123 protein-coding genes (2 of these 123 running past the window's edge) are annotated in these 109632 nt (G+C 67.6%); 61 read left to right on the plus strand and 62 right to left on the minus strand.

Annotated features, from left to right (window positions below; genetic code table 11):
• Nucleotides 1–1113, plus strand: the 3' portion of a protein-coding gene (locus EV580_RS19465) for an amidase (RefSeq protein ID WP_133692829.1). 357 nt of this gene lie to the left of the window's left edge; 1113 of the gene's 1470 nt are visible here — the last part of the coding sequence; its start codon lies off the left edge, out of view; the stop codon is at nucleotides 1111–1113.
• 58 nt (nucleotides 1114–1171) lie between these two features.
• Nucleotides 1172–2086: an alpha/beta fold hydrolase gene (locus EV580_RS19470; RefSeq protein WP_133692830.1), complete on the plus strand. Its 915-nt coding sequence runs from the start codon at nucleotides 1172–1174 to the stop codon at nucleotides 2084–2086.
• Nucleotides 2087–2155: 69 nt separating this feature from the next.
• Here EV580_RS19470 and EV580_RS19475 read toward each other — a convergent pair whose 3' ends face one another.
• A complete protein-coding gene (locus EV580_RS19475; protein ID WP_133692831.1) occupies nucleotides 2156–2686 on the minus strand; it encodes a hypothetical protein in 531 nt (176 codons plus the stop codon).
• 60 nt (nucleotides 2687–2746) lie between these two features.
• A complete protein-coding gene (locus EV580_RS19480; protein WP_133692832.1) occupies nucleotides 2747–2977 on the minus strand; it encodes a hypothetical protein in 231 nt (76 codons plus the stop codon).
• A gap of 223 nt (nucleotides 2978–3200) precedes the next feature.
• Here EV580_RS19480 and EV580_RS19485 point away from each other — a divergent pair, with 223 nt between their 5' ends.
• On the plus strand, nucleotides 3201–3443 hold the full coding sequence (locus EV580_RS19485; protein WP_133692833.1) for a hypothetical protein: 243 nt from the start codon (nucleotides 3201–3203) through the stop codon (nucleotides 3441–3443).
• Here EV580_RS19485 and EV580_RS19490 read toward each other — a convergent pair.
• The 3 genes from EV580_RS19490 to EV580_RS19500 are packed head-to-tail and all read right to left on the minus strand — an operon-like array spanning nucleotide 3440 to nucleotide 5878.
• Nucleotides 3440–4708 (minus strand): competence/damage-inducible protein A, encoded by a 1269-nt coding sequence (locus EV580_RS19490; RefSeq protein WP_133692834.1) that lies wholly within the window; start codon nucleotides 4706–4708, stop codon nucleotides 3440–3442. The two genes, EV580_RS19485 and EV580_RS19490, sit on opposite strands and share 4 nt — an antisense overlap.
• A gap of 26 nt (nucleotides 4709–4734) precedes the next feature.
• Complete coding sequence (locus EV580_RS19495) at nucleotides 4735–5199, minus strand: hypothetical protein (protein ID WP_133692835.1); 465 nt, start codon at nucleotides 5197–5199, stop codon at nucleotides 4735–4737.
• A 13-nt stretch (nucleotides 5200–5212) separates the two neighbouring features.
• Nucleotides 5213–5878: a GNAT family N-acetyltransferase gene (locus EV580_RS19500; RefSeq protein ID WP_133692836.1), complete on the minus strand. Its 666-nt coding sequence runs from the start codon at nucleotides 5876–5878 to the stop codon at nucleotides 5213–5215.
• Nucleotides 5879–6104: 226 nt separating this feature from the next.
• Between EV580_RS19500 and EV580_RS19505 the strand changes: the two genes are divergently transcribed.
• Both EV580_RS19505 and EV580_RS19510 read left to right on the plus strand, forming a co-directional pair.
• Nucleotides 6105–8873, plus strand: a complete 2769-nt coding sequence (locus tag EV580_RS19505; RefSeq protein WP_133692837.1) for a glycoside hydrolase family 2 protein — start codon at nucleotides 6105–6107, stop codon at nucleotides 8871–8873.
• A 98-nt stretch (nucleotides 8874–8971) separates the two neighbouring features.
• A complete protein-coding gene (locus tag EV580_RS19510; RefSeq protein ID WP_133692838.1) occupies nucleotides 8972–9910 on the plus strand; it encodes a DMT family transporter in 939 nt (312 codons plus the stop codon).
• Here EV580_RS19510 and EV580_RS19515 read toward each other — a convergent pair.
• Nucleotides 9878–10303 (minus strand): PPOX class F420-dependent oxidoreductase, encoded by a 426-nt coding sequence (locus EV580_RS19515; RefSeq protein WP_133692839.1) that lies wholly within the window; start codon nucleotides 10301–10303, stop codon nucleotides 9878–9880. The two genes, EV580_RS19510 and EV580_RS19515, sit on opposite strands and share 33 nt — an antisense overlap.
• Before the next feature lie 59 nt (nucleotides 10304–10362).
• Between EV580_RS19515 and EV580_RS19520 the strand changes: the two genes are divergently transcribed.
• Genes EV580_RS19520 through EV580_RS19535 form a run of 4 tightly spaced genes read left to right on the plus strand, consistent with a single transcriptional unit; the run spans nucleotide 10363 to nucleotide 15215 of the window.
• Nucleotides 10363–11787: an FGGY family carbohydrate kinase gene (locus tag EV580_RS19520; protein WP_133692840.1), complete on the plus strand. Its 1425-nt coding sequence runs from the start codon at nucleotides 10363–10365 to the stop codon at nucleotides 11785–11787.
• The gene (locus tag EV580_RS19525; RefSeq protein ID WP_133692841.1) at nucleotides 11784–13157 is read left to right on the plus strand and encodes an NAD(P)/FAD-dependent oxidoreductase; all 1374 of its coding nucleotides are present in this window, start codon (nucleotides 11784–11786) and stop codon (nucleotides 13155–13157) included. Before EV580_RS19520 ends, EV580_RS19525 begins: the two co-directional genes overlap by 4 nt.
• Nucleotides 13154–14374, plus strand: coding sequence for an NAD(P)/FAD-dependent oxidoreductase (locus EV580_RS19530; protein WP_133692842.1), 1221 nt, complete (start codon nucleotides 13154–13156; stop codon nucleotides 14372–14374). Before EV580_RS19525 ends, EV580_RS19530 begins: the two co-directional genes overlap by 4 nt.
• Nucleotides 14375–14390: 16 nt before the next feature.
• Nucleotides 14391–15215 (plus strand): HAD family hydrolase, encoded by an 825-nt coding sequence (locus EV580_RS19535; protein WP_133692843.1) that lies wholly within the window; start codon nucleotides 14391–14393, stop codon nucleotides 15213–15215.
• Here the strand turns inward: EV580_RS19535 and EV580_RS19540 are convergent.
• Entirely contained in the window at nucleotides 15212–15955 is a 744-nt protein-coding gene (locus EV580_RS19540) for a glucose 1-dehydrogenase (protein WP_133692844.1), read from the minus strand. The genes EV580_RS19535 and EV580_RS19540 overlap by 4 nt on opposite strands.
• A 107-nt stretch (nucleotides 15956–16062) precedes the next feature.
• On the opposite strand from EV580_RS19540, the gene EV580_RS19545 reads away from it, so the two are divergent.
• Both EV580_RS19545 and EV580_RS19550 read left to right on the plus strand, forming a co-directional pair.
• On the plus strand, nucleotides 16063–17136 hold the full coding sequence (locus tag EV580_RS19545) for an NAD(P)H-dependent amine dehydrogenase family protein (protein ID WP_133692845.1): 1074 nt from the start codon (nucleotides 16063–16065) through the stop codon (nucleotides 17134–17136).
• A gap of 76 nt (nucleotides 17137–17212) precedes the next feature.
• A complete protein-coding gene (locus EV580_RS19550; RefSeq protein WP_133692846.1) occupies nucleotides 17213–17554 on the plus strand; it encodes an aminopeptidase in 342 nt (113 codons plus the stop codon).
• Here the strand turns inward: EV580_RS19550 and EV580_RS19555 are convergent.
• Nucleotides 17551–17835, minus strand: coding sequence for a hypothetical protein (locus EV580_RS19555; protein WP_166654774.1), 285 nt, complete (start codon nucleotides 17833–17835; stop codon nucleotides 17551–17553). The genes EV580_RS19550 and EV580_RS19555 overlap by 4 nt on opposite strands.
• A 70-nt stretch (nucleotides 17836–17905) precedes the next feature.
• Here EV580_RS19555 and EV580_RS19560 point away from each other — a divergent pair, with 70 nt between their 5' ends.
• Together EV580_RS19560 and EV580_RS19565 are read left to right on the plus strand one after the other, a co-directional pair.
• Nucleotides 17906–18376 (plus strand): hypothetical protein, encoded by a 471-nt coding sequence (locus EV580_RS19560; protein ID WP_133692847.1) that lies wholly within the window; start codon nucleotides 17906–17908, stop codon nucleotides 18374–18376.
• Nucleotides 18377–18485: 109 nt separating this feature from the next.
• Nucleotides 18486–19613 carry a nitronate monooxygenase gene (locus EV580_RS19565; protein WP_133692848.1) on the plus strand — a complete coding sequence of 376 codons (1128 nt, stop codon included), beginning with the start codon at nucleotides 18486–18488 and terminating at the stop codon, nucleotides 19611–19613.
• Between the two features lie 51 nt (nucleotides 19614–19664).
• On the opposite strand, the gene EV580_RS19570 is transcribed toward EV580_RS19565, so the two are convergent.
• Nucleotides 19665–20108, minus strand: coding sequence for a hypothetical protein (locus EV580_RS19570; protein WP_133692849.1), 444 nt, complete (start codon nucleotides 20106–20108; stop codon nucleotides 19665–19667).
• A gap of 348 nt (nucleotides 20109–20456) precedes the next feature.
• Here EV580_RS19570 and EV580_RS19575 point away from each other — a divergent pair, with 348 nt between their 5' ends.
• From EV580_RS19575 to EV580_RS33790, 3 genes are all read left to right on the plus strand, one after another.
• Complete coding sequence (locus EV580_RS19575) at nucleotides 20457–20768, plus strand: STAS domain-containing protein (RefSeq protein WP_133692850.1); 312 nt, start codon at nucleotides 20457–20459, stop codon at nucleotides 20766–20768.
• 10 nt (nucleotides 20769–20778) lie between these two features.
• Complete coding sequence (locus EV580_RS19580) at nucleotides 20779–21597, plus strand: ANTAR domain-containing protein (protein ID WP_133692851.1); 819 nt, start codon at nucleotides 20779–20781, stop codon at nucleotides 21595–21597.
• A 64-nt stretch (nucleotides 21598–21661) separates the two neighbouring features.
• Complete coding sequence (locus tag EV580_RS33790) at nucleotides 21662–22333, plus strand: hypothetical protein (protein ID WP_166654775.1); 672 nt, start codon at nucleotides 21662–21664, stop codon at nucleotides 22331–22333.
• Here the strand turns inward: EV580_RS33790 and EV580_RS19590 are convergent.
• Nucleotides 22330–23049 (minus strand): SDR family NAD(P)-dependent oxidoreductase, encoded by a 720-nt coding sequence (locus EV580_RS19590; protein ID WP_133692852.1) that lies wholly within the window; start codon nucleotides 23047–23049, stop codon nucleotides 22330–22332. The genes EV580_RS33790 and EV580_RS19590 overlap by 4 nt on opposite strands.
• A 54-nt stretch (nucleotides 23050–23103) precedes the next feature.
• Nucleotides 23104–23688 carry a TetR/AcrR family transcriptional regulator gene (locus EV580_RS19595; protein ID WP_133692853.1) on the minus strand — a complete coding sequence of 195 codons (585 nt, stop codon included), beginning with the start codon at nucleotides 23686–23688 and terminating at the stop codon, nucleotides 23104–23106.
• A gap of 138 nt (nucleotides 23689–23826) precedes the next feature.
• Here EV580_RS19595 and EV580_RS19600 point away from each other — a divergent pair, with 138 nt between their 5' ends.
• Together EV580_RS19600 and EV580_RS19605 are read left to right on the plus strand one after the other, a co-directional pair.
• A complete protein-coding gene (locus tag EV580_RS19600) occupies nucleotides 23827–25077 on the plus strand; it encodes a cytochrome P450 (protein ID WP_133693148.1) in 1251 nt (416 codons plus the stop codon).
• Nucleotides 25074–25262 carry a ferredoxin gene (locus EV580_RS19605; RefSeq protein ID WP_133692854.1) on the plus strand — a complete coding sequence of 63 codons (189 nt, stop codon included), beginning with the start codon at nucleotides 25074–25076 and terminating at the stop codon, nucleotides 25260–25262. Before EV580_RS19600 ends, EV580_RS19605 begins: the two co-directional genes overlap by 4 nt.
• On the opposite strand, the gene EV580_RS19610 is transcribed toward EV580_RS19605, so the two are convergent.
• Entirely contained in the window at nucleotides 25259–25546 is a 288-nt protein-coding gene (locus EV580_RS19610) for a hypothetical protein (protein WP_133692855.1), read from the minus strand. The genes EV580_RS19605 and EV580_RS19610 overlap by 4 nt on opposite strands.
• Before the next feature lie 50 nt (nucleotides 25547–25596).
• On the opposite strand from EV580_RS19610, the gene EV580_RS19615 reads away from it, so the two are divergent.
• From EV580_RS19615 to EV580_RS19635, 5 genes are all read left to right on the plus strand, one after another.
• Entirely contained in the window at nucleotides 25597–26403 is an 807-nt protein-coding gene (locus EV580_RS19615) for a helix-turn-helix domain-containing protein (protein WP_133692856.1), read from the plus strand.
• A gap of 107 nt (nucleotides 26404–26510) precedes the next feature.
• Entirely contained in the window at nucleotides 26511–27758 is a 1248-nt protein-coding gene (locus EV580_RS19620) for a cytochrome P450 (RefSeq protein WP_133692857.1), read from the plus strand.
• A gap of 32 nt (nucleotides 27759–27790) precedes the next feature.
• Nucleotides 27791–28336, plus strand: coding sequence for a YceI family protein (locus EV580_RS19625; protein WP_133692858.1), 546 nt, complete (start codon nucleotides 27791–27793; stop codon nucleotides 28334–28336).
• A 51-nt stretch (nucleotides 28337–28387) separates the two neighbouring features.
• Nucleotides 28388–29110 carry a FadR/GntR family transcriptional regulator gene (locus tag EV580_RS19630; RefSeq protein WP_133692859.1) on the plus strand — a complete coding sequence of 241 codons (723 nt, stop codon included), beginning with the start codon at nucleotides 28388–28390 and terminating at the stop codon, nucleotides 29108–29110.
• Entirely contained in the window at nucleotides 29107–29793 is a 687-nt protein-coding gene (locus EV580_RS19635) for a sterol desaturase family protein (protein ID WP_133692860.1), read from the plus strand. Before EV580_RS19630 ends, EV580_RS19635 begins: the two co-directional genes overlap by 4 nt.
• On the opposite strand, the gene EV580_RS19640 is transcribed toward EV580_RS19635, so the two are convergent.
• From EV580_RS19640 to EV580_RS19670, 7 genes are all read right to left on the minus strand, one after another.
• Nucleotides 29783–30538, minus strand: coding sequence for a L,D-transpeptidase (locus EV580_RS19640; protein WP_133692861.1), 756 nt, complete (start codon nucleotides 30536–30538; stop codon nucleotides 29783–29785). The two genes, EV580_RS19635 and EV580_RS19640, sit on opposite strands and share 11 nt — an antisense overlap.
• 146 nt (nucleotides 30539–30684) lie before the next feature.
• Nucleotides 30685–31872 carry a DUF7159 family protein gene (locus EV580_RS19645; RefSeq protein WP_183518453.1) on the minus strand — a complete coding sequence of 396 codons (1188 nt, stop codon included), beginning with the start codon at nucleotides 31870–31872 and terminating at the stop codon, nucleotides 30685–30687.
• A 245-nt stretch (nucleotides 31873–32117) separates the two neighbouring features.
• Entirely contained in the window at nucleotides 32118–32462 is a 345-nt protein-coding gene (fdxA, locus tag EV580_RS19650; RefSeq protein WP_133692862.1) for a ferredoxin, read from the minus strand.
• Nucleotides 32463–32532: 70 nt separating this feature from the next.
• The gene (locus EV580_RS19655; RefSeq protein ID WP_133692863.1) at nucleotides 32533–33081 is read right to left on the minus strand and encodes a lipoprotein LppJ family protein; all 549 of its coding nucleotides are present in this window, start codon (nucleotides 33079–33081) and stop codon (nucleotides 32533–32535) included.
• A 4-nt stretch (nucleotides 33082–33085) separates the two neighbouring features.
• A complete protein-coding gene (locus tag EV580_RS19660; RefSeq protein ID WP_133692864.1) occupies nucleotides 33086–33601 on the minus strand; it encodes a hypothetical protein in 516 nt (171 codons plus the stop codon).
• 211 nt (nucleotides 33602–33812) lie between these two features.
• A complete protein-coding gene (locus tag EV580_RS19665; protein ID WP_133692865.1) occupies nucleotides 33813–34667 on the minus strand; it encodes a cyclopropane mycolic acid synthase family methyltransferase in 855 nt (284 codons plus the stop codon).
• Between the two features lie 181 nt (nucleotides 34668–34848).
• The gene (locus EV580_RS19670; protein ID WP_133692866.1) at nucleotides 34849–35097 is read right to left on the minus strand and encodes a hypothetical protein; all 249 of its coding nucleotides are present in this window, start codon (nucleotides 35095–35097) and stop codon (nucleotides 34849–34851) included.
• Between the two features lie 187 nt (nucleotides 35098–35284).
• Here EV580_RS19670 and EV580_RS19675 point away from each other — a divergent pair, with 187 nt between their 5' ends.
• On the plus strand, nucleotides 35285–36358 hold the full coding sequence (locus tag EV580_RS19675) for a S1C family serine protease (protein ID WP_133692867.1): 1074 nt from the start codon (nucleotides 35285–35287) through the stop codon (nucleotides 36356–36358).
• 2 nt (nucleotides 36359–36360) lie between these two features.
• On the opposite strand, the gene EV580_RS19680 is transcribed toward EV580_RS19675, so the two are convergent.
• Entirely contained in the window at nucleotides 36361–37131 is a 771-nt protein-coding gene (locus tag EV580_RS19680; RefSeq protein ID WP_133692868.1) for a class I SAM-dependent methyltransferase, read from the minus strand.
• A gap of 57 nt (nucleotides 37132–37188) precedes the next feature.
• Here EV580_RS19680 and EV580_RS19685 point away from each other — a divergent pair, with 57 nt between their 5' ends.
• Complete coding sequence (locus EV580_RS19685) at nucleotides 37189–37758, plus strand: chorismate mutase (RefSeq protein ID WP_133692869.1); 570 nt, start codon at nucleotides 37189–37191, stop codon at nucleotides 37756–37758.
• Here EV580_RS19685 and EV580_RS19690 read toward each other — a convergent pair.
• Entirely contained in the window at nucleotides 37755–38765 is a 1011-nt protein-coding gene (locus EV580_RS19690; RefSeq protein WP_133692870.1) for a DUF4331 family protein, read from the minus strand. The genes EV580_RS19685 and EV580_RS19690 overlap by 4 nt on opposite strands.
• 18 nt (nucleotides 38766–38783) lie before the next feature.
• Nucleotides 38784–39668, minus strand: a complete 885-nt coding sequence (locus tag EV580_RS19695; protein ID WP_133692871.1) for a TIGR03854 family LLM class F420-dependent oxidoreductase — start codon at nucleotides 39666–39668, stop codon at nucleotides 38784–38786.
• A 122-nt stretch (nucleotides 39669–39790) separates the two neighbouring features.
• Here EV580_RS19695 and EV580_RS19700 point away from each other — a divergent pair, with 122 nt between their 5' ends.
• On the plus strand, nucleotides 39791–40618 hold the full coding sequence (locus EV580_RS19700) for a polysaccharide deacetylase family protein (protein ID WP_133692872.1): 828 nt from the start codon (nucleotides 39791–39793) through the stop codon (nucleotides 40616–40618).
• Between the two features lie 12 nt (nucleotides 40619–40630).
• Here EV580_RS19700 and EV580_RS19705 read toward each other — a convergent pair whose 3' ends face one another.
• Genes EV580_RS19705 through EV580_RS19720 form a run of 4 tightly spaced genes read right to left on the minus strand, consistent with a single transcriptional unit; the run spans nucleotide 40631 to nucleotide 43794 of the window.
• Nucleotides 40631–41107: a hypothetical protein gene (locus EV580_RS19705; RefSeq protein WP_133692873.1), complete on the minus strand. Its 477-nt coding sequence runs from the start codon at nucleotides 41105–41107 to the stop codon at nucleotides 40631–40633.
• Nucleotides 41104–42354 carry a DUF58 domain-containing protein gene (locus EV580_RS19710; RefSeq protein ID WP_133692874.1) on the minus strand — a complete coding sequence of 417 codons (1251 nt, stop codon included), beginning with the start codon at nucleotides 42352–42354 and terminating at the stop codon, nucleotides 41104–41106. The genes EV580_RS19705 and EV580_RS19710 overlap by 4 nt, the downstream gene beginning before the upstream one ends.
• Nucleotides 42347–43315, minus strand: coding sequence for an AAA family ATPase (locus EV580_RS19715; protein ID WP_133692875.1), 969 nt, complete (start codon nucleotides 43313–43315; stop codon nucleotides 42347–42349). The genes EV580_RS19710 and EV580_RS19715 overlap by 8 nt, the downstream gene beginning before the upstream one ends.
• A complete protein-coding gene (locus EV580_RS19720) occupies nucleotides 43312–43794 on the minus strand; it encodes a hypothetical protein (protein ID WP_133692876.1) in 483 nt (160 codons plus the stop codon). Before EV580_RS19720 ends, EV580_RS19715 begins: the two co-directional genes overlap by 4 nt.
• Before the next feature lie 118 nt (nucleotides 43795–43912).
• Here EV580_RS19720 and EV580_RS19725 point away from each other — a divergent pair, with 118 nt between their 5' ends.
• Both EV580_RS19725 and EV580_RS19730 read left to right on the plus strand, forming a co-directional pair.
• Nucleotides 43913–44368 (plus strand): SRPBCC family protein, encoded by a 456-nt coding sequence (locus EV580_RS19725; protein ID WP_133692877.1) that lies wholly within the window; start codon nucleotides 43913–43915, stop codon nucleotides 44366–44368.
• A 41-nt stretch (nucleotides 44369–44409) separates the two neighbouring features.
• Complete coding sequence (locus EV580_RS19730) at nucleotides 44410–44913, plus strand: nuclear transport factor 2 family protein (protein WP_133692878.1); 504 nt, start codon at nucleotides 44410–44412, stop codon at nucleotides 44911–44913.
• Nucleotides 44914–44924: 11 nt separating this feature from the next.
• Here the strand turns inward: EV580_RS19730 and EV580_RS19735 are convergent, their stop codons facing one another.
• From EV580_RS19735 to EV580_RS19745, 3 genes are read right to left on the minus strand one after another with little or no spacing between them, the layout of a single operon-like run.
• Nucleotides 44925–45116: a hypothetical protein gene (locus EV580_RS19735; RefSeq protein WP_133692879.1), complete on the minus strand. Its 192-nt coding sequence runs from the start codon at nucleotides 45114–45116 to the stop codon at nucleotides 44925–44927.
• 28 nt (nucleotides 45117–45144) lie between these two features.
• On the minus strand, nucleotides 45145–46203 hold the full coding sequence (locus tag EV580_RS19740) for a pyridoxal-phosphate dependent enzyme (protein ID WP_133692880.1): 1059 nt from the start codon (nucleotides 46201–46203) through the stop codon (nucleotides 45145–45147).
• Complete coding sequence (locus EV580_RS19745) at nucleotides 46200–46868, minus strand: YoaK family protein (RefSeq protein ID WP_133692881.1); 669 nt, start codon at nucleotides 46866–46868, stop codon at nucleotides 46200–46202. Before EV580_RS19745 ends, EV580_RS19740 begins: the two co-directional genes overlap by 4 nt.
• A 71-nt stretch (nucleotides 46869–46939) precedes the next feature.
• Here EV580_RS19745 and EV580_RS19750 point away from each other — a divergent pair, with 71 nt between their 5' ends.
• Nucleotides 46940–48220, plus strand: coding sequence for a cytochrome P450 (locus tag EV580_RS19750; RefSeq protein ID WP_133692882.1), 1281 nt, complete (start codon nucleotides 46940–46942; stop codon nucleotides 48218–48220).
• 41 nt (nucleotides 48221–48261) lie between these two features.
• Nucleotides 48262–49572, plus strand: coding sequence for a cytochrome P450 (locus EV580_RS19755; protein ID WP_133692883.1), 1311 nt, complete (start codon nucleotides 48262–48264; stop codon nucleotides 49570–49572).
• On the opposite strand, the gene EV580_RS19760 is transcribed toward EV580_RS19755, so the two are convergent.
• Together EV580_RS19760 and EV580_RS19765 are read right to left on the minus strand one after the other, a co-directional pair.
• Nucleotides 49525–49938, minus strand: a complete 414-nt coding sequence (locus tag EV580_RS19760; RefSeq protein WP_133692884.1) for a hypothetical protein — start codon at nucleotides 49936–49938, stop codon at nucleotides 49525–49527. The two genes, EV580_RS19755 and EV580_RS19760, sit on opposite strands and share 48 nt — an antisense overlap.
• Nucleotides 49939–49978: 40 nt before the next feature.
• Nucleotides 49979–51115 carry a glycosyltransferase gene (locus EV580_RS19765; protein WP_133693149.1) on the minus strand — a complete coding sequence of 379 codons (1137 nt, stop codon included), beginning with the start codon at nucleotides 51113–51115 and terminating at the stop codon, nucleotides 49979–49981.
• A gap of 102 nt (nucleotides 51116–51217) precedes the next feature.
• Between EV580_RS19765 and EV580_RS19770 the strand changes: the two genes are divergently transcribed.
• A complete protein-coding gene (locus EV580_RS19770) occupies nucleotides 51218–51565 on the plus strand; it encodes a hypothetical protein (RefSeq protein ID WP_133692885.1) in 348 nt (115 codons plus the stop codon).
• Here EV580_RS19770 and EV580_RS19775 read toward each other — a convergent pair.
• Entirely contained in the window at nucleotides 51562–52473 is a 912-nt protein-coding gene (locus EV580_RS19775; RefSeq protein WP_133692886.1) for a dienelactone hydrolase family protein, read from the minus strand. The genes EV580_RS19770 and EV580_RS19775 overlap by 4 nt on opposite strands.
• Nucleotides 52474–52607: 134 nt before the next feature.
• Between EV580_RS19775 and EV580_RS19780 the strand changes: the two genes are divergently transcribed.
• The 4 genes from EV580_RS19780 to EV580_RS19795 all read left to right on the plus strand — a co-directional run bounded on the left by EV580_RS19780 (nucleotide 52608) and on the right by EV580_RS19795 (nucleotide 56236).
• Nucleotides 52608–53051, plus strand: coding sequence for a flavin reductase family protein (locus EV580_RS19780; RefSeq protein ID WP_133693150.1), 444 nt, complete (start codon nucleotides 52608–52610; stop codon nucleotides 53049–53051).
• A complete protein-coding gene (locus tag EV580_RS19785; protein ID WP_133692887.1) occupies nucleotides 53041–53916 on the plus strand; it encodes an SDR family oxidoreductase in 876 nt (291 codons plus the stop codon). The genes EV580_RS19780 and EV580_RS19785 overlap by 11 nt, the downstream gene beginning before the upstream one ends.
• Before the next feature lie 66 nt (nucleotides 53917–53982).
• Nucleotides 53983–55776 carry an N-acyl-D-amino-acid deacylase family protein gene (locus tag EV580_RS19790; protein ID WP_208114640.1) on the plus strand — a complete coding sequence of 598 codons (1794 nt, stop codon included), beginning with the start codon at nucleotides 53983–53985 and terminating at the stop codon, nucleotides 55774–55776.
• Nucleotides 55766–56236: a limonene-1,2-epoxide hydrolase family protein gene (locus EV580_RS19795; RefSeq protein WP_133692889.1), complete on the plus strand. Its 471-nt coding sequence runs from the start codon at nucleotides 55766–55768 to the stop codon at nucleotides 56234–56236. Before EV580_RS19790 ends, EV580_RS19795 begins: the two co-directional genes overlap by 11 nt.
• A gap of 62 nt (nucleotides 56237–56298) precedes the next feature.
• Here EV580_RS19795 and EV580_RS19800 read toward each other — a convergent pair whose 3' ends face one another.
• Complete coding sequence (locus tag EV580_RS19800; RefSeq protein WP_133692890.1) at nucleotides 56299–57357, minus strand: hypothetical protein; 1059 nt, start codon at nucleotides 57355–57357, stop codon at nucleotides 56299–56301.
• A gap of 507 nt (nucleotides 57358–57864) precedes the next feature.
• Here EV580_RS19800 and EV580_RS19805 point away from each other — a divergent pair.
• Complete coding sequence (locus tag EV580_RS19805; protein ID WP_133692891.1) at nucleotides 57865–58263, plus strand: hypothetical protein; 399 nt, start codon at nucleotides 57865–57867, stop codon at nucleotides 58261–58263.
• 4 nt (nucleotides 58264–58267) lie between these two features.
• On the opposite strand, the gene EV580_RS19810 is transcribed toward EV580_RS19805, so the two are convergent.
• Genes EV580_RS19810 through EV580_RS19820 form a run of 3 tightly spaced genes read right to left on the minus strand, consistent with a single transcriptional unit; the run spans nucleotide 58268 to nucleotide 61258 of the window.
• A complete protein-coding gene (locus tag EV580_RS19810; protein WP_133693152.1) occupies nucleotides 58268–59344 on the minus strand; it encodes an amidohydrolase family protein in 1077 nt (358 codons plus the stop codon).
• Nucleotides 59345–59382: 38 nt separating this feature from the next.
• Complete coding sequence (locus EV580_RS19815; protein WP_133692892.1) at nucleotides 59383–60714, minus strand: type I glutamate--ammonia ligase; 1332 nt, start codon at nucleotides 60712–60714, stop codon at nucleotides 59383–59385.
• Nucleotides 60715–60760: 46 nt separating this feature from the next.
• Nucleotides 60761–61258 carry a carboxymuconolactone decarboxylase family protein gene (locus EV580_RS19820; RefSeq protein ID WP_133692893.1) on the minus strand — a complete coding sequence of 166 codons (498 nt, stop codon included), beginning with the start codon at nucleotides 61256–61258 and terminating at the stop codon, nucleotides 60761–60763.
• A 91-nt stretch (nucleotides 61259–61349) separates the two neighbouring features.
• Between EV580_RS19820 and EV580_RS19825 the strand changes: the two genes are divergently transcribed.
• Nucleotides 61350–62249 (plus strand): FkbM family methyltransferase, encoded by a 900-nt coding sequence (locus EV580_RS19825; RefSeq protein ID WP_166654776.1) that lies wholly within the window; start codon nucleotides 61350–61352, stop codon nucleotides 62247–62249.
• A gap of 1 nt (nucleotide 62250) precedes the next feature.
• Here EV580_RS19825 and bfr read toward each other — a convergent pair whose 3' ends face one another.
• The gene (bfr, locus tag EV580_RS19830; protein ID WP_071944376.1) at nucleotides 62251–62730 is read right to left on the minus strand and encodes a bacterioferritin; all 480 of its coding nucleotides are present in this window, start codon (nucleotides 62728–62730) and stop codon (nucleotides 62251–62253) included.
• A 163-nt stretch (nucleotides 62731–62893) separates the two neighbouring features.
• Between bfr and EV580_RS19835 the strand changes: the two genes are divergently transcribed.
• Complete coding sequence (locus EV580_RS19835; protein WP_133692895.1) at nucleotides 62894–63151, plus strand: (2Fe-2S)-binding protein; 258 nt, start codon at nucleotides 62894–62896, stop codon at nucleotides 63149–63151.
• A gap of 1 nt (nucleotide 63152) precedes the next feature.
• Here EV580_RS19835 and EV580_RS19840 read toward each other — a convergent pair whose 3' ends face one another.
• From EV580_RS19840 to EV580_RS19855, 4 genes are all read right to left on the minus strand, one after another.
• Nucleotides 63153–63908: an enoyl-CoA hydratase/isomerase family protein gene (locus EV580_RS19840; protein WP_133692896.1), complete on the minus strand. Its 756-nt coding sequence runs from the start codon at nucleotides 63906–63908 to the stop codon at nucleotides 63153–63155.
• A gap of 67 nt (nucleotides 63909–63975) precedes the next feature.
• On the minus strand, nucleotides 63976–64419 hold the full coding sequence (locus tag EV580_RS19845) for a TIGR03618 family F420-dependent PPOX class oxidoreductase (RefSeq protein ID WP_133692897.1): 444 nt from the start codon (nucleotides 64417–64419) through the stop codon (nucleotides 63976–63978).
• Nucleotides 64416–65126, minus strand: a complete 711-nt coding sequence (locus EV580_RS19850; RefSeq protein ID WP_133692898.1) for an EthD domain-containing protein — start codon at nucleotides 65124–65126, stop codon at nucleotides 64416–64418. The genes EV580_RS19845 and EV580_RS19850 overlap by 4 nt, the downstream gene beginning before the upstream one ends.
• A gap of 18 nt (nucleotides 65127–65144) precedes the next feature.
• Nucleotides 65145–65768 (minus strand): PaaI family thioesterase, encoded by a 624-nt coding sequence (locus tag EV580_RS19855; RefSeq protein WP_166654777.1) that lies wholly within the window; start codon nucleotides 65766–65768, stop codon nucleotides 65145–65147.
• Nucleotides 65769–65918: 150 nt separating this feature from the next.
• Here EV580_RS19855 and EV580_RS19860 point away from each other — a divergent pair, with 150 nt between their 5' ends.
• Nucleotides 65919–67505: a SulP family inorganic anion transporter gene (locus EV580_RS19860; RefSeq protein WP_133692900.1), complete on the plus strand. Its 1587-nt coding sequence runs from the start codon at nucleotides 65919–65921 to the stop codon at nucleotides 67503–67505.
• A 3-nt stretch (nucleotides 67506–67508) separates the two neighbouring features.
• Here EV580_RS19860 and EV580_RS19865 read toward each other — a convergent pair whose 3' ends face one another.
• Nucleotides 67509–67880 carry a cupin domain-containing protein gene (locus EV580_RS19865; protein ID WP_286171680.1) on the minus strand — a complete coding sequence of 124 codons (372 nt, stop codon included), beginning with the start codon at nucleotides 67878–67880 and terminating at the stop codon, nucleotides 67509–67511.
• 83 nt (nucleotides 67881–67963) lie between these two features.
• Between EV580_RS19865 and EV580_RS19870 the strand changes: the two genes are divergently transcribed.
• Genes EV580_RS19870 through EV580_RS19885 form a run of 4 tightly spaced genes read left to right on the plus strand, consistent with a single transcriptional unit; the run spans nucleotide 67964 to nucleotide 72175 of the window.
• Complete coding sequence (locus EV580_RS19870; protein WP_133692902.1) at nucleotides 67964–69661, plus strand: tetratricopeptide repeat protein; 1698 nt, start codon at nucleotides 67964–67966, stop codon at nucleotides 69659–69661.
• Nucleotides 69662–69678: 17 nt separating this feature from the next.
• On the plus strand, nucleotides 69679–70383 hold the full coding sequence (locus tag EV580_RS19875; RefSeq protein ID WP_286171682.1) for a rhomboid-like protein: 705 nt from the start codon (nucleotides 69679–69681) through the stop codon (nucleotides 70381–70383).
• Nucleotides 70384–70394: 11 nt separating this feature from the next.
• Nucleotides 70395–70874, plus strand: coding sequence for a nucleoside deaminase (locus tag EV580_RS19880; protein WP_133692903.1), 480 nt, complete (start codon nucleotides 70395–70397; stop codon nucleotides 70872–70874).
• On the plus strand, nucleotides 70871–72175 hold the full coding sequence (locus tag EV580_RS19885; RefSeq protein WP_133692904.1) for an alpha-amylase family glycosyl hydrolase: 1305 nt from the start codon (nucleotides 70871–70873) through the stop codon (nucleotides 72173–72175). Before EV580_RS19880 ends, EV580_RS19885 begins: the two co-directional genes overlap by 4 nt.
• Here the strand turns inward: EV580_RS19885 and EV580_RS19890 are convergent.
• Nucleotides 72172–72591, minus strand: coding sequence for a DUF1810 domain-containing protein (locus EV580_RS19890; protein WP_133692905.1), 420 nt, complete (start codon nucleotides 72589–72591; stop codon nucleotides 72172–72174). The genes EV580_RS19885 and EV580_RS19890 overlap by 4 nt on opposite strands.
• A 225-nt stretch (nucleotides 72592–72816) precedes the next feature.
• Between EV580_RS19890 and EV580_RS19895 the strand changes: the two genes are divergently transcribed.
• From EV580_RS19895 to EV580_RS19915, 5 genes are all read left to right on the plus strand, one after another.
• Nucleotides 72817–73815, plus strand: coding sequence for an esterase family protein (locus tag EV580_RS19895; protein WP_133692906.1), 999 nt, complete (start codon nucleotides 72817–72819; stop codon nucleotides 73813–73815).
• 198 nt (nucleotides 73816–74013) lie between these two features.
• Complete coding sequence (lon, locus tag EV580_RS19900; protein WP_133692907.1) at nucleotides 74014–76344, plus strand: endopeptidase La; 2331 nt, start codon at nucleotides 74014–74016, stop codon at nucleotides 76342–76344.
• 56 nt (nucleotides 76345–76400) lie between these two features.
• Nucleotides 76401–76733, plus strand: coding sequence for a TfoX/Sxy family protein (locus EV580_RS19905; protein ID WP_133692908.1), 333 nt, complete (start codon nucleotides 76401–76403; stop codon nucleotides 76731–76733).
• Between the two features lie 40 nt (nucleotides 76734–76773).
• Nucleotides 76774–77589: an LLM class F420-dependent oxidoreductase gene (locus tag EV580_RS19910; protein WP_133692909.1), complete on the plus strand. Its 816-nt coding sequence runs from the start codon at nucleotides 76774–76776 to the stop codon at nucleotides 77587–77589.
• A 96-nt stretch (nucleotides 77590–77685) separates the two neighbouring features.
• The gene (locus EV580_RS19915) at nucleotides 77686–78333 is read left to right on the plus strand and encodes an endonuclease (RefSeq protein ID WP_133692910.1); all 648 of its coding nucleotides are present in this window, start codon (nucleotides 77686–77688) and stop codon (nucleotides 78331–78333) included.
• Here EV580_RS19915 and EV580_RS19920 read toward each other — a convergent pair.
• The 3 genes from EV580_RS19920 to EV580_RS19930 all read right to left on the minus strand — a co-directional run bounded on the left by EV580_RS19920 (nucleotide 78330) and on the right by EV580_RS19930 (nucleotide 82942).
• Nucleotides 78330–79073: an SHOCT domain-containing protein gene (locus EV580_RS19920; RefSeq protein WP_133692911.1), complete on the minus strand. Its 744-nt coding sequence runs from the start codon at nucleotides 79071–79073 to the stop codon at nucleotides 78330–78332. The two genes, EV580_RS19915 and EV580_RS19920, sit on opposite strands and share 4 nt — an antisense overlap.
• A gap of 20 nt (nucleotides 79074–79093) precedes the next feature.
• Nucleotides 79094–81406, minus strand: a complete 2313-nt coding sequence (locus tag EV580_RS19925) for a PEP-utilizing enzyme (RefSeq protein WP_133692912.1) — start codon at nucleotides 81404–81406, stop codon at nucleotides 79094–79096.
• Between the two features lie 72 nt (nucleotides 81407–81478).
• On the minus strand, nucleotides 81479–82942 hold the full coding sequence (locus tag EV580_RS19930) for an acetyl-CoA acetyltransferase (RefSeq protein ID WP_133692913.1): 1464 nt from the start codon (nucleotides 82940–82942) through the stop codon (nucleotides 81479–81481).
• A gap of 75 nt (nucleotides 82943–83017) precedes the next feature.
• Between EV580_RS19930 and EV580_RS19935 the strand changes: the two genes are divergently transcribed.
• Both EV580_RS19935 and EV580_RS33795 read left to right on the plus strand, forming a co-directional pair.
• Nucleotides 83018–83764, plus strand: a complete 747-nt coding sequence (locus EV580_RS19935; RefSeq protein WP_133692914.1) for an alpha/beta fold hydrolase — start codon at nucleotides 83018–83020, stop codon at nucleotides 83762–83764.
• Nucleotides 83765–83840: 76 nt separating this feature from the next.
• Nucleotides 83841–84287, plus strand: coding sequence for a hypothetical protein (locus EV580_RS33795; protein WP_166654778.1), 447 nt, complete (start codon nucleotides 83841–83843; stop codon nucleotides 84285–84287).
• Nucleotides 84288–84358: 71 nt separating this feature from the next.
• Here EV580_RS33795 and EV580_RS19945 read toward each other — a convergent pair whose 3' ends face one another.
• Together EV580_RS19945 and EV580_RS19950 are read right to left on the minus strand one after the other, a co-directional pair.
• On the minus strand, nucleotides 84359–85792 hold the full coding sequence (locus EV580_RS19945) for an aldehyde dehydrogenase (RefSeq protein ID WP_133692915.1): 1434 nt from the start codon (nucleotides 85790–85792) through the stop codon (nucleotides 84359–84361).
• The gene (locus EV580_RS19950; protein WP_133692916.1) at nucleotides 85789–88137 is read right to left on the minus strand and encodes a CaiB/BaiF CoA transferase family protein; all 2349 of its coding nucleotides are present in this window, start codon (nucleotides 88135–88137) and stop codon (nucleotides 85789–85791) included. The genes EV580_RS19945 and EV580_RS19950 overlap by 4 nt, the downstream gene beginning before the upstream one ends.
• 71 nt (nucleotides 88138–88208) lie before the next feature.
• Here EV580_RS19950 and EV580_RS19955 point away from each other — a divergent pair, with 71 nt between their 5' ends.
• Both EV580_RS19955 and EV580_RS19960 read left to right on the plus strand, forming a co-directional pair.
• Nucleotides 88209–90635, plus strand: a complete 2427-nt coding sequence (locus EV580_RS19955) for a phosphoketolase family protein (RefSeq protein WP_133692917.1) — start codon at nucleotides 88209–88211, stop codon at nucleotides 90633–90635.
• 61 nt (nucleotides 90636–90696) lie between these two features.
• Complete coding sequence (locus EV580_RS19960) at nucleotides 90697–91461, plus strand: CPBP family intramembrane glutamic endopeptidase (protein ID WP_133692918.1); 765 nt, start codon at nucleotides 90697–90699, stop codon at nucleotides 91459–91461.
• 10 nt (nucleotides 91462–91471) lie between these two features.
• Here the strand turns inward: EV580_RS19960 and EV580_RS19965 are convergent, their stop codons facing one another.
• A complete protein-coding gene (locus EV580_RS19965; protein WP_133692919.1) occupies nucleotides 91472–92053 on the minus strand; it encodes a CGNR zinc finger domain-containing protein in 582 nt (193 codons plus the stop codon).
• 51 nt (nucleotides 92054–92104) lie between these two features.
• On the opposite strand from EV580_RS19965, the gene EV580_RS19970 reads away from it, so the two are divergent.
• Complete coding sequence (locus tag EV580_RS19970; RefSeq protein WP_286171684.1) at nucleotides 92105–92677, plus strand: hypothetical protein; 573 nt, start codon at nucleotides 92105–92107, stop codon at nucleotides 92675–92677.
• Here the strand turns inward: EV580_RS19970 and EV580_RS19975 are convergent.
• A complete protein-coding gene (locus tag EV580_RS19975) occupies nucleotides 92674–93693 on the minus strand; it encodes a zinc-binding alcohol dehydrogenase family protein (protein ID WP_133692920.1) in 1020 nt (339 codons plus the stop codon). The genes EV580_RS19970 and EV580_RS19975 overlap by 4 nt on opposite strands.
• Before the next feature lie 71 nt (nucleotides 93694–93764).
• Here EV580_RS19975 and EV580_RS19980 point away from each other — a divergent pair, with 71 nt between their 5' ends.
• Nucleotides 93765–94745: an Acg family FMN-binding oxidoreductase gene (locus tag EV580_RS19980; RefSeq protein ID WP_133692921.1), complete on the plus strand. Its 981-nt coding sequence runs from the start codon at nucleotides 93765–93767 to the stop codon at nucleotides 94743–94745.
• Here EV580_RS19980 and EV580_RS19985 read toward each other — a convergent pair.
• From EV580_RS19985 to EV580_RS20000, 4 genes are all read right to left on the minus strand, one after another.
• Nucleotides 94742–95041, minus strand: coding sequence for a GlsB/YeaQ/YmgE family stress response membrane protein (locus EV580_RS19985; protein ID WP_133692922.1), 300 nt, complete (start codon nucleotides 95039–95041; stop codon nucleotides 94742–94744). The genes EV580_RS19980 and EV580_RS19985 overlap by 4 nt on opposite strands.
• 102 nt (nucleotides 95042–95143) lie before the next feature.
• A complete protein-coding gene (locus tag EV580_RS19990) occupies nucleotides 95144–96130 on the minus strand; it encodes an APA family fibronectin-binding glycoprotein (protein WP_133692923.1) in 987 nt (328 codons plus the stop codon).
• Nucleotides 96131–96176: 46 nt separating this feature from the next.
• Complete coding sequence (locus EV580_RS19995) at nucleotides 96177–97265, minus strand: sulfate/molybdate ABC transporter ATP-binding protein (RefSeq protein ID WP_133692924.1); 1089 nt, start codon at nucleotides 97263–97265, stop codon at nucleotides 96177–96179.
• Complete coding sequence (locus tag EV580_RS20000) at nucleotides 97258–98073, minus strand: ABC transporter permease (protein WP_166654779.1); 816 nt, start codon at nucleotides 98071–98073, stop codon at nucleotides 97258–97260. The genes EV580_RS19995 and EV580_RS20000 overlap by 8 nt, the downstream gene beginning before the upstream one ends.
• Before the next feature lie 140 nt (nucleotides 98074–98213).
• Here EV580_RS20000 and EV580_RS20005 point away from each other — a divergent pair, with 140 nt between their 5' ends.
• The 5 genes from EV580_RS20005 to EV580_RS20025 all read left to right on the plus strand — a co-directional run bounded on the left by EV580_RS20005 (nucleotide 98214) and on the right by EV580_RS20025 (nucleotide 103241).
• The gene (locus tag EV580_RS20005; RefSeq protein WP_133692925.1) at nucleotides 98214–98885 is read left to right on the plus strand and encodes an SDR family oxidoreductase; all 672 of its coding nucleotides are present in this window, start codon (nucleotides 98214–98216) and stop codon (nucleotides 98883–98885) included.
• A 45-nt stretch (nucleotides 98886–98930) separates the two neighbouring features.
• Nucleotides 98931–99857, plus strand: coding sequence for an LLM class F420-dependent oxidoreductase (locus tag EV580_RS20010; RefSeq protein WP_133692926.1), 927 nt, complete (start codon nucleotides 98931–98933; stop codon nucleotides 99855–99857).
• A 110-nt stretch (nucleotides 99858–99967) separates the two neighbouring features.
• Nucleotides 99968–101338 carry an NAD(P)/FAD-dependent oxidoreductase gene (locus EV580_RS20015; RefSeq protein WP_133692927.1) on the plus strand — a complete coding sequence of 457 codons (1371 nt, stop codon included), beginning with the start codon at nucleotides 99968–99970 and terminating at the stop codon, nucleotides 101336–101338.
• A gap of 114 nt (nucleotides 101339–101452) precedes the next feature.
• Nucleotides 101453–101815, plus strand: a complete 363-nt coding sequence (locus EV580_RS20020; RefSeq protein ID WP_133692928.1) for a heme-binding protein — start codon at nucleotides 101453–101455, stop codon at nucleotides 101813–101815.
• Nucleotides 101816–101927: 112 nt separating this feature from the next.
• Nucleotides 101928–103241, plus strand: coding sequence for a sensor histidine kinase (locus tag EV580_RS20025; RefSeq protein ID WP_133693160.1), 1314 nt, complete (start codon nucleotides 101928–101930; stop codon nucleotides 103239–103241).
• On the opposite strand, the gene EV580_RS20030 is transcribed toward EV580_RS20025, so the two are convergent.
• From EV580_RS20030 to EV580_RS20065, 8 genes are all read right to left on the minus strand, one after another.
• The gene (locus tag EV580_RS20030; protein WP_133692929.1) at nucleotides 103238–103864 is read right to left on the minus strand and encodes an urease accessory protein UreD; all 627 of its coding nucleotides are present in this window, start codon (nucleotides 103862–103864) and stop codon (nucleotides 103238–103240) included. The genes EV580_RS20025 and EV580_RS20030 overlap by 4 nt on opposite strands.
• 6 nt (nucleotides 103865–103870) lie before the next feature.
• Nucleotides 103871–104551 (minus strand): urease accessory protein UreG, encoded by a 681-nt coding sequence (gene ureG, locus EV580_RS20035; protein ID WP_133692930.1) that lies wholly within the window; start codon nucleotides 104549–104551, stop codon nucleotides 103871–103873.
• Nucleotides 104552–104561: 10 nt separating this feature from the next.
• On the minus strand, nucleotides 104562–105197 hold the full coding sequence (locus tag EV580_RS20040; RefSeq protein WP_133692931.1) for an urease accessory protein UreF: 636 nt from the start codon (nucleotides 105195–105197) through the stop codon (nucleotides 104562–104564).
• Complete coding sequence (locus EV580_RS20045; RefSeq protein ID WP_133692932.1) at nucleotides 105197–106918, minus strand: urease subunit alpha; 1722 nt, start codon at nucleotides 106916–106918, stop codon at nucleotides 105197–105199. The genes EV580_RS20040 and EV580_RS20045 overlap by 1 nt, the downstream gene beginning before the upstream one ends.
• Nucleotides 106918–107229 carry an urease subunit beta gene (locus EV580_RS20050; RefSeq protein WP_133692933.1) on the minus strand — a complete coding sequence of 104 codons (312 nt, stop codon included), beginning with the start codon at nucleotides 107227–107229 and terminating at the stop codon, nucleotides 106918–106920. Before EV580_RS20050 ends, EV580_RS20045 begins: the two co-directional genes overlap by 1 nt.
• A gap of 16 nt (nucleotides 107230–107245) precedes the next feature.
• The gene (locus tag EV580_RS20055; protein WP_133692934.1) at nucleotides 107246–107548 is read right to left on the minus strand and encodes an urease subunit gamma; all 303 of its coding nucleotides are present in this window, start codon (nucleotides 107546–107548) and stop codon (nucleotides 107246–107248) included.
• Nucleotides 107549–107588: 40 nt separating this feature from the next.
• A complete protein-coding gene (locus EV580_RS20060; protein WP_133692935.1) occupies nucleotides 107589–108017 on the minus strand; it encodes a PaaI family thioesterase in 429 nt (142 codons plus the stop codon).
• Between the two features lie 171 nt (nucleotides 108018–108188).
• On the minus strand, nucleotides 108189–108908 hold the full coding sequence (locus tag EV580_RS20065; RefSeq protein ID WP_133692936.1) for an iron reductase: 720 nt from the start codon (nucleotides 108906–108908) through the stop codon (nucleotides 108189–108191).
• A 243-nt stretch (nucleotides 108909–109151) separates the two neighbouring features.
• Between EV580_RS20065 and EV580_RS20070 the strand changes: the two genes are divergently transcribed.
• Complete coding sequence (locus EV580_RS20070; protein ID WP_133692937.1) at nucleotides 109152–109568, plus strand: BlaI/MecI/CopY family transcriptional regulator; 417 nt, start codon at nucleotides 109152–109154, stop codon at nucleotides 109566–109568.
• Nucleotides 109569–109582: 14 nt separating this feature from the next.
• Nucleotides 109583–109632, plus strand: the beginning of a protein-coding gene (locus EV580_RS20075; RefSeq protein WP_133692938.1) for a M56 family metallopeptidase. The gene runs 880 nt beyond the window's last position; only the first 50 of its 930 coding nucleotides appear in the window; the start codon lies at nucleotides 109583–109585; the stop codon falls past the right edge of the window.

A 109632-nucleotide genomic window follows, 5' to 3' on the forward strand; every position in this document is an offset into this window, starting at 1 on the left:
CAGGCCGACCTCGTCGTGTTCGGCAAGACCAACACGCCCGAATGGGGCAACCACTGCACCACCGAGCCGTCGTTGTTCGGCCGTACCGCCAATCCGTGGTCCCCGGACATCACGCCGGGTGGATCCAGCGGCGGCTCGGCCGCGGCGGTGGCCGCCGGGGTGGTTCCGGCCGCATCCGGTGGTGACGGCACCGGCTCGATCCGGGTGCCCGCGGCCTGTTGTGGCCTGGTCGGTCTCAAACCCCGCCGCGCGCGCACCTCGTTCGCCCCGTCCGGGCACCTGCTGGAGGGACTGGCCGTCGAGCACGCCCTGACCCGTACGGTCCGCGACAGCGCGGCCCTGCTCGACGCGGTGACCGGAGCGGCTCCCGGTGATCCCTACAACGCGCGGGTGCCGGCCCAGCCGTTCCTCGACGCGCTCGGCCAGACGCCGTCGCCGCAGCGCGTGCTGATCGCCACCGGATCCCCTTTCCCCGCCCCGGCGACCGATCCCCGAGTGATCGCCGCCGTCGAAAACGCCGGGCGCGCACTGGAATCGATCGGCCACCATGTCGAGCCGGGAGCGCCGGGCTTCGACACCGACGCCGTCGCCGACGCGATCGCCGTGCTGCACAACGTCAGCAACGTGCAGCTGTACAACTTCGCCAAATCCCATCTCGGCCGCGACCCGCGCGAGGACGAGTTCGAGCCCAGCAGTTGGGTGATGATGCGCGAGGGTTTCACCACGTCGGGCGTCGACTACGCCGATGCCATCGACACCGTTCACGCCCAGACGCGTCAGTTCGTCGCAGGAATGGGTGCCCACGACGTGCTCCTGGTTCCGACTCTGCTGGCGCCGCCGCCCGGCTTCGGCATCCTGGATCAGCCGCGCGGTACCACGCGGGCCTTCTTCGACGTCGAGTTCGCGCACACCGGGTGGACGACGATGGGCAATGTGACCGGCTGGGCAGCCATCTCACTGCCGCTCGCGGTCACCGAGGACGGTCTGCCCATCGGGGTTCAGCTGATGGCACCGGAGGAGACGATCCTCCTGCAGTTGGCCGCTCAGCTCGAAGCGGCCATGCCGTGGGCACAGCGTCGGCCGCCGGGATGGGTCGGGACGCTCGCCTCCTGAGCTGGGCGCCTTTGGATGAACCGCACAGCGCCCGTCGCGCCCGTGACACACTGTGCCCATGGTTGTCTCTATCGCGCGCCCGAAGCTGGAAGGCAATATCGCCGTCGGTGAGGACCGCCAGATCGGTTTCGCCGAATTCGGCAGCGCCCAGGGCCGGGCCATCTTCTGGCTGCACGGAACCCCGGGCGCCCGGCGTCAGATCCCGGTCGAAGCCCGGGTGTACGCCGAACAGAACGACATCCGCCTGATCGGGATCGACCGGCCGGGCATCGGAGCCTCGACGCCATTCCAGTACGACAACGTGCTGGCCTTCGCCCAGGACCTGTCCACGATCGCGGACGTCCTCGGGGTGGACAAGATGGCCGTCGTCGGGTTGTCCGGCGGCGGTCCGTACACCTTGGCGTGTGCGACCGCGCTGCCGGAGCGCGTTGTGGCGGCCGGTGTGCTCGGTGGCGTGGCGCCGATCGTCGGCCCGGACGGGATCACCGGCGGACTGATGAAGGTCGGCGCGGCCGTCGCCCCCTTGATCGAGGTGGCCGGAGCGCCGATGCGGCTCGCCGCTGTCAGCCTGATCCGGTTGATCAGGCCGGTGGCCGAACCCGCCCTCTACATCTATGCGGGCATCTCCCCCGAAGGTGACCGCAAGATGCTGGTGCGGCCCGAATTCAAGGCGATGTTCCTCGACGATCTGCTCAACGGAAGCCGCAAGCAATTGGCGGCGCCACTCGCCGATATCGTGGTGTTCTCCCGTGACTGGGGATTCCGGCTCGACGAAGTGAAGGTGCCGGTCCGGTGGTGGCACGGCGACAAAGACCACATCGTGCCGTTCGCGCATGGCCAGCATGTGGTGGCCAAGCTGCCCGACGCCGAACTCCACGTGCTACCCGGCGAAAGTCACCTCGGCGGACTCGGCCGCGCAGAGGACATTCTGCGCACCATGCTGGATCTCTGGGATCGTGCCGAAAAGGCGTGACTGAGGACTGAATTCGTGAACCGGCACTGAGAGCGAATTCCTCGCTCCCAGTGCCGGTTCAGTCTGGCGCTAGGTGCCCAGCTGGCTCTTGATCAGGGCGTCCTGCTGCTTGCCGAATTCGACGACCAGATCCTGAGGCACCGGATCCCCGGCGGGGCCGGTGAATTCGAGCGATGACGCCGCGTTGCCCTCGGTGAAATACAGAACGCTCAGCGAGCGCGTCCCGTCGGGGGACTTTCCGGAAATCAGCTGGCCGTTGGTCCCGACCGGAACCGAGACGGTCTTCGAATCGGCCACCGGCGTGGCGGCCTGCGCGGAGCTGATCGCACCGGCGGCGGCGCCGGGATCGCCCAGCACCCACACGGTGTCGGCGATCGTGCGTCCGTCGCGATGGGTGTAGAGCGTCATGGCGCCGGGCTGGCCGCCGGGATTGAGGACCGGCGGCGCCGCGGTGTAGGCCAGTGAATCGGTCACGACGTTGGGGTCGACGAGCAGGACGGTGTAGTCACCGGGATCTGCTGCGGCCAGGCCGGTGCCAAGTGACAGGCCTGCTGACAGCAGCGCGGCGGCGGTCAAGCCGCCGAGACGACGAGAAGTCATAGGGAATTCTTCCGTTCGGGAAAGTTGTTTACTGGCGGGTCAATTCGTCGTGATGGACGATCAGCAGGGGTAGCAGCCGTAGCCGCGCCATCCGTCGCGCCAGAAAAAGCCTGCGCCGCAACCCATATTGCCGGTTCCGCCCCGGCAGTCCAGTGCGGTGATGATGGGCGAACCATCCCTCGGTGTCGCCGGAGTCGGCGTGGTTGTCGATGCAGCATTGGCGGTTACCGCGCCGGCCAGCGAGCCGAAAATCATGCTCGCGGCGGCAATACCCATGACGAATTTACGCATAAAATCTCCCCCAAATTGGGTCGCGCTGAATGGACTTACTTACGCTACGGCAGGCAATCCAGCGTGATCGGCAATTCGGCCGGTTTCTTATCGAGTTTCGACTCGACCATTCTCGGCTAATGCCCTATGCCCCCATGGGCGAGGGCCAGAAGTCCCTGTCGGACAGGCGATGTCTGGGAGGAAGCTGAATGCCGTAACGAGACCGCCATCGAAAGGTCCACCTATGAATGACGCCCTCGCCGAGCGCAATTACGCCTGGCGGATGATCCGCACAGCGCGGCTGTCGCAGGCCACCTCGGTGCACGCTGACGGCGCCGACATCGTCACCGTGCTCAGCGAAGCCCTCGACGCGGGATTGGGTCGCGCCGAGATCATCGTCGAATTGGCCGACCTCGGGGCGCGGATGTTCGCGCTGTGCAATCCCGCCGATCTCGCCGACGGCGAAGCTGCAGTCTGTTCCGCCTAGTCGACGTGCCCGAGTAGGGTCCGCCGCAGCAGGTGCATCGCCACCGTGGTCGATCGCTCCCGGATGTCGGCGCGCTCCCCCGGTAACCGCACCGATCGGCTCACCGTCGTGCCGTCGGCCAGCATCACGCAAAACCACACGGTCCCCACGGGTTTGGCTTCTGTGCCCCCGCCCGGCCCGGCGATCCCGGTGATCGCCACCGCGGTGTCCGCGCCGAATCGGCGCAACGCGCCGGCCGCCATGGCTTCGGCCACTTCCTGTGAGACGGCGCCGTGGGCGTCGATGAGCGCCGCATCGACACCGAGAACGTTCACCTTCGCCTCATTCGCATAGGCCACGACCCCGCCCGCGACATAGGCCGACGAGCCGGCCTGGTCGGTCAGGCGGGCAGCCACAAGTCCGGCCGTGCACGATTCCGCCGTCGCGATCCGCCGCCCCGCCAACAGTCGGGCCACCTGATCGTCGACTCGCGAACCGTCCTCGGAGAACACCAATTCCCCGTGCCGGGCGCGCACCAATTCCATCAGCTGTCGATAGGTCTCGGCGCTGTCCGGCTCGTAGCGGGTGACCATCTCCACTTCGCCGCGGCGAAGGCACGTCGTGATCTCCAAATCTGCAAAGCCCGCGATGCTTTCGGCCTCGCGCAGGGTTTCGGCGAGCCCGGATTCGGCCAGGCCGAACATCCGCACCGTGTCCTGGCGATAGACGGTCCGCCCGGCGATCGCCTGCTGGACTGCGTCATCCGCGATCGCGGCCGGCCACATCGCCTGCAGTTCGCGCGGCGGCCCGGGCAGGACCAGCACCGTCGGCGTACCGGGGACCACGACACCGGGAGCGGTCCCCACCGGGTCGAGCACGTGCGCGTCGACCGGCACCATCGCCTGCTTGCGGTTGGCGGTGAGGACGGCGTCGAAATCGACACCGGTGAACCTGGCCATCAGGTGCTTCAGGATGGCCGCGATCTTGGCTTCCAGCTCGGCGTCGAGGATCAGTTCGCGACCGCAGAAGCGGGCCACCGTCTCGACGGTCATATCGTCGGCGGTCGGCCCGAGGCCGCCGGTCGTGACGATCAGGTCGACGCCCTCGGCGGCCAGGAAACGCAACTGGGCCTCGATGTCGGCCGCGCGATCCCCGCAGATCGTGATGTGGGCCAGTTCGACACCCAATTCCAGCAGCCGGTCGGCGACCCATGGGCCGTTGGCGTCGGCCACCCGTCCGGTCAGAACTTCGGTGCCGGTGACCACGATTCCCGCGCGCACGCTCATACCGAGCGAGATTACGCAGTGTTGATTCAGCTGACCGGGTCGGGCGTCAGCCCGGTGACCTCTCCGAGCGCCTGCAGCCAGGCACTGGTGTCGGGGACGTAGAAGCCGATCTCGCCGGCCGCGGTGCGCAGCACCAGATGCGTCCAGCCGCCCACCACGCTGCCTTTGAACACCTTCGACAGCCGCATTCCGGTGATGGTGTCGAGCGGCACACTGATGGTGGTGCCGGTGAACGTCACGAAAACCACGCGCCTGCGGGTCAGTGCGATGCGGCCACTGTTCTTCACCGAGGGGAAGCCCGGTGCGGTGGAGCCCCGGTAGTTGCCTTTCTCCAGCGGTCGGATGATCGTCTCGGCCGCCAGCTCGCTGTCGAGCTGTGCGGCGGCGGCGCGGTACTTGCCGCGGTAGATCAGCACGATCGGCAGCGCGATGAGCGCAAGAACGACCGCGATACCGACGACAAGCAGGATGACGTTGATCGCGATGTTCATACCGATCGACCTTTCAGCTCGGGGCCGCGCCGGGAGTCCGGACCACAAGGGGCACAGCGGGGAACGCCGCGGCCATCTCGGTGCGTGACTTGCGAAGGGCGCTGGTGCCGTAGCCCTTCTTGCGGTGGTCGGGATGGATCCAGATCCGGACGTTGACTTCACCGCCGACCAGTTCGCCGAAGACCATGCCCACCTTGTCCTCGCCGTCGACGGCCACGAACCAGGCTGCCTCTTCAGCGCTCAAACGACTACGCGCCGAACGGATCTCGTCGTCCAGATTGCCTGCGGGCGCACCCGAACCGTCGCCGGCCGAGCCGATCTCCTGGGTGCGGGTGGCGAAGATGTCGCGGTCGTCGTCGTCGGAGAACGGCCGAAGCTGCAGGCTCTCGTCGGAGCTTGCCGGTCGCTCACCCAGGGTGAACGACAGCTGGCTGTTGAGGTCGTTGATCTCGGCTGTGATGCGGTCGCGGGAATCCTTGGTCACCTGGTCGAAGGACAACCCCAGGACGGCTTCGCTGCCCAGTCGAGACGTGCCGAGCAGCGCGGTGATGGCGTCGACTGCCGAGGCGCGATCATCCGCGTCGACGATGATGTCGAGCACTTCGTGGCGGCGTTCGAGCGCCTTCAGGAGCGCATCGGCAATCTCGCGGCGGGCGGCGGCGCGGTCGAGGTCGGTCATGGCGTAAGCGTAGTTCGACGGGCCGAGTTCGGCGGGGTCCGCGCAAACTCCGCCGACGACGTGCACCGATCGCCGCCAAGGTGCCATCCGGGGTGTCGGTGCGCATGATGGAGGGGCCAGCGGATGCGGCGCACGCATGATCGCTCTGCCAAGATGAACGCGCGGCAGATGATCGGTTGCGCTGGGGTGTCCTGTCGCAGATCTCGACACGAGGAGCTTGAGGACGGTGGCGAAGACCCTCGGGACGATCTTCGTCATTGTGATCCTGCTGGCATGCGCGGGCGATCTGCGGGTGTTCAGCGGCCCGCACCCGCAGCCCGCGCAGGACATCGAACTGGCCGACGGCTGGCGACTCACGTCGGCACAGGGTCTGCCCGAGGACGGCGCGACGATCTCGGCCAACGGCTACGACGCCGCGGCGTGGCACCCGGTGCGCCGGATGCCCGCGACCGTGCTGGAGACCCTGCAGGACGACGGCGTCTACCCCAACCTCTACTACGGCAAGAACCTGCTCGAGGACGTCCCACAGGACCTCTACAAACAGGATTGGTGGTACCGCACCACCTTCACCGCCCCGGGCGACTACCCCAACTATGTGCTGGATTTCACCGGGATCAACTACCGCGCCGAGGTCTGGCTCAACGGCCGCCGGGTGGCCGACAGCCGTCAGGTCGTCGGCATGTACAACGACCACCAGCTCGACGTCACCCGCTGGATTTCGCCCGGCCAGCCCAACACCCTGGCCGTCAAGGTCACCCCGGAGCGGGCCATCCAGGACGTCAACGGCGTCGAGCTCGCGGACAGCTGGTACGACTGGATCAACTGGCGCTACCTGGGTTACCAGGGTCCGGACAAGAACCCCGCCAACGGCAATTCCTTCGTTCCCGACCGCAACGCCGGGATCTGGAAACCGGTGTACCTCAAGACATCCGGAGCGGTGTCCATCGGCGACGCCACCGTGAACACCCAGCTTCCGCTACCCGACACCGACAGCGCTCGGCTGACGGTCTACGCGCCGCTGCGCAACTACTCCGCCGACAAGGTCCGCGGCGTGCTGCGGGCCACGATCACCCGGGACGGTAAGGCGCCCATTCATGTCGACGAGCCGGTCACGCTGATGCCCGGCGAGGAGCGGGAGATCACGCTGAGCCCGGATCGTTTCGCGGCGCTGGTGGTCGACCACCCCGACCTGTGGTGGCCCTACACGATGGGCCGTCCCGATCTGTACGACCTGAAGCTGGAGTTCGTCCAGAATCGGGCTGGACAGGAGGCAGTGACCGAGTCGACCTCTCTGAAGTTCGGCATCCGCCAGATCACCCAGGGCCGCGACTCCGACGACACGTTCGCCGACCTGGGTACCGGCGGCAATTTCTATCTCCAGGTCAACGGCAAGAACTTCCTGGTCCGCGGCGCCACCTACACCCCGGACCTGCTCTACAAGTACGACCCCGACCGCGACGCCGCGATCCTGCGCTACGTCAAGGACCTCGGGCTGAACATGCTGAGGCTGGAGTCCAAGATCTCCTCGCAGCGCTTCGTCCAGATGGCCGACGAGCTCGGCATCCCGCTGATGTACGGCTGGATGTGCTGCAACCAGTGGGAGAAATGGCAGCAGTGGGACGACGAGGATCGACGCGTCTCGCAGGAGAGCATGCGCAGCCAGATCGCGATGCTGCGTTCGCACGCTTCGGTTTTCGTGTGGGCCAACGGCAGTGACGGCCGGCCGCCGGCCGAGGTGCTGACCGATTATCACCAGATCCTGTCCGACCTGCATTGGCAGAACGCCACCGTCGACACGGTGTCGCAGATGAACCGGGACGCCGAGGGTCAGCCGGTGTGGGACGGCATCCAGATGGCAGGCCCCTACACGTGGCGACCGCCGTCCTACTGGTTCGCCGGTGAGTACGGGGCCGCCCGCGGATCGTCGGCCGAACAGGGCGACAACGAACACATCCCGCCATTCGCGAGCCTGCGGAAGTTCATTCCGCCGGACAAGCTGTGGCCGATCAACGACACCTGGTTCTTCCACGCCGGGTCCGATCCGCAGAACTCGCGGCTGGCCAATGTGCAGCGGGTCATCGACCGCCGCTACGGCCCGTCGACCAACGCCCGGATGTTCGCCGACAAGGCCCAACTGGCGCATTACGAGGCCACTCGCGCGCAATTCGAGTCGTTCGCCGCCAATGGCTGGGACGGCCACAAGATGACGATCTACTGGATGCTCAACAGCCACTGGCCGTCGTTCTTCGGCAACATCTTCGACTACTACCTGCGTCCAGGCGGTGCCTACTACGGCGCGAAGAAGGGCCTGCAGCCGCTGTCGGTGGTGTTCGACTCCTACGCCACCGGCAACCACCGGCAGGCCAGGGTGACCGTCGTCAACCAGACGCCGGACTCGAAGGAGAACCTGCGCGTGCGGGTGCGCACCTACGACCTGAAGGGCGTACTGCGCGACGACCGCGCCTCCGACGACATCAGCGTCGATCCCGGTGGTGCGGTCCCGGCGATGACGCTGCCGCCGGGCCCCGCCGACTCCCCCGTGTTCTTCGTGCGCGCCGAACTGCTCGACCCGTCCGGCGCCGTCGTCGCCGACAACGTGTACTGGCAGTCGCGGCAGGCCGACGACGTCGGACCGCCTGCCAACGACGCCGCGTTCAACTCCAACCAGGTCAGCTGGGCCGATATGACCGCGCTGAACTCGATGCCCAAGGTGCCGCTGGACGTCACCGCCACGGCCGGTCAGGACGGTGGGCGCGACGTCACGATCAACCTGCACAACCCGACGCCCAACATCGCGTTCTTCGACCGCGCCGAGCTGCTGTCCAGTCCGCTGGCCGACGAGATCCTGCCGATCGAGTACGACGACAACTACGTGACCGTGTTCCCCGGCGACACCGTCCAGATCACCGGCCGGGTGCCCGACTCCGGACCCGTCCCGAGCTGGGTCAGGGTGACCGGTTACAACAGCACGCCGGTGGTCGTACAGGTTCGCTGACACGCAGGCCGAGCCTGCGACAGGTCATCGTCGGCTCGCGTGCCCTACATTCGGTCCTAAGCGTCGACACCTCACAACACACTCCGAAGGGACGGATCTTGCTGCAGCACGCTCTCGTGGTGGCAGCCGCCCTTGCCGCTGCGGTGTTCGCCGCGATCGGCATCGTCGTGCGCCAGCGGGCCACCATGGACGTGCCCCACGATCAGGGCGTCAGCACGGTCATGTGGTCCACGTTGCTGCGCAGACCGCTGTGGTGGGCGGGTACCGCCTCCGCGGTGACCGGGTACGCCTTCCAGGCGGTCGCGCTGGCCTACGGGTCGCTGCTGCTGGTGGCCCCGCTGATGGTTTCGGCGCTGCTGTTCGCACTGCCGCTGAGCGCACGCCTGGCCCACCGGCGGGTCTCCCGCCACGAGTGGATCTGGGCCGTGGTGCTGACGATCGCGCTGGCGGTGTTCGTGTCATTGGCTCGCACCAAACCCGGCGACTACGAAGGCTCCGAGCTGCCCGCCATCGTGGTGGCCGGGATCAGCCTGCTGTTCGTGGCCGGGTGCCTACTGGTGTCCCTGCGGCTGTCGAATTGGCGACGCGCGCTTCTGCTGGCGGTCGGTGTCGGCGTGCTCTTCGGCGTGGTGGCCGTGCTGACCAAACTCGTGATGCACATCGTCCGCGAGGGCAGCATGCTGCGGCTGATGACCACCCCGGTGCTCTATGTGGTGATCGCCGTCGGGATCATCGCCACCCTGTTGCAGCAGTCGGCCTTTCACGCCGGATCGCTGCGCGCCTCGGTCCCGGCGATGCTGGTGCTTGAACCGGTGGTCGCCGTGTTTCTCGGCGAGGTGGTGCTCGAAGAGCACCTGGCGGTCAGCAAGCCGGCGGCGGTGGCACTGGCCGTCGCGTTCGCCGCGATGGCCACCGCGACGATCGCACTCGGTCGCGACGAGGGCGCGTGGGAAGAGGAACTGGAAGCCAAGGCCAAGACCCGGGCCCCCGGCGCGACCGAAGCGTCAGTCCAGCCAGGGCCCGACGCCGCCGATTGAGTCGATCCTGATCCGGGTCAGATATCCCGGCGGGGCACCGGCGGGTGGGAACACGACACTCTCGTCGGTGACCATGACCGAGGCGAGCTCGCGCAGCAGTTCGGGTGCGCCGCCGTCCTCGATGCGGGCGGTGCCCTTCACCGACAGATAGGGGCGCATGACCTCTCCGGGTGTGGTCGAGACGATGGTCAGCGCGACGCGGCCGTCGCGGCGCACGTTGCGGACCTTCTGGTGCTCGGACAGGTGAGCCGTCACCAGCTCGTCGCCGTCCTCGCCGGATTGCAGTGCCACCCATACGACCGACACCTGGGGGCTGCCGTCCGGGTTGAGGGTGACCAGGGTGGCATCGGCGCCGGAGCCGATCAGCGCGCGGGCCGCATCGTTGAGCTTCATGTCCGGGTCCAACGCCGTGTGACCCGAGTCATTCCCCGCCGCGTGGTTGTATGGCTGCCGTGACGGTCCTCGCCATCGACCAGGGCACCTCGGGCACCAAAGCGATCGTGGTGGACCCGGCCGAGGGGCTGGTCGGGCTGGCCGAGGTGGCGGTGCATCCGCGGTACCTGTCGGGCGGTGGTGTCGAACAGGACCCCGGCGAGCTCCTGGAGTCGGTGCTGTCGGCCGGGCGTGCGGCCGTGGCCCAGGCCGGCCGGCCCATCACCGCGGTGTCGCTGGCGAATCAGGGTGAGACGGTGCTGGCCTGGGATCGGTCCACCGGTGAGCCGCTGACCCAGGCGATCGTGTGGCAGGACCGCCGGGCCGAGGGGCTGTGCGCCGAACTGGGCGAGCACGCCGAGATGATCGCCGCGCGCACCGGGCTTGTGCTCGACCCGTACTTCACCGCCCCGAAGATGAGCTGGCTGCGCCGCAACGTGGAAACCGGCGGTGTGGTCACCACATCCGATACCTGGCTGCTGCACCGGCTCACCGGGCAGTTCGTCACCGATGCCACCACCGCCAGCCGCTCGTTGCTGGTGGAACTCGGCGGCGCCGACTTCGACCACGAGCTGCTGACGCTGTTCGGGCTGGCCGACGAACAACTGCCCAGGATCGCCGGCAACGACGAAATCATCGGGCTGACAACTGCTTTCGGTGCCGAGACGCCGGTCGGCGGGATCGTGGTCGACCAGCAGGCGGCACTGCTGGCGCAACGCTGCCTGCAGCCGGGAATGGCCAAGTGCACCTTCGGCACCGGCGCGTTCCTGCTGGCGAACTGCGGTGCCGACCCGGTGCGCTCGTCGTCGGGGCTGACCACGTCGGTCGCGTGGCGGGTCGGTGGCGCGGACACGTTCTGCGTCGACGGCCAGGTCTATACCGCCGCCTCCGCGGTGCGGTGGCTGTCGTCGCTGGGGATCATCGCCGGCGCCCACGAGCTGGACACCGTCGCGGCCGCCGACAGTGACGGGATTCTGTGCGTGCCCGCGCTGGCCGGGTTGGCCGCGCCGTGGTGGCAATCCGGCGCCACCGCAACGCTTTCGGGCATGACCCTGGCCAGCGGCCGCGGCCATGTGGTGCTCGCCGTCCTGCAGGGCATCGCCGCGCAGATCGCCGAGCTGGTGACGGCGATCGGCGCCGACACGCGGGCGCCGCTGACCCGACTGCGCGCCGACGGCGGCCTGACCCAGTCCGCGGTGCTGATGCAGGCCTGTGCCGACATTGTGCAGGTGCCCGTGGACGTCTATCCCTCCGCGCACGCCACCGCCCTCGGCGCGGCCGCACTGGCCCGGCTCAGTCTGGAGCCCGCCCGCAGCCTCGCCGACGTGGCCGGAACCTGGAGCGCGGCAGCCAGTTTCGAACCCCACTGGGACCCCGCGCGCGCCGAGGAATTCCGTTGCCGCTGGCGCGATCTGGCCGTCACCACCTACCCGGCGGCGCCATGAGCACCGACTACGACGTGGTGGTGATCGGCGCGGGCATCGTCGGTTCGGCGATCGCCCGCGAGCTCGGCGGCCGCCGGCTGTCGGTGGCTCTGATCGAGGCCCGAGCCGATGTCGGCGACGGCACCAGCAAGGCCAACACCGCGATCCTGCACACCGGATTCGACGCCAAACCCGGCACGCTGGAGTCGCGTCTGGTTCGGCGCGGCCACGCGCTGCTCTCGGAATACGCTGCCGAGACCGGCATCCCGGTCGAACGAACCGGCGCGCTCCTGGTGGCCTGGGACGACGAGCAGCTGAACACCCTGCCCGCACTCAAGACCCAGGCCGAGGCCAACGAGTATCCCGACTGCGAACTCGTCGACGCCGCAACGGTATACGAACGGGTCCCGAACCTCGGGCCGGGCGCATTGGGCGGGCTGACCGTGCCCGACGAGTCCATCATCTGCACCTGGACGGTCAACCTCGCCCTGGCAACCGATGCGGTGAATCGCGGGGTGGCACTGCATCGCGGGTGCCGTGTGCAGTCCACCGACGTCGGCGAAGCCGCCACCACGCTGCACACCTCGGCAGGCGCGATCACCGCACGATGGGTGATCAACGCGGCCGGGCTCGGCGCCGACGTGATCGACGCGCAGTTCGGCTTCTCCCGGTTCACCGTCACCCCCCGCCGCGGCGAGCTGATCGTCTACGACAAGCTGGCCCGCCCGCTGGTCGACACCATCGTGCTGCCGGTGCCGACCGCGCGGGGTAAGGGCGTGCTGGTCAGCCCGACCATCTACGGCAACGTGATGCTGGGCCCGACCTCCGAAGACCTCGCCGACCGCACCGCCACCGGCACCAGCCGCGACGGCCTGCAATCGCTGTTGGACAAGGGTATTCGGCTGATGCCGCGGCTGCTCGACGAGGAGATCACCGCCACCTACGCGGGCCTTCGGGCGGCGATCGACCACGGTGACTACCTGATCGACGCCGATCCCGCCCAGCGCTACCTGCTGGTCGGCGGCATCCGCTCCACCGGGTTGACCGCGGGCATGGCGATTGCCGAGTATGTGCTGGAGGTGCTCGGCGACGCCGGTCTGGACGCCGAGCCGCGAACCGAGCTGCCCGCCCCGCCGCGAATGCCCAACCTGGGTGAGGCATTCGTGCGGCCCTATCGGGATGCCCAGGCGATCGAATCCGATGCGGCATACGGGCGGATCGTCTGCTTCTGCGAACGCGTGACCGAAGGAGAATTGCGTGACGCCTGCCACGCGGTGATCCCGCCGGCGGGCCTGGACGGCCTGCGCCGGCGCACCCGGGTCATGAACGGCCGCTGCCAGGGGTTCTTCTGCGGCGCCGAAGTGCAGCACCTGTTCGAGGCGCTGCGATGACAGTCGACGTCGTGATCGTCGGCGGCGGTCCTGCCGGACTCACCGCGGCGGCCGCACTCGCCGCCCGCCACAATGTCGTTGTCCTGGAACGGGAATCGGCCGCCGGTGGCATCCCCCGGCACAGCGACCACCTCGGCTACGGTATCCGCGATCTGCGGACGGTGCTGAGCGGACCGGATTACGCGCGCCGGCTGGTGGCCCACGCATCGGCCGCGGGTGCCGAGATTCGCGCCGACACCATGGTCACCGGCTGGGCGGGCGACCACGCTCTGGAGGTGACCTCACCGCGCGGGCGCGAGGTGATCGATGCCGGCGCGGTGGTCCTGGCCACCGGTGCCCGCGAACGGTCACGGCCCGCACGGTTGATCGCCGGGGATCGGCCCGCGGGCATCTACACCACCGGACATCTGCAGAACCTGGTGCATCTGCACGGGCGGGGCGTCGGCAGCCGGGCCGTCGTCGTCGGTGCCGAATTGGTCAGCTACTCAGCGGTTCTCACGCTGCGCCACGCCGGATGCCGCACCGTGCTCATGACCACCGAGCACCCGCGTCCGGAGTCCTACACAGCGTTCACCGTCGCGGCCCGCGCCGCACTGGGTGTGCGGGTGGCCACCCGGACCAGGGTGAGCCGCGTCGTCGGCGCTGCGGCGTTGCGCGCCGTGGAGATCGAGAACATCGACACCGGCGCACGGCGGATCGTCGATTGCGACACCCTGATCCTGACCGGCGACTGGATCCCCGACCATGAGCTCGCCCGGCTGGGCGGCCTCGCCATGGATGCCCGGGCCGGCAGTCCCATCGTCGATACGGCGTTGCGTGCCAGCCGAACCGGGGTGTTCGCCGTTGGCAACCTGGTGCACCCGGTGGACACGGCCGACGTCGCTGCCCTCGACGGCCGCCACGTCGCCGCTCAGGTCGGCGCCTATCTGGCTGGGCGCCACGAGCCCCAGGCCGGCGTGCGCCTGGTGGCCCAGGCGCCGCTGCGGTGGATCAGTCCCGGCCTGCTGGGCGACAATGCCCCCCCACGTGACCGACTGCTGGCGTGGACCGACACCCTGGTGCGCAGTCCCGTCGTCACCGCACATCAGGGTGGGACCCTGCTGGCCCGCAAGCGGCTGCCCTGGCCGGCTTCGCCTGGCCGGGTTTTCCGGATCCCGGCCCAGGTCGTGGCCGGTGCCAAGCGTGACGGCGGACCGGTGACAGTCGCCGTCGGGTGAGAATCGGCATGATGGTGTGGTGACCCTGTCAACGGATCCGCTCGCCCAGATCGCCGGGAGCCCTCCCGGCGATGCCGTCGGTGCGTTCTTCGATCTCGACGGGACCCTGGTGGCCGGGTTCACCGCGACCGCCCACGCCAGTGACCGGGTCCGCCGGGGGCAGGCCAGGATCGGCGAGGTCATGGGCGTCATCGAGGCGTCGGTGCGCTACAAGCTCGGCCGGATGCAGTTCGAGCGCCTGCTGGTTCGGGCCGCGGGATACCTGCGTGGCGAGTCACTGGTCGAACTGGACGAGATCGGCGAACGGCTCTATGCCGAACAGGTGGCCGCCCGGGTGTACCCGTTGATGCGCGAGATCGTGGCCGCGCACCGGGATCGCGGTCACACCATCGTGCTCAGCTCGTCGGCCCTGACCATCCACGCCGAGCCGGTGGCCCGCGCACTGGGCATCGATCACGTCGTGTGCAACACCTTCGAACTCGACGACGACGGCAGGCTCACCGGCACCATCACCAAGCCCATCGTGTGGGGCCGGAACAAAGCCGCTGCGGTGCAACGGTTTTGCGCCGCCAACGATATCGACCTGGCGGGTAGCTACTTCTACGCCGACGGGGATGAGGACGGCGCGCTGATGGCACTGGTCGGCCATCCGCGACCGGTCAACCCGCGCCCCGGCCTGGCGGCCAAGGCCGCCGCCAACAACTGGCCGGTGCTGCACCTGAGCATCCCCGGCCGGCGCAGCGGCGCCGCGCACGTGCTGGGTCACTTTCCCGCACTTGGGCGGGCGGCACTGGGTGCGGCGCTGTCGTCGCTGGCGCTGCGAACTCGCCGACGCGGCTAGGGCATCGCGCGGTGCGGCACGTCCGTGATCAGACCGCCGTCGACCACATACTCCGAACCGGTGGAGAACGACGACTCGTCACTGGCCAGGAACACGATGAAGGTGGCGACTTCCTCCGGCTGGCCGGGGCGCCCGAGCGGCGCGCTGACCATGTCCTCGGGCAGGTGCTTGGTCATCGGGGTGCGGATGAAGCCTGGGTGCACCGAGTTCACCCGGATGTTGTCCGACGCCAGCTCGAGAGCGGCCGACTTCGTCAGGCCGCGAAGGCCCCACTTGGACGCCACATAGGCGTGCACCCAGGACGCGCCGCGCATGCCCTCGATGGACGACACATTGATGATCGAGCCGCCACCTGATTCCTTCATCGACGGCAGCACCGCCTGGATTCCCAGCAGGGCGCCGGTCAGGTTGACGTCGAGGACCCGCTTCCACCGCTCCACATCGAGTGACTTCAGCGGCGCCACCTGGACAATGCCCGCATTGTTGACCAGCACGTTGACCTTGCCGAATTCGCTGATCGCGGTCTCGACGGCGGCCGCCCACTGGTCGGCCTCGGTCACGTCGAGGTGCACGTAGCGGGCGGCGTCGCCCAGCTCGTCGGCGAGTTCCTTGCCCTTGTCGTCGAGGATGTCCCCGATCACGACCTTGGCGCCCTCGGCGACGAGCATCCGCGCGTCAGCGGCTCCCATCCCCTGTGCGCCGCCGGTGATGATGGCCACTTTGTCGTCTACGCGTCCCATGAGGCGTCAGGCTACCGGTAGCGCTCCGCGCGAGGTAGAACCTGTTCCAGTTTCGGCGCCGAGTGCGCATACTGAACCGACCGCAGCCCCGAGCGTCAGGAGAATGTATGGCCATCCGCGTTGCCCACATCGGCACCGGAAACGTCGGGCGGTTAGCCCTGTGCGAACTCATCGAGAACCCGAGCTTCGAGCTCGCCGGGCTGTGTGTGTCCGCCGACGAGAAGGTGGGTAAGGACGCGGGCGAGTTGGCCGGCCTCGACGTGAAGACCGGGATCCTGGCGACCAAGGACCTCGACGCCGTGCTGGCCACCGAACCCGAATGTGCCGTCTACTGCGCGATGGGCGACACCCGCATGCCCGAGGCGATGGAGGACGTCCGCAAGATCCTGGCCGCCGGCATCAATGTCGTCGGTTCATCGCCCGGGTTGCTGCAGTACCCCTGGGGCGTGATGCCCGACAAGTACATCCAGAGAGTGGAAGACGCGGCCCGACAAGGTAATTCGAGCCTGTTCGTCAGCGGTGTCGACCCGGGCTTCGTCAACGATCTGATCCCGCTCGCGCTGGCCAGCACCTGTCAGCGCATCGAGCAGGTGCGATGCATGGAGATCCACGACTACGCGTCCTACGACGGCGCAGAAGTCATGCACTACATGGGTTTTGCCCGCTCCATGGACGAGATCCCGATGCTGCTGCAGCCCGGAGTGCTCAGCATCGCCTGGGGCACGGCGATCCGGCAGCTGGCCGCCGGCCTGGGCATCGAGGTCGACGAGATCACCGAGTCGTACCAACGCGAACCCGCGCCAGAGGATTTCGACATCGCGGTCGGTCATGTCGCCAAGGGCACCCTGGCCGTCCTGCAGTTCGAGATCCGCGGAATGGTCAACGGCCACCCCGCGATCGTCATCGAGCACATCACCCGGTTGCGCCCCGATCTGCGTCCGGATTTGCCACAGCCCGCAGCTGGCGGCGGCTCGTACCGCATCGAAATCACCGGTGAGCCTTCGTACGCGGTGGACATCGTCCCGAGCAGCAGTTACGGCGACCACAACCAGGCCGCGATTGCCGGCGCCGCCGGCCGCATCGTCAATGCCATCCCCGCCGTGATCGCCGCCCCGCCTGGCATCCGCACCACACTGAACCTGCCGCTGGTGTCCGAAGTGGAGCTGTTCGCCAAGCCCTGAGCCGTGCGTTTGGTCGATGTGGCGCCCGGGTAGTTACCCAGCACCAATTTCGACGGATGCGTAAGGAGGCACGGACATGTCCGTTCGGCGCTTGATCCTTCTGGTGGGCGCGGTACTCCTGGTTGCCGGAGTGATCGCGTTGTTGGTCCCGGTTTCCACGTCAGACGGCAATGGCGGCAGCATCGGCTGCGGCAACGCGGTCTCCGAAGACCTGTCATCGGCACGCCAAGCCAACGACAAGGGCATCGTCGCGAATGTGCCGATCCTCAACGAGATCGTGCCGCACACCGACTTTGTGGCGCAGTGCCAGTCGGCGGTCTCCTCGCGGCGGGGCTGGTCGATTCCGTTGGCCGTGGTCGGCTTGCTGGTGGTCGGCGGTTCGTTCGTCGTCGGCGCACGTGTCGGCTCGAAGGCTTAGGGGCGATACCCCGGGACGATCAGGGTGCCCGGGTAATTCACGTAGTACGACAGGCAGATCGGGTTGTGGCGGCATGCGATGAGTGCCCCGGCATCGGGTGCCGCGCCGATCACCTGAGTTTTTCGCGGTGGTAGACCGCAGTTCGGCACGTACGGGTTGAGTGGGACGACGCCGTTGGTGCAATCGGGTGTGGCCGCGGCCGGTGGTGTTGTGGGTGCGATGGGCACGAACATCAGCGCCAGTGCGATCACGGCCATCAATGCCGGCCTCGAGAAAACCATGGCGGACCCCCGCTAAGAGCAGACAATCAAACGCTACTCCTTTCAGCGCGAGTTCAAGGGCGGAGCCGCGATGGGTGTGTTTCCTTCTCTGCTGACCGCATGCAGCGGGTTTCTGCTCGCGGTGCTGTGGATGGACCTGATCTTCGACAGTCAGATCGGCTCGGCCGGCCGTGGCGGCGAGCAACTTCCCGAGCCGGTGCTGGCGTCGATCGCGGGGTACTACCGCCGGGCCACCACGACTTCGCAGCCGATGAGTGGGCTCATCGCGGTCGTGATGGCTCTCCTGCTGGGCGCGTTGGTCGCCGAGGCGGTGTCCGGCACGAGTCCGGCATGGCTTCTCGGCGTCTCGGCGGTGCTGGCCGGTGGACCGGTTGCGCTCGCGCTGATCCGCACCGTCCCGAACGCTGTGCGACTCGGTCGGCGCATCGGCACCACCGCCGAGCAGAGCCGCCTGGCCCGGGGCATCTACCGCGACCACATCGTGTGCGGGGTGGGCATGCTGGCATTTCTGGTGCTCTGGCTGGTCTGGCTGGGCCGATAGCCATTCGTCCACCCGCTGATGGTGGATACCTGCAAATCGCCGAGCGGCGGCGTACTAAACTAGAACACGTTCCAGTCTGCTTATGCCCCCGCTTGAAGGAGCCGGTTCCATGCACACTGCCCTCTGCGACGAGCTCGATATCGAGTTCCCGATCTTCGCGTTCACCCACTGTCGTGACGTCGTCGTCGCCGTCAGCAAGGCCGGCGGCTTCGGCGTCCTCGGTGCGGTCGGCTTCTCTCCCGAACAGCTCGAGATCGAGCTGAAGTGGATCGACGAGAACATCGGCGACCACACCTACGGCGTCGACATCGTCATCCCCAACAAGTACGAGGGCATGGACTCCACCGACCTGTCGCCCGAGGTGCTGAAGAAGACGCTGAACGACCTCGTGCCCCAGGAGCACATCGACTTTGCCAAGAAGGTCCTCGCCGATCACGGCGTGCCGGTCGAGCACAGCGACGACGACGCCATGGGGCTGCTGGGCTGGACCGAAGCGACCGCCACCCCGCAGGTCGAGGTCGCGCTCAAGCACCCGAAGTGCACCCTGATCGCCAACGCGCTGGGCACCCCGCCTGCGGAGATGATCAAGCACATCCATGCCGAGGGTCGCAAGGTCGCCGCGCTGTGCGGGTCGCCGTCGCAGGCCAAGAAGCACGCCGAAGCCGGTGTGGACATCATCATCGCCCAGGGTGGCGAGGCCGGCGGACACTGCGGCGAGATCGGCTCGATCGTGCTGTGGCCGCAGGTCGTCAAGGCCGTCGCCCCGGTGCCGGTGCTGGCCGCCGGCGGTATCGGCAGCGGCCAGCAGATCGCCGCGGCGCTGGCGCTGGGCGCCCAGGGCGCGTGGACCGGATCGCAGTGGGTCATGGTCGAGGAGTCTGAGCACACCGAGGTCCAGCACGCCGCGTACGCCAAGGCCGAGAGCCGCGACACCGTGCGCAGCCGCTCGTTCACCGGTAAGCCCGCGCGCATGCTGCGCAACGAGTGGACCGAGGCCTGGGAGAAGGAGGGCAACCCCAAGCCGCTCGGAATGCCGTTGCAGTACATGGTTTCCGGGATGGCCGTCGCCGCCACGCACAAGTACCCGAACGAGAGCGTCGACGTCGCGTTCAATCCGATCGGCCAGGTCGTCGGCCAGTTCACCAAGGTCGAGAAGACCTCGACGGTGATTCAGCGCTGGGTGCAGGAGTACCTGGAGGCCACCGGCCGGCTCGAAGAGCTCAACGCGTCGGTCTAGTACAGCAGTGATGGTGCCGCCAGGGTGATCACCCTGGCGGCACTGTCATGTTCAGCTGGCGGGATAGAAGTCGTTCCCGTTGCCCCAGTCACCGGAATGCATCGATCCCGGCTGCCAGCCCTGCGCACCCAGGCACAGCATCGGCAGGCCATCGGGCGACTGGGCCGCGGCCTGCGAGCCCGGGCACGGCGAGCCGACAGCCTGTACGCCGTAGATCTTGGGCGAGAGCACCCAGAAGCCGACACCCTCCGGCGGACGGTCCATGCCGATCGGAGACTGGCCGGGAATCCAGCGGCACTGCAACGGTTCGCCACCGGGTCCGCGGCCGAACGCGAACCGGTCCCACTGATAGCACGGTGCGCTCAGGTAGGCCTCGTAGTTCATTCCCGGCGGATCGCCCGGGAACGGCCCATGAGGTTCATCGGCGGCGGCAACCGGCGCCACTGCCAGCGCGGTGCCCGCGACGGCTGCTGCGATGACGAATTCGCGGAGCATCTATCCACCCTCTAGTTCTCTACCGCGGGCCCTAGTGCCCCCGCCGGCCCTGCGCAGAAGCCTAACGGCTGGGGCAGGTGTGCTTTGGGTGAAACCCGAAAGGCGTGCCGGTTACCGCATATTGTGACGGCTCCGCAGATTTTGCCTTTGCCGCCCTCTCCGCCCGCACCGAAGCTTGCTAAGCTGCGGCGATTGCGTCGTCGGGGGTGGAGAGGACGACGGGAGACGTTCTGTGGCAAAGGCATGTGTTGCCTTTTGTGCTTCCGACACGATGATCATGACAACGGCCCGCAGCGTCGGGCCTACAGTTGTGCTGACCACCGTCGAGAAGCTCGAGGAGTTGCGCTGATGGCAGAGGCCCAGTTCCGGGTCACGGTGGTCCCCGATCTGGACACACCGCACGTGGTCGCCGCCGGTGAGATCGACTTGGCCAACGTCGGCGAATTCCAGGACGTGATGGGCAAGGCGGCGGCGGACTCCGCCACCCTGACCGTGGACCTTGCCGACGTCAGCTACTGCGACAGCGCCGCGGTGCGCGCCCTGTTCGCCCTGGCGGCCACCACGGAACTCACGATGATCGTCGCCTCCGAAGGCCCGATCCGGACCTTGCTGGCGATCTCCGGCCTGGACCGGGTGGCCACCGTCGTCACCAAGGAGTGAGCCGAACACCATGCCTGTCCCCGAGTTTCATCGGCGCGACCTGTCCCAGCAAGGTGAGTTGTTCGAGCGGATCCTCGAACGCGTTCACCTGGACCTGCCGGACGCGGTCGGGCTGGCGATCACCATGCACGACCGCCGTCTCGACGAAGATGAGATGACGCTGCTCGCGGCCCGGGGCTACGGCGGCGAGGTGGTGGAAGCCCAGCTGGCGGGGCTGGGCGGCCCGGTCGTCGACGCGTTCATCCATCAGATGCCGGTGCTGAGCCTGGATCTGTGGTCCGACGAACGCTGGCCGGACCTGACCCAGCCGGCGATGGAAGCCCGGATCCCCGAACACAGCGCGGCGTGGCGGGAAGTGCGGGGCTCGGTCGCGGTGCCCGGGGTGTGGAAGGCCGACGGCACGGTCGTGCTGTCGTGCGTGCTGGACCGGCCGGCGACGGCCGGCACGGTGACCACGCTGATCGGATACGAGCAGCTGGTCTCCGCGGCGATGGTGTCCGCGGGCGCCGAAGGTGACGGCACCGCGATCGCCGACATGTTGGCGGTGCTGCAGTCCCGCGGCGCCATCGAGCAGGCAAAAGGCGCGATCATGGGCCGGCTGGCCTGCGACGCCGACGCCGCGTGGGCGACCTTGCGCCGGGCCAGCCACGAATCGAACGTCAAGCTGCGATCCCTGGCGGTGGCGCTGGTGGAACACATCAGCGGATCGCCGGCCGAGCAGCCCGCGGCCGGATCGCCCATCGTGCCGACCGACCAGGCCCGGCATGCCGCGGGCTTGCTGTGGGCGGTACTGACCCACGACTCGACACCCATCGAACCGACCGCCTGAATTACTGGCCGAAACGCCGTCGCACCAGCGCGGTAATTGTCGCGCGAGGTGGTTCGCTTAGGCCATGTCATCGAAGTTCTTGCCTTGGCTGGGGATCGGCGCCGCTGTCTCGGCGGTAGGGCTCGTGGTCGGGGTGAGCGTGACGTCCGGCGTATCGGACACTCTGCCCGTCGCGCAGGCCGCGCCGACCACGTTGACGACGTCCGCGTCGGCGTCGGCCACCTCGGAGACCGCGACGACCACTGCCACGACGAGTGCCACATCGACGTCGACGACGTCGACCTCCGGTGCGCCGGTGTCGTATCAGGCCGACGCGAAGGGTTACGTGGACACCCTCGCGCGCTGCGACGAGAACCAGACGTTGATGGCGTACGGCCGCACCACCAAGTCGCTGGTGGTGATATGCGTGAACCGCGACGGCGGACTCGAGTACCGCGGCGTGCGGTTGTCGGACAACGCTCCCCTGCACCTGCCGATCACCCGTAGCTCCGACGGCACGCTGGTCGCCTCCAATGACGGTGTCACGTATGCGGTTTCGCCGACCCAGATCCTGGTGTCCTCCGGCGACGACGTCATCTACAAGGATTCGTGGATCGAGTTCAAGGAAGCCAGCTTCTCGCAGTCGAGCACCTCGTCGAGCGCGACCACATCGGGCAGCGCGACGACGACGGTGAGCACCACGACCGTCACGGTGACATCGTCGGTGACCCCGACGACGACGAAGCCGGGCGGCTAACCGGGCGAGGTGTTGCGGCCGCCGTTGACGCCGAGGATCTGACCGGTGATGTAGCCGGCCTCTTCGGAGATGAAGAATGCGCAGGCAGCCGCGATGTCCTCGGGCCGGCCCATGCGGCGCACCGGAGTGGCGTCGATCGTCTTCTGGATGTCTCCCATGTTTCCGCGGGCTTCGGCCTTGCGCAGCATGGGCGTGTCGATGAAGCCGGGCGGGACGGCGTTGACCGTGATGCCGGCCGGGCCGTATTCCAGCGCAAGGCTTTTCGTCAGCCCGTTGACACCGGACTTGGCTGCGACATAGGCGGACATGTACGGCACGCCGGAGTGAGTGCTCGAGGACGAGATGTTGACGATGCGACCCCAGCCCGCCTCGATCATGTCGGGCAGCACGGCCTGGATGGTATGGAAGACGCCGTGCAGGTTGATGTCGACGGTCCGCTGCCACTCCTCGAAGCTGAGGTCGAGGAAACGGCGAAAGCTGTCCTTGCCCGCGGCGTTGACCAGGATGGTGACCGGCCCCAGCGCGGCGTGGACTTCGGCGAGCGCGGCGTCGATCTGCGCGCGGTCGGTGACATCGGCGACGTAGGAGAAGTCCGAGTCCGTCGGATTCAGGTCGACGATCGCCACGTTGTAGCCGTCGGCGCGCAACCGGTTGGCGATTGCCGCACCGATCCCCGAACCGCCGCCGGTCACCAATGCCGTCTTCGTGGTGGACACAAGCGTCCCCTTTCTGGCGGCCGCACCGCCTGGTAATTCAAAAGTGTTGCGAAGCTAGTGTGTTCGCCGCGGCGTGCGCAGTCCCAGCGCACGCCGGCCGGCGTCGACGAGTTGGCCGTGCAGCCAGTCGTCGTCGGCCTCGCGTTTGGGGTCGGCCGAACCGGCGATCCCGGCGAAGACGAATTGCGCCCGGATGAAGCCTTCCGGGCCGGGATGGACGTCGGCGAGCAGGGCCATCTGCCGCGAGATGATGTGCGTCCACTCGCGGTTTGCCTTCAGCACGGTGTGCACGCTCGGGTCGGACGCCAGCACCGAAACCAGCATCGGGCTCTGGACCGCCAGCCGGGCGTAGCCGTTGATCATCCGTTCGGCGCGGGCATGCACGCCACGTTGGCGCTCGGCGTCGTCGACCACCGCTGCGACTTCGGTGATGATCGGCTCCAGGACCGCGGTCAGGAGCTGCTCGCGGGTCCGAAAGTGGTGGTAGATAGCGGCTTTGGTGAAGCCGAGCTCGTCGGCGATCATCTGTAGCGAGGTGCCGGCGAAACTGTGCCGGATGAACAGCGCGATGGCGGCGTCGATGAGCCGCTGCCGGGTGTCGGGGGCAGGGCCTGTGCTGACCACAGCGACTGCGCTCACGGCCAACTCCCTTCGCCCAGCTTTACGATCGGCTAGTAATCTACCATACGATCGACTAGCATTCTCCTAGCCGATCGTATGGCAGCTTCCGGGTGAAGGGATTTCTCAGTGACCGATGTCGACAGCGTGAACTTCTTCATGGATCGCGATGTGGTCGCCGATCCGTATCCCTATCTGGAAGCCCTGCATGCCCGCTGCCCGGTGTCGAAGGAACCGCACAAGGGCGTATGGATGGTGACCGGCTGGGAGGAGTGCACCGAGGTCGCCGGCGACGCTGACCGCTTCTCGTCGTGCATCGCGGTGACGGGCCCCTTTCCCGGCTTCCCGGTGCCGGTCGAGGGACGCGACGATGTCGCCGAACTCATTGCCGCACACCGGGATGAGCTGCCGTTCAACGATCAGCTGCCGGCGCTGGATCCCCCCGTGCACACCGATCACCGGGCCCTGTTGATGCGGCTGATCACGCCCAAGCGCCTCAAGCAGAACGAGGACGCGATGGAGACGATGGTCGACCGGGCCCTCGACGACTACCTGGTCGGTTCGACCGGTGAGCTGATCTCGGGCTTCGCCCAGCCGTTCACGCTGATGATCATCGCCGATCTGCTCGGTGTGCCCGATGCCGATCGCGACGAGTTCGTCAGGGAGATGGCCAGCGGCGCGCACCACGGCGGCGGCATCGGCAGCGTCAAGGGTGAGGCGCTGGCCAAGTCCCCGCTCGAATATCTCTACGACAAGTTCAGCGCCTACATCGTGGACCGTCGCGCCAACCCGCGCGGCGACGTGTTGACGGAGATGGCCGCGGCGACGTTCCCGGACGGTTCGGTGCCCGATCCCGGCGACGTGGCCCGGGTTGCCGCGAACCTGTATTCGGCCGGTCAGGAGACCACGGTGCGGCTACTCAGTGCCGCGCTGCAGATCCTCGGCGACCGTCCCGACATCCAGGCGATGCTGCGGGCGGATCGCTCCAAGGTCGGCAACTTCATCGAGGAGGCGCTGCGTTTCGAGAGCCCGGTGAAGGGCGACTTCCGGTTGTCGAAAGTGCCGGTCACCCTCGGCGGCGTCGACGTGCCGTCCGGGTCCACGCTGATGGTGGTCCAGGCCGCGGCCAACCGGGACCCCCGTCGTTTCACCGATCCCAACACCTTCGACCCGGAGCGGTCGAATGCCCGGCAGCACATCGCTTTTGGTCGTGGCGTCCACACCTGCCCGGGTGCTCCCCTGGCCCGCGCCGAGGCGCGTGTCGCGCTGGAACGACTGCTCGATCGCACCACGGACATCAGGATCAGCGAGGCACATCACGGGCCCGCCGATGCGCGCCGCTACAACTACGTGCCCACCTACATCCTGCGTGGGCTCACCGAATTGCACCTGGAGTTCGATCTCGCATGAAAGCCAGCATTGACGACGGCCGCTGCCGCGGCCACGGTGTCTGCACCACGATCTGCCCGGAGGTCTTCGCCATGACCGACGACGGATACGCCGAGGCCATCCTCGACGAGGTACCGGAGGGGCTGCAGGACAGCGCCCGTGAGGCCGCCGGGGCCTGCCCGGAGAACGCGGTCGTCCTCGACTAATAGTTGACGATCGAGCGCCAATAGTCTTCTGGTATCTCGGTATTCGAGCGCATGACCATCGCCAGCCCGGTGGCCATCGCGACTCCGAGTAGCCCCAGCCAGAGTCCGGCCAGCCCGATCGCCACCCAGATGACCGCGGTCACCGCGGGCCAGGGTGTCACCAGAAGCAGTATCGGCGCGAAGAAGAAGCCCATGCCGACGTACCACGCCGAGCCGGCGCGGTCGGACTTGAGCACGAAGCGCAGCCAGCTCGGGACCGGGGGTGCATCGCCGTTCGTCGTCATGGTGTCCACGGTCCCCCGCTCAGGTAATCGAAGCAATTACCTGAGAGGTAATGGCACGGCGGCCTGCCGTGAGAGATGCTGGCGGAGTGGGTGACACGGCATTCGGTGAGCTACTGCGCGACTGGCGGCGCCGACGCCGGCTCAGCCAGCTCGATCTCGCACTGGAAGCCGATGTGTCGGCCCGGCACGTGAGCTTCGTCGAGAGCGGGCGGTCGGCGCCGAGCCGCGCGATGGTGCTGCGGTTGGCCGACGCCCTCGAGGTGCCGCCCCGCGAGCAGAATCATCTTCTGCTGGCCGCGGGCCTGGCGCCCGCGTACGCCGAACGCGGCGTCGACGATCCGGGGATGGCAGCGGTGCGGGCCGGAATCGAGCGGGTGCTCGGGGCGTACGATCCGTTTCCGTGCCTGGCGGTCAGTCGCAATTGGGATGTGCTGCAAGTCAATCCGGGTACCGCAATCCTGCTCGACGGGGTGGCGGCACATCTGCTCGACAAGCCGAACGCACTGCGCATCGCGCTGCACCCCGACGGCCTGGCGCCACGGATCCGCAACCTCGCGCAGTGGCGGCATCACCTGCTGAGCCGGCTGCGTAGGGAGGCCGGTGTGGGCGGGTCGGCCGAGCTGCTGGCCGAGATCGAGTCCTATCCGGGCGGCGAGGACTGCTCGACCGACCTCGGCGGGGTCGCGGTGCCACTGGAGCTCTACCGGCTCGACGGGGTGTTGTTGACGTTCATCTCGATGGTGACGACGTTCGGGACGGCGCTCGACCTGACCGCCGCGGAGCTCAGCATCGAGGCGTTTCTGCCCGCCGACGACGCCACCGCAGAGGCGCTACGGGCGTCGTCCACGCCGGTGTAGAACACGTTTCAGTTGCGAGTTTCCTCAAGGCGCCACCGAGGGCTCCGTACGTGGTGTAGGCATGTATCACCGGGTACTAGATGACGTCGTGTGGAGGTGTGCTTTTTATGCCAAGTCCTAACCTGCCCCCTGGTTTCGACTTCACTGATCCCGATCTCAACAACGAGCGGCTGCCCGTCGAGGAGCTCGCCGAGCTGCGCCGGACCGAGCCGATCTGGTGGAACGAGCAACCGCGAGATGTCGGCGGCTTCGACGACGAGGGCTACTGGGTCGTCAGCAAGCACAAGGACGTGAAGGAGATCTCCCGGCGCAGCGACGTCTTCTCCAGCCTGGAGAACACCGCACTACCGCGCTACCCCGACAATGCGGCGGTGTCGCACAAGGACACCGGCCAGTTCATCCTGCTGAACATGGATGCGCCGCGGCATACCCATCTGCGGCAGATCGTGTCCCGTGCGTTCACACCGCGGGCAGTCGAAACGTTGCGGGAGAATCTGCGGGAGCGCGCCCAGGCGATCGCCAAGGCCGCCGCGGCGGAAGGTTCCGGCGACTTCGTCGAGCAGGTGTCCTGCGAGCTGCCGCTGCAGGCCATCGCCGACCTGATGGGTGTGCCACAGGACGAGCGCAAGAAGCTGTTCGACTGGTCCAATCAGATGGTGGGCGAAGCGGATCCCGAGTTCGCCCGCAACGATCCGCAGGGCGCCGCCGGCGAGTTGATCATGTACGGCATGGCGATGGCCGCCGACCGGACGGCCAATCCGGGCGACGATCTGGTGACCAAGCTGGTGCAGGCCGATGTCGACGGGCACAAGCTCTCCGACGACGAGTTCGGCTTCTTCGTGATCCTGCTCGCGGTGGCCGGTAATGAGACCACCCGCAACTCGATCACCCACGGTATGACGGCTTTTGCCGAGTTCCCCGACCAGTGGGAGCTGTACAAGGCGCAGCGCCCGGTAACCGCGGTCGACGAGATCGTCCGATGGGCCACCCCGGTCACGTCATTCCAGCGGACCGCCCTGGTCGACACCGAACTGAGCGGGGTCACGATCAAGAAGGGCCAGCGGGTGGTGATGTCCTACCGCTCGGCGAACTTCGACGAAGAGGTGTTCGAGGATCCGTTCTCCTTCAACATCCTTCGCGACCCCAACCCGCATGTCGGCTTCGGTGGGACCGGCGCGCACTACTGCCTCGGCGCCAACCTGGCCAGGATGACGATCGATCTGATGTTCAACGCGATCGCCGACCACATGCCGGATCTGACCCCGCTTTCCAAGCCGGAGCGGCTGCGGTCGGGTTGGCTCAACGGCATCAAGCACTGGCAGGTCGACTACACCGGGGCCGGCGCCGCCACGTAAGTGGCCCTGGCACAGCCCGATACAGTCGAGGCGTGACGGAGACAGCCTGGAAACTGACCGCCGCCGAAGGCGAACTGCAGATACTGACCGGCGTCGGCGGCCCGGCCGCCAAGATGGGGCACCGGCTGACGATCGCGATGGCGTCCTGGCGCGCCGACGTCCAGTGGCGCGGCAAGCAGCCCGTTTCGGCCGAACTCGTGGTCGACGTCGATTCGCTGCAGGTCGTCAAGGGTGAAGGTGGTGTCACCCCGCTGACCGGTCCGGAGAAGGGCGTGGTCCGCTCGAATGCGCTCAAGGCGCTCGACGTCAAGAAGTACCCACAGATCACGTTCAGCGCCGAGGACATCGACAAGACCGCCACCGGTTACCGGTTGACCGGCACCGTCGAGATTCACGGCACCTCGCGGCCACAGATCGTCGACCTGGCGGTCGAGGACTCCGGCGGGGTGTGGGTCATGTCGGCCGAGGTGCCGGTGGTCCAGACGCAGTTCGGGGTGAAGCCGTATTCGCTGTTCGTCGGGTCATTGAAGGTCGCCGACGAGGTGAATCTCAAGTTCACGGCGCGCCACCCCAAGTAGGTACTGGTCTGACCACTTGACCTCTGGCCTCTGGGTCGGCATGCTGGGGACATGGCACTGCAGCCGGTGAACCGGCGTTCCGTCCCCGAAGACGTCTTCGAGCAGATCCTCGCCGACGTGCTCAGCGGTGAAATGCAGCCCGGTGAGCCGCTTCCCTCCGAACGACGGCTGGCCGAGGTGCTCGGGGTGTCCCGCCCGGCGGTCCGCGAAGCGCTCAAGCGGGTCGCGGCGGCCGGTCTCGTCGAAGTCCGCCAGGGTGATGCCACCACGGTCCGCGACTTCCGTCGGCACGCCGGACTCGACCTGCTCCCCCAATTGCTGCTGCGCAACGGCGAACTCGACGTCTCGGTGGCCCGCAGCATCCTGGAAGCCCGCCTGCACAACGGGCCCAAGGTGGCCGAACTGGCCGCCCAGCGCCATCCCGCCGGGCTGGCCGATCTGCTCGAGGAATCGATCGCCGCACTGGAGGCGGCGCAGGATCCGCTCGAGCAACAGCTGCACGCGCTGACCTTCTGGGATCACGTTGTCGACGGAGCCGATTCCATTGCATTCCGGTTGATGTTCAACACATTACGAGCCGCCTACGAGCCGGCGCTGCCTGCGCTGGCCACCTTGATGGCCGCGGAGGTCGGGCAGACGCAGGCCTACCGCGCCGTGGCGGGTGCGATCGCGGCGGGCAAGCCGGCCGCCGCTGCCATCGCGGCCCGTGAACTGCTGGAACCCGCGACCACCGCACTGGTCGCGGCATTGAACGCATTGGAGGGTCAGCGATGAGCACGTCGACCAACACTCGCCGTGGACTGACGCTGGCCGACGCCGGCCGCGAGTTCTGGCGCCACCCCACCCCGTGGCTCTTCGCGGTGGCGTTGACCGCGGCCGTGACCGCCCGGATCATCGTCGGCGACTGGCAGCTCACGGATGTGGCGGTGCCGTTCGCGATCGCCGCGGGATTTCCGTTCCTGGAGTGGACGATTCACGTGTTCGTGCTGCATTGGCGGCCGCGCCGGATCGGCCGGATCACTGTGGACACGCTGCTGGCTCGCAAGCACCGCGAGCACCACATCGCCCCGCGTGATGTGGACCTGGTGTTCATCCCGTTGCAGTCGGCGATCGGTGCGGTGGGTGCCGCGGTCGCCATCGCGCTACTGGCCTTCCCCAGGACCGGGATGGGCCTCACGTTCCTGGTGGTGATGCTGGCCTTCGGCCTGATCTACGAGTGGTGCCACTACCTGGTGCACACCGATTACAAGCCGAAAACCGCTGTCTACCGGGCGATCTGGCGCGACCATCGGTTGCATCACTTCAAGAACGAGCACTACTGGTTCGGCGTGACAACGCCGGGTACCGCCGATCGGGTGTTGCGGACCTATCCCGACCCCGCCACCGTGCCGGCCTCGCCGACGGCGAAGAACCTGCATGCGGGCGACGTGAAAACCGTTGGAGCCGTTAAGCGTTGATGACGATCGGGTCGCCGATGTGGACCTGATCGAAGTACCAGGCGGCGTTGTCGGGGCTCAGGTTGATGCAGCCGTGGCTGACGTTGGCATAGCCCTGCGATCCGACCGACCAGGGTGCGGAGTGCACGTACACCCCGCCCCAGGTGACCCGGACGGCGTCGTTCACGGTGAGCTTGTAGCCCTCCGGATCACTGAGTGGGATGCCGATGGTGCGGGAGTCCATCACCACCGTCGACTGCTTCTCCAGTGCGGTGAAACTGCCCACCGGGGTCGGGTGCCTGGGCTTGCCCATGGATGCCGGCATCTGGCGCGCCACCTGGCCGTCGATGCTGACGGTGAACGTGTGCGCCGAGATATCGGCCACGCCCAGCACGATGGAGCCGGTGCCGAAGGTCCGGGGAAGGCCACCGGCCATCATGGTGATCTCGGAATGCGCCGGCCAGTACTGGGCGGGCACGAACTGGACCGTCTTGTCGTCGAGCCAGTCGTAGCGGCCCGCCACGTTGGCCGGTGACGTGACGCTGATCGACTGCTGAGCCGCCCAGCGGTCGATCACCGGCTTGGTGAACGTCACCGTGATCGGCAGGGCCACACCCACAACCTGACCGTTGGTGGGTGCGACGGAGGCGACGGTCCCCCCGTCGAACGAGGGCGCGACCGCGGCCACGCTCGTGGGCGCCGTAGTCGCCATCGCCAGCACCGCGATTCCTGCGGCGGCAAACGCTCGTCGAACTGCTCTGGCCATGGGCTTCCGTCCTCGCGTGGGCGATCAGCAAAGGCCCAGTCTAAATGGTGGGTGCGTATGCGCTGGCCAAACATGCCGGGACATGCCGCAACTGCGCTTCAACGACTGCCGAGTCCAACGCAGAGTCAGATATCAGCGAAACTCGGCTAGCCGCCTTGGAGGCGCTGCCGGAGGCGTTCTCTCAGCGTCTGCTTGGGCTGAACGGGCGGCGGCGTGATCACCGACGGCACCGGCGGCGGTGCGGCCTCGACCGGCGGCACCGGAGCGGCGTCGAGCGGCACATCGGCGGGCGGAGCCTCGGGCGGTGGGGGCATGTTCATCGTCATCGCGACGACCGGTGCCGTGTCGAACGTGGGCTCGGCCTCCGGCAGCGGGGCAGGCGCGGACGGGGCCTGCTCGGGGGCCGCGAGGGCCGGCGTGCCCGCCGCGGGTGCCTCGGGAGCGCTCTCAGGCCGCAGCGCGGGCGTCTCGGCGGTGTTCACCACGTCGCGATGCTCGGGACGTGGCCCGTGGTCGGGCAGCAGTTCCAGGCCCACCGCCACCGATGCCGACACCACGAACGCCACCACGCCACCGGCGAGCAGTGCCGTCGCGCCGCGCAGGGCCGTCGATTCGCGGCGCGTCGCAGCCGGCGCAGCCGGGAAGGCGAACAGCGGATCGTCGAATGCCGCGATGCTGTTCACCGAGGCCAGCGCCGCACCGCGGGCGAGCGCCAGCTCGGCCTCGGCCGGCGCGAACACCGGGATGCCCTGGATCTCCTCGAGGCGGCGCGCGATCGAGTCGAAATCGTCCCCGGAACCCAGCAGCACCAGCCCGTCGGGCTGCCACTCGCTGGCGCTCAGGATGTCCGACAGCCAGCTGATCAGGTCCTGGTCGGTCTCCAGGTCGTAGCTGATGGCGGTCTGCACCGCACCCTCGTCGGCGTCGACGATCAACGCGACGATCGCTTCGGGCTCGACGACGCACACCGCGGTGACGTCGGATCCGATGACTTGTCCGATGCCGCGGGCGAAGGCCTCGGTGGCTTCAGGCAGGCGGATCGGGATCACGTTCTCGAATCCCGAATCGGCCAGCGAGTCCAGCAGCAGCGAAGCCTCGACGGAGGCGTCGTCACTCCAGGTCACCCCGATGGACTGCAGACGCTGGCCGCCCGCGATGGCTTGGGTGCGCGACAGTGCCTCGGCCACGAACTCCGACGTCGTGACCGGGCTGAATCCGCCGCGGCGCACCTCGAACGCGTCGTGCCCCTTCGTGGCGCCGTCGACTCCGTCACCTTGGACAAGGACGAGTCCGACGGTGGTCGGGGTCATCGACAGTCCCAGGACCGTGTCCAACTGAAGCACTCCTCTCCGGTCCTGTCTTCGCCGGCTTCACACAGCACGCGCGCAAGCACCAAACACCTGGTGCGGTACGTCGCGCGGGAAGCGCCAGAAGCGAACCGGGACAGCGTGGTCGTCTTCGATCTCCGTGGAGCCTACCCGCAGTCGCGTATACCGGCGAATGAGCGCTGAGTGGTCCCGCTTCGGAGACGATTCGATAACGACGAGAACCTGGGCTTATGACGCAGGAGTGCCCGAATTCAATCCTGGTGAGGTGGAAGCGCGGCCACCATCGGGGTGTCCACACCGACCGGGCCGAGCTCATAGGCCCCGCCCGGATTGCCGATCGGGGCATCGCGGCCCGGCAGGACCTCGTTGAAGAAAGCGGCATTGTCGGCGAGGAACTTCTTTTCTTCCTCGGGAAGGTCGCTTTCGAAATAGATGGCGTCGACCTCGCACAGGATTCGGCAGGCACCACATTCCACACACTCGGTGGGATTGATGTACATGGTCCGATCGCCCTCATAGATGCAGTCGACCGGGCATTCCTTCATGCAGGCCTTGTGCTTGATATCGACACACGCACTGCTGATCACGTAGGTCATGGCGCCAGCCTATGTGTAACCGGCCGTAGCAGACATCGGTGGAAGACCCCTGTGTAGGGGACCAAAGACCTCACTTGACGGGGACGCCAACCCATCCGGTCGGGTCGCGACGATGGTCGGTGGTGTTCCGGCATTCGCCGTAGATCTGCATGGTGGCGCGGTTCGTCTGGTCGTCATTGCGGAAGAAGATGACCGTCACCCCGTCGCGAGTGAAAGTCCGGCCGCCCGGGTGACGAGCCGGCGGCATCGCCTCGGTCCAGCCCTTGGCCGTCAGCGCCGCCGCGATCGACGCGAAATAGCGTGGGGTGTCCATGACGCCGGGGACGTCGAAGTTGAGGTAGATCGCGCCCTGGTACGGCGGTTCGTCGGCGCTCGCGCACGACATCAGTAGATAACTGGCGCTGACGCCCTTCAGGTGTCCGGCGCCGGCGATCTCCTGGGCCGGCTGAAGGACCTGGAGTTTGGCCTGTTCGTCGGTCAGCGGCCGGGCGACCGGATCGACCGCCGCGCCGCGCAGATCCCGAAATTGGTGCAGGGCAACAAAACTCACACCGAGCACCAGACTGGTGAGCAGTGCGGCGGCGATCAGTAGCACCGCGGGTTTGGAGCGAAGGGGCATCACATCAGGACAGCGGGGTGCAGCTGTAGGGCTGTTGGTCGGAGAAGTGCACGGCGGGCATGCCGTCGACATAGGTGTACTGCACGCCCGGCGCCCAACTGGTGCCCGGGACCACCCATGGCGGAACGCCCGCCGGGTAGGCGACCGTGAAATCGGTGAAGAACGCCGCGTTGTCCGGGCAGCCCTTGGCGGGCACGGGATTCCACGCGTGCACCACGATCGGGTTGTACAGATGCGGTCCCTGCGCGCAGTTCGGTTGGCAGGCAACGGCATTGTCGGTACCGGTCCCCCGGGCGCCGTCGGCTCCCCAGGCGCTCCAGGTCATGTCCTCCATGATGCTGGTGGAGTCGCACCCGTAGACCACTCGTTGCGGCTTCTCCTGCAGGGGCTGGCTCGGGTCGTAGCAGCTGCCGAACATGTAGACGGTCGCGCCGGGATCGGCCGCGACGACGGTGCTCGTGCTCAGGCCGGACAGGGTCATGACCAGGGCCGCACCACCGACTGCCACCGCGCGGACCATTGCATCTCCTCACCGACACCGACGACGCGCGCATGCTAACACCCGGCTGAGGACCAATGGCCCTATGAGGTGTGGGCCTTCGACTCGGGACGCGACCAGGGCAAAGCCCATAACGTCGAGGACGACATCGAGAATGTGGCGCACACCGGGGGATGCGTCGAGGTGTGCCCGTTCACCACACGAGGTGAGGCGAAGGGCTGGCGGTGAGCCGTCAGCCCTTGGCCAGGGTGAACTGGCAGATGTCGGTATAGCCGTCGCGGAACAGCTCGGCGCACCCGGTCAGGTACCGCATGTAGCGGTCATAGACCTCGCGCGACTGCAGAGCCACGGCCTCTTCTTCGTTGGCCTCCAGCGCTGCCGACCAGAAGTCAAGAGTGCGGGCGTAATGCAGCCGCAGCGGGTGCACGCGGTTGACGGTGAATCCGGCGGTGGTTGCGCGGTTCTCGACATCGGTGACCTTGGGCAGACGGCCACCGGGGAAGATCTCGTCCATGATGAATTTGAAGAACTTCAAATGCTTCATGGTGATTGGCATCTCGCGGGCCGCGAATTCTTCGTCGCTCGGCAGAACGATGGTGTGCAGCAACATCACCCCGTCGGCGGGCAGCGCGTCGTAGGCCATTTTGAAGAACGCGTCATAGCGGTCGGAGCCGAAGTGCTCGAACGCACCGATCGAGACGATCCGGTCGACCGGTTCGTCGAACTGCTCCCAGCCTTCGAGCAGGACCCGCCGCGACCGCGGGCTGTCGGACTGATCGAACAGCTGCTGGACGTGCAGTGCCTGGTTCTTACTCAGCGTCAGCCCGACGACGTTGACGTCGTAGCGCTCCAGGGCGCGCATCAGGGTCGCCCCCCAGCCGCACCCGATGTCGAGCAGGGTCATCCCCGGCTGCAGACCCAACTTGCCCAGCGACAGATCGATCTTGGCGAGCTGTGCTTCTTCCAGCGTCAGGTCGTCGGGCTCGAAGTAGGCGCAGCTGTATGTCTGCGACTTGTCCAGGAAGAGCCGATAGAAGTCGTCAGACAGGTCGTAATGGTGCTGCACGTCGTCAAAACGTGGCTCCATGAGATCGACCTCTTCTACGCGTGCGGGTGAATTGAGCAACTAGGTTTCCTGTTCTTGCGTCTGCACTCCGGCCAACCCCGCGTGACCCGGTCACACTCCCCCGGTGACGTAACCTCGGTAGCCTACGCGACTAACCGCGAAGTCCCCACTTGAGCAAACTGTGAGGGAGCTGAATGTTGCGTCAAGAAGGATCACCGGCGCCCTCGCCTTTGCCGTATTTCGGCTGGCCGTTCTCATCGAGCCACTCGTTGACGGCGGTGCCGGTGACGGTGTTGTCCGAGCCGGGCAAAACGGCGGTGGGCCGGTCCTCGTAGGCCTTCATCATCTCCGCGGCCTTTGCCCGGGCGGCATCGTCAGGCTCCGGTTTTTCCGAACCCAGTTGGGCGGACGACTGGTTGGAAACATCTTCGGAACGTTCTGGAGTGCTCACTTCAGGGCGCTCCTTCCTCGTCCGGTGCGGGCGACGTCGGCGGTGTGGCCACTTGGGTTGCGGCGCTGAGCAAGCGACTTCCCGAATGTGTGGTCGGCCAAACCGTGACATTTCGCTCAGCAACGACACGGCCGGCCGGAACTGCGTCCGAGTGCCATACGCGCCGCTTTTCAGGCAAAGTTGAACCATGGACGCAAAGCTTCCGCTTCGCCACGGCCGCCGGCTGATGACCACGCTGGCGGCCCTTCTGCTGGTGCCGGGTCTGCTCGCAGGTCCCGCGCACGCCACACCGGCGCCGGTCGGCCCGGCGCCGCTGTCTCCCCTGGACCAGTCAGCGGTACTCGGTCAGGTCACCCCTGGGCTCGTCGACATCAACACGACGCTGAACTACCAGAGTGCGGTCGGCGCGGGCACCGGCATCGTGCTCGATCCCAGCGGCGAGGTGCTGACCAACAATCACGTCATCGAGGGCGCCACCGGAATCACGGCCACCAGCCTGGCCAACGGGCGCACGTACCCCGTCGATGTCATCGGCTATGACCGCGCCAACGACATCGCCCTGGTCCGGCTGCGCGGAGCCGGTGACCTGCCGGTCGCCTCGCTGGGGACATCGTCGGGCATCGCGGTCGGCGACCCGATCGCGGCGATCGGCAACGCCGGTGGCGCCGGCGGAGCCCCGAGCTTCTCGCCCGGCAACATCACCCAACTCGGGGCGTCGGTGCGTGCCTCCGACGAGTCCGGCGGCGGGACTCGGGAACTCAGCGACCTGATCCGGGTGGCCGCCGATGTGCGCCCCGGTGACTCGGGTGGTCCACTGGTCAACGCGGCCGGCCAGGTCATCGGCGTCACCGTCGCGGCCACGCTGACCTACCGGATGGGCAACGTCCGCGGTGGCGAAGGCTTTGCCATTCCGATCGACCGTGCGATCGGCATCGCCAACGCCATCCGGTCCGGCGGTGGCCCGGGGGTGCATATGGGCGACACCGCCTTCATCGGTGTCGGCATCGCCGACGCCAACGAGGGCGGCCCGCCCGGAGCCGTTGTGCGCCAAGTTCTTCCGGACACTCCCGCGCGGGGAATCGGCATCGCCAGCGGTGACCTGATCGTCGCGGCGGACGGGGTGACCATCAACACCGCCACCGACTTGTCCAACTTCATGGATGCCCACCGTCCCGGCGACACCATCACGCTGAGTTGGGTGGACCGTGAAGGCAATCCGCGCAGCGCGCCGGTGGTCCTCACCGCGGGGCCGGTCGGCTGAGCTCAGGTGTGCAATTCGGCTCGCAGCTGCATGAACCGGAACAAGCCGGGACGGCCTGCCAACGGCTCGTAGGCGCGCACCATGTCGTCGACGAAGGCGGCGCGCTCGGGTTCGGGTATGTGATCGGTCCAGGCCGTGCAGCCGACCGTGCACCAGGCCGTGAACTGCTCGGTGGTCTCGAAATCCCACTCGCGATCGCGCACCGTCACCGCATCGACCCGAAGCCCGTTGCGCTCGGCCAACGCGCTGAACTCCGCCGGCTCGGGATGGACGAACGGCGCGGTGAATCCGTCGAAATACCGCGCCCACCGCGCGCCGGCGGCCACCTGCATCGCGGTTGACTCGATGCTGGGACGTGCACTGCCGCAGACCATCTGGATCACGGCTCGGCCGCCGGGGCGCAGCACCGTGGCGATACCGGCCAGCGCGTCGCCCAACTGCGGCACCCAGTGCAGCGCGTTGAACGACACCACCATGTCGAAGCGGGTGGCGAAGGGCAGCCGTCGTGCGTCAGCGCAGACGAAGACCGGACCGGAAGGTGCCGACGGGCCGACCTCCCCGGCCGCGCCCACCATTCTCGGCGAGGCGTCGACGCCGACGATGTAGCCGCGCGGGAGGCGATCGGCGATCTCGCGGGTGAGGAAGCCGTCACCACAGCCGATGTCGAGCACACACTCGGCGCCGTCGACGACGAGCTCGGCCAGGGTCTCGGCGGCCACCGTGCGTTGCAGGCTACTGACCCGGCTGTAGTCCCGCCCGCTCCAGTCCGCCACCGGGACAGTTAACGTCAACAGCGATATCGGCGGCAATAGCGATGAAGGATGGAATCCATGACCACTGCCCTGGCGCGCGGCGCCGCAGCAACGATGACGATGCTCGTGGTCGCGACGGCCGCTCCGGCGCGGGCCGATTCGCCGGAGCCGTTGTACAACCTGGTGGACGCCGCGGCGCAACGGTTACAGACCGCTGATGCGGTGGCAGCCAACAAGTGGCTCACCGGCGGGCCGATCACCGACCCGGCCCGGGTCAAGGTGGTCCTGGACGCGGTGTCGAAGGATGCCGAATCCCGCAGTGTGTCAACCGATTATGTGACGACCGCCTTCACCAATCAGATCAACGCGACCGAGGCGATCGAGTACGCCCGGTTCGCCGGCTGGAAGTTCGACCCGGCGAGCGCGCCCAGCACGGCACCGGACCTGTCGGCGTCGCGGTCGGTCATCGACGGGCTCAATCACCAGATCGTCGAGCAGTTCTCGGTGCAGTGGCCGCTGCTGAACTCCCCCGGCTGCCGCCCGGCGCTGGACGCGGCCAAGGGTGTCGTCGCCGGCGAGCGGGCGTTCGACGATCTCTACCGGACCGCGCTGGACGTCGCGACCCGGTCCTACTGTCCCGCAGGCTAACTCGCCGGGTGCGGGTTGCCCAGATAGGGAAAGACGTCGAGGGTGTCGGTGTGCGGGGCCAGTCCGCTGGGCGGGCAGTCACCCTTGGTGAGGAACGCCAGCCGGTAGTCGATGACGTCGTCGGTGAACACCCGGCCGTTCGGGTATTTCGCCGGCTTGCTCGGGTCGAAGTGCAGCATGTCGGGCAGGGTGCCCTCACGGTCGATCTCCGCTTCGGCCTCCGCCTCGGTGTAGCCGCCGGTGTGGCCCATCAGGTGGACGAACTGCGGCGTCCAGCGCTCCCGGTCGTTGACCGGCACGCTGGCATTGTACTCCAACTTGGTGTCGTCGGTGTTGAAGAAACTGCTCACCGACGGATGGCCGGCGCGGTCGACATGGAGCAGTTCGCCGTCCTGCTTGACGCTGCAGCGTCCCCAGATCCGGATGTCGGGGTTGGCACCGAGTTCGGCGGTCGGCAGCTCGATGGCGATGGAGAACACGTTGGCCGCCAGGTTGGAATCGACCCCGGTCCACGGCGAGCTGTCGCCAAGATGCAGGTCGGTGAAATTGCGCTTACCGCTGGTGTCGAACAGGTTCTTGATGCCGTCGAAATCGAAGAAGAACGCGTCACTGCGCGCGCCCGCGGCGAACGTGTATTCCCCGGACTGGTGGACCTTGGCGGTTGGCCCGAAGGATACTTCCACGGCGTCGAAGATCTTCTCGCCCAACGGAAGTGGCGACTCGGCGTCATCCCCGACGGCCATGAAGACGTCCACGGTCTGGCGCCCGTCGTCCGGCTCGGAGAAGACGAAGCTGAAGGCGATGTCGTTGAGCAGATCCCCGTCGTTGTCGACCGCCAGCCGGTAGATGGCGTCGGGATGCAGCGCGTCGGCGTTCGGGTTGGCGTTGAGGATCAGCACGGTACGGGCCGGGTCGGCCGGTGCTTGAAATGCGTAGAGGTCACACAGATCCAGTCGCTGATCCCCGAGTGGTGGGCCCAGGCTCAGGCCGGTGAAATGATTCGACATCAACGAAACTCTGCCGGATCAGTTTTGCCGGGGCAACAGTTCTTCGATGAAACGGTCGATGAACTCGTCCGAGGGGGTGTCGCCGACGGGCCGGATGACGAACTTGCTCAGGCCTGCGGCGATGAGACCGTCGAGCTGCCCGTGCAATTGCACCCAGTCGCCCGCGACGAGATCGGCAGGATCCACGTCGGGTCTGCGGGTGCGGATGGCGGCGGCGATCTCGTCACGCAGGCCGCCGTCGGCGACGCCGAGGCTCAGACCGAAGTGATCGGGCTCGATCGCGCGGCCGGCGTCGGCGGCGGCTCGCTCGATGCTTTCGCGCGCCGCCCCTGCTTCGGCAGGCGTGAGGAAGCTGCCCAGCCAGCCGTCGGCCAGACGCCCGATGCGGCGGAATGCCGCCGGGGCGGATCCACCGAGCCAGATGTCGACCGGCACCGGCGGGCGGATGCCCAGCGACACCGCGCTCAGCTGAAAGTACGTGCCGTCAAAGGTCACCTCGTCGCCGGTCAGCAGTGCGCGCACCACGGCGAGCGCCTCGTCGAAGACCGCGGCGCGCTTGCCGTCGGGGACCGGAAACACATCCCATTCCGTGGGCGACGCGGGCCGCAGTCCGAAGGTGGGGAGCACGCGTTTGGGGCCCAGTGCGGCCAGTGACGCCAGCGCTTTGGCGACCAGAACCGGATTGCGGCCGGGCAGCACGGCCACCGAAGTGCCGACCTTGAGCCGCTCGGTTCGGCCCAGCGTGAAGGCCATGCCGGCGAATGGGTCAACGGCCGGGGTGTAGACCAACTCGGAGAACCAGATTGAGTCGACGCCGGCGGACTCCAGCCGATCGACGATGCGCGGGAGATCCTCGACGTTGCCACCCAGACTGACCCCGAACCGAATTTTCTTCTCGCCCACCCCGCCACGGTAACCCCGCTCGAATGTGACGACACAGCCGCGGATGTGCGTCGTTTCGGGGGCGGCGGACCTTAACCTAGGGGTGTGACAGATGTGACGGATGTGGTTTCTGGGACCGGCACGTGCCCGAGGTAACCCGGCGCCAGTTCGTCATCGGGTTGCTCGCTTCGGCCAGCCTCGTCGGGACCTCCAGCGCGATCGCGATGTCGCAGACCAACGTTCCGCCGGCGGCCACCAAAGCTCCCCCGCCACCGCTCGGCGCAGCACCGTTACTGCCCCCGCCACCGGTCACGGCCCGGGTGCCCCTACCCGGCGGCGGTGAGCTGACCAGACTGCCCGGCAAGGGTGACCTGCTCGCGATCACCGTCGACGACGGGGTGAACTCGGACGTGGTGCGGCTCTACACGCAGTTGGCCAAGGACACCGGAATTCGCTTGACGTTCTTCGTCAATGGCGTCTACGACTCGTGGCGCGACAACGCCGCCCTGCTGCGTCCGCTGGTGGATTCCGGCCAGATCCAGCTCGGCAACCACACGTGGTCGCACCCGGACCTGACCACCTTGACCAAGGATCAGGTTGCCGATCAGTTGCAGCGCAACGACCGATTCCTGCGCACCACGTTCGGTGCCGACGCGACACCGTACTTCCGGCCGCCCTACGGCAGCCACAACGATGACGTCGACGCCGTCGCCGCCGATCTGGGCTACCGGGTTCCGACGCTCTGGTCGGGATCGCTGGCCGACTCCACACCGGTGGCCGAGGACTTCATCGTCAAGATGGCCGACCAGTACTTCATCCAGCAGAACATCGTCATCGGCCACCTCAACCACGTGCCGGTCACCCACGTCTACCCCGCTCTGGTGGACATCATCCGGTCGCGCAACCTGCGCACCGTCACGCTCAACGACGTTTTCCTGCAGCCCGAGATCCCGCACGTCACGTCTGCTTAGGCGCCGATCCGATCAGCCCGTACGGCGAATGGATCGTTGAGTTGTGTTGGCAATGGCGGTAAATGGTCGGGTGGCCATCACATAGACCACAAACAGCGCTGGCGGAGCAACTATCGGTAACCACGGAACCTCGAGCGGTAGGGCGGCAACTGAGACACCGGCGACGGCACAGCCAAGGGCAGCGATCGTCGACGATGCGAGCGGTGCGGTGGGGCCGTCGTCCCCGTGCCGAAGGATCAGGTAGTACGCGCCGCAGAGGCCGGCCACGCCAGCCGTGAGCGGTGGCGCATCACTGAATAAGACCGCCCCCGCGGCGAGTAAGACGGCAGAGGCGGCCGCATGGCGCAACCGGATGCCCACGCCCACCGCACCTATTGCGAGGACGGTCAGAACCAGCGGTGTCCCGCTGGTGTGGATACCGACCACGGCCACCATCGCCAGCCCGAACGCGGTCGCGAGGACATGCCGCCCAACCGGGCCGAGAGTCATCGCCTATGCACTTTCGGTCGTCGATGCTGTGGAACGAGTTGCATGGCTTGATCGACGGTGTGTTCGGGTGACCACGGCACTACGTCCACCCCGATGGTGCCCATATCGCGGTGCATGAATGACCGTTGCAGTGCCCACAGCCGAGGGACCATCGGGTCACATTCGCCGGTGAATGGAGGTCCGACGAGCAGGTCGACGACAACGACTGTGTGTCCACGTTTGCGAAGGTCGATGACAGCAAGTGCGAAATCAGTGTCAAGGAGGGTGGAGAACCCGATGACGATCGCTCCGGGCGGGATAACTCCCGGCGGCGCCAGCGTGCTGGTGCCGGTGTCGGGCCCGCGACCGGTGGCTTCGAGGATGGTGTCGAGGATTCGATAGAACTGGGCCTTGCCCATCTCAGCGCCCAGCCAGTGCGTCCGCCGATCGCCGAGGGCGACGATTCCGGCGCGATCGCCCTGCCGCAGCGATGTCTGGACTACCTGGACGGCACCGCGCGCCATCCGATCGGTGGCCTCGGTGGCCGGCCCGAGAGGCTGGGCGTGGGTGTCGACGAGCACCACGACGTCGGCCGCTCGATCGGTCAGCCGTTCCGTCACGTGCAGTGCTCGTCGGCGTGCGCTGACCGGCCAATTCACCGAGCGGAGTTGATCTCCGGGAACATAGGCGCGGATGTCGGCGAATTCCACGCCAGGACCGACGTGGCGGGTGAGGTGGCTGCCGAGGCGATCGGGCAGTTCAGCTCTTGGCAGCGCTGTGTCTTGAGGTGGCGCAATCGGAAACACACAACATTCGGAAACGTCGACCACCGCCGTCCCGCGCAGCAAGCCACCGGCAGCGGACAACGTCACGTGGGCCTGCACGGCATACCGTCCCCATCGCGAGGCGGACACCAGGACGGTGTGGCGGTCATCTTCGTCCTCGACCACCTCCACCTCCATGTTGTCAGATGCCGAAAACCGCACTGTGGTAATCGATTTCCCGGTCACCGATACGGTCAGGCGAGCCTGCTCCGATTCGAAGAAATACTGACGGGTCGCGGAGCTGCGCACGCGGACCTTCGCCCGGTCGCCCGGCCAGTAGATCGAGTAGAGCGCCCCGATTAGGGGGGTCGCGAAAACGATGAGTTGCCAACGGGATCCGCAAACCGCGGCAACCAGGATTGCAGCGGCGCACGTCGCCAGCGCGAGGGCCGACGGTGAAGCGCGCCACGCGGGCACGACCTCGACCTCACCGCCCTCATCCATTGGCTCCCCTGCCTTGAGGCACGGGCATCCGGTTCAACAATTCGGCCAAGACATCGCTGGAGCGGATGCGCCGGACCCACATTTCCGGGCGCAGGCTGATTCGGTGAGCCATGGCCGCCACGGCAAGCGCCCGCACATCGGCACCGATCACCTGGTCACGTCCCCGCAAAAGCGCATGAGCGCGAGCGAGCTGCACGAGGTCCAGCTCGGCTCGTGGGCTGGCGCCGACGGCTACCTGGGGATGCTGTCGGGTCGCGTCCGCGATCGCAACCACATAGTCCAGCACCTCGTCATCGACGGTGACCTGTTCGACCGATTCCTGCATCGCCAGCAGGTCGTCTCTATCGACGACCTGGCCGACGTGGGGTTCGGCCGATCCGCGCTCGATGCGGCGGCGCAGCATCGAGCGTTCCTCGAGCCTGGAGAGATAACGGAGCTCGAGACGAATTGCGAAGCGGTCTAATTGGGCCTCGGGCAGCGGATAGGTGCCGTCGTACTCGATCGGGTTATCGGTAGCCAGCACGATGAATGGATCCGGCAAGGGGTGGGTGGTGCGGTCGATGCTCACCTGACGCTCGGCCATCGCTTCCAACAGCGCCGCCTGCGCTTTCGGCGGCGTCCGGTTGATCTCATCGGCCAGCAACAGATTGGTGAAGACTGGCCCCTGACGGAACTCAAAACGGCCCGACTGCATGTCGTAGATCGTGGAACCGAGCAAATCGGCGGGCAGTAGGTCGGGGGTGAACTGCACGCGGGTGAAGTCCAGTCCCAGAGCCGCGCCGAAGGATCGGGCGATCAGCGTCTTGCCCAACCCGGGGAGGTCCTCGATCAGCACATGCCCGCGGGCCAACACGGTGGTCAGGATCTGGGTCAACGCATCGCGTTTGCCTACGACCGCGCAGCCGACCTCGTCGAGAATGGTCTCGCACTTCGCGGCCGTTGTTGCGAGCGGGATCGTCACAGCCGCTCCAGGTGCTCGACGATCGCGGTGAACACCGCTCGGCCAGGGCCCGGTGCCCGGCCGCCGGTGCGCGCTACGTTCTCTGGATCCACCCACACCCACAGTTCATCGCCGAAGAGGACTCGTCCGGTCCTGTCGAAAGCCGCGGGATCTCTGGACCGTGGCTGCCGGGCCACCCGCTCGAATTGCCAGGCCAGTGTCGGTCGCAGCCGGCGATCCCAATCCGCGCGGGTGGAATCAGCCCAGGCGATCTGAGCTTCGGTGCGCTCCACCCACCGGCTCAGTGAGCTGTCGGCGTCATCGGAGGTTGGTATCTGCATGAGCCGGGGGTCGCGGCCCAGCATGCAGCGCGCGGCCAGCGACGCCAACGCCAGGGCAATGCCCGATGTCCACGGGACCGCGTGATGGCCCCCGATCGACAGCCCGAGGGCCGCCGCGGCGGCCACTCCGCACGTACCCCACACTGCGAGCCCCCTCATGCCAACCGATTCTGGTGCCTGCGCGCGGAATGGACGGCCAAAACGCGCCAACCCCGCATTCCGCCGGCACAACCTTGATCGACGTCGAGCTGAGCCCGACGGACCTAGGATCACGGGCATGGAAGGCTCCGTGACCGTGCACATGGCCGCACCGGCCGACAAGATCTGGACTCTCATCGCCGACATCACCAGGACCGGCGAGTTCTCGCCGGAGGTGTTCGAGTCCGAATGGCTCGGCGGCGCTACCGGACCGGCGCTGGGCGCGAAGTTCCGCGGCCACGTCCGCCGCAACGAGATCGGGCCCGTGTACTGGACCACCTGCAAAGTCACCGCGTGCGAGCCGGGACGGGAATTCGGGTTCGCTGTCCTGGCCGGCGACCGTGCGCTCAACAACTGGCACTACCGCCTGGAGCCCAGCGGTGACGGCACCGACGTGACCGAGTCGTTCTGGATGCCGAAGTCCGTGCTGATGCAAGTGTTCCGGGTGTTCGGCGGATTTCTGCGCGTTCGGCGCAACAAGCGGGACATGCGCACCACGTTGGAACGAATCCAGAAAGTCGTTGAGAACGACTGAATCTCGGCCACGCCCGCTGACCGGTTTGATACAACCGGTGCATGGGTCAATGGTCACGCGAAGAAATTGAGACGGCGTTCGACGAACATCGTCAGGTTGTCGTCGGCATTGCCGACAGCTGGGACTGGGGCCGGTTCGCCGACCAGTTCACCGAAGATGCCATCTACGTCGAGCACTCCTACGGGACGTTTCGCGGCCGTGAGGCGATCCGCAATTGGATCGTCGGCACGATGAACACGTTTCCCGGCACCGAGATGCCGTTCTTCCCTGCGACCTGGTACTCCATCGATGTCGACAAGGGTTGGGTGATCTGCGAATTCCAGAACCGGATGCGCGATCCGGGTGACGGCAGCATCCACGAGGAGCCCAACCTGTCGGTGCTCAAGTACGCAGGCAACGGACTGTGGAGCTACGAGGAAGACGCCTACAACCCGATGAACTTCATGCCGATGGTGAAGGGCTACATCGAGGCGTCGAAGAAGCTCGGAACGATCTCCGACGACGCGGTGACTTTCGCCAAGAACATGGGCTGGGATCTGGCCTGAGACAGCAAGTCTCACTCACTGGGACTGCCCTCGGTGTCATCGAAGAACGACCACTGGCCGTCGTGCTCTACCTCCATGCGCCAGCCCAACTCGGAGTTGTCGGCCCGGGCGTCGACGAACCAGGCATGTGCGTCTTCGGCACTCTCGATGTCCTTGGTGTCGACGACGTCGCCATGCGGGTTGATCACGCGGTAGGTAGCCATGGCTCTTGCTTTCCCGCGAATCCGGGATTCAATCCGGATGTTTGAGTCCGGCACCGCATAGCGGGATGACGACGTCGTCATTGGCGAGAAACTCGCGGACGAGTTTCCAGCCGGGTCCGCTGCGCGTCGCGGCGCCCGCGGCCGCGGAGTAACAGACGGCCGCCGTCGGTTCCACGAACAAGCCTTCGCTCTGCCCCAGCGCGCGGCGCCCGGCGACGACGGCGGCATCCTCGACGGCGACGATCGTTCCACCCGACGCCCGCACAGCGGCGATGATCTGCTCGGCGCGCGGCGGGGCGGCGATCGCGATGCCTTCGGCGACCGTCGGCGCCGGGGCGTAGTCCTGGCCGCTCCACGCTGCCGCCAGCGGTGCACAGCCCGCCGCCTGGACCCCGAGGATGGCCGGCATCGTCTCGGCGAGCCCCGCTGCGACCAGCTCACTAAACGCCAAATAGCAGCCCAGCAGCAGAGTTCCGTTACCGACCGGGACCAGCACCGCCGAGGGCAGGGTGTCACCGCTTTGCCGCCAGATCTCGTAGCCGTAGCTCTTCACGCCGTGCATGAAGTACGGGTGGAAGACGTGACTGGCATAGAACATCCCGGGCTGGTCGGCGATCTCGGCGGCCGCGGCGGCGGTGTCGGCGCGACTGCCCGGCACCAGGGTCAGCTCGGCGCCGTGCGCGGCGATCTGCGCAAGCTTCTCCGGTGAGGTCGACTCCGGGACCAGTACTCGACAGGCGATGCCGGCCCGAGCGAAATACGCGGCCGCCGCGGTCCCGGCGTTGCCGCTGCTGTCGACCACCGCTTTGGTGACGCCCAGGCGGGCGGCCAGCGACGCCAGGACCACCGCGCCTCGGTCTTTGAAAGACAGTGTCGGACTGAAGAATTCGAGTTTGAATCGCGCACCCGGGAGCGTCTTCGACGGGACGATCGGGGTGTTGCCCTCACCTAGCGTGACCGACTCGTCGACCATCGGCTGCCACGGCCCGCTGACGTCGAACACCCCGCCGCACGGGCAGCGCCACACCAGATCCGCGACGTCGAATTCCCGCCCGCACGAGGCACATACCAGTGCCGGAAGTCTCACGGCTCGATGCCCTTTCGCTCGTCGACCACGAACAGGATCAGCGTGACGAACAGGACGCCGGCCGGTATCCAGATCGCGTGGACGTGCCAGGCGTGAGTGGCGAACGCGCCGGCCAGCGCGCCGCCGCTGAAGAACAACGTGAGAAGGCCGTAGGTCGTGAAGGCTTGTCGTGCGCTCGCGTCGTGGTCCACGAATCCGGTATAGCCCGCTTCGACCAGCCGCATCAGGTTCCCGGTGGTGGCGACCGGCAAGTACACGAGATCGCCGATATTGCGGAACAGCCCGATCTGGATGGCCGCGACGAACGAGATCGGCACCGTCACATAGGTGTGGGCCACGGTGGTCGGCACGAAGCCGATCACGAAGAACACGACGGCCTGCGCCAGCATGGTCCAGCGCAACGGATGCTTCAGGTGGCGCTCGGCGCGGCCCGATTTCAGATAGGAGGCCAGACCGACGCCGGCGCCGAATGCCAATAGTGGCCAGACATGGGCCAGCGCGCTGACGACCTTGCCCTGACTCATGTTGAGCGCGAAGAAGATGACGTTGGCCGTCTGGACGTTGGCGAACACCCCGCCGCGGGCGATGTAGGTGTAGGCGTCGAGGAACCCGTTGGCCATCGTGAGCAACAGCCCGAATCGCAGTGTCGTCGAGGTTCGCGTCATCGTGGATGTCAGCTTGCCTGAATCCGGAAATGAACACGACCGTTGGCGCTGAGACTCTACTGTCGTCTCGTATGGGCATAGCGACGCGAGTCAACGGTCAGACGCCTCCCGAGATGGCGCTCGAGGACATCAATCTGGGCACGTTCGAGTTCTGGGGCATGGACGACGCGCTGCGCGACGGTGCGTTCGCCACCCTGCGCCGCGAAGCCCCGATCAAGTTCTTTCACGAGGTCGAGTTCGAGGGGATCGAGGCAGGCCCCGGACACTGGGCGTTGACGAAGCTCGACGACGTCTTCTACGCCAGCCGCCACCCCGAGATCTTCAGCTCGTACCCCAACATCACGATCGGCGACCAAGTCCCCGAAGTCGCCGAATATTTCGGCTCGATGATCGCGCTGGACGATCCGCGGCACTCGCGGCTGCGCAATATCGTGCGCAGCGCCTTCACCCCCAAGGTGGTTGCCCGCACCGAGGAGTCGGTGCGTGCCCGCGCCGAGCAGCTGGTGTCGGCGATGCTGGCCAACCATCCCGACGGCAACGCCGAACTGGTGTCCGAGCTGTCGGGTCCGCTGCCCCTGCAGGTCATCTGCGACATGATGGGCATCCCCGAGGAAGACCACGACCGGATCTTTCAGTGGACCAACATCATCCTGGGCTTCGGCGACCCTGACCTGACCACAGATTTCAACGAGTTCCTCAAGGTCGCCCTGGACATCGGGGCCTATGCGACCGCGCTGGCCGAGGACCGGCGGACCAATCCGCGCGACGATCTCACCACCGCACTGGTGGTCGCCGAGGTCGACGGGGAGCGGCTGACGTCGGCGGAGATCGCGTCGTTCTTCATCCTGTTGGCGGTCGCGGGCAACGAGACCACGCGCAACGCGATCAGTCACGGCGTGCTGGCCCTGACGCGCTATCCCGAGCAGCGCAAAATCTGGTGGGACGATTTCGAAAACGTCACCGACACCGCCGTCGAGGAGGTCGTGCGATGGGCGTCGCCGGTGATCTACATGCGCCGCACCGTCACCCGCGATGTCGAGTTGTCCGGAGTCAAGATGGCCGAGGGCGACAAGGTCACGATGTGGTACGCGTCGGCCAACCGCGATGAGGACAAGTTCCCCGATCCGTGGCTCTTCGACGTGAAGCGCACCCCGAACCACCATGTCGGCTTCGGCGGTGGCGGCGCGCACTTCTGCCTGGGCGCCAACCTGGCCCGCCGAGAGATCGCGGTGGTCTTCGAAGAACTGCACCGGCGCATCCCGGATATCGCGGTCACCGAGGAGCCGGCCATGTTGCTCTCGGCGTTCATCCACGGGATCAAGCGACTGCCTGTCAGCTGGGCGCCTGCCTGACGTTGTGGCGCGTCGACGGCAGCACTCGTAGCGTGATGAGCATGAAGCAGCGGGTGCACTGGTTGGTGATGCACGGGGTGATCCGGGCGCTGGCACGGGTGGCGGCCCGGCGCGGCGACCCGCAAGCCCGGATGGCGTTCGACCCGGCCGTGCGCACCGACCCGGTCTCCTTCTTCGAAGAGGTGCGCGGTCGCGGGCCGATGATCCCCACTCGGGTGGGTTTCCTGACCCTCGACCACGCCGTCGCCCACGAGCTGCTGCGGTCCGACGACTTCCGGGTGATCATCCTGGGCGGCAACCTCCCCAAGCCGCTGCAGTGGGTGGAGCGTCGCACCCGCGACGATCTGCTGCACCCGCTGCGCCCGCCGTCATTGCTGGCCGTCGAACCGCCCGACCACACCCGTTACCGCAAAACCGTGTCGTCGGTGTTCACCTCGCGTGCGGTGACCGCGCTGCGCGATCGGGTTGAGGACACCGCCGCGGAGTTGCTCGACGGACTGTCGGACGGACCCGCGGTGGTGGACATCGTCGAGCGCTACTGCGCGCAGCTGCCCGTTTCGGTGATCGGCGACATTCTCGGTGTGCCCGACGCCGACCGGCCGCGGATCCTCGAATTCGGTGAGCTGGCCGCCCCCAGCCTCGACGTCGGGCTGAGCTGGTCGCAGTATCAGCGAGTGCAGAACGGGCTTGCCGGGTTCAACGAGTGGCTGTCCGCCCACCTGCGGCACTTGCGCGAGCAGCCCGGCGAGGATCTGATGAGCCAGCTGATCGCGGCCTCTGAGGACGGCAGGCACCTCGACGAAGCCGAATTGCAAGGGGTTGCCGGGCTGGTGCTCGCCGCCGGTTTCGAGACCACAGTGAACCTGCTGGGCAACGGAATTCGGTTGTTACTGAACTCCCCCGACCAGCTCGCCCGGTTGCAGGAGGACCCGTCGCTCTGGCCGAATGCCGTCGAAGAGATCTTGCGGCTGGAATCGCCTGTGCAACTGTCGGCCCGCATCGCACTGCGCGACACCGAGGTTGTCGGCGCCACTGTGCGTGCCGGTGAGATGGTGGCGATCTACCTGGCCGCCGCCAACCGCGATCCCGCTGTCTTCGAGGATCCGCACCGTTTCGACGTCGGGCGGTCGAATGCCGGTAAGCACCTTGCCTTTTCGGGCGGCAGGCACTTCTGCCTGGGTGCGGCACTGGCGCGAGCCGAGGGTGAGGTCGGGCTACGCCGGTTCTTCACGCACTTCCCCGACGCGCAGCTCGCCGGGCTCGGCAGCCGGCGCGACACCCGGGTGTTGCGCGGATGGGCGCAGCTACCGGTCAGCCTCGGCGCGCCCGGACTGATCACCTCGCGGGACTGAACCGGCGCGCTCGTCCTCGCTGACGCGCGGGTCCAGCGAGTCGGCGTGCGACCACTTCTCGTCGAGTTCGTCGCGATGAGCGGCCGCTTCCGTGCGATGCTTCTCGGCGTTCTCCTGCAGGCGGGCCGCTTCGGCGGCCTTGGCTTCCGCTTCGGCTTGCGCCGCACGAGCTTTGGCGGCAGTCTCGTCGGCCAGCGCCTCGCGGCGCTGCACCTTGGCGTGATCCTGGCGCACTTCCTCGCGGATCTCCTCGGCCTGCGCGACTCGGCGGCTGACCTGACGCTTGCGTCCAACCCACACCAGAGCTGCGACGACGATCAGCGCAGCGATCACGGCGACGACAATCCACACAGTATTCGAGGCCATCTCGGGCTCCTTCATTGAGCGGGCCGCGGATACGGCACCGTCAAATAGCGGCGTTCCCGTCGCGTCCGTGCGTCAAACCGCTCAGTGCGATCAGCATTCCCGCCGCCGCGCGCGGCCAGGTGAAGGTTTCGGCACGGCGCCGGGCGCAGAATCGCCGCTGCTGTTCGGGACGGTCGATGACACCGGCGACGGCCGCGGCGATGGCCTGCGGATCGTTGTCGGCGCACGCGCCGCTGTCGGAGCTCAGGATTTCGGTGAGTGCCGACGTGCGCGACACCACCGCCGGGGTCCCGCACGCGAGCGCCTCCAGTGCCGCCAGACCGAACGTTTCGTGCGGGCCCGGCGCCAATGCGACGTCGGCGGTCGCCAGCAGTCTGGCCACCGCATCGCGCGATTCGATGAACCCGGTGAAGTCCACCGGCAACCTGGCGGCCTGCCGCTCCAGCCTAGGCCGCATCGGTCCGTCGCCGGCGACCACCAGCCGCGCATCAACTCCCGAATCGCGCAGGGCGGCAAGGGCATCGATGCTGCGGTCGGCCCGTTTCTCCACGGACAGCCGCCCGCAGTGCACGAGCAGGACCTGCTCGGGGGCGGCCCAGCGATTGCGGGTCAGCGTGCAGAACCGGTTGGGATGGAACATATCGAGGTCCACGCCCAACGGCACTGTCATCACGTTGGCGGCACCGATGCGGTCGAACTCCTCACGGGCAAAGCTGGTGGTGCACAACACGGTGTCGTAGTTGGCGGCGGTCCGGCGATTGGCTGCGTCGGCGATGCGGCGGGCCAGCGGTCTCGGCATGATCTGTCCGGTGAGTCGGTCCAGTCGCTCGTGGGAGATCATCACCGTCGTGACACCGTGGCGGGCACCCCAGCGGCCCAGGCCGCGCAGGGTGAATCGGTCGGACACCTCGATCGCGTCGGGTGCGAGCTCCGTCAGCAGCGCGGTCACCGGCGCGGGCATGACCGCACGGTATCCCCCGGTGAGCGGAATCTGTTTGGCAGGCACGGTTATTCGGGTGACTCCGCTCGGCAGCACGGTGTGGGCCGCGCCGGCTCCCGGCACGATCAGGAAGACCTCGTGCCCGGCGGCGCAGTATTCGGCGCCGAGCCGGTCGACAGCCGTCCGTAGCCCGCCCGACCGGGGCCCGTAGAAGTTCGCGACCTGCGCGACCCTCATCATGGGCCTAGCTGAACCCGTTGCGGTGTGCGCATGGCGACGTCCGCCCTGCGGTGTCCTGAACACGCGGTGAACAGCCACAATTGGACTACCGTTGATCACGTGCAGATTTCCGGTGTGTTCCAGGCGGCGGCGCGCGTCGTGAACCGAGGTGCCACCGCCTTGATCACCTCACCGCGGTGGGGCCGGATCGTCGGGCTGGGGCTGACCACCATCCGGTACACCGGCAGGCGCAGCGGGCGCATCGTCGAGCTACCGGTCGGCTACCGCCGCAAGGGTGAGGACATCCTGATCCGGGTGGCCATGCCGGACGGCAAGAAGTGGTGGCGCAATTTCACCGGCGAGGGCGCGCCGCTGACGATTCTGCTGGGCGGCACCGACCGGCCCGGCCACGCGGTCGCCACAAGAGACACCCGGGGCCGGGTCACGGTCACCGTGCGGCTCGACTAGAGGTTGCGAGAAAACCAGTCCTGCAAGCGAGTCCACGCGTCGGCGGCGGCCACAGGGTTGTAGCGCGGCCCGGAGTCATTGAAGAACGCGTGATCGGCGTCGGGCTCGACGACGAGATCGTTGACCAGACCGGCCTGATCCAGCGCCGCTTTGGCGGCCGGCTCCGACGATGTGACGCGCTGGTCCAGTGCCCCGTAGAGCCCGAGCACGGCAGTGTTCTTCGATCCGGAGAAGTTCGGATTGTCGGGCAGTGGGCCGTAGAACGGCACCGCCGCGGCCAGTCGCGGCTCGCCGGCGGCCAGCATGCGCCACACCAGTCCGCCGCCGAAGCAGAAGCCGACGACGGCGAGTTTCTGATCCGGCGACCGGCGGGCCAGCTCGTCGAGGCCCGACTTGAGATCGGCGACGAAGCGGTCGGGCGCGATGTTGCCCAGGGCAGCCGTGGCAGCGGCCGGATCGCTGAATGTGGCGGTGCCGCCTTCTTCGGACAGCAGGTCGATGGCCAGCGCGGAGTAGCCGATGCCGGCCAGTCGGCCGGCGACCGAGCGGACCCAGTCGTTGAGCCCCTTGTTCTCGTGAATCACCAGGACCGCTCCGCGGGGCGTGGCGGCCTGCGCCCAGGCGCCCTGCAGCTGCGCGGTGGGCCCCGGCCAGGTGATCGGTGTGGTGGGCAGCGCACCGGCCATCCCCGGCGGCGGCGCCGCGGAGGTCGGTGCGGACGGTGATGTGGACGGTGCGGGCGCGGCGGGTTTCGGTTTGTCGGAGGCGCACGCGGCGATCAGCGAGCTCGCGGCGGCGGTGCCCACGCCCAGCAGCGCCAGGCGCCGCAGGGCTTCTCGGCGGCTCAGCAGGCCGTCGACGTGATCGGTGGCGATCTCTTCGGCGATGTAGCGCTGTAGCGGAGTCACCTTGGCGAGTATGCCTCCGATGGGTAAGCGTGAGCTGAAAGCATGATCGGACGGAGGTGGCAATCGTGGCAGAGCATGAGGTGATCCCCGGTTCTGAGGCGTTCGAAAGGATCGTGGGGCTGCTGGATTACCCGATGTTCGTGGTGACGACCCGAGTCGGCGACGAGCGCGCCGGGTGTCTGGTCGGCTTCAGCAGCCAGGTGTCGATCAACCCGCCTCGCTATCTGGTCGGGCTGTCCAAGCGCAACCACACCTACCGGGTCGCCGAGAGCGGCGCGACACACCTGGCGGTGCATCTGTTGGGCGAAGAACACCGCGAGCTTGCCCGGCTGTTCGGAAGTGAGACCGGCGACCGGATCGACAAGTTCAGCCGGTGCCGGTGGTCAGACGGCCCCGAGGGTCTGCCGATCCTCACCGATGCCGCCGCGTGGTTCGCCGGGCACATCCTCCAGCGGTTCGACCTGGGCGACCACGTCGGGCACCTGACCGAGCCGGTGTTCGGCGCCGCGCCGAAACGGTTCGGGGACCTGGTGACGTTCGCCGACGTCAAGGACCTGGAGCCGGGTCATGAGGCCTGATCTGATTGCTGTGGTGGCCGGTGCCACCCGGGGTGCCGGCCGGGGAATCGCGGCCGCCTTGGGTGAGGCGGGAGCGACCGTCATCTGCACCGGTCGCAGCAGCGAGACAGGCCGGGGCGGATCGGACTACGACCGGCCCGAGACCATCGAAGGCACCGCCGCGATTGTCGATGAGCTGGGCGGAACAGGTGTGGCTGCCCAAGTCGACCACCTCGACCCCGAGCAAGTCCGTGGGCTGGCTGACCGGATACGCGCCGACTTCGGCCGGATCGACGTGCTGGTCAACGACATCTGGGGCGCCGAGATCCTCAAGGGCGGCCCCGCGAGCTGGAATCGACCGATCTGGGAGCACGACATCGACGACGGGCTGCGCATCCTGCGGCTGGGAATCGACACCCATCTGATCACCTCCCACGCACTGCTGCCGTTGCTGGTGCAGCAACCCGGTGGCCTACTTGTCGAAATCACCGATGGCACAGCCGAATACAACGCAACGAACTACCGGCTGTCGGTGTTCTATGACGCGGTGAAATGTGCGGTGAACCGGATGGCCTTCTCGCTCGGGCATGAACTGACGCCGTACGGCGCGACGGCGGTGGCCATCACCCCGGGGTGGTTGCGTTCGGAGATGATGCTGGACAACTACGGCGTCACCGAGCAGAACTGGCGAGATGCGACCGCACCGCCGGGTTTCGCCGAATCGGAGACGCCGCGCTACGTCGGTCGGGCGGTCGCGGCGATCGCCGCTGACCCGCACCGATCGCGCTGGCACCAGCGCTCGGTGACGGCCGGGGAGCTGGCCCGCGAGTACGGCTTCACCGATCTCGACGGGCGCCGGCCGGACGCCTGGTCAGGGCCGAAGTAAACAGATCCAAGAAAGTGTCCACTAAATCGTTGACACCTGTCCTGGCAAACGGTTCTATTGACGCTCGTGACATACGACACGATCATCCGCAACGGCCGCTGGTTCGACGGGACGGGTGCCCCGTCCGGGATCCGGGACATCGGCATCCGGGATGGCCGCGTCGAAACGGTCAGCCTGCGCCCCCTCGACGTGACGGGGTGTGACGACGTCGTCGACGCCGCAGGTAAGTGGGTGATGCCGGGCATGGTTGATGTCCACACCCACTACGACGTTGAGGTGCTCGGCGGTCCGGGCCTACCGGAATCGGTGCGTCACGGCGTCACCACCGTCCTGCTCGGTTCCTGTTCGCTGTCGACCATCCACGTCGGCGGCAGCGACGCCGGCGATCTCTTCGGGCGGGTCGAGGCCATCCCGCGCGAGCACGTCATCGCCGCCATCGACGGCGCCAAGACATGGAGCACCGCCGAGCAATACGTGCAGGCGCTGGAGTCGCGGCCGCTGGGCCCGAATATCGCGGCGTTCATCGGCCACTCCGATATGCGCACGGCCGTCATGGGATTGGATCGCGCCACCCGCAATGATGTGCGCCCCGACAAGGGCCAGCAATCCCGGATGGAGCGCATGCTCGCCGAGGCGCTCGACGCCGGGTTCGTCGGATTGTCCTCGCAGCAGTTGCTGTTCGACAAGATCGACGGCGAGACCTGCCGGTCTCGCACGCTGCCGTCGACCTACGCCAAGCCCCGCGAGTTGCGCCGGCTCAAGTCGCTGCTGCGCAAGCGCGGCCGGGTGCTGCAGTCGGGTCCCGACATCCAGAACCCGCTCAACTTGATTTCGCAAGTGGCGCAATCACTTCCCGTGCTGCGGGACAAACTGAAGACCAGCCTGCTGTCGGCGGCCGACGTCAAGGCCAATCCGTTCGCGATCCTGATCATGGGGCCACTGGCCAAGGCGGCCAACACGTTCGGCGGTGATTTCCGCTGGCAGCACCTGCCGGTGCCGTTCGAGGTGTACGCCGACGGTATCGACCTGGTGGTGTTCGAGGAGTTCGGATCGGGTGCGGCAGCGCTGCATCTGCGCGACGAGGTCGAGCGCAACGCTCTGCTCAGCGACGAGAACTACCGGCGCCAGTTCCGCAAGGATTACGACAACAAGTTCGGGGTCCGGGTCTGGCATCGCGACTTCTTCGACGCCGAGATCGTCGGCTGCCCTGACGAATCCGTGGTGGGCAAGTCCTTCGGGCAGGTCGGTGAGGGCCGCGGCGGGTTGCATCCGGTCGATGCGTTCCTGGACCTCGTGCTCGAGCACGGCGAGAAGCTGCGCTGGCGCACCACCATTTCCAACCACCGCCCCGAGGTGCTCAAGAAGCTCGCCAAGGACCCGGGCATCCAGATGGGCTTCTCCGATGCCGGTGCGCACCTGCGCAACATGGCGTTCTACAACTACGGCCTGCGGCTGCTGCGGCACGTGCGTGACGCCGACCGCAGCGGACGGCCCTTCATGTCCGTCGAGCAGGCCGTGCACCGGATGACGGGCGAGCTGGCCGACTGGTACCAGATCGATGCCGGTCACCTGCGCGTCGGTGATCGCGCCGACCTTGTGATCGTGAACCCCACTCAGCTGGACAGTCGCCTCGACGACTACGCCGAGAACCCCGTCCAGCAGTACGGCGGGCTGCCCAGGATGGTCAATCGCAATGACGACGCCGTCGAGCTGGTGCTGATCGGCGGGCGAGCGGTGGTCCGCAACGGCCAGCCGACCGACGTGCTCGGTGCCCAGCGCACCGGCAGTTTCCTACGGGTGGGCCGGGCCACGCCGGCACCCCGAACGACGACGGAATCGGAGCTGGCCCATGTCAATTGACACTTCGGCGGTACCCACCGAGGTCGCCCAGACCGTACTGGGCATGTGGAAGGCGTTGTCCAACCGCGACTGGGAGACGCTCAAGACCTTCCTGTCCGATGACTGCATCTACGTCGACATGCCCGTCGGTCCGATCGCGGCCGCGCGCGGACCCGAGGACATCGTCAAGCGGCTGAAGATCGGGCTGGAGCCCTTGGCCGGCTACGAAAACCACGACGGCGTCCTGGTGAGCAACGGCGTGGACACCATGTACGAGCATTCCGAAACCTGGACGTTCAAGACAGGTGAACAGGGTGTCCTGCGCTTCGTCACGGTGCACAAGGTGGTCGACGGCAAGATCACGCTGTGGAAGGACTACTGGGATATGAACGGGCTGACGGGCTTCGCCCCGCCGACCTGGCTCGAGGACCTGGCGTCGGCCGACATGTCGTGGATGTTCGACGCCACCGGATTGATCTGAGCCACCGATTCGATGGCCCACGGTGACCGCCACATGACGGCCACCGTGGACACCCCCGAACGTCAGGCCGCGCCGCGGTGACGAGCCGAACCCGCCTTGCCGCTGCTCTTTTCGCCGTGCGAGCTTGACGTACCGCCCGCCTTCTTCCCGCCGCTGGCGGTCTTGCTTCCGGACGTGACGGGGCTGTGAGCCTTGGTAGCACCAGTCGTCGTGGCCGTCGTGTCGTCAGTCTTGACGGTTGTGGTGGTCGCCTCGGCCGGCGCGGCAACCTTGGCCGACAACGTCTTGGCCGCTGCAGCCGCGGGTGGGGTCGGGGCCACGATCGCATCGGCGATCGCGTCACGCAGCTTCAGGAGCGCAGCGATCGCACCGCCGCCACCCACCCCGTCGAGCGGAGTCAGCAGGCCCGGCGTTGTGTCGTCACCGTTGAGGAATGCGTTGACGAGCTTTGCCGGTGCGTTGATGAATTCGCTTGCCGCGGTGACGAGATCGCCGGCGCTGGCCGCGTCGAACACGGCCTGAGCACTGTTGCCGAACTGCGTGATGGTGGCGTAGATCGGCGAGATCACCGCGATACCGGTCAGCAGCAGGTTCACTCCGCCCAGTGCGCCGATGACGTTGGCGACGTTCTGCACCGCGGTCTGGATGATCGGAATCGCCGCGCTGATCGGGATGATCGCCAAGAACACCGGCGGCAATATTGCGGTGCCCCAGATGGTCTGCACGGCCTCGCTGATGTGCCCCGCTGCGAGCTGGGTGGCGGCATCGAAGAAGCCCTGCGGAATACCGGCGAAAGTGGCCACCGCTTGGCCCACCAAAGTCGACGCCGTGTCGACGACGGTGCTGGCGTTGGCCAGGAAGTTCGAGGCCAGCTTGCTCAGGATCGGCGTGGGATCGGTCTGTACCTGGGTGCCCAGCGCACTCAGGTTGGTGAAGCTGGTCCCGATGACCTGGACCCACTCCTCGATCGGGTTGACGAAGGCCGCCATCTGCACCTCGGCCGACCGAATCGACGGTAGCTGGATGGCTGGCGCATACGCCACGATCGGAGTCAGTGCGATAGCGCTCGCTCCGACGAGGGTGACTCCTGCGGTGACTGTTCGATTGAGGGCTAACTGCATAGTGCGCTCCTTGATCTCCACTAGAAACCCCCCAGATTCGGAACCTACCCGTGAGTAAGTAGCAGAGTTATGCCTTTTCGAGAAATGGTCGCCCACGTCAGCGAAGTGTTCACATCGTGGATACGGCGGGGAGTATCTGCTGAAATACCCTGTACGCCAACCTGATTGAATGCTGTGAGTCGTTAACGCACGCGATAATAAATGCCCAGTGGCGCGCCGGGCTAATTGGTCGCCCCCGCGAGTAATTAGCCAAGCAAAAGGGTTCCTTGGCGAAATCAACAGATGTGATTGACGCAAGCGACAGTGCCGTCGCGACTCGTCGCTGCCCGCGACCTGCCCTTTCAACTGTCCGGTTGGCCGAACTTCTGGGGCCGAAAGGGCGGCGCCACTGTTGCGCACAGAAATTTGCTAAAGCGGCTGCTCGGTGGTCGGGACAAACCCACGCCGACAAGCTGGTCCCGGCGCTACGCTGAGCTGGCCGGAACGTCAGAACGTCAGGAGACACAGATGCGCGGGATCGTCGTTGCGCCGGTTATCGCGTGCGGACTGCTGGGAGCGATGATTCCGCTCGCCGCCCCGGCATCGGCCACCTCCTGCCACTCGGCGAGCTGTGTACCGAACGTCGCCAAGAACGTGGTCAACGGAACGCCCTGCACGCCGAGCCCGTCGTTCGTGTTCGGGATGGATGCCCAGAACGGAACTCTCATCTGCGCGGCCAGCGGCGTGTGGATGTCGACCGGCCCACTCACTGGTGAGGCAGAGAACTCGTTGCCCTGCACCACGCCGGGTACCACCGCACAACAGCGGATGGCCGGCGACGAGTGGGAGGTCAAGGTGCCTGGCGTGCCGCTGCTGTGCTCTGTTGCGTCCGGCGTCCCGCGCTGGGCGCATTTCCCGCCTGCCTAACCGCTCAGCTCAACCGGTAGACGCGTCTGGCGTTGTCGCGCCCGATCAGGTCGGCCACCCGGGTCGCGTCGGCCTGGCTCCACTGTCCCCGCGCCACGAATCCCGTGAGGACCGCGGCCATTCCGGCGCGCCACAGCGCCGAACCCAGGTAGTGCAGCTCGGCGGGGCCGAAGGCGTCCGACGAATAGAGAATCTTGCGGAACGGCGCCAACTCCAGGGTCCGGGCGATGAACGCCTCAGCTCGCGCCCCGAGATGATTGATGCTCAGTCCGACATCGACATACACGGTGTTGAACGCCTGGGCCAGATAGCCAGCCTCCCGTTCGTACGGATAGCAGTGCAACAGCACGATCGGCGTCGTGCCCGACTCGCGCAGGAAGTCCAGCAGCAGCATCGGATTGGTGCGGTGCAGATCGCAGTCGCGGTCGCCGAGCCCGACGTGGAACTGCAGCGGCTTGCCCAACCGGAGTGCCTCGTGCACCCCGAACCGCAACAGCACCCGATCGGTCAGTCGTACTCCCCCGGCGTCGCGCCACCGCGCGGCGGCCTCGCCGACGGAGCGCGCGTCGGGTTCGGACAGGTCGCCACCGAATCCGCCTCGATAGGCCAGCACCGTCTTCGTGGCGACCGCAGTCGCGCTGCGCTGGTGAAGGATTCGCCGGAACGCATCGGCGTAGTCGCCCGGCGCCGCGGCCGCCTGCTCGGCGACGTGCTCGAGCCGCACGATCTCGCCGACGGACCCGCCCGACGTCTCGGCCATTTCGGACAGCCCTGCGATCGCGCCGGGCAGACCGGTGTCGACCAGCCAGTCGCTGACCCCGGCAGCCGGCAGGAACACCCGCGCCAGCTGGTCCTCCGTGAACTGCTGACGCCGTTCCCAATAGCCCTGCGGATCAACGTGTTCAGGCAATCCCAGCAGCGGCGCGCAGTGAGCTCGCACCGCGAAGCCGAGCTGGGTGTCGAAGCCCGAATCGAAATCGGCGAGGGGTTCGATATTGGCCTCGTTGAGGCCGTTCTCAAAGCGTCCGCGATCACCGGTCGTCAGCCAGAAGCCGTGCACATGGTTGTCCACCAGGCGCATGCCGGCGATGTGGTCGGCCAGTGGAGTGATCACAGGCACTACAAGCTCCACGACATTCGGAACTTCTCGGTCAGCGCTTCCGCGTCGAGATGTGAGAACGTCTCGTGCTCGTAGCGGCGGACGGCGACCAGCGCGTTGACGGCCGCGTCGCCGAGAATCGTTCGCAATCGCGTTGAGGAGTCCAATGCCGCGATCTGTTCGCCTTGATCGGCGCTGAGGGCCACTGTGCCTGCGGCCGCGCGTTCTTCTTCCGACAACGTGCCCGGATCGACCGGTGTCTCCGGTGGCAGCGCGGCGCTGTGCTCGATGCCGTCGAGCGCCAGCCCGAGGATCGCGGCGGTGGCGAAGTAGGGGTTGGCCGACGGGTCGACGACCTTGACCTCCACGTTGGCGCCGTACGGATTTCCGTGCGTACCTCGCACGAAACGCACTGCCGCCTCCCGGTTCTCGGTGCCCCAGCAGGCGTAGGCGCCGGCCCAGTTGCCGGGCTTCATCCGCAGGCCGGACACGATCGATCCGCAGAAGATGAGCTCGGCTTGCGGCAGTCCGCTGATGATCCCTCCGATCGCGTTCTCCCCCGCCGCGGTCATGCCTTGGGTTCCGGTGCCGCCGGCGAACAGCGGCGAGTCTCCGCTCGACAGTGAAAAGTGTTGGTGCGCACCAGAACCCACACTGCCGGCGAATGGCACCGGTGACAGACTCACTCGGACCCCGTACTTGCGGGCGACCCGGCTGATGATGATGCGGGCCAGGGTCAGCTGATCGGCGGCAGCCACCGGGGACTTCGGCGCCAGTGAGATCTCGAACTGGTTGATGCCGTACTCGGGATGGAACTGCTCGATTCCCACCCCGGCCGCACCAGCCGCGACGGTCACGTCCCGCACGAAGCCCTCGTGCTCGAGCACACCGGCCAGCCCGTATTGCGCCCACAGGTCACCGGGCAGCCGGTTGCCCGCGGGATCGACGAGCAGGAACTCGATCTCGTGGCCCACCATGGCGCGCAATCCGGCTTGGGCCAACCGGGATTCGATGCGCGCGAGCGTTCCGCGGGCGCAGGCCGGGACCGGGTTGCCGTCCTGGTCGAAGAACGAGGCCGGCGCCCACGCGAGGCCGTCGCCGATCATCCGCAGCGCGTCCAGATCGATTCTGATTCGTTCGTCGCCGACGACGGTGATGCCTTCGGTGAGCGCGATCCCCGCGCGGTCGATGGCGAAGACATGGGTGACGGGGCTGAACCCCAGTCCGGGATCGGCGAAGGCATCGAGCCGGCGGGCTGGCACGGTCTTGGCGTGGGTCAGGCCGGCGGCTGTGACGACCGTGCCGATGACGGTGTCGACGCCGTCGGATTCCAGTTCAGCCGGTGTGGTCATGGCAGCTATTCTGCCGACCGCACCCCCAGGTTGCGCTGGATAACCGCTAGGCGCGGCTGGGCAATGTCAACTTGCAGCTCTGCCCGATGTCCAGCGTGGACAGCATGCGGCCCATCCCGATCCACATCGCGCACGACAACGTCAGGTCGGCGAGCAGCTCATCGGAGAAGTGCTCGTGGGCGCGGTCCCAGAAGGCCTCGTCGTACTTGAGGTTCACGTGGTCCATGCCGAAGCGGTGGGCGAACTCCGCGGCGATGCGCTCCTGCTCGCTATAGCCGGGCCAGGTCTGCCATTCCGCGGCGTGGTCGTAGAGCTCCTCGTCGACTCCGGCGGCGGGACCGTCGGCGTCGCGGGTGTTCTGACACAAGACGCATTCGTTGTCCAGCGCGATCACCGCGCGGGCCAGTTCGCGCACCCGCATCGGCAGCCGGTTCTTGTCGCTGTAGACCGCGCCGCTGAAGCCGGCCATGGCCGTTCCGATATCCGGGGACTTGACGATCCAGCCGGCGACGTCGTCTTCAGCGAAATTTCCGATTCGGCTCATGGCGCGATGCTACGCCCCGAGGGGACAATCTGGAACGTGTTCTAGTTTTTCGGCCGGGGTCTTTTCGGTCTGGCTCGTGGACAATACGCGGGTGGGTTTTCTCCCGGTCCGACTCAGGACGCCGCCGCACGGCGGCACCCCGACGACGCTGCCCAACGGCATGCGCATCCATCACTGGCAGCAGATCGAGACCGGGTTCCTGTACAAGGAGATCTTCGGCGCTGACTCGGTCTATGCGAAGGGTGACTTCCTCGACTTTCAGCCGGGCGCGGTGATCGTGGACGCCGGCGCGAACATCGGGCTGTTCTCGTTGTTCGCGGCGCTGAGATGCCATGGCGAGGCTGAGATCTTCGCCTTCGAACCCATTCCCACGACCTTCTCGGTGCTGGCGGCGAACGCCGCCGCGGCCAATCGTGGCGACTACGCCGCCGCGATGGGTGCCCGGCCCGGTGCGTCGTTGACGATCCATCCGATCAACTGCGGCCTGTCCGACGCTCGGGACGAGGTGATCTTCCAGCACCACCCGAACTTTTCGATGTGGAGCACACAGGACGCCGAGTTCGCGCGCCAGCGCTTGGACCGCTTCCTGGCGGACTTGGCCGGTGTGATCCGGGTCGTGCCCTCGGCCATCAGCCGGGCGGCGGTGCGACCGGTCGTCGCGTGGATGGGGCGGACCACGGACGTCACAGCCACCTTGATACCGCTGTCGTCGGTCATCGAAAAGCGCGGCCTCGATCGCATCGACGTCCTGAAGATCGATGTCGAAGGCGCCGAAGTGGCGGCGTTGCAAGGCATCAGACCTGCCCAATGGGAGATCGTTCGTCAGGTGGTGCTGGAGGTCGAGTACTTCGCCGCCAAGGACCGGGTGATCGAGATCCTCGAATCTCACGGTTTCACGACGTACTGGTACGCCAGCGAGCGGGAGCGTTACGACACCGCGCAGAGCGAGGTGTGCATGGTCTACGCGTGGCGAGCCGCAGACCGCGGATAGATCACTTCGGCGGGCGTGACACGCACTGCGCGGAGTAGAGCTCCACGCCCAGCTTGTCCATCAGCTCGAGCTGCGTCTCGAGGTAGTCGATGTGGTGCTCTTCGTCGGCGACGATCTCTTCGAACAGATTGGCCGTGGTGGAGTCCAGCTTCTCGCGGCACAGGATGATGGCCGGCTTGAGGCGACCGACCACCTCGTACTCGATCGCGAGATCGCTCTCGAACTGTTCGCGCAGCGTCTGCCCGACGCGCAGCGATCCCAGCCGCTGGTAGTTCGGCAGACCGTCGAGGAGCAGGATGCGGTCGGTGATCGCCTCGGCGTGCCGCATCTCGTCGAAGGACTCGTCCCGGGTGTGCTTGGCGAGCTCGGTGAACCCCCAGTTGTCCTGCATCTTCGAGTGCAGGAAGTACTGATTGATAGCGGTCAACTCGCTGGTGAGTTGCTCGTTGAGCAGGCGAAGAACTTCCGGATCACCCTGCATGACATCTCCCCCCGCGTTGGCTGTGAAAACCAACCCTAGTGCAGGGGCGGCGTGCATTTTGTTCAGCGCCGCGGAACGGCATGTTGTAGGCAGGCCTAACTAAGGTTAGTCTGCACTAATAAGTCCGAAGCAACGCCGCCTGCGACGAGAGGGAAAGCACCAGATGTACGTGTGCCTCTGCGCAGGAGCCACCAGTGCAACCGTCAAAGAGGCGGTGGCCGGCGGGGCGTGCACGTCCAAGCAAGTCGCGGCGGCCTGCGGCGCGGGCGGCGATTGCGGCCGTTGCCGTCGTACCGTGCGGGCGATCATCGAGCAGCATTTCGCCACCGTTGCCGGCGATCCGCCGTGCCGGCAGTGCACGGCGAGCGTCTTCTGCCAGCTGCACAACGGCGCCCGTCGCAGCGCCGCGCGAGCCAGCTGATCTAGGACTTACCGCGGTGAAAATCGGCCAGCGCCTCGGCGTTGGCGGCCGCACCCATCAACTTCTCGAAGAATGCATTCTCCCGCGCGGTTGCGTCCGCGATCCCGGGCCGTAGCGGCTCGACCATGGTCTGCTTGACCGCGATGAGGCTCGAAATAGGCCGGGAGGCAAGCACTTCGGCATGCCTTCGGGCATCGGCGATCAGCTCGTCGGGCTCACTCACCCGCCAGACCAGGCCCATCCGCAGCGCCTCGGCGGCGTCCACCCACTCCGAGGACATCAGCAGCCACGCGGCGTTCTGCCGACCGATCAACTGCGGCAACAGATATGACGAGGCCGCCTCGGGGGCAACACCCAGGCTGGTGAAGGGGCACTTCAGCCGTGCCGTCGACGACATGAACGCCAGATCGGCGTAGCCGAGGATCGTCGCCCCGATGCCGAGTCCGACCCCGTTGACCGCACAGATCAGCGGCTTGGGGAATTGGCTCAAAGCGGTGATCAGTCCCGGGAACCCGTGCGCGCCCGCAGCGAAGTCGGGATCGGTGATGCGGGCCTGCATGTCGCCGAGATCCTGGCCGGCGCTGAACGCGCGGCCCGCGCCGGTGATGAGGACGACGGCGACCTCGGGATCGTCGGCGGCGGCCAGCAGCGCTTCTGCGGTGGCGTCGTAGAGCGCCTCATTGAAGGCGTTGAGGGCCTCGGGGCGATTGAGGGTGATCGTGCGGACCCGGTTTTCGTCTTCGATGAGCAGCGTCACGCGCCAGAGCCTAGAGGGCGAGGACGCGTGCCAGGGCGTCGCGGCCCGGCAGATGAGACCTCAGGTGCTACCCGTTGGAGTAGACGCGGGTCGGCGCGACCAGGACGACGACGCGCCCCTGCTCGGCCATCGTCGCGTCGTATTCGTCCCAGTTGTCATGGGTGCCACCGCAAGCCGTGAACACCTCGCGCAGCAGCAGCCGCAGCTGATCCGGCCCGCTCAGCCAGTCCGGCTCGTCGTCGGGACCCGCGAGCTCGGCGCGGCCTTCGACCGTCGCCCACTGCCAGCCGTCGCGGAACGTCAGCGTCACCGCCGGCCGCGCGCGCAGGTTCGCCAGTTTGACCCGTCCGTAGGTGACGAACGCCAGCACCGGCTCGCCGCCGGCCGGGTGCGCCAGGATGCCGGCGTTGATCAGCGAGGCCTGGATGGTGTTGTCGGCGCGCAACGTCGAGACCACCGCCAGGCCGCGGTCGGCGGTGGCCAGCGCGACGGCCTCGTCCAGGGTGGTCATGACTGTTCTGACGTGAATGGGCTGCGGAACAGGTAGCGGCTGGTGGGCACCGCGTCGATGTTGACGTTGGCGCCGAATGCCGCTGTGCTGGCGACCATCTGCTCCATCCGGCTCTGCAGATCGGCGTCGTCGGCTGCGCCGAAGAACGCGTGCAGGCTGCTCACCGACTCGATGGGGAAATGCTCCTCGACGATCGCGTTGATCACCGGGGCGTCCTCGGTGAGCGCACGCACCACGTAGTTCTGCACGTAGGTGAACGTCGACTGGGTGGCGATCGCGACCGGGGTGTGATTGCCGTGCCAGCGGGCCAGCCACGTCGGCTCGTCCATGTCGGCCGGGCGTCGCAGCAACGCCATGTTCGCCAGCCCCGGCGAGCGCTCCCCAGGCGGTGTGGCCGGTGGTGGCAGCGGGGCCGATTCGGTCACCAGGTAGGCGGCGACGAACTCGGCGTGGTGGCCGAGCAGCTCCAGCGCCATCAGCATCTGATCGCCGTAGTACTGCTGCGTCCAGACGCTGACCAGCGCCTGCACCGGTGGATCCAACACGGTCAACGTCATCATCGAATCGCGGACGTCGGCATCACGGACGTTGATCGTCAGCCCGGGCAGCCCGAGTGCGAGCAGCTCCTTGGCGACCGGACCGCGCAGATTCTCCGCCCACTCGTCGTCGGCCGCGTCGGTGCGCAGCGTGACAATCACCTTCTCCATGGCGCGAACCTACCCCAGTCAGTCGCGCAGCCAGCGCGGAGTGATGAAGACGCCGTCGGCCTCGACGGTGATGCCCTCGGCGTCGGAGATGTAGCCGGAGGCAAAGGTTTTCACGCCGTCGACCCGGGTGATCTGAGCCTCGGCATGCAGCGCCCCCAGCGGACAGGCCCGCGGGTAGCGCACGGTGATACTGCCGGTGAAGCGCGGCTTGCCGTCGGGGCTGGCCGCCTCGCCGAGCACGTGATCGAGGATCAGCGCCGACACGCCGCCGTGCACGTGTCCCGGCGGGCCCTCGTAGGACGCGCCGAGATGAAAGTCCGTCCAGAACCGGCCGTCGTCGTCGCGGTGGATCACCAACGGGGGCGCGCTCGGGTTGCGCAGTCCGATGACGGCGTTGCCCCAACTGATGCTGCGCCCCGACGGGGCGCGCCGGACACCGAAGGCACCGTCGATCTGATCGCTGCGCAGCCGTGCCGTCACCGCGTCGATATCGGCCTTCACCGAAGCGACGGTCTCGGCGTCGACCCGGGTGCGGATCGTCGCGTCGATGAGTTCCCGCACCGAGATCGCCAGCGGCTCATAGATGGCCTGCAGCCGGTCGATGTCTTCGGCGGAGATGTCTTCGACGGTGAATTCCAGCACTCCAGCACTAGAACACGGGGCTGACGAAGTGTCGAACGGGGGTCTCGACATGCGGCTAACACGATTGACACACAACTGACCCCCGGTTGGAACGCGAGCATTGAGAATCCTCTTAGCGACGGACGTTCCGACGCGCCAGAAAGGCTGCCGATGAGCACTGACGTGACCGACCCCGCCCCGCCGTCGCCGAGCGAGTTGAAGATTCCCTGGTGGACCCGCGGTGATCTGAACGCGTTCTTCGGGCTCGGGTTCAACATCCTGGTCAACGTCTTGACCCTGACCACGCTGATGATCGGTGTGGTCAAGCTGCCCGCCGACGACGTGCTGGGCACCGTGCTGCCCGCGCTGGGCGTGGCCCTGGTGCTGGGCAACCTCTACTACACGTTCCTGGCCCGGCGACTGGCGCGCAAGGAGAACCGCACCGATGTCACCGCGCTGCCGTACGGCCCGAGCGTGCCGCACATGTTCATCGTGGTGTTCGTGGTCATGCTGCCCGTCTACCTGGCCACCAAGGACCCCATCGAAGCGTGGAAGTCCGGTCTGGCGTGGGCGTTCATGATCGGCATCATCGTGATCATCGGCGGGTTCGTCGGTCCGTACATCCGCAAGCTCACGCCGAGGGCGGCCATGCTCGGCACGCTGGCCGGTATCTCGATCACGTTCATCTCGATGCGGCCCGCCGCGCAGATGTGGGAGGCCGCCTGGATCGGCCTGCCGGTGCTGGCGATCATCCTGATCGGTTTCTTCACCGACGTGAAGCTGCCGGGCAACATCCCCGTCGGCCTGGTCGCGCTGTTGGTCGGTACCGCCATCGGCTGGGCCGGTGGATTCATGTCGGCACCCGATGTCGGGCAGGCCGTGTCCGACATCGCGATCGGTATCCCCGACCTTCGGATCGACCTGCTGGCATCGGGTCTGGCGCACCTGGCTCCCCTGCTGGGTACTGCGATCCCGTTGGGCGTCTACAACTTCACCGAGGCGATGAGCAACGTGGAGAGCGCGGCGGCCGCCGGGGACAACTACAACCTGCGCAGCGTGCTGCTGGCCGACGGCGCCGGCGCGGTGATCGGTTCGGCGTTCGGCTCGCCGTTCCCGCCCGCGGTCTACATCGGCCATCCGGGCTGGAAGGACGCCGGGGGCCGGGCCGGCTACTCGCTGGCCAGCGGTGTGGTCATCGGACTGCTGTGCTTCCTCGGATTGTTCGGAGTGCTGGCGGCCGTCTTGCCGGTACCGGCGATCGTGCCGATCCTGCTCTATATCGGCCTGTTGATCGGCGCCCAGGCGTTCCAGGCGGTACCGCGACTGCACGCGGTGGCCGTTGTCGCGGCGCTGTTGCCCAACCTGGCGCAGTGGGCCAGCGGCCTGATCGACAACGCGCTGAACGCGGCGGGGACCTCGGCCACCAAGGTCGGCATGGACGCACTCGGCGGTGCCGGTGTGGTCTACGACGGGCTGCAGACCCTCGGTGAGGGCGCCATTCTGGTCGGCCTGCTGCTCGGCACGATGGTGACGTTCATCCTGGAGAAGAAGTTCCGCTACGCCGCGCTGGCGTCGGTGGTCGCCGCGGCACTGTCATTCATCGGGTTGATCCATGCTCCCGAGATCGCATGGGCGGCCAATCCTCAAGTGGCACTTGGCTATCTGTTCTTCGCCGTGGTGTGCCTCGGGTATTCGTTCCTGCCCGGTGCCAAGGAACCGGTCACCGTCGACGAGTCCGATATCGTCGCCGGCCACTGAGGCTCAGTCCGCGACGAACGGGACCTCGACGCCGTCGGCCAGCACGATGTAGATCCGGCGCCACGGGTCGTCGCCCACCAGATGCCACTGGTGGCCGGATCCGACGGTGTCCTCGGCCAGCAGGACATCGCCGGGGTTCAGCGTGAACTCCTCGTCGTCGCGGGTGGTGAACACCAGGGTGCCGGCCAGCGTCACGACGAGCTGGCGCACCGGCGCGGTATGCCACGCCAGCGTGCCGCCGGTCGCGGTCTCCTCCGCCGTGACGTGACTCGACGCCATCGCCGTCGACACCAGGTCGTCGTTGCGGCCCGGTGCCAGGTCCAGACGACCGATCTGGACATGCGATCCCCCGTCGGCTCCGGTGAACAAACGCACGCAGCGAATCACGGTGTGCACCCTTTCGTTCGGTTCGGTTGCAACGCTATCCGGACCGGGCGCGCTCACCTAGGGTGAGCAGCATGGCAGTTCCGCTCGGCGACACCGAGCCGTATTACGACCTCGGGGACTACCACCGGCCGGTCGACACCCCCTCACCGCAAGCGCAGGTCTGGTTCGACCGCGGACTGGTGTGGGCCTACGCCTTCAACCACGAAGAGGCGATCACCTGCTTCGAGCGTGCCCTGGCCCTGGACGCCGATCTCGCGATCGCCCGCTGGGGCATTGCGTATTCGATTGGCCCCAACTACAACAAGGCCTGGGAAGCATTCGACCCCGTCGACCTGGCGGCGTCGCTGGCCCGGGCCCGGATGGAATTGGAGCTGGCCGCCGGCAGCCGCGGCAGTGCCGTCGAGCACGCGCTGATCGCCGCGCTGGCCACCCGGTTCCCCACCGACGACCCTTCTGACGCAGACGCATTGGCGGCGGGCCATGCGGCGTACGCCGAGGCGATGGCCGACCTGGCGCAAACCTATCCCGACGATGTCGACGTGCTGGCGCTGGCCGCCGATGCGTTGGTGAACCTCACCGCATGGGCGTTGTGGGACACCGCAACCGGAGAACCAGCACCCGGCTCACGGGTGGTGGAGGCCAAACGGTTGATGGATCAGGCATTGAGCACCGAGGCCGGCCGCGCCCATCCGATGGTGTTGCACCTGTACATCCACGCCATGGAGATGTCGGCGCATCCCGAAGAGGCGCTGCCCGCCGCGGATCTGCTGCGCGGGCTGGTGCCCGACGCGGGTCACCTGCAGCACATGCCGTCCCACATCGACGTGCTGTGCGGCAACTACCGAGATTCGGTGCTGGCCAATGAGTCCGCGGTACTCGCCGACCGGCGCTTCGTCGAGCATGCCGGCCCGCTGAACTTCTATTCGCTGTACCGGGCGCACGATCTGCACTTCATCGTCTACTCCGCGATGTTCGCCGGCCAGTCGCAGATCGCGCTGGCGGCTGCCGACGAACTGTCCGGGCAGCTGACGCCGGAGCTGCTGTCGATCGAATCCCCACCGATGGCGGACTGGCTGGAGGCCTTCGTTCCGCTGCGGGTGCATGTGCTGATCCGTTTCGGGCGCTGGGACGATCTGATCGCCGAACCACTACCTTCCGATACTGACTTGTATTGCAGCACAACGGCAACCATCCACTACGGGCGGGGCGTCGCGTATGCGGCCAAGGGGCAACTAGCACAGGCGGACGCCGAACGCGAGGCATTCGTCGCGGCGTATGCCCGGGTTCCCGATTCGCGCTATCTGTTCAACAACACCAGCCGCGACATCCTGGCGGTTGCGGCGGCGATGCTGGATGGTGAGATCGCTTACCGCAAAGGTTCTTTCGACGAGGCGTTCGACCATCTGCGGCGCGCGATCGCACTCGACGACGCGTTGCCGTATGACGAACCGTGGGGCTGGATGCAGCCCACCCGGCACGCCTACGGGGCGCTGCTACTGGAGCAAGGGCGGGTCGAGGAGGCGGCCGCGGTGTATGCGGCCGACCTCGGTCTGGATCCGGCGCTGAGCCGGCCGTGTCAGCATCCGGGCAACGTGTGGAGCCTGCACGGCTATCACGAATGCCTGCAGCGGTTGGGGCGTGAAGCCGAAGCGGGGATCATCGGTCGCCAGCTCGACCTGGCCAAGGCACGAGCCGACGTCCCGGTCCTGGCGTCGTGCGCCTGCCGGCTGGAGGTATTCGAGGTTTCCGGCGGGGATTGCTGTCACTGACGCCGTAACCTCAACACGTGCACGACAGCCCGGACCAAGCCGCGCCCGGCACTGTGCAGCGTCGCTCGCCGCGGCCGGTCGCGCACTTCATCCGTTCCGCGCCGGTGACGTTCACCTGGCTGGCGGTGCTGTTCCTGACGACCGTCGCCCAGCATCTGCTGCCGCGGTGGCACCTGGTGGTGCTGTTGCGCAAGGACTCGACCAACCTGCATCACCTGGCATCCGACCCGATCCGGGTGCTCATCACCAGCCTGTTGTGGCTCGACGGTGCCGCCTGGTGGCCGTATCTGGTGATGTTCTGCCTCTTCCTGGCCCCGGCCGAACGCTGGCTCGGCCATCTGCGCTTCGTCATCGCCGGCCTGATCGCCCATATCGTCGCCACGTATCTCAGCGAGGGATTCCTGTACTGGCAGATCCAGGAGGCGGCCGTCTCCCCCCGCTACCTCAACGCCCGCGATATCGGGGTCAGCTACTTCGTCGTCGGCATCATCGGCCTGCTGACCTATCACGTGGTGCGTCCGTGGCGGTGGCTGTACCTGGCCGCGGCCTTCGCGTGGTTCGTCGGCGCGCTGCTGATCAACCCGACGTTCACCCCGGTAGGACATCTGTGTGCGCTGATCGTCGGACTCGCGTGTTACCCGCTGGCCCGGGGGCGCCCCGGCCCGCCGGTGGATCCCTCCTGGCTGGTGCGCAAACGGCGCCGACCGCCGACCGCTGCGTAAAGTGTGACAGCGTGGCGCTCGACGACGAGGACATCCGGCGGCTGGGCCGCTGTGTCGAACTCGCCCGCACCGCGTTGGAAGCCGGTGACGAGCCGTTCGGCTCGATCCTCGTGGACGCCGACGGCACAGTCCTGTTCGAGGACCACAATCACGTCGCCGGCGGTGATGCCACCGCACACCCCGAACTGGCGATCGCGCAGTGGTCAGTGAGCAATCTCTCCCCCGACCGGCGGGCTACCGCCACGGTCTACACCTCCGGTGAGCACTGCCCGATGTGCGCGGCCGCACACGCGTGGGTTGGCTTGGGCCGCATCGTTTTTGCCGTCGCAAGCAGCCAATTGGCCCAGTGGCTGACCGACTGGCAGGCGCCCGCGCCGCCCGTGGCGACGCTGCCGATCACCACGATTGCCCCACAGTTGACGGTGGATGGTCCCGCGCCTGGGTATCAGGACGAGATGAAGGCCCTCTACAAAGCGAAGTTCGCGCCATGAACGACTGGGTGCGGCACGCGATCTGGTGGCACGTCTACCCGCTGGGATTCGTCGGCGCATTCCCCGCCGATGCACCGCCCGGCCCGGACGAACACCGGTTGAGCCGGATCATCCCCTGGCTCGACCACGTCGTCGCACTCGGCACCTCGGGGATCGCGCTAGGACCGGTATTCGCCTCGCGCACACACGGTTACGACACCACTGACCATTTTCGCATCGATCCCCGGCTGGGCGACGACACCGACTTCGACCAGCTCGTCGACGAAGCTCACCGGCGCGGGCTGCGCGTGCTGCTCGACGGTGTGTTCAACCACGTCGGAACCGATTTCGAGCGGTACCGCCAGGCTCTCGACGGCGACACCGAGTCGATCGGCTGGTTTCGTGGCCGCCCCGGCCGGTTTCACACCTTCGAGGGGCACAGCGAGCTCGTCACCCTCAACCATGGCAGCCCTGTCGTCGTCGACTACACCGTCGACGTGATGAAGCACTGGCTGGCACGAGGCGCCGACGGCTGGCGGCTGGACGCCGCCTATGCGGTACCGGAATCGTTCTGGGCACAGGTGCTCCCCCGGGTCCGGGAAGCCCACCCCGACGCCTGGTTTGTCGCCGAGGTCATCCACGGGGACTACACCGCATTCGTCGAGGGATCCGGTGTCGATTCGGTGACTCAGTACGAGCTGTGGAAGGCGATCTGGAGCAGTCTCAACGACGGCAACTTCCACGAGCTCGACTGGGCGCTGCAGCGCCACAACGACTTTCTTGCCCGGTTCGCCCCACTGACGTTCGTCGGCAATCACGACGTCACCCGGATCGCGAGCCAGCTCCAGCGGTCCGAGCATGTGGCCCACGCACTGGTGCTGTTGTTCACCACCGGTGGAGTGCCGACCATCTACGCCGGAGACGAGCTGGGGTCCCACGGCGTCAAGGAAGAGCGGGCCGGCGGCGACGACGCCGTGCGCCCCGAGTTCGGCTCGCCACCGCCGCAGCCGGATGCGGCCGGACGGGAGACGCTGAACCTGCATCAGTACCTGATCGGGTTGCGCAGGCGTAACCCATGGCTGCACGAGGCGAAAACCACTGCGCTGCAATTGGACAACCGCGCGTATGCGTACGAGACCCGCAACGGTGACGAGGCGCTGATCGTCGCGCTCAACATCGATGACGCGCCGATGCGGCTACCGGTCGCCAAGCTGACCGGCAGGCAGGCCCAGTTGGTGGGCGGAACGGACGCACCGCCCGACGACGTCGTCAGCGAGGTCGTGGTCCCGCCGCAAGGCTGGCTGGTGCTGCGGCCGGCCTAGAGCAGGTCCAGGGTGCGCGGATCCTCCTCGCCCCCGTAGAAGGTATCCAGCACCGTGAGGAAGTCGGCGTTGTCGTCGGTGGCCCGGGCGAACAGCGTCATCGACGAGCGCACCTTGAGGTTGTCGGGCCAGCCGAAGATAGCGTCGACCGAGGCGTTCTCGATGGCGGTCACCAGCCGGGTGCACTCGTGCAGCCGCGGCCCGAGGACGGGATGGGCCAGGTAGGCCCGCGCCTCGGCCAGCGACCCGATACCGAAACGCCTTGCCGTCGAACTATTTCCGAGCCCGGTGAGCTGCGGGAAGATGAACCAGATCCAATGACTGCGTTTCGCGCCGGCTCTTAGCTCGGCAAGCACCTGCTCGTAGACGCGATCCTGGGCGTCGACGAAGCGCTGGAGATCGAACGGGTCGTCCATGCCTCAACGGTATCGTTGCCGGGCTGTGACCGTCCTGTTATTGACGACTGATTCAAAGTTGTTGGGATAGGCCATATCCCGAGTCCAGCGCGTCTCCTGATCGTTAGCGAACCGCGATATGGCTCGCCGCCGCGCGTGCCGAATCGGAGCTACGCACCGTGATTAGCTAGCCGAGCACAGCACTTCTCCACTGTGAATTACGTACGAAAGGTGATGGTTTCCGTCATGAAGATCGTCGATAAGTTGCGAGGCACTTGGTTGCGCCGCGTGGCCGCAGCCTTCGTGGCCGCACTCGCTCTGCCCGGCCTGATCGGTGTCGTCGGCGGGTCGGCGACCGCGGCCGCCTTCTCCAAGCCGGGCCTGCCGGTTCTCTACCTGGATGTGCCGTCGGCCGCGATGGGCCGCAACATCCGGATCCAGTTCCAGGGCGGTGGCCCGCACGCGGTGTACCTGCTCGACGGTCTGCGCGCGCAGGACGACTACAACGGCTGGGACATCAACACCCCGGCCTTCGAGTGGCTGTACGGCTCGGGCCTGTCGACCGTCATGCCGGTCGGTGGCCAGTCGAGCTTCTACACCGACTGGTACCAGCCGTCGCAGGGCAACGGTCAGAACTACACCTACAAGTGGGAAACGTTCATGACCCAGGAACTGCCCGCCTACCTGGCTGCCAACTATGGCGTCGACCCGAACGGCAACGCCGTCGTCGGTCTGTCGATGGCCGGTAGCGCGTCGCTGACCTACTCGATCTACTACCCGCAGAAGTTCACCTACGCCGCATCGCTGTCGGGCTTCCTGAACCCGTCCGAGGGCTGGTGGCCGATGCTGATCGGTCTGGCGATGAACGACGCCGGCGGCTTCAACGCTCAGAGCATGTGGGGCCCGTCGTCCGACCCGGCATGGCGGCGCAACGACCCGATGGTCAACATCAACCAGCTGGTCGCCAACAACACCCGGATCTGGATCTACTGCGGCACCGGTACGCCGTCGGATCTGGACACCTCCGGTGGCGGCGGCAACCTGATGGCCGCTCAGTTCCTCGAAGGCTTCACGTTGCGGACCAACAAGACCTTCATGGACAACTACCTCGCGGCTGGTGGACGCAACGGCGTGTTCAACTTCCCCGCGAACGGCACGCACAGCTGGGGCTACTGGGGACAGCAGCTGCAGCAGATGATCCCGGACATGCAGCGCGTTCTGGGGGCCACCCCGTCCGCTGGCTAGTCCGGCCACAAACAACAGCGAGCCTGTCGCCATCCCCCCGGCGGCAGGCTCGCTGCTTTGTGTCCGCGCCGAGCGTCACTCCAGAGTCACGCTGGGCGCCGAACGTGACTCTTGGGTGACGTTCGCGCACGGAGAAGCAAGGGAACAATCTGGATTCGGTCAAGGTTGAGTCGGTCAGACTGAACTTTGGAGGATTTGATGGCTGAAGCCAAATCTGTGCCGGTGTTGTTTGTCAGCGACCCGATCGTGCTGCCCGGAATGGTGGTGCCGATCACGCTCGACGACGCCGCCCGGGCTGCGGTCGACGCGGCTCAAGCGACCGACTCCGGCCAGCTGCTGATCGCCCCACGCCTGGACGATCGCTACCCCACCTACGGCGTTCTCGCGTCGATCGTGCAGGTCGGCCGCATTCCCGGCGGCGGCGCCGCTGCCGTCGTCAGGGGCGAGAGTCGCGCCCACATCGGGTCGGGAACCACCGGCCCCGGTGCGGCGCTCTGGGTCGAGGTGGACGAAGTGACCGAGGCCGAACTGACCGAGGACACCAAGACACTCGCCTCGGAGTACAAGAAGCTGCTGCTGGCGATGCTGCAGCGCCGTGAGGCATGGCAGATCGTCGACGTGGTCAACAAGATCACCGATCCGTCGGCCCTTGCCGACACCGCCGGCTACGCGTCCTATCTGTCGGATGTCCAGAAGCGCCAGCTGCTGGAGACCGCTGATGTCGCCGAACGGCTGCGCGTGCTCATCGGGTGGACCGGTGATCTGCTGGCCGAGGTCGAGGTCAACGACAAGATCGCCGAGGACGTCCGCGAGGGCATGGAGAAGACGCAGAAGGAATTCCTGCTGCGTCAGCAGCTCAATGCCATCCGCAAGGAGCTCGGGGAATTGGGTCCCGACGGTGCTGACAACTCGGATGACTACCGGGCCCGTGTCGAGGCGGCTGACCTGCCCGACAAGGTCCGCGAGGCCGCGCTGCGCGAGGTCGGCAAGCTGGAACGCTCCAGCGAGCAGAGCCCCGAGGGCGGCTGGATTCGCACCTGGCTGGACACCGTCCTGGACCTGCCGTGGAACACCCGCACCGAGGATTCGACCGATCTGACGGCGGCCAGGGAGATCCTGGACGCGGATCACCACGGGCTGGATGACGTCAAGGACCGCATCGTCGAGTATTTGGCCGTGCGATCCCGTCGTGCACAGCGCGGCCTGCAGGTCGTCGGCGGACGCGGCTCGGGCGCGGTGATGGTGCTGGCCGGCCCGCCCGGTGTCGGCAAGACCTCGCTGGGCGAATCGGTGGCCCGAGCGTTGGGCCGCAAGTTCGTTCGCGTCGCCCTCGGTGGTGTGCGCGACGAGGCTGAGATCCGTGGTCACCGCCGCACGTATGTGGGCGCGCTGCCCGGCCGGATCGTCCGCGCGATCGGCGAGGCCGATTCGATGAACCCGGTTGTGTTGCTCGACGAGATCGACAAGGTCGGCTCGGACTACCGCGGCGACCCGTCGGCAGCCCTGCTGGAGGTCCTGGACCCGGCGCAGAACCACACGTTCCGCGACCACTACCTGGATCTGGATCTCGACTTGTCCGATGTGGTGTTCCTGGCCACGGCCAACGTGATCGAGAACATCCCCTCCGCGCTGCTGGACCGCATGGAGCTGGTCCAGATCGACGGCTACACCGAGGACGACAAGGTGGCCATCGCCCGCGACTACCTGCTGCCCCGGCAGCGGGACCGCGCCGCGCTGACCCCCGAGGAGGTCACGGTCACCGACGCCGCGCTGCGCAAGATCGCCGCCGACTACACCCGGGAACCCGGTGTGCGCCAGTTCGAGCGACTGCTGGCCAAGGCCATGCGCAAGGCGACGACCAAGCTGGCTGCTTCTGACGAGCCGTTGACGATCGATGAGCCGGATCTGGTTGGCTACCTTGGCCGTCCGCGGTTCACGCCGGAGTCGGCCGAGCGCACGGCGGTGCCGGGCGTGGCGACCGGTCTGGCCGTGACGGGCCTGGGCGGCGATGTGCTCTACATAGAAGCCGGTTCAACGGATGGCGAGCCGAGCTTGCAGCTCACCGGTCAGCTGGGCGACGTGATGAAGGAGTCGGCGCAGATCGCGCTGTCCTACGTCCGCAGCCACGCTGCCGAATTGGGTGTCGACCCCAAGGCGCTGGACCGCAAGATCCACGTCCACGTGCCCGCCGGCGCAGTGCCCAAGGACGGTCCGTCAGCCGGCGTGACCATGGTGACCGCACTGGTGTCCATGGCGACCGGACGGCAGGTCCGCTCCGATGTCGGCATGACCGGTGAGGTCACGCTGAACGGCAGGGTGCTGCCCATCGGCGGCGTCAAGCAGAAATTGCTGGCCGCTCAACGTGCCGGGCTGTCAACGGTTTTCATCCCACAACGCAACGAGGCCGATCTGGACGATGTGCCGGCTGAGGTTCTGGAGGCGTTGACGGTGAAGCCGATGACCGACGTCGCCGAAATCGTCACCCTGGCGCTGGAGCCGGTGGCGGAAGCGGCCACCACGGCGGCCTGACACACGGTAATGCCGGCCCCGACACGATTGTCGGCGGCCGGCATTACCGTCTGTGCATGGCCTACGACGAAGATCTGGCGAACCGCCTGCGTGAGCTGCTCGCCACCGAGAAGGGCGTCGACGAGAAACGGATGTTCGGCGGGGTGGCGTTCCTGCTCAACGGCAACATGGCCGTGTGTGCCAGCGGTCAGGGCGGCCTGATGGTGCGGGTGCCACCCGACGAGACCGCGACACTCGTGAGCCGTGACCACGTCGAACCGATGATCATGGCCGGGCGGGAAACCCGGGGCTGGGTGCGGGTCGGTGACGACGGCGTGCGCACCACCCGACAACTGCAAAGCTGGGTCACCCGCGGCGTCGCGTTCGCGAAATCCCTACCGCCGAAATAGCGGCCGGAATAAATCATCGTGCGCCGTGCTTGTGGCGGGCATGACCTATCCCGTGCGCGTTGCCGTCCAGATCCAACCCGCCGATACCCCTGACTACGCCACCTGGCGACAAGCTGTCCTGGATGCCGAGGAGATCGGCGCGGACGTCATTTTCGGCTACGACCACTTCCACGCACCGTTCATCGAGTCGATCATCGACGCGAAACCGGTGCTGGCCGAGGTGCAGCCCGACGTGAACAACTTCGAAGGCTGGACCGCTCTGGCATCCTGGGGCGAGATCACCACCCGCGCCGAGCTCGGGCTGCTGGTGGCGGGGATCGGCTACCGCAACCCGGATCTGCTCGCGGATATGGCCCGAACCGTCGACCACATCAGCGGCGGCCGGGCGATCCTCGGCGTCGGTGCGGGGTGGTACGAGAAGGATTACACCACTTACGGTTTCGACTACGGAACGGTCAAGTCCCGGGCCGACCTCTTCGACGAGGGGCTGCTGCGCATCGAGCGCCGCTTCGAACTGTTGCAGCCCCCGCCACTGCGCAAGATCCCGGTCCTGATCGGCGGGTCGGGCCCCAAGCGCACCCTGCCGGCCGTCGCGCGCCACGCCGATATCTGGCACACCTTCCTGCCCATCGATTCCTACCGCGAAGCCAGTGCCCGCGTGGCCGAGTTGGCCGCCGGATTCGGCCGCGCCGACAGCGATATCGAACGCTCGACATTCTGGACTGATCCACAGTCGGCGGACAGCTATCTGACAGCGGGCGCGACGCTGTTTCACACCGAGGTCCGCGCGTCGGAGGGCAAATACAACCTCGGAACCCTGGAAAAAATGGTCGACTGGCGCAACGCCAAGCGCTGATCAGGGCGAGATCAGCCGCGGCGTCAATTTCACGAAATCGCTTACGCTGTAGTAAATCTCGTTTCACTTTTCAACTCGACGGGTATCGAAAACCTGATGGACGATTGGGAGGCCCGGGACCTCATCCGACGGGTCCGCAAGCATGCGGGCACGACCTATGCTGCCCAGGCCGGCATCACCCTGCGCGACGCCCCTATGCCGCTGTTCCAGCTCCTGGTGCTCTGCATGCTGGCCAGTAAGCCGATCGACGCCGCGGTCGCGGTGCGAGGTGCGGAGGAACTGTACAAGGCGGGACTGCGCACGCCGAATTCGGTGCTCACCGCCGAGCGGTCCACGATCATCAAGGCCTTCAGCCGGGCGCACTATGTGCGCTACGACGAGAGTTCCGCGACCCGACTGACCGATCTGGCCAACCGGGTGAACGACGACTACCGCGGTGATCTCCGGCTGCTGGCCCGGATCAGTAAGCCCGACGTAGGCGACGCCAAGGTGTTGCTCAAACAGTTCTCCGGCATCGGTGAAACCGGCGCGGACATCTTTCTGCGCGAGGTACAGGATGTATGGCCTTGGGTGCGGCCATATTTCGATAAGCGCGCGCTGGAAACCGCCGGGGAACTCGGACTCCCCCGCGATGCCGACAAGCTTGCCGCGCTCACCGGACGGGCGGTGGCACCGCTGGCCGCCGCGCTGGTGCGCGTGTCACCGGACGATCTCCGCGACGTGTTCGGTTCGACGCGCGCCTAGTCGTTCTCTTCGACGAGTCGCTTACGGGCGGTGGCGAATTCGGCATCGGTCAAATCGCCGCGGTCGCGCATCATCTTCAGGGTGTGCAGCCGTTCGGCGACCTCGGGCTCGAGGTCGGTGGGCTGCGGCGCGGCCCGCAGGATCGGTTCGTCTTCGATGATCTCGATGTGATGGGGCTGGTCCGGATCGATGCGAACCGCCACGCGATCCTCGGACTCGGGAACCTCGCCAAGGAGGAACGTCCCCGTCAGCCGAGTCTCGTAAGAGGCTGTGCCGTCGGATCGTTCGATGCTCATCCGCAGGATGCGACGCCCGGCATCCTTGTTGACCACCCCACTGAACACCGGTCTGATCACCTCGAGCACCACACCGGTGCCGCGCACGCCGTCGCGGCGCAGCCGATCCACCTCGGCCACACCCCGCAGCAGCCATGCCGCGTAGCCGATGACGACCGCGGTCCACAGCACCAGCCACCACAGCGACAACGGCGCCGTCCAGTCGGCCGCCCACGGAATCATCGACGAGATGAACCATCCCAGCATCACCGGGCGCGGCGATCTGCGCGAAATCATCAGGAACACAACGAACTGCGCGACGTATCCGACCAGCCACACCCCCAGCACCCGGCCGGTGGCGGCCGCGGAGCCGACGTGATCGAGCATCCGGGTGCCGACCACGGCAGGCGCGATGATCAGCCCGTACCACAGTGCAGAGAGGGTCGCGATCGTCCGCCACATCACCGGGCCACGGTATACCCCCGTCACGCCCCCACGACTTCGCAGTCCAGGGCGAGTACCGTGATCAGCCCGGCCGACCCGTCGACACGAACCCGCATGCCCTCGCACAGCCGCGTCGCGCCGTCGCCGACCCCGGCCACGAACGGCACGCCGAACTCCGCCGCCGCCGTGGCCACATCGACCAGGGTGGCTCCGCCGCAGGTCAGGACCGCGGCGGGCGTCCCGAGCAGCGCGATCGATTCGATATCGGCGGTGTCGACGACGGCGACGTCCCCGGATTGCAAGCCGGCGTCGGCGGCGGAATCGACCACCCGGATCGTGCCCTCCACGACGCCAGGGAACACACCGGTCCCGCGGAGCTCGTCGGCGACCTGCGCGGGATCGGGAACGGCGACCGGGGCCCACACGGTATCGATCACCGCGGGTAACCGGATGGCCTGCAACCGCTCCCTCTCGGCGATGCGACGCTTGATGCGCAACCGGCTGTCGGCCGGCGGGTACAGGGCTTCGGAGACGGTCAGGTAGAACACATCGCCGGGCGCCGCGAGCTTCTCCTCGGCGGCCAGTCGCCGGCCCAGCTCCCGCACCGCCAGCCGCAGCTGATGGGTGAATCGCATGGTGGTGTCGTAGGCCAAGGTCCGGCATGCCTGTGCGCCCGGCGCTGTCGGCTCGTCGTCATACAGCGATGTGTTTCGCGCCGCTGCCGCTGTCAGCGCGTCGGGCCGGTCGGCCAGTACCGACGCCGCCAGCTCGGCGGCGCCGGGCCCGCGGTGGCCCACGTGAGCCACCGCGGAATCGAACGCGGTCGCGAGCATCGGTGCGGCGGTGCGTGCGGCCGCCACGTCGCCGGCCTCCAGGGCGGCGCGCGCATAGGGGTGTGCACGCAGCACCCGGGCCAGTGAGTTGATCTGGGACCGGACGCTCACCATCTCCCCCACGCCCTCCAGCTGTGTTGGAGCCACCTCGGCGAGCAGCACAGCAAGGGCGGTCAGTACCCAGCCTTCGTGAACTCTGCTGCGCAGCAGAGGAATTCGTGCGCCGAGCTGGGCGTCGCGCAGCACCGCGAGCTTGCCGGCGTCGCGCCGCTCGGCGTCGGCGGCGTCGCGGTAGGCGCGAAGGTGCCTGCCGTACATCCGCGCCGACGAGATCAGGCGGGTCGTCGAAATCGAGCCGCTGATCGAGGCCAGCAGACTCTGAGCGGTCGTCTCGTCGGCAGCCCCGCGCAGCCGTCGCGTCAAAGCCGCTGCGCGGGCGGGCATTCGGGGTTCTGCCGCAGCCAGCGCCGACGCGCCGAGGTAGATTCGGTGGCCGAACACCGCGACCAGCCTGCTCTCCCATTCGTCGGCGACCGGGCCGCGCAGGTCCAGCAGTTGGGACAGGGTCCGTCCCGCGGTCCGCAGTCCGGCCAGATGCAGATCCAGCGACATCGGGGTGAGCGGTCCGGCGGTGTCGTGCAGTGGGTTGGCGATGAACACCGGAAAACGGGGGTCGATGCGGTCGTCGAACTCGTCGTCGGTGTCACCGGGCCGCGGAATACCGCTCACCGGCATGGGGGTTCGGCCTGGCACGGCGACCGCTCCGTTCGGACCCATCTTGCGACCCTGCAGTCCACGCACCGTATCGGCGATGGCTTCGCTTGCGCCCCAGCCACATTCGAATTTCCACTCAGTTCGCAAGGGGTCGAGGTCGAACGTCGGGAACAGCTCGCGCCAGCCCGGCACGCCGCGCACCTTGGGCCGCGGGTCGGCGGCGCCGAGGAGCCGGTGGGCGGACGACGCGGTGGTGGTGTCGGCGGTGGCCAGGTCGACGACGCCGGTGCGGTCGGTGCCCGCGGCGATGACCAGAAACCGGATCAGGTCGTCGATGTGCAGCACACGCAGTGGCGCGCTGCCTTCGGTGTCCAGCAGCGCGGCCACCGATCGGCACACCATCGCATCGGCCTGGCGGCCCACCGGCGCGGCGATCCGCACGATCAGGTTTGGGGCCCAGCCGGTGCTGACCAGGTCCTCGGCCTGCTGCCAGGCGGGAGCGATCGGGGACAGCGACGGGAAGACGATCCGGGCGCCGCCGCGGGCAGCGGCGTCACAGACCCGGGCGATGTCAGCCGAGCGGGCCATGTCGGGACTGTCTGCCGGCAGGTGCACGACGACGTCGGCCCGGTCGGCCAGCTGGTACAACACCGGGTGGGACAGGGTCGCGCAGACGAAGCTGACGCCGGGATCGAGGTCGCGGTGGGGTCGCGCGGAGATGCCGTAGACCTCGTGGCCGGCCGCCAGCAGGCTCTGGGCCAGCGCACGCCCTAGCTCACCGGTGACCTCCGTGAGCAGAATCTGCATGCCAGGCCCTACTTCCCCCGTCGTTCTCCGACTCTAGGCAGGTCCGGGGAAAATTTTGCCCTTTTGATGGCCTCAGGACAGGCTGGCCCGGCCGTCGGCGTGCACCCGCACCTTGGCGCCGGCGATGTCCTCGGCCACGGTCACGGCGGCCGCCGCTGGATCGTCGATGACGGCCATCGCCCGGGCGTCGTCGCTGGTCCGCACCGTAAGGTAGGCCTTCTCGGGCTGCCCGTCGCGGTCGAACGGCGTGGTCCACGACTCCACGGTGCCCTCACCCTCCCACTCGACGACGGCCGGTCGGGTGGGCTCACGGTCGACCGCCGCCTGGACGTCCTCCCAGCGGAACGCGGCCGGCGGCGGGGTGGCGCTGTAGACGCCGAAGCTGTGCTTGGTGAGGTATCCACCGTTGGCGGTGATCAGGCCGCGGGCGGCGGGATTGGCGCGCAACAGGTCGGCCATCGTGGCGATCGAGTGCATGACGTAGTTGTTCCACGGCCCACCTGCGAAGGTGAGCCCGCCGGTGACCGTCAACGGCCGCTGCGGGTCGTCGGTGGCCAGTCCGAGCTCGTTGGCGGCCACCTGCACCGCCGACGGGAAGCAGGAATAGACGTCGATGTGGTCGAGTTCGTCGACACCCACGCCGGCCAGTTCGAGCGCGCGGCGGCCGCCGATCCGGATGGCCGGCGAGCGGTGCAGCTCGTGGCGTTCGGACACCGCGTAGGTGTCGTGGGAGTCGGTGCCCGCGTATGGGAAGACCCACTGATCGCGCGGGATCTGAAGGTAGGTCGCCTTCTCCGCCGAACACAGGATGACGACGGCGGCCTGGTTGACCATGTTGTTGGAGTTCATCAGCTTCGGATAGGGCCAGCTGATCATCCGGTTGTCCGGGCTGGCCTGCCCGATCTGCTCGGCGCTGCGGGCCTCGCGGCTCCACGCGTGCGGGTTGTTCGCCGCCACCTCGCTGAACCGCGCCCACAACGCGGCGATCCGGCTCTGGTGCTCGGCGACAGACTCTCCGTTGGCGATCCGCAGCGCCTGCTCGAACAGCGGATAGACGAACGAGGGCCGGTCCAGGTTGATCCGGTCTTCGGCAGGACCCGACATCGGCACGTCCTCGCCGCCCGGCGGCACCGCGACCGAGTCGTCCTGACGGGTCCAATCGGGTTTGATTCCCTTGGCGCGCAACTTCATTCGGGTGCGCCAGGTTTCCCCGCCGGCGAGCAGCACGACGTCGGCGCGACCGTTCTGAATGTCCAGGCAGGCCTGGTTCACCAGCGACTGCGGCGTATTGCCGCCGACTCCGGTGTAGCGCGTCGCGGCTTCGGGTGCCCCGATCCGCTGACCGAGCAGCAGTCCGGGATCGCGGTAGCGCCACGACAGCAGGTTGACCACGCGGATCGCGTCGACAGCGTGCAGCACCCGCGGGTCGGCCGCTTCCCGGGCGGCCGCGGCCATCAGGTCCACGGGCTCGATGTCGGCGTCGTCGCGCTGATTCACCTGCCCGGCCCCGACGAGTACCGGCGTCCGCGGATCCATACACGGCCCCTTTCGGAAAGTCACGCCGCTATTTGACGGCTGTCAAAACCTAGCAGGCCGTGTGAGGATGTCGCCATGACGGTGGTTCTGGTGCACGGTAATCCGGAGACCGAGGCGATCTGGGGCCCATTGGTCACCGCGCTCGGCCGCGACGATGTGGTGCGGTTGTCCCCGCCGGGTTTCGGCGCCCCGCTTCCCGCGGACTTCCCCATGACGCACCTGGCCTACCGGGACTGGCTGGAAGGCGAGGTGGAGCGCATCGACGGCCCCATCGACCTGGTCGGTCACGACTGGGGCGGCGGGCACGTGATCAACCTCGTGATGCACCGCCCGGAACTGGTCCGCAGCTGGGCCAGCGACGTGCTGGGAATCCTGCACCCCGACTATGTCTGGCACGACATGGCCCAGGTGTGGCAGACCCCGGGCGCCGGCGAGGATGTCGTCGAGGCGATGACAGGCGGTTCGCTCGAGGACCGCGCGGCCGGACTGGTGGCTCTCGGAATTCCGGAGGGGGTCGCCGGCGAGCTTGCCGCCGCACAGACCCCGGAGATGGGTCGCGCGATCCTGGCGCTGTACCGCTCGGCGGCACAGCCCGCGATGGCCGAGGCGGGACGCTCGCTGGGCAATGCCGCGGCCCGGCCCGGTTTGGCGCTGCTGGCCACCGAAGATCACTACGTCGGCAGTGACGAGATCCGGCGGGACGCCGCCGCGCGAGCGGGTGCCCGCACCGAGGTGCTCGCCGGACTCGGGCATTGGTGGATGCTTCAGGACCCCGAGCGCGGCGCGCAGGTACTCACCGATTTCTGGCTCTCGCTGAGTTGAACCCTGGCGCGCCAGGGTTTGTTTGGGGACGCGGCGGGTACGCGGAGGTGTCCCCTAACAAGGAAGTGAGGGCCGCATGCCTCTCGGATCGAGTATGTATTCCAGGGCCGCAATGACATTGGTCGGTGGCGCTGCGGTGTTGACGTTGGCCGTCGGCTGCGGCGGCAGCGGCGACTCCGGCAAGTCGTCGACATCGACGACGACAACGACACCGACGACGACGTCATCCGAAATGACCACGACCACCAGCCCGACCGACACGATGGCCCCCGGTGGCACCGGAACCGCACCCGGTGGCGTCACCGGCGGCGGCGATGCCAATGGCGGTGGCGGCAGCATCCCGGGTGGTCCGACCGGTAGCGGCGGACCCGGCGGTGGCGGCGGCAGCATCCCCGGTGGTCCCACGGGTAGCGGTGGCCCCGGCGGCGGCAGCGGATCGATTCCCGGCGTGGGTAGCGGCGGTGGCGGTCCCGGCGGTGGCGGCGGCTGCATCAACGGCGTGGGCTGCCTCGGAACGGGGTAAGTAACGGCGTCATTCCCAGGCCGGTGGCCACTTGTGACACGCGTCCGACCCAACGTGTCACAAGTGGCCACTCAGCTTTGTGCGGGCCCCACCCGGTAGATCGACTTCAGCGAGAAGAACGCGTCCAGGCCCTCCGGCCCGAGCTCACGGCCGATCCCGCTGGCCTTCACTCCCCCGAACGGCGCGCGGAAATCCAGTTGGTAGTCGTTGATTCCGACGGTTCCGGTGCGCACGGCCCTGGCCACCTCGGTGGCCCGTTCGTCATCGGTGGACCACACCGTGCCGGCCAGTCCGAACTCGCTGTCGTTGGCCAGTGCGATGGCGTCGTCGTCACCGTCGTAGGGAATCACCGCGAGCACCGGGCCGAAGATCTCCTCCTGGGCGATGCGATCGGCGTTGTCGACGTCGGCGAACACCGTCGGCGAGACAAACCAGCCGCGCTGCTGATCGGCCGGAATCGAGCCGCCCGCAACGAGTTTCGCCGTACTGTTTCTCCCCGACTCGATGTAGCCCAGCACCCGGTCGCGCTGGCGAGAACTCACCAGCGGGCCGATATCGGTCGACGTGTCCAGCGGGTCACCGACTTTGAGTCCGCCGACCATCGACACCAAGGCGTCCAGCACTTCGCCGTACCGCGATCGCGGCGCCAGAATCCGCGAACTCAGGTGGCAGGTCTGGCCGTTGTTGACGAACGAGGCCGTGCGCAGACCCTTCATGGTGGCGTCCAGATCCGCGTCGTCGAGGATGATCGCCGCCGACTTGCCGCCCAGTTCGAGGGTGACCGGTCGCAGCAGGCGCCCGCACACCTCGCCGATGGTGCGGCCCGCGGCCGTCGAGCCGGTGAACGTGACCTTGTCGACGCCGGGATGGGTCACCAGGTAGGCGCCCGCGGCTGCACCGCCGGGCACGACGTTGAGCACGCCCGGCGGGAGCCCGGCCTCTGCGGCCGCCTCCGCGAACACCAATGCGTCCAAAGCTGTTTCGGGAGCGGCCTTGAGCACCACGGTGCAGCCGGCGGCCAGAGCGGGCGCCAGCTTGAACGCGGCCAGCGCCTGGGGATAGTTCCACGGCACGATCGCGGCCACCACGCCGATGGCCTCCCGGCGAACGACGGTGTGCCCGATCATGCTCGGGCGGATCTCCTCGATCGGGGTCTCGGTGATGAGCTGCGCGTAATAGCGCACCAGCGCCGCGGGGAACCGGCCATTGGCCCCGCGCGACAACGACATCGGCATCCCGTTCTCGCGGGTCACCAATTCGTCGGTCCCCTTCGCGCGCTGATCCAGTGCGGCGGCGAATCGGGCCAGCACGTCCGCGCGGTGATCCGGTGAGGCGGACTGCCATTCGGGCAGCGCCGCCGCGGCCGCGGCCACCGCTGCGTCGATATCGGCTTCGGTGGCGCTGGCGCCGTAGCCGAGTGGCTCGCCGGTGGCCGCCTCGATCACCGGCTGAGAGTCGGTGGTCTGGAACCGTCCATCGATGAAAATCTTTGCCGCCGTGCTCATCTCGTCACTCCTGTCGTCTCGGTGTCGCCGGCGGGTGCGAACAGCACGCCGTCGGCGATGAGCTTGTCGATGTCATCGCCGGTCATACCCAGGACATCTGCGCAGACCCGGCGGGTGTCGGCGCCGGGAAGCGGCGCCGGGCGTTGCGGGGCCGGCGGGATGTGGCGATAGGGCGCCGGGCCCGACTCGGTGGGCAACGGCGCGTCGAACAGCGGATGAGCCATGTCGGCGAACACATTTCGTGACCGCAGCTGCGGGTCATCGTGCAGGTCGGTGGCTCGGTACATCGGGCCGGCGGCAACGCCTGCGGCCTGCAGCGCCTCGGCGGCCGCCAGCGGCGAGCGTTCGGCCAGCCACGCCGCGAGCTCACTGTGCCCGATCACCGACGCGATCGCCTCCTGATCGGCCGCCGACCGGATCGACACCACGCACCACTCGTCGTCACCGGCGCACGGCAACACCAGGCTCTCGGTGGGATCGGGCTCGACGCGCTCCGCGCCGGTGGCCGCCGCGGCCAGCGTGACGTAGAGCGTGTCCAGCTGGTTGATCACCGCCTCGGCCTGGGACACATGCAGACGTGCGCCGACACCGTCGCGCTCACGCCGGATCAATCCGGCCAGTGCGCCGATCGCGCTGATCCGCCCGACGACATGGTCGGGGAAGATCGTCGTCGCGTCGTAGAACGCGTGTCGCGCGCCGGGCGGCGGTGGCTCCTGGGACGTCCACAACCGGGTGACCCCGATGGTGGCGCGCACCAAGGGGCCATAGCCCATCCGCTTGCTCCACGGCCCGGTATCGCCGAAGGCGCTGCTTTCGGCGAGCACCAGACCCGGGTTGAGTTCCTGCAGCCGCTCGTAGGAAAAGCCCAGTGCGGGAAGGGTTCCCGGCTTGAAGTTGGCGAAAACGGCGTCGGACGCGGATACCAGGCGGCTGAACACCTCGGCCCCGGCCGGGCTGCGCAGCTCCAGGCCGAGGCCCAGATTGTTGCGATGTGCCCGGGCGAACGACTCGCTGATCTGCTGATCGGGGCCCTTCTGGCGCAGCCCGTCGGGGTAGCTCGAGCTCTCGACCTTGATCACCTCGGCGCCCAGATCGGCGAACAGCCGGCTCAGTTCGCCACCGGCGACGATGACGCCCAGATCCAGGACCCGAATGCCCTCGAGCGGTCGCGCTCCCACTGATCCCGTCGCGGCTGGGGTGAATTGTGCTGATTGCCAACGCTTGTCGGTGGAGTCCAGGGCGGGCGCCGGGGTGCGGTAGCCGGCGTGGGCCCCGTCGACCACCCAGTAGCCCACCGGTACGCGGGCCGCGACGCCGGGCGCCAGATCAGTATCGGCCAGGGCGCCGACCTCGGCGAGGTGCTCGGACCCCAGTGCCTGCGACGGGGTGAGGACGGCGGCGATCGGCACGCCGTGTGCCTGGCCTTCGGCCACCAGCTGCTTCATCGTCCGGTCGGCGAACAACGCCGCCATCAATTGGCTGAGTTCGCCGAATGCCCTGGTGCGTGCCGCGATCGAGTCGAAGCGGGGATCCTGGAACTGCTCGGGCTCCCCCAGCCACGCCCGCATCCCGTGCCACTGCCGCGGGGCCAGGACGCACAGCCGGACGTAGCCGTCCCGGCAGGCGAAGATCGGGTAGGAATCCTGGTTGCGCGGCCGGCCCCGCCACCGTTCGGCGGCGTTGCGCGCGGTCGCGGCCTGGCCCTGGGTGCCGAACGGCGGGTCCAGCGTCAGAACCACCGCATCGAACCGGGAGAAGTCGATGTAATCACCTGTACCACAACGCAATCGGTTGAAGTAGGCCACCAGGATCGCCCAGGCCGCCTGCACTGCCGCGGTGGCCGAGGCGATGCCGTCCGGCGGCAGCACCGGGGCGCCCGATGTGGGGCCCGACCGGGACAGCGCCGAGGACATCGCATACAGCACCGCGTCGGTGGCCCGCCAGGATGCGTGCGGTCCCTGCGTCCCGAAGTCGGTGACCGACATGGTCACCAGGCCGCCGAACCGGTCGGCCAGCTCGGCACACGAGGTGCCGAACGAGGCCGCCAATCCGGGCGTCCCGCTGTCCACGAGGATGTCGGCACCGGCGGCCAGCTCGAAGAACAGGTCGCGGTCAGCGTCGTCGGCCGGATCGAGCACCGTGCCGCGTTTGTTGGCGTTGTGCAGCGCGAACGGGACACTCACCCCGTCCAGCGTGGGCCGCGCATGGCGGGCCGGGCTCCCGCCGGGCGGCTCGATTTTGATGACGTCGGCGCCTAGATCGGCCAGCAGCCGGGTGACCCCGTCGCCGGTCTCGTCGCACAGATCGAGCACTCGCACCGCCGCGAGCAACGGTTCAGCCGCCACGTCGGTCAGCGTAGTGGTGAACAAATGGTGCACCGGAGGCACGGTCGCGCCGATCGGAGTTTGATGGGGACATGGAGTCGATAAGCGAAGAAACCATCGCCCAACTCGACGGCTGGTGGCGCGCCGCCAACTACCTCTCCGTCGGCCAGATCTACCTGCTGGACAATCCGCTGCTGCGGCGGCCGCTGACCCGCGAGGACGTCAAACCCCGGCTGCTCGGCCACTGGGGCACCACCCCTGGGTTGAACTTCCTGTACGCGCACCTCAATCGCGCAATCAAGCAGCGCGAGCAGTCGACCATCTACGTGACGGGTCCCGGCCATGGCGGTCCCGGGCTGGTCGCCAACGCCTATCTGGACGGCACCTACAGCGAGACCTACCCCGACATCACCCAGGACGCCGAAGGCCTGCGCAGGCTGTTCCGTCAGTTCTCCTTCCCCGGCGGCATCCCGTCGCACGTTGCCCCCGAGACCCCGGGTTCGATCCACGAGGGCGGCGAGCTCGGCTACGCGCTCTCGCACGCCTACGGCGCGGCATTCGACAATCCCGACCTGTTGGTGGTGGCGGTGGTGGGCGACGGTGAGGCCGAGACCGGTGCACTGGCCACCAGCTGGCATTCCAACAAATTCCTCAACACCGCCAATGACGGTGTGGTGCTGCCGATCCTGCACCTCAATGGCTACAAGATCGCCAATCCGACGGTGCTGGCCCGCATCCCGGAAGACGAATTGCGCTCGCTGATGGTCGGATTGGGGCATCAGCCGTACTTCTTCGAGGTCCCCGACGACGGCGAGACCGATCACACCGACGCCCATCGCCGGTTCGCCGCGCTGCTGGACGAGGTGATGGACCGGATCGCCGAGATCAAGGCCTCGCCGTCCGAAGACCGGCCGGCCTGGCCGATGATCGTCTTCCGTACCCCCAAGGGGTGGACCGGTCCGGCCACCATCGACGGCAAGAAGACCACCGGATCGTGGCGTGCTCACCAGGTCCCGCTGGCCAGCGCCCGCGACACCCCCGAACACCTCGAGGTGCTGGCGCACTGGCTGGCCTCCTACCGGGCCGAGGAACTGTTCGACGCCGACGGCAGGCTCGACCCGCAGATCGCCGCGCTGGCACCGGCCGGGCAGCTGCGGATGAGCGAAAACCCACATACCAACGGCGGATTGCTGCTCAAGGATCTACGACTGCCGGACTACCGGACCTTCGGCGTCGACGTACCCGCACCCGGCGCCACCGTCGCCGAGGCCACCCGGGTGCTCGGCAATTGGCTGACCGAGGTGATCCGGCTCAACCCGGACAACTTCCGGATCTTCGGACCCGACGAAACCGCCTCCAACCGTCTGCAATCCGTCTTCGAGGTGACCGACAAGCAATGGAACGCCGAGTTCGCGGGCCCGGAGGTGGACGAGCACCTGGCCCGGGCCGGCCGGGTGGTCGAGATGCTGTCCGAACACCAGTGCCAGGGCTGGCTGGAGGGCTATCTGCTGACCGGCAGGCACGGGCTCTTCAACTGCTACGAGGCGTTCATCCACATCATCGACTCGATGTTCAACCAGCACGCCAAATGGCTGAAGGTCACCAATCACATCCCGTGGCGCCGCCCGATCGCCAGCCTCAATTACCTTCTGTCCAGCCATGTTTGGCGCCAAGATCACAACGGCTTCAGCCATCAGGATCCGGGTTTCATCGACCACGTGGTCAACAAGCGCGCCGAGGTCGTGCGCGTGTACCTGCCGCCGGACGCCAACACCTTGCTGTCGACCTATGACCATTGCCTGCGCTCACGCCAGTACGTCAACGTCGTCGTCGCCGGTAAGCAGCCGCACCCGAACTTCCTCACCATGGACCAGGCGATCGCGCATTGCACTCGGGGCCTTGGCATCTGGGAGTGGGCAGGCAACGAGACGGTCGGGAAGGATCCCGACGTGGTGATCGCCGCCGCCGGTGACGTGCCGACGCTGGAGGCCTTGGCGGCCGTCGATCTGCTGCGCCAGCACTTGCCCGAGCTGACGGTCCGCTTCGTCAACGTGGTGGATCTGATGCGTCTGCAGGACGACACCGAACATCCGCACGGTCTGTCCAGCCGGGCGTTCGACGGGATCTTCACGCCGGACAAGCCGGTCATCTTCGCCTATCACGGCTATCCCTGGCTGATCCACCGGCTGACCTATCGCCGCAGCAATGACAGCCGCATCCACGTTCGTGGGTACAAGGAGGAGGGCACCACCACCACCCCGTTCGACATGGTGATGCTCAACGACCTGGATCGCTACCACTTGGTCATCGACGTGATCGACCGGGTGCCAGGCCTTCAGTCACGGTGCGCCACCCTGCGCCAGCAGATGGTCGACAAGCGGCTGGCGGCCCGCGAGTACACCCGCGCGTACGGCGACGACATCCCCGAGGTGCGCGACTGGGTGTGGCCGGATGCGCGGGGGACGCAGGTGGCGGGCGCTGTGGATGCCACCGCCGCGACCGGCGGCGACAACGAGTAGCAACCGGGCTGATAGCAACTGATCAGGCCATAGTTCGGCCGCAGGTACACTTGGGCCCGTTATGTCCGAGCAGACCGCGGTGGCCCCGCATCCCCATCCCGCGCTGTCGCAGCTGGCTGCTCTCCACCATTTTCGGATCTACGTCGACATCGGCATCGTCGTCGTCGTGCTGGCGATGACCAACCTGATCGCTCACTTCACCACCCCGTGGGCCAACGTCGCCGTGGTACCGGCCGCCGCCGTCGGCCTGCTCTTCCTGGTCCGCTCGCGTGGGTTGGGCTGGGCGGAGCTGGGGCTGGGGCGTGAGCACTGGCGCTCGGGTGCCCTCTACGCGCTCGGCGCGGTGCTGCTGGTGCTCACCGTCATCGCAGTCGGGGCGCTGCTGCCCTGGACCCGGCCGATGTTCCTGAACAACCACTACGCCACGCTGTCGGGTGCGCTGCTGGCGTCGATGATCATCATTCCGCTGCAGACCGTGATTCCCGAGGAGCTCGCCTTCCGCGGTGTCCTGCACGGCGCGCTGGACCGGGCCTGGGGCTTTCGTGGCGTCGCGGCCGCCGGCTCGCTGCTGTTCGGCATGTGGCATATCGCCAGTTCGCTGGGTTTGACCAGCGGCAACGTCGGTTTCACTCGAATCCTCGGCGGTGGCATGTTCGGCATCGTCGCCGGGGTGGCGATGGCCGTCGTGGCCACCGGGGCCGCCGGATTCGTCTTCACCTGGCTGCGGCGCCGTAGCGGCAGCCTGATCGCCCCGATCGCCTTGCACTGGTCGCTGAACGGTTTGGGTGCACTGGCGGCCGCGCTGGTGTGGCACCTGTCGACCTAGGCCTGGCCCGCTAGCCCCTGCGTCGCGCCCGGAACTCCCGGTTCTTCATCTTGTTGCCGCAGGTGGCCATGTCGCACCAGGTGCCGCCGTGATTGCGGGACCGGTCGTAGAACGCCCACCGGCAGTCGTCGTTTCCGCACGCCTTCAACTGCGACCAGGTTCCGTCGCGCTGGGCGTTGGCGACGATCAGCAGCACTGAGAGCAGACGGCCCTCGAGGGAATCAGCCTCCGCGCTCAGGCGCATCGTGGCGTCCTCGGTCAGACGGATTCGGGCACTGGCTGCCTCGGCAATCCGGTTCAACGGAGCCAGTTGGTCGCCACTCGGTGCCGGCCCGCCGGCGTTGTGGACCAGCATCGCGCGCAGCGCTTCTCGCAGTTCACGGATGGTGTGCAGGTCATCGGCGGTGGCGGCGGTACCGGGGGCCAACAGGTCCTGGCTCTGCAGCCACGGCTCGGCATCTGCGGCGAGCGCCAGCCGGTCGGCACCGGATTCCAGATCGAGGGTGTTGACCAGCGCTTGAATCCGGGACAGCGGCACCGGTGCCGGCTTGCCCTCGGTGTCCCCGAGCCACTCCGCAGGAGCCTGCGTCATGGTCACCAGGGTAGGAGTCGGTGACCGGTAAATCAACTTGACTGGTCACGCGTGACCGGTGTAGCGTTTTGGATGGTCATGAGAGAGGGCAACGACGCCGTCTCGGAACAGGAAAAGCCCATGGGGCCCAACAATTTTCAGAATAGCTGGGGCGACATTAACATCCCAGTTCAGGGTGTATTCGACACCCCCGTGTCGGCCGATTCCGGCACTGGCGCCACCATCGGCGCCCGACTCCGGGCCCGATTCTTCGCCGGCCGCCTCGATCGGGACGTGGAGGCGGGCATCGTTCCTTTGCCGGGCAGCTCGCTGGGTCTTCACCTGGTGCGATTGACCTCGGTCGACGAACGCGAAGCCCTCGCCCGCACACTGCGGCATGCCCTCGATGAGATGCGCTTCGGCCGGCAGGGCATCTCGTCGCGTATCCCGATCCATCCCCAGCGGCTGGCCAGCTGTCGTGACGTGATCGACGACATCACCCTGCTCCTGCACTCACCGCGCCCGGTGCGCGCCAGGGGCATGGCCCGGCTTCGGCTTTTGATCTCGGACGGCCGCGGGCCGCTGTATCGCAACGGCCGGGGCAGCCTGGCCGCCGAACTGCGCGGCGTACTGGCAGCTCTCTAGGGCAGCAGCACCGCCGCGCCCGCGATGCGGCCGTCGGCGAGGTCGGTCAACGCTCGATCGGCCTGGGCGAGCGGATATTCCGGGGTGGTCACCTCGATGCGATGACGGCCCGCGAACGCGAGGAACTCGCGGGCGTCGGCGCGGGTATTCGACGTCACCGACCGAACCTGGCGTTCCTGGAACAGATGTCGCTGATAGTTCAGCGTCGGGATATCGCTGAGGTGAATGCCCGCGATCGCCAGTGTGCCGCCGCGATCGAGTGCCTCCAGGGCGGGCAACACCAAGTCGCCGACCGGCGCAAACAGAATCGCGGCGTCCAGCTTGACCGGTGGCGGGTCGGCCGCGCCCTGGGCCGACGCGGCCCCGAGTCCCAGCGCGAGCTCGCGTGCGTCGGCGCCCCGGGTCATCACATGAACCTCGGCGCCCTGTGCCAGCGCCACCTGGGCGGTGAGGTGCGCGCTGCCGCCGAATCCGTACAACCCCAGCCGTCCTCCTGGCGGCAGCTCGGCGCGCAGCAGCGACCGATAGCCGATGATGCCTGCACACAACAGCGGGGCCAGCTCGCTGTCGGTGTAGCCATCGGGCAGCCGGTGCGCGAAAGCGGCCGGGACAGTAGCGAAGTCGGCGTATCCGCCATCGGCGTCCCAGCCGGTGTACAGCGAATTCGGGCACAGGTTCTCCGCGCCGCGACGGCAGTAGTCGCAGATCCCGCAGGTGTGCCGCAGCCATGCCACGCCGACCCGGTCCCCCACCGCGAACTCGTCGCCTGCGGCCGACCCCTTCTCGACGACCTCGCCGACCACCTCGTGGCCCGGCGTCACGTGCGGGCGGTGGACGTCGAGATCACCTTCGGTGACATGAAGATCGGTGCGGCAGACACCACATGCCCGGATTGCCACCAGCAGCTCGTCGGGCGCCGGTCGCGGAATCGGTGCGCCGGTGTCCAGCTCCAGCGGCGCGCTGTACATCGGTCCGGGCTTGCGGACCCGCCAGGCGCGCATCGTGGTCGTGGCCATGGGACCAATGTCCCACGATCGAGGCCCTTCGGGGCCTGTGCCGACGCTGATTTCGGTGTGACGGTTGGGACATGGATCGTGAGCTGCCTGACCGGGCCACCATCGAGGCCGCGCTGGCGCTGGCCGTCCGCGCGCCCTCGGTACACAATTCGCAGCCCTGGCGCTGGCGGATCGGTGACGAGAGCGTGCACCTCTATGCCGACCCCGCGCGCCACCTGCCCCACGTCGATCCCGAACGGCGCGATCTGATGCTGAGTTGCGGTGTGGCACTGCACCATTTCACCGTCGCGCTGTCAGCGCTGGGCTGGGCCACGGACGTACACCGCTTTCCCAATCCGGCCGATCCGGACCATCTGGCCAGTGTGGCGATCCTGGGTCCGGCGCGTGCCGAGCAGGACATCGCGCTGGCCGCGGCGATACCGCGGCGACGGACCGACCGCCGGTGGTTCTCCTCGTGGCCGGTGCCGACCGGCGACGTCGCGCTGATGGCCGCCCGCGCGGCCCGTTCGGGGGTCACGCTGCGACGGGTGGAGGACACCGGGGAACTCGCGCAGGTGGTCGCTCACGCAGTGCGCGAACACATCAGCGATCCGGCCTATCTCGCCGAGCTGTCGATGTGGAGTGGCAGGCATGGAACGCCCGCGGGTGTGCCGGCTCGCAGCACCCCGCCCGCAGACCGGCGCGGCATGTTCGCGCCGCGGGTATTCGCAAACCCGGTCCTCGAGCAGCCGAGCGATATCGAACCGCGCGACGATGCCGGCGTGGTGCTGGTGCTGGCCACCGCGACCGACGACCCGTCGGCCCTGCTGCGGGCCGGCGAGGCCACCAGCATCGTGCTGCTGACCGCCACCGCACTGGGGCTGGCCAGTTGCCCACTCACCGAGCCGTTGGAAGTGGAGGCCACCCGCACCGAATTGCGGACGAAACTGCTTGGCGGCGATGGCTTTCCGCAGATGCTGCTGCGGGTCGGTTGGGCCGCGCTCAACGCCGACCCGCTTCCCGCGACGCCGCGACGTCCGCTATCGGACGTCGCGGCGTCCCTGGCGGGTTAGGTCTTGCGGACCATACCGACGAGCCAGAGCAGGATCACCGATCCGAGGACCGCGGTGAACAGGGTGAACCACCACCCGCCCGCCGCGGTGTCGAGGAAGAAGCTCAGCAGGAACCCGCCGACCAGTGCGCCGACGATCCCGATGACGATGTTCATCAGGATGCCCGAGCCGCCGCCCTTGACGATCTTTCCGGCGATCCAGCCCGCGAGCGCGCCGATGATGATGTACCCGATCCAGCCGACGCTGGTCAGCGTCGTCGAACGGGCGAGGAATTCAGTAGCAGCCACCATGTCCATGACGGTCTCCTCGGGGTCGCTGGCCAGCGCCGATGCTGGCCGCTATCCCTTTGGTATACCGCCGTCAGGTAACGATTGGCCGGTCGATACGGCCACGATCACCTACTGACCGGGCGTCATCCCCGGAACCGGTGTCTCCACCGGGACGGGGACGCCGACGGGCACGCGCCCGCCAGGAGCCGGCGGCGGCGCATCGGCGACCGGAGCGTTGGGATCGGGCGCCGGCGGAGGCGGCGGGGCGTATGGCCGGATCGACTCGGCCAGCGCCTTGGCGGCGGCCGGATCGATCGGATCCTTGGCGGTGCCCAGCCAGACCACGAACCAGCGCTGGTTGCGCAGTTCCTTGGGCGCGTTGGGGACCGCGGTCCCCACGACGCCTGCCCAGATCTGACCGTTGGGCTTGGTGGTGTCGGTGAACTTCACCTCGTAGGAGGAGAAGTAGCCCGGCATGTCACCGGCCTGCAGAACGCCGCTCTGCTGATTGATCCGGACGCCGGGGAACGGCATGAAGAACTCACCCATGTCCGAGCCCAGCCGGACCGCGGCCTTGCTGTTGTCCTGCTCGGCGCCGGCGAACAGCTTCAGGTCCAGCCGGCCGAGGATGACGCTGGTGTCGTTGGCGGTCGGTGCGGGCTGACCGTTCTCGGGTGCCGCGGTCTGCTTGCTCAACAGCGCCTGGCCGTAGTTCAGGCGCGACGCGTCGGACACGATCCAGCCCGCGGGAAGCAGGTAGCTGAATCCGCCCGGGACGTTGGGGATGCGGCCCGGCTCCAGAGGCGGCGGGGGCACCGGCGCATTCGGGTCGACCGGCGGCAGCGGGGCGTTCGGATCGACCGGCGGTGGCGGCGGCGCATTGGGATCCACCGGCGGGGGCGGCGGGGCGTTCGGGTCCACCGGGGGCGGCGGGACTTCGGTGGCTGGCGGGGCGGCGGGGACCGCCGTCGTGGGTGCCGGTGTCGGTGTCGCGGGATCCGCGAGCGCCGAGGGTGCTGGCAACGCGATCGTGACGGCGCTGGCGGCGGTCACCGCGGTGACCGCAAACGCCGTCCACCGGCCCGGGCGTCGCGAAATCGGGTCCGATTGCGTCATGCGCTTGAACCTACCGTGTTACAGCCGTGACGCAAGTGTGGCCTGCTCACGATGTGGCGCGGGCTGCCGCATGGAGCGCCACCTCCTGCGCCTTGACCGTGAACCACACCGCGTCGCCGGCGGCCAGCCGGAGGCGGGCCGCCGACTCCGCGGTGATGTCGGCGGCGAGCCCGGGCGCGCCGTCGGATTGCTCCTCGGCGCGCACCCGCACCCGCGCGCCGTCGGCGTCCAGCTCCGCGACGCGGACCTGGACGCTGTTGCGCGGGCTGCCGTGTGGCAGGTCGCGGTACACCGCGACCGCCGCGGGCGAGAACACCGCGACCAGATCGCCGTCGGGCGGGTCTGCGGTCGCCAGGCCGTGCCACAGCGTGCCGTCCGCGGCCCGCAGGCTCTCCGGCCCGCCGCGAACCCCGCGCACCACGTTCACGCCCGCGATGCGGGCGCCGAACCTGCTGCGCGGTGCGGCCAGCACGTCACTGACCCGGCCTATCTCGGCGACACCTCCGTCTTCGAGCACCATCACCCGGTCGGCCAGCGTCAGCACGTCGAGCAGATCGTGGGTGATCAGCACCGTCGAGCGGTCCTGCGCCCTACACACCCGCCGCAGCAGCGCCCGCACGGAGGCCGCGACCGCGACGTCGAGACCGGTCAGCGGTTCGTCGAGCAGCAGCACCTCGGGCTCGGCGGCCAGCGCCCGCGCGATCGCCACCCGCTGGGCCTGCCCGCCGGACAACTGGCCGGGCTTGCGCCCGGCCAGTTCGGCCAGGCCGACCTCGCCGAGCCAGCTCGTGGCGCTGGTCCGCGCCCCGGCGCGGCCTGCGCCCCGGCTGCGCGGCGCGAACTCGACGTTGGCCTGCACGCTCAGGTGCGGGAACAGCAGCGGATCCTGCATCAAGAGGCCGACCCGTCGGTCATGGGTGGCCACCTGCAGGCCCGCCGAGGTGTCGGTCAGCGCTCGCCCGCCCAGGCGCACCAGGCCGGTGTCGGGTGCCAGCAGCCCGGCGATAACGTGCAGCGTGGTGGACTTCCCGGCGCCATTGGGGCCGAGGATCGCCAGCACCTCTCCGGCGGAGACGTCGAACGCCACCTCGAATCCGCGTTCGGCCAGCGCGGCGGAGAACTGGAGCTCAGCCATCGCCGGCCCATCCCGACCGCCGCCGCACACCGAGCCCGAGCACGACGACAGCGGCCACCACGATCAGCAGGATCGACAGCGCCACCGCGGCGTCGGGGTCGCTCTCGCGCTGCAGATAGATCTCCAGCGGCAGCGTCCTGGTGACGCCCTGCCGCGACCCGGCGAAGGTCAGGGTGGCGCCGAACTCCCCCAGCGCCCGGGCGAAGGCCAGCACCGAGCCGGACACCAGGCCGGGCGCCAGCAGCGGCAGCGTCACCCGCCACCACACGGTTGCCGGTTTGGCCCCCAACGTCGCCGCCACCACGTCGTAGTCGGCGCCCGCGGTGCGGGCCGCGCCTTCCAGAGCGATCACCAGGAACGGCAGCGAGACGAACGTCTGCGCCAGCACCACCGCGGTCGTCGTGAACGCGATCCGGATCCCGGCCGCCTCCAGATAGCTCCCGAGCAGCCCCAGCCGGCCGAACGCATAGAGCAGCGCGATACCGCCGACCACGGGCGGCAGCACCAGCGGCAACAGGATCAGCGGGCGCAGCGCCCGCACGGTCCGGCCGTCGTTGCGGGCCAGCACCAGCGCCATCGGGACACCGAGGATCAGGCACAGGGCGGTGCTGGCGGCGGCGGTGCGCAGGCTCAGCAGCAGCGCCGCCTGTGAGGCATCACTGCTGATCAGCGACCAGAAGTTCGTCCAGTCGACCTTGATCGCCATCGCCACCAGCGGCAGCACCACGAATGCGGCCCCGAGCGCGGCCGGGAGGTACACCCAGCGCGGCAGCGGCGGCTGCGTACGGTGTGCCCCGCTGCGCCTCACCCGTCACACCCTAGGGCGAAGCGACACGCCGTGTCCTGATCGTGGCGCGGCGACATTGGCCGAATTAGCTACCGTCCAGTAACATTTCTGACCAATCGACACCACCGCGCCGGGAGGCGTGCACGAGGAGGTCAAAGACGATGGACGTGCTGGTCACTGGTGCTGACACCGAACTGGGTCGCACGATCGCAGAGGGTTTCCGCGATGCCGGGCACAAGGTCGTCATCAGCGGCGCACGCCGGGATGATCTCGAGGTAGCCGCCAAGGAGCTCGACGTCGACGCCATCGTGTGCGACACCACCGACCCGGTGGCGCTGGCCGAGGCCCGCACCCTGTTCCCGCATCACCTGGACACCATCGTCCACGTCCCGGCCCCGGCCTGGATCGGCGGCGACCCCCGCGCCTACACGCTGGCCGACACCGCCAAGGCGTGGCGCACCGCGCTGGATGCGACTGTGCTCTCGGCGGTGCTGCTGGTGCAGAACATCGGCGACCACCTGCGCTCGGGCGGATCCATCGTGACCGTGGTGCCCGACAACCCGCGCGACGGTGGCGCTGACGCCGCTGTCAAGGCTGCCGTTGCGAATTGGACTGCGGGACAAGCGGATTACTTCGGAACACGCGGCATCACGGTCAACACCGTGGCCTGCGGCCGCAGCGCGGAACCGTCCTACGACGGGCTGTCCACCACTCCGCCGTCAGTGGCCGCGGAGATCGCCCGGCTGTCGTTGTTCCTGACCACGCCGGCAGCCCGGCACATCACCGGCCAGACCGTGCACGTCGGCCGTGGCGCGCTGGCCAACTTCGGCTGACGGCCATTCACCTGACGTTCGCCGGCGAGGACTAACGTCGGACGGGTGACGATTCGCCTCGCGCTTCAGATTCCGAACTTCTCCTACGGCACCGGTGTGCCCGAGCTGTTCCCGACGGTCATCGCACAGGCCCAGGAGGCCGAGGCGGCCGGCTTCGACTCCGTCTTCGTGATGGACCACTTCTACCAACTGCCCAACCTCGGCGCTCCCGAGGAACCGATGCTGGAGGCGTACACCGCGCTCGGTGCGCTGGCCACCGCGACGCAGCGGGTGCAGCTCGGCACGCTGGTCACCGGTAACAGCTATCGCAACCCGACGCTGCTGGCCAAGGCCATCACCACGCTCGACGTGATCAGTCAGGGCCGGGCCATCCTGGGCATCGGCACCGGCTGGTTCGAGCTCGAGCACGACTCGCTGGGTTACGAGTTCGGTACCTTCACCGACCGGTTCAACAAGCTCGACGAGGCACTGCAGATCATCCTGCCGATGCTCGAGGGCGAGCGGGTGACCGTGGACGGCACGTACTACCGAACCAAGGAGGCGTTCGCGATTCCGCGCTTCCGCGACCACATTCCGCTGATGATCGGCGGCACCGGCGAGAAGAAGACGATCCCGCTGGCCGCCCGGCACTTCGACCACCTCAACCTCGTCTGCGGATTCGACGAACTCCCCCGCAAGATCCAGGTGTGCCGGGAGCGCTGCGAGGAAATCGGCCGTGACCCAAGCACTCTCGAGACCAGCATGCTCGTCTTCGGCATCATCGACGAGAACGTCACAGAAGATTTCATCCCCGCCGACGTCAAGCAGCGCGCGGTGTACGGCAGCGCCGAACAGATCGCCGAGCAGATCAAGACCAAGGTGCTCGACGCCGGCGTCGACGGTGTCGTGCTCAGTCCCGTCACCCATCTCGACGGCTACCACCCGGGCCGGATCACCGCCGTCGGCGAGACTCTGCGACCACTTCTGGGTTGATCGCCACCTCAGGTGGCATACATCACCCCATCCGCCCGGATACCGGCGCGAGTTCTCATCGCCGGGCGACTACCGTAGTAAGTGTCCTGTGCATGTTTTGAGGAGCAGAAATGACCCATCCCGGTGCAACTCCGTCGGATAAGCACAAGGTCGTCATCATCGGTTCGGGGTTCGGCGGCCTGAATGCCGCCCAGAAGCTCAAGCGGGCCGACGTCGACATCAAGCTGATCGCCAAGACCACCCACCACCTGTTCCAGCCGCTGCTGTACCAGGTGGCGACCGGCATCATCTCCGAGGGCGAGATCGCCCCGCCCACCCGCGTGATCCTGCGCAAGCAGGAGAACTGCCAGGTGCTGCTCGGCGAGGTCACCAACATCGACCTCGAGCACAAGACGGTCGACTCGATCCTGCTGGGCCACACCTACCGGACCCCCTACGACACCCTGATCGTCGCGGCCGGCGCCGGGCAGTCGTACTTCGGCAACGACCAGTTCGCCGAGTGGGCCCCCGGTATGAAGACCATCGACGACGCCCTCGAGCTGCGCGGCCGGATCCTCGGCGCGTTCGAGCAGGCCGAGCGCTCCAGTGACCCGGTGCGCCGGGAGAAGCTGCTGACCTTCGTCGTGGTGGGTGCAGGCCCGACCGGTGTCGAGATGGCCGGGCAGATCGCCGAACTCGCCGATCACACCCTGCGCGGCGCGTTCCGCCACATCGACTCCACCCGCGCGCGGGTGATCCTGCTGGACGCGGCACCCGCCGTGCTGCCGCCGATGGGCGAGAAGCTGGGCAAGAAGGCGCAGGATCGGCTCGAGAAGCTCGGCGTCGAAATCCAGTTGAACGCGATGGTCACCGACGTCGACCGCAACGGGATCACCGTCAAGCGGCCCGACGGCACGATCGACCGCATCGAATGCCAGACCAAGGTGTGGTCGGCCGGTGTGTCGGCCAGCCCGCTGGGCAAGATCATCGCCGACCAGTCCGAGGCCGAAGTCGACCGCGCCGGGCGGGTGAAGGTCGGCCCCGACCTCTCGGTGCCGGGCTACCCGAACGTGTTCGTGGTCGGCGACATGGCGTTGGTCGACGGCGTTCCCGGTATGGCGCAGGGTGCCATCCAGGGCGCCAAATACGTTGCGAACCTGGTCAAGTCGGAGCTCAAGGGCGCCGATCCTGCTGCCCGCGCGCCCTTCTCGTATTTCGACAAGGGCTCGATGGCGACCGTGTCGCGGTTCAGCGCCGTGGCCAAGATCGGCAAGATCGAGTTCGCCGGCTTCTTCGCGTGGCTGGCATGGCTGTTCCTGCACCTGGTCTACCTCGTCGGGTTCAAGACGAAGATCGCGACCATGCTGTCGTGGACCACGACATTCCTGGGCCGTGGTCGCAGCCAGCTGACGATCACCGAGCAGCAGGCCTACGCGCGCACCCGAATAGAGCAGCTCGAGGAGATTGCCGCGACGGTCGAGGACGAGAAAGCCGCCAGCTGATTTCACAAGGCGGCACAGCTGGGAATTGACCGTGAGCGGGCGTGAAATCACCGTGGTTGCGCACCTCCTGCCCTAGCATGATCAGCGACGACAGTCTCAATACGAGGGGGCCCGATGACATTCAATCGTTCCGTGCGACGCGCAGCCGCGGCAGCGTTGGGCGCAGGTGCGGTGTTGCTCAGCGTGGCCGGCCCGGCCGCTGCCGACCCGCCGCCCAACTGCACCACCGCGGATATGACCGGGATCATGTCCGGTGTGTCGGCGGCGATGTCGAGCTACCTGTGGACGCATCCGGACGTCAACGCGTTCTTCACCGGTCTGCAGGGGCTGCCCAAGGCCCAGGTCGCCAGCCAGACCCAGCAGTACCTGGACGCCAACCCGTGGGTCCGCTCCGACCTGGACGGGATCCGGCAGCCGTCGACCGACTTCCGCGCCCGCTGCGGCCTGATCCAGCGTCCGCTGGTCCCCGGCCTCTAAGGCTCCCCCGGCGCGGCCCGGCGTTCCGTCGGGTCTCGCGACCTAAGGTGGTCGGGTGGTCGTGAAGCCCGACGAGATCGTCTACCGCGTGCTGCAACGGCTGCCTACCCGCATGCTGTCGCTGCGCACAATCGTCATCGTCGCGGCACTGTCCGTGGTGATCCTCGTGCTGACACTGGGCACCTGGGTGTGGGTGGGCGTCACCCATGACCAGTACAGCCAGCTGGACCGGCGCCTGGACTCGGTCAGCAGCCTCGGTGACGTCAGCTCGCTGCTCACCACCGCCGGACCCGGCGGAGTCGGCACGCCCACTCCCGACGGAAACCTGGTGCGCACCATTCGGGTCGGTGCGATGGCGATGTCGGTGCCCTCCGAGGTGGTGCTGCCGGCGCTGGGCGACGGCTATGCCAACACCACCATCGACGGCGTCGAGTACCGGGTCCGGACCTTCTCGGTCGGCGGCGCCACGATCGCGCTGGGCGCGCCGCTGGCCGAGACTCAGCGCCGGATCGCCGAACTGCACCTGCGGGTGCTGCTGATCTGCGCCGGGGTGATCGCGGGCACCGTGCTGGTGGGCTGGCTGATCTCGCTGATCATGATCAACCCGTTCCGGGTGCTGGCCCAGCAGGCCCGCGCGATCAACGCCCAGTCCAACCCCGACGAGGTGCAGGTGCGCGGGGTCAAGGAGGCGGTGGAGATCGCCGAGGCCGTCGAAGGCATGCTGGCCCGCATCGGCGACGAACAGGCCCGCACCAAGGCCGCGCTGGAATCGGCCCGGGACTTCGCCGCCGTCGCCTCCCACGAGCTGCGCACCCCGCTGACCGCCATGCGCACCAACCTCGAAGTGCTCTCCACGCTGGATCTCGCGCCCGAACAGCGCACCGAGGTGATCGGCGACGTCATCCGCACGCAGAGCCGCATCGAGGCCACCCTGACCGCGCTGGAGCGACTGGCCCAGGGCGAGCTGACCACCGCCGACGACTTCGTCCCGTTCGACGTCACCGAGCTGCTGGACCGGGCCGCGCACGACGCCGAACGCATCTACCGCGACCTGCAGGTGTCGCTGGTGCCCTCTCCCGCCGTGCTCATGGTCGGCCTGCCGGTCGGGCTGCGGCTGGTGATCGACAACGCGATCGCCAACGCCGTCAAGCACGGCGCGGCCACCGAGATCCAGCTGTCGGTGTCCAGTTCGGCCGACGGAGTGCAGATCACCGTCGACGACAACGGCAGCGGCGTGCCCGAAGAGGAGCGTGCCGCGGTGTTCGAACGCTTCTCCCGTGGCTCCACCGCGTCGCGGTCCGGGTCGGGCCTGGGCCTGGCACTGGTGGCCCAGCAGGCCGAATTGCACGGCGGCACAGCGTCGTTGTGTGCCAGCCCGCTCGGCGGTGCCCGGCTGGTCCTCAACCTCGCCGGCCCGCGCGACTAGAGCCTGGCGCCCTGCCAGGTGGAGATGCTGCCCCCGGCGGCCAGCGCCAGGGTGACCCCTGCGGCATCGTCGGCAGGGTCGGGATAACGAAGCTCGCTCACGCAGGCCAGCGGGGTGCCCAGCGCATCGTCGGCCACCGATCCCGGTCCCAGCTCCACCCGATGCCGCAGCAGCGGCGTGCCGCCGACGTCGGCGTGCATGGCGCCGCTCCAAAACCCATCGCGCTCACCGGTTCTGCCGATCTGCACCCGCTCCCGGATACGCAGCCGCGCTGCCTCGGCCAGGCAGACGGTCAGCTCGGTGAGGTGGCGGGCGTCGGCGGCCACGACCGTCGGCTCGGGATCGATGTCGAGCTCGCCGGCGGCCTCGACATGCCAGCAGGCCCGCGACTGCGTGGTCGCCGCGCTGGGTAACGCCACCGTGGCCGCCGCACTCCGAAGCCGCAGGCGCGCACCGGGTTCCACGATGAGCCGGATGGCGATGGTGTCCCCGCCCAGCGGTGTGGCCGCCGCCGACACCAGGTGCACGGTGTCGGGTTCGGTGTGCCGCGCGGCGAGGCCGCCCCGGCACTCGATGCGCGGCAGCCGCCCGGGCTGGGCCACCACCAGGACGTCGGAATGCATTGCGGCTCAGGCCGGCTGGTTGACGCGCAGCTGTTCGCGCACCCACTCGAGGACCCGGGACCCCGCTGGATCTTCGGTCAGCGAGATCAGGACGAACGGTCGTCCTTCCCGCACCTTGGCGGCGTCGCGGCGCATCACGTCCAGGTCGGCGTTGACCAGGGGGGCCAGGTCGGTCTTGTTGATCACCAACAGATCTGAGAACGTCACTCCCGGACCGCCCTTGCGCGGCACCTTGTCGCCGCCGGCCACGTCGACGACGAAGATCTGCACATCGACCAGGCCCGACGAGAACGTCGCGGTCAGGTTGTCCCCACCGGACTCCACCAGGATCAGGTCCAGATCGTCGTGCCCGGCGATCAGGTCGTCGATCGCGTCGAGGTTGGCGGTGATGTCGTCGCGGATCGCGGTGTGCGGGCAGCCGCCGGTCTGCACGGCGGCGATCCGGTCGTCGGGCAGCACCGCGTGGCGGCGCAGGAAGTCGGCGTCCTCGGTGGTGTAGATGTCGTTGGTCAGCACCGCGAGCGACAGCTCGTCGCGCAGCTGACGGCACAGCGCGGCCACCAGCGCGGTCTTGCCGGAACCGACCGGGCCGCCGATCCCGATGCGCAGCGGCTCCCCCGGCTGGCGGACGCGCCTGGGCCGGTCGGGGTGGCTGTGCGGTTGACCGTCGATGAAATGTGGGGGCATACAGAATCTTTCAGGAGACGAACAGGGGGCGTTCTCGTTGGGCATGCCGCTCGGCGAGCTCGTCGAGCAGCGGATCGGACAGGTCGGCCAGGCGGGCGGCCGCCCGCTGTGCGGTGTGTTCGCACAGGTCGGCAAGCGCGAAGGTCAGCGCCGCGACGTCGGCGGGATCCAGCGCCAGCAGACGCTGGGCGGCGGTCGCGGTGCCGGTCATCGTGGTGTAGACCAGCGATAGCGCGGTCTGCTCGGGATCCAGGCCGCTGGCCGCCCCGACTCGCCCGGCGGTCACGGCCAGGTGCGGGCGCGGGCCCAATGAATCCCAGTCCGAGCCTGGCCAGACCCGTCGGGCCAGCCGCAGCAGACCGCGGCCCTGAGCGCGCGACGCCAGCCGGGCCGCCGGTGCCGGTGTGCGCGCATCGGTTTCGGCATCGGCGTGGGCGGGAGTCAGATCGCCGCGGTGCACGGCGGCCGCGACCGATGCCGTCACCAGGCCACTGGTGCGGATCCGGCGGCGCAGGTACGCCTCCAGCGTCGTGAGATCGATGACCAGCCGGCTGGTCACCGCCTCTTCCACCCCGCCGGAGTGCACGTGTCCCCCGGTCGGCAACCGCGAATCGGCCAGTGTCAGAAGGGTGGTCAGCGACGACATCAGAACAGGAAGTAGCGCTGAGCCATCGGCAGTTCGGTGGCGGGTTGTTCGGCCCACACCTCGCCGTCGATGCGGACGGTGAAGGTGTCGGAGTCGACCTCGATGTGGGGCTGGGCGTCGTTGAGCGGCATCTGCGCCTTGCCGACGGCGCGCACATTGCCCACCGGCGCCAGACGGCGGTTCACCGCGATCCGATCGGCCAGCCCGTCCTCGATGGCCTGTGGGGCGACGAAGTGCACGGAGGTCGCCGCCGCCGCGGCCGGCGCGGCTCCGAACATCGGGCGCGGCAGCACCGGCTGGGGGGTCGGGATCGAGGCATTGGCGTCACCCATTGCGGCCCAGGCGATCATGCCGCCCTTGACCACCGCGTGTGGGCGCACCCCGAAGAAGGCCGGCTCCCACAGCACCAGGTCGGCCAGCTTGCCGACCTCCACCGAGCCGATCTCGTGGTCCATGCCGTGTGCGACGGCCGGGCAGATCGTGTATTTGGCGATGTAGCGGCGGACCCGGTTGTTGTCGGCTGCCCCATCCCCTTCCAGGGCACCGCGGCGGCGCTTCATCACATGCGCGGTCTGCCAGGTGCGCATCACCACCTCGCCGATGCGGCCCATGGCCTGGGCGTCGCTGCCGATCATCGAGATCGCCCCGATGTCGTGCAGCAGATCCTCGGCGGCGATGGTCGACGGCCGGATGCGGCTCTCGGCGAACGCAAGATCCTCGGGCACACTGGGATTCAGGTGATGGCAGACCATCAGCATGTCCAGATGCTCGTCGAGCGTGTTGACGGTGTGCGGCCGGGTCGGGTTGGTCGAACTGGGCAGCACGTTGGGATGGGATGCGACGGTGATGATGTCGGGTGCGTGTCCGCCGCCGGCGCCCTCGGTGTGATACGCGTGGATGTTGCGGCCCTTGATCGCGGCCAGCGTGTCCTCGACGAAGCCGGCCTCGTTGAGGGTGTCGGTGTGGATGTTGGCCTGCACCCCGGCCGCCTCGGACACTGTCAGGCAGGCGTCGATCGCGGCGGGTGTGGTCCCCCAGTCTTCGTGCAGCTTGAAACCCGCTGCGCCGCCACGCAATTGCTCCCACATGGCCTCATGGCTGACGGTGTTGCCTTTTCCGAGCAGCGCGATGTTGAGCGGCCAGTGGTCCAGAGCTTCCAGCATCCTGGCCAGATGCCAGGCACCCGGTGTCACCGTGGTGGCCTTCGACCCTTCGGCGGGTCCGGTGCCGCCCGCCACGATGGTGGTGATGCCGCCGCCGATGGCCTCTTCCATGATCTGCGGGCAGATCAAATGGACGTGGCAGTCGATGGCCCCGGCGGTGACGATGCGACCGTTACCGGCGATGATCTCCGTCGACGGACCGACCACCAGGTCGGGGTGTACGCCCGACATGATCTCGGGGTTGCCGGCCTTGCCGATGGCGACGATGCGGCCGTCGCGAATACCAATGTCCGCCTTGATGATTCCCCAATAATCGATGATCACCGCGCCGGTGATCACGGTGTCGGGTGCGCCGTCGGCGCGGGTCGCGCGGCTCTGGCCCATCGACTCGCGCAGCACCTTGCCGCCGCCGAACACCGCCTCGTTGCCGGCCAGACCGGGCCCGCCGCTGCGGTCCTCGGTGATCTCGACGATCAGGTCGGTGTCGGCCAGTCGGATCCGGTCACCGGTGGTGGGGCCGAACAGCGCGGCGTAGCGCGCACGCGACAGTTCGGTCATCAGGCATCCAACTTTCCAGGTGGGTTCAGGCTCAGGCCGTGCACTTCACGAAGACCACCGAGCGGGACCAGCGCAACCCGCTGTGCCACACCGGGTTCGAAGCGAACGGCGGTACCCGCGGGAATGTCGAAGCGGTGGCCGTAGGCGGCCGACCGGTCGAACGACAGCGCGGCGTTGGCCTGCGGCAGATGTACGTGGCTGCCGACCTGCACCGGCCGGTCGCCGGTGTTGAGAATCTCGAGCTCGACGCGCGGCGCGCCGGCGTTGATCTCGATATCGCCGTCGCCGAGGAAGACTTCTCCGGGAATCATGGTGTCCTCCAGCGACTCACGGGATGGGGTGGTGGACGGTGACCAGTTTGGTGCCGTCCGGGAAGGTGGCCTCGACCTGCACGTCGTGCAGCATCTCGGGCACGCCTTCCATGACCTCGTCGCGGGACAGGACCTCGCGTCCGCTGACCATCAGCTCGGCCACGGTGCGGCCGTCGCGCGCGCCCTCCAGGACATGATCGGTGATGATCGCGACCGTTTCCGGATGGTTGAGCAGCAGCCCGCGGGCCTGTCGACGGCGCGCGAGGTCGGCGGCGTACGAGATCAGCAGCCGGTCGGTTTCATGCGGTGTCAGTCGCATAGAGCGCGATCCTGCCATGGCAGGACGCGATCAGCAGGGCCTAGCTCGGCGGCGGCTCCGGCTCGAGGTTCTGCAGGCGCACCTGGCCGCGAGCGAGGAGGCGGTCCTTGTCGTCGCGAATCGTGACCAGCCACAGCTGCTGGCGCCGGCCGCGGTGGATGGGCTCGGTGACCCCGTAGACGGTGCCTTCGCCGATCGCCCGCAGGAAGTCGGTGTTGTTGTTGACGCCGACGACGTTGCCTCCGCCGTTGGCCGCCAGCCAGACAAAGGCCGAGGTGCTGGCCATCGATTCGATCATCGAGCAGTACACGCCGCCGTGGACGATGCCCATCGGCTGCAGCAGCTTGGGCTGGACCTCCAGCTGTGCCTTGGCGCCCTCCGGCGTCAGCTCGGTGAACACCAGGCCGAGCTCGTTGTCGAACGGGGCGGAGAAAGCGATCTGCTCGATCGGCGACTGCTCTGATTGCACGCAGTTGTGTCTACACCACCGCAGATGAGGGACGGGCCCCGCGTATGAACGCGGGGCCCGTCCTCAGCACGGACCGGGGTGTCACTGCAGCCCTCAGGACATCCGGCGCGGTCCGTTCGTCTTTTGTTGTGTGCCTATCACCATAGGCAAGGCTTGCCTAACTCACAAGACCTACCCTGTCCGCCGCAGCGCACGGACCGGGAGCCCGAAATTGGTCAGAGCGTCGAGCACGGCCTGGCCGCGACGCATGCAGGTCACTTCGCCGTTGCCGGTGAGCATCGGTACCTGGGTGGCGGTGATGACCACGGCGGAGCCGACCATCTGCCACATCGCGGGCCGCGAGAGTGAGCCACGGCTGAGGTCGTGCAGGGCGTCGAAGATCGGTTCGAGCGAGCGGTGGCAGCGGTGCGCGGTCCATGTCGCCAGTGCGAGCTCGTTGGGCAGGCGAACCACGTCGGTCATCGCCGGATCGTCGGGCAGCACGCGCAACGTCGGGTCCACCACCGCGGTCCAGTCGATCGTGCCCTCCGAGTCGACGTGCATCCAGAGATTGCCCGGCCCGGTGTCCCACACCCGGCCCTCGAGTACGAACAGCGTCACCGCCCGGCCCAGCACCGCGTGGGTGAAGGTGGCCGCCAGTTGTTGGGCCACCGCGCGCCGGTCGCCCAGCTCGTCGACCGCGGCTTCGAACATGGCCGCCAGCCGGCCTGTCGTCGTCACCGAGTCCAGCGCCCACCAGCGCCGTCGCGACACATCGGCCATCACCGCCACCCCGTGCACCCGCGGTGAATCCGGGCTCAGCCTGCGCAGGCGGCTGCTGGACTCATGCAACGGCAGGATGCGGCGAATGGTCATTCCGTCGATCAACGGGTCAACCACGGCTGTGGTCACGGCACCTCCTCGATGTTCAGTTAGGTGAGCCTAACCATAAGAGGCCGAGGAAGGTTAGCATTGCCTAATGTGAATGCTGTCACAGTGGGTTCACAGGTGCGGCCCGCTGTCCTGCGATTACCCCGCATCGGGTCACCGGGCGGGAACTTCGCCGGTGCCGAGCGGAGTTGATCCCGAAAGTTGGATACGACGCCCGGTAGTAACCGGGAGTACTCTTGCCTCACTGCTACGGAATGAACGGATATGGCCAAGTTGACTCGTCTCGGCGAACTTGAACGCGCGGTGATGGACCACTTGTGGGCCGCTGGTGAGCCATTGACGGTTCGTCAGGTCCACGAGGCCCTCTGTACCGAGCGCGATCTGGCCTACACCACGGTCATGACCGTCCTGCAGCGCCTCGCCCGCAAGAACCTGGTCTCCCAGATCCGCGATGACCGGGCTCACCAGTACGCCCCGGTCCACGGCCGCGACGAACTCGTCGCCGGCCTCATGGTCGACGCACTCGATCAGGCGTCGGACTCCGGCGGCCGGCAGGCCGCGCTGGTGCATTTCGTCGAGCGGGTCGGCGTCGACGAGGCGGACGCCTTGCGCCGCGCGCTGGCGGAATTAGAATCCAGAAACCGTTCAACCTGGCCCGCTGGCGGCGCGCCTAGCGTCTGAGGGACACTGTCAGCGTGTCCGCGCTGGCCTTCACCTTCCTCGCTTTGATGCTGGTTGGTCCTGT

This window comes from Mycobacterium sp. BK086, assembly GCA_004362315.1.
Classification (GTDB): domain Bacteria; phylum Actinomycetota; class Actinomycetes; order Mycobacteriales; family Mycobacteriaceae; genus Mycobacterium.

What these genes read in the sequence shown, in the direction of transcription:
- EV580_RS19470 (WP_133692830.1), top strand. Translation starts at nt 1,172, where the DNA reads ATGGTTGTCTCTATCGCGCGCCCGAAGCTGGAAGGCAATATCGCCGTC.
- EV580_RS19475 (WP_133692831.1), bottom strand. Translation starts at nt 2,686, where the DNA reads ATGACTTCTCGTCGTCTCGGCGGCTTGACCGCCGCCGCGCTGCTGTCA.
- EV580_RS19480 (WP_133692832.1), bottom strand. Translation starts at nt 2,977, where the DNA reads ATGCGTAAATTCGTCATGGGTATTGCCGCCGCGAGCATGATTTTCGGC.
- EV580_RS19485 (WP_133692833.1), top strand. Translation starts at nt 3,201, where the DNA reads ATGAATGACGCCCTCGCCGAGCGCAATTACGCCTGGCGGATGATCCGC.
- EV580_RS19490 (WP_133692834.1), bottom strand. Translation starts at nt 4,708, where the DNA reads ATGAGCGTGCGCGCGGGAATCGTGGTCACCGGCACCGAAGTTCTGACC.
- EV580_RS19495 (WP_133692835.1), bottom strand. Translation starts at nt 5,199, where the DNA reads ATGAACATCGCGATCAACGTCATCCTGCTTGTCGTCGGTATCGCGGTC.
- EV580_RS19500 (WP_133692836.1), bottom strand. Translation starts at nt 5,878, where the DNA reads ATGACCGACCTCGACCGCGCCGCCGCCCGCCGCGAGATTGCCGATGCG.
- EV580_RS19515 (WP_133692839.1), bottom strand. Translation starts at nt 10,303, where the DNA reads ATGAAGCTCAACGATGCGGCCCGCGCGCTGATCGGCTCCGGCGCCGAT.
- EV580_RS19525 (WP_133692841.1), top strand. Translation starts at nt 11,784, where the DNA reads ATGAGCACCGACTACGACGTGGTGGTGATCGGCGCGGGCATCGTCGGT.
- EV580_RS19530 (WP_133692842.1), top strand. Translation starts at nt 13,154, where the DNA reads ATGACAGTCGACGTCGTGATCGTCGGCGGCGGTCCTGCCGGACTCACC.
- EV580_RS19540 (WP_133692844.1), bottom strand. Translation starts at nt 15,955, where the DNA reads ATGGGACGCGTAGACGACAAAGTGGCCATCATCACCGGCGGCGCACAG.
- EV580_RS19545 (WP_133692845.1), top strand. Translation starts at nt 16,063, where the DNA reads ATGGCCATCCGCGTTGCCCACATCGGCACCGGAAACGTCGGGCGGTTA.
- EV580_RS19550 (WP_133692846.1), top strand. Translation starts at nt 17,213, where the DNA reads ATGTCCGTTCGGCGCTTGATCCTTCTGGTGGGCGCGGTACTCCTGGTT.
- EV580_RS19555 (WP_166654774.1), bottom strand. Translation starts at nt 17,835, where the DNA reads ATGGTTTTCTCGAGGCCGGCATTGATGGCCGTGATCGCACTGGCGCTG.
- EV580_RS19560 (WP_133692847.1), top strand. Translation starts at nt 17,906, where the DNA reads ATGGGTGTGTTTCCTTCTCTGCTGACCGCATGCAGCGGGTTTCTGCTC.
- EV580_RS19565 (WP_133692848.1), top strand. Translation starts at nt 18,486, where the DNA reads ATGCACACTGCCCTCTGCGACGAGCTCGATATCGAGTTCCCGATCTTC.
- EV580_RS19570 (WP_133692849.1), bottom strand. Translation starts at nt 20,108, where the DNA reads ATGCTCCGCGAATTCGTCATCGCAGCAGCCGTCGCGGGCACCGCGCTG.
- EV580_RS19575 (WP_133692850.1), top strand. Translation starts at nt 20,457, where the DNA reads ATGGCAGAGGCCCAGTTCCGGGTCACGGTGGTCCCCGATCTGGACACA.
- EV580_RS19580 (WP_133692851.1), top strand. Translation starts at nt 20,779, where the DNA reads ATGCCTGTCCCCGAGTTTCATCGGCGCGACCTGTCCCAGCAAGGTGAG.
- EV580_RS33790 (WP_166654775.1), top strand. Translation starts at nt 21,662, where the DNA reads ATGTCATCGAAGTTCTTGCCTTGGCTGGGGATCGGCGCCGCTGTCTCG.
- EV580_RS19600 (WP_133693148.1), top strand. Translation starts at nt 23,827, where the DNA reads ATGGATCGCGATGTGGTCGCCGATCCGTATCCCTATCTGGAAGCCCTG.
- EV580_RS19605 (WP_133692854.1), top strand. Translation starts at nt 25,074, where the DNA reads ATGAAAGCCAGCATTGACGACGGCCGCTGCCGCGGCCACGGTGTCTGC.
- EV580_RS19610 (WP_133692855.1), bottom strand. Translation starts at nt 25,546, where the DNA reads ATGACGACGAACGGCGATGCACCCCCGGTCCCGAGCTGGCTGCGCTTC.
- EV580_RS19615 (WP_133692856.1), top strand. Translation starts at nt 25,597, where the DNA reads ATGGCACGGCGGCCTGCCGTGAGAGATGCTGGCGGAGTGGGTGACACG.
- EV580_RS19620 (WP_133692857.1), top strand. Translation starts at nt 26,511, where the DNA reads ATGCCAAGTCCTAACCTGCCCCCTGGTTTCGACTTCACTGATCCCGAT.
- EV580_RS19630 (WP_133692859.1), top strand. Translation starts at nt 28,388, where the DNA reads ATGGCACTGCAGCCGGTGAACCGGCGTTCCGTCCCCGAAGACGTCTTC.
- EV580_RS19635 (WP_133692860.1), top strand. Translation starts at nt 29,107, where the DNA reads ATGAGCACGTCGACCAACACTCGCCGTGGACTGACGCTGGCCGACGCC.
- EV580_RS19640 (WP_133692861.1), bottom strand. Translation starts at nt 30,538, where the DNA reads ATGGCCAGAGCAGTTCGACGAGCGTTTGCCGCCGCAGGAATCGCGGTG.
- fdxA (WP_133692862.1), bottom strand. Translation starts at nt 32,462, where the DNA reads ATGACCTACGTGATCAGCAGTGCGTGTGTCGATATCAAGCACAAGGCC.
- EV580_RS19655 (WP_133692863.1), bottom strand. Translation starts at nt 33,081, where the DNA reads ATGCCCCTTCGCTCCAAACCCGCGGTGCTACTGATCGCCGCCGCACTG.
- EV580_RS19660 (WP_133692864.1), bottom strand. Translation starts at nt 33,601, where the DNA reads ATGGTCCGCGCGGTGGCAGTCGGTGGTGCGGCCCTGGTCATGACCCTG.
- EV580_RS19665 (WP_133692865.1), bottom strand. Translation starts at nt 34,667, where the DNA reads ATGGAGCCACGTTTTGACGACGTGCAGCACCATTACGACCTGTCTGAC.
- EV580_RS19675 (WP_133692867.1), top strand. Translation starts at nt 35,285, where the DNA reads ATGGACGCAAAGCTTCCGCTTCGCCACGGCCGCCGGCTGATGACCACG.
- EV580_RS19685 (WP_133692869.1), top strand. Translation starts at nt 37,189, where the DNA reads ATGACCACTGCCCTGGCGCGCGGCGCCGCAGCAACGATGACGATGCTC.
- EV580_RS19690 (WP_133692870.1), bottom strand. Translation starts at nt 38,765, where the DNA reads ATGTCGAATCATTTCACCGGCCTGAGCCTGGGCCCACCACTCGGGGAT.
- EV580_RS19705 (WP_133692873.1), bottom strand. Translation starts at nt 41,107, where the DNA reads ATGACTCTCGGCCCGGTTGGGCGGCATGTCCTCGCGACCGCGTTCGGG.
- EV580_RS19710 (WP_133692874.1), bottom strand. Translation starts at nt 42,354, where the DNA reads ATGGATGAGGGCGGTGAGGTCGAGGTCGTGCCCGCGTGGCGCGCTTCA.
- EV580_RS19720 (WP_133692876.1), bottom strand. Translation starts at nt 43,794, where the DNA reads ATGAGGGGGCTCGCAGTGTGGGGTACGTGCGGAGTGGCCGCCGCGGCG.
- EV580_RS19725 (WP_133692877.1), top strand. Translation starts at nt 43,913, where the DNA reads ATGGAAGGCTCCGTGACCGTGCACATGGCCGCACCGGCCGACAAGATC.
- EV580_RS19730 (WP_133692878.1), top strand. Translation starts at nt 44,410, where the DNA reads ATGGGTCAATGGTCACGCGAAGAAATTGAGACGGCGTTCGACGAACAT.
- EV580_RS19735 (WP_133692879.1), bottom strand. Translation starts at nt 45,116, where the DNA reads ATGGCTACCTACCGCGTGATCAACCCGCATGGCGACGTCGTCGACACC.
- EV580_RS19745 (WP_133692881.1), bottom strand. Translation starts at nt 46,868, where the DNA reads ATGACGCGAACCTCGACGACACTGCGATTCGGGCTGTTGCTCACGATG.
- EV580_RS19750 (WP_133692882.1), top strand. Translation starts at nt 46,940, where the DNA reads ATGGGCATAGCGACGCGAGTCAACGGTCAGACGCCTCCCGAGATGGCG.
- EV580_RS19755 (WP_133692883.1), top strand. Translation starts at nt 48,262, where the DNA reads ATGAAGCAGCGGGTGCACTGGTTGGTGATGCACGGGGTGATCCGGGCG.
- EV580_RS19760 (WP_133692884.1), bottom strand. Translation starts at nt 49,938, where the DNA reads ATGGCCTCGAATACTGTGTGGATTGTCGTCGCCGTGATCGCTGCGCTG.
- EV580_RS19765 (WP_133693149.1), bottom strand. Translation starts at nt 51,115, where the DNA reads ATGAGGGTCGCGCAGGTCGCGAACTTCTACGGGCCCCGGTCGGGCGGG.
- EV580_RS19780 (WP_133693150.1), top strand. Translation starts at nt 52,608, where the DNA reads ATGTTCGTGGTGACGACCCGAGTCGGCGACGAGCGCGCCGGGTGTCTG.
- EV580_RS19785 (WP_133692887.1), top strand. Translation starts at nt 53,041, where the DNA reads ATGAGGCCTGATCTGATTGCTGTGGTGGCCGGTGCCACCCGGGGTGCC.
- EV580_RS19795 (WP_133692889.1), top strand. Translation starts at nt 55,766, where the DNA reads ATGTCAATTGACACTTCGGCGGTACCCACCGAGGTCGCCCAGACCGTA.
- EV580_RS19800 (WP_133692890.1), bottom strand. Translation starts at nt 57,357, where the DNA reads ATGCAGTTAGCCCTCAATCGAACAGTCACCGCAGGAGTCACCCTCGTC.
- EV580_RS19805 (WP_133692891.1), top strand. Translation starts at nt 57,865, where the DNA reads ATGCGCGGGATCGTCGTTGCGCCGGTTATCGCGTGCGGACTGCTGGGA.
- EV580_RS19810 (WP_133693152.1), bottom strand. Translation starts at nt 59,344, where the DNA reads ATGCGCCTGGTGGACAACCATGTGCACGGCTTCTGGCTGACGACCGGT.
- EV580_RS19815 (WP_133692892.1), bottom strand. Translation starts at nt 60,714, where the DNA reads ATGACCACACCGGCTGAACTGGAATCCGACGGCGTCGACACCGTCATC.
- EV580_RS19820 (WP_133692893.1), bottom strand. Translation starts at nt 61,258, where the DNA reads ATGAGCCGAATCGGAAATTTCGCTGAAGACGACGTCGCCGGCTGGATC.
- bfr (WP_071944376.1), bottom strand. Translation starts at nt 62,730, where the DNA reads ATGCAGGGTGATCCGGAAGTTCTTCGCCTGCTCAACGAGCAACTCACC.
- EV580_RS19835 (WP_133692895.1), top strand. Translation starts at nt 62,894, where the DNA reads ATGTACGTGTGCCTCTGCGCAGGAGCCACCAGTGCAACCGTCAAAGAG.
- EV580_RS19845 (WP_133692897.1), bottom strand. Translation starts at nt 64,419, where the DNA reads ATGACCACCCTGGACGAGGCCGTCGCGCTGGCCACCGCCGACCGCGGC.
- EV580_RS19850 (WP_133692898.1), bottom strand. Translation starts at nt 65,126, where the DNA reads ATGGAGAAGGTGATTGTCACGCTGCGCACCGACGCGGCCGACGACGAG.
- EV580_RS19860 (WP_133692900.1), top strand. Translation starts at nt 65,919, where the DNA reads ATGAGCACTGACGTGACCGACCCCGCCCCGCCGTCGCCGAGCGAGTTG.
- EV580_RS19870 (WP_133692902.1), top strand. Translation starts at nt 67,964, where the DNA reads ATGGCAGTTCCGCTCGGCGACACCGAGCCGTATTACGACCTCGGGGAC.
- EV580_RS19885 (WP_133692904.1), top strand. Translation starts at nt 70,871, where the DNA reads ATGAACGACTGGGTGCGGCACGCGATCTGGTGGCACGTCTACCCGCTG.
- EV580_RS19890 (WP_133692905.1), bottom strand. Translation starts at nt 72,591, where the DNA reads ATGGACGACCCGTTCGATCTCCAGCGCTTCGTCGACGCCCAGGATCGC.
- EV580_RS19895 (WP_133692906.1), top strand. Translation starts at nt 72,817, where the DNA reads ATGAAGATCGTCGATAAGTTGCGAGGCACTTGGTTGCGCCGCGTGGCC.
- lon (WP_133692907.1), top strand. Translation starts at nt 74,014, where the DNA reads ATGGCTGAAGCCAAATCTGTGCCGGTGTTGTTTGTCAGCGACCCGATC.
- EV580_RS19905 (WP_133692908.1), top strand. Translation starts at nt 76,401, where the DNA reads ATGGCCTACGACGAAGATCTGGCGAACCGCCTGCGTGAGCTGCTCGCC.
- EV580_RS19910 (WP_133692909.1), top strand. Translation starts at nt 76,774, where the DNA reads ATGACCTATCCCGTGCGCGTTGCCGTCCAGATCCAACCCGCCGATACC.
- EV580_RS19915 (WP_133692910.1), top strand. Translation starts at nt 77,686, where the DNA reads ATGGACGATTGGGAGGCCCGGGACCTCATCCGACGGGTCCGCAAGCAT.
- EV580_RS19925 (WP_133692912.1), bottom strand. Translation starts at nt 81,406, where the DNA reads ATGCAGATTCTGCTCACGGAGGTCACCGGTGAGCTAGGGCGTGCGCTG.
- EV580_RS19930 (WP_133692913.1), bottom strand. Translation starts at nt 82,942, where the DNA reads ATGGATCCGCGGACGCCGGTACTCGTCGGGGCCGGGCAGGTGAATCAG.
- EV580_RS19935 (WP_133692914.1), top strand. Translation starts at nt 83,018, where the DNA reads ATGACGGTGGTTCTGGTGCACGGTAATCCGGAGACCGAGGCGATCTGG.
- EV580_RS33795 (WP_166654778.1), top strand. Translation starts at nt 83,841, where the DNA reads ATGCCTCTCGGATCGAGTATGTATTCCAGGGCCGCAATGACATTGGTC.
- EV580_RS19945 (WP_133692915.1), bottom strand. Translation starts at nt 85,792, where the DNA reads ATGAGCACGGCGGCAAAGATTTTCATCGATGGACGGTTCCAGACCACC.
- EV580_RS19955 (WP_133692917.1), top strand. Translation starts at nt 88,209, where the DNA reads ATGGAGTCGATAAGCGAAGAAACCATCGCCCAACTCGACGGCTGGTGG.
- EV580_RS19960 (WP_133692918.1), top strand. Translation starts at nt 90,697, where the DNA reads ATGTCCGAGCAGACCGCGGTGGCCCCGCATCCCCATCCCGCGCTGTCG.
- EV580_RS19965 (WP_133692919.1), bottom strand. Translation starts at nt 92,053, where the DNA reads ATGACGCAGGCTCCTGCGGAGTGGCTCGGGGACACCGAGGGCAAGCCG.
- EV580_RS19975 (WP_133692920.1), bottom strand. Translation starts at nt 93,693, where the DNA reads ATGGCCACGACCACGATGCGCGCCTGGCGGGTCCGCAAGCCCGGACCG.
- EV580_RS19980 (WP_133692921.1), top strand. Translation starts at nt 93,765, where the DNA reads ATGGATCGTGAGCTGCCTGACCGGGCCACCATCGAGGCCGCGCTGGCG.
- EV580_RS19985 (WP_133692922.1), bottom strand. Translation starts at nt 95,041, where the DNA reads ATGGACATGGTGGCTGCTACTGAATTCCTCGCCCGTTCGACGACGCTG.
- EV580_RS19990 (WP_133692923.1), bottom strand. Translation starts at nt 96,130, where the DNA reads ATGACGCAATCGGACCCGATTTCGCGACGCCCGGGCCGGTGGACGGCG.
- EV580_RS19995 (WP_133692924.1), bottom strand. Translation starts at nt 97,265, where the DNA reads ATGGCTGAGCTCCAGTTCTCCGCCGCGCTGGCCGAACGCGGATTCGAG.
- EV580_RS20005 (WP_133692925.1), top strand. Translation starts at nt 98,214, where the DNA reads ATGGACGTGCTGGTCACTGGTGCTGACACCGAACTGGGTCGCACGATC.
- EV580_RS20015 (WP_133692927.1), top strand. Translation starts at nt 99,968, where the DNA reads ATGACCCATCCCGGTGCAACTCCGTCGGATAAGCACAAGGTCGTCATC.
- EV580_RS20020 (WP_133692928.1), top strand. Translation starts at nt 101,453, where the DNA reads ATGACATTCAATCGTTCCGTGCGACGCGCAGCCGCGGCAGCGTTGGGC.
- EV580_RS20025 (WP_133693160.1), top strand. Translation starts at nt 101,928, where the DNA reads ATGCTGTCGCTGCGCACAATCGTCATCGTCGCGGCACTGTCCGTGGTG.
- EV580_RS20030 (WP_133692929.1), bottom strand. Translation starts at nt 103,864, where the DNA reads ATGCATTCCGACGTCCTGGTGGTGGCCCAGCCCGGGCGGCTGCCGCGC.
- ureG (WP_133692930.1), bottom strand. Translation starts at nt 104,551, where the DNA reads ATGCCCCCACATTTCATCGACGGTCAACCGCACAGCCACCCCGACCGG.
- EV580_RS20040 (WP_133692931.1), bottom strand. Translation starts at nt 105,197, where the DNA reads ATGTCGTCGCTGACCACCCTTCTGACACTGGCCGATTCGCGGTTGCCG.
- EV580_RS20045 (WP_133692932.1), bottom strand. Translation starts at nt 106,918, where the DNA reads ATGACCGAACTGTCGCGTGCGCGCTACGCCGCGCTGTTCGGCCCCACC.
- EV580_RS20050 (WP_133692933.1), bottom strand. Translation starts at nt 107,229, where the DNA reads ATGATTCCCGGAGAAGTCTTCCTCGGCGACGGCGATATCGAGATCAAC.
- EV580_RS20055 (WP_133692934.1), bottom strand. Translation starts at nt 107,548, where the DNA reads ATGCGACTGACACCGCATGAAACCGACCGGCTGCTGATCTCGTACGCC.
- EV580_RS20070 (WP_133692937.1), top strand. Translation starts at nt 109,152, where the DNA reads ATGGCCAAGTTGACTCGTCTCGGCGAACTTGAACGCGCGGTGATGGAC.